The sequence below is a fragment of the Herbaspirillum sp. 1173 genome (assembly GCF_031455335.1).
Taxonomy (GTDB): domain Bacteria; phylum Pseudomonadota; class Gammaproteobacteria; order Burkholderiales; family Burkholderiaceae_D; genus Herbaspirillum; species Herbaspirillum huttiense.
The window spans coordinates 56,992-170,836 of the sequence record NZ_JAVDSP010000009.1; the positions used below are offsets into that span (position 1 = coordinate 56,992).

112 protein-coding genes and 2 tRNA genes (2 of these 114 running past the window's edge) are annotated in these 113,845 nt (G+C 61.4%); 47 read left to right on the forward strand and 67 right to left on the reverse strand.

The genetic code is table 11. The features are described from left to right. Both J2X56_RS22480 and J2X56_RS22485 read right to left on the reverse strand, forming a co-directional pair. On the reverse strand, positions 1-1,434 hold the 5' portion of the coding sequence (locus J2X56_RS22480) for a phosphoenolpyruvate carboxykinase (GTP) (RefSeq protein ID WP_121040659.1). It extends 435 nt beyond the left edge of the window; only the first 1,434 of its 1,869 coding nucleotides appear in the window; its start codon is at positions 1,432-1,434; its stop codon lies beyond the left edge, outside the window. A gap of 386 nt (positions 1,435-1,820) precedes the next feature. Next, a complete protein-coding gene (locus J2X56_RS22485) occupies positions 1,821-2,711 on the reverse strand; it encodes a LysR family transcriptional regulator (protein WP_121040661.1) in 891 nt (296 codons plus the stop codon). 198 nt (positions 2,712-2,909) lie between these two features. On the opposite strand from J2X56_RS22485, the gene J2X56_RS22490 reads away from it, so the two are divergent. Continuing rightward, positions 2,910-3,917, forward strand: coding sequence for a zinc-dependent alcohol dehydrogenase family protein (locus J2X56_RS22490; RefSeq protein WP_134137014.1), 1,008 nt, complete (start codon positions 2,910-2,912; stop codon positions 3,915-3,917). Positions 3,918-4,042: 125 nt separating this feature from the next. Beyond that, entirely contained in the window at positions 4,043-5,029 is a 987-nt protein-coding gene (locus J2X56_RS22495; protein ID WP_134137016.1) for a D-2-hydroxyacid dehydrogenase family protein, read from the forward strand. Here the strand turns inward: J2X56_RS22495 and J2X56_RS22500 are convergent. Then, on the reverse strand, positions 5,007-5,771 hold the full coding sequence (locus J2X56_RS22500; protein ID WP_134137018.1) for an L-asparaginase: 765 nt from the start codon (positions 5,769-5,771) through the stop codon (positions 5,007-5,009). The two genes, J2X56_RS22495 and J2X56_RS22500, sit on opposite strands and share 23 nt — an antisense overlap. A 206-nt stretch (positions 5,772-5,977) precedes the next feature. On the opposite strand from J2X56_RS22500, the gene J2X56_RS22505 reads away from it, so the two are divergent. After that, positions 5,978-6,463: an asparaginase domain-containing protein gene (locus J2X56_RS22505; protein WP_034330389.1), complete on the forward strand. Its 486-nt coding sequence runs from the start codon at positions 5,978-5,980 to the stop codon at positions 6,461-6,463. A gap of 25 nt (positions 6,464-6,488) precedes the next feature. Here the strand turns inward: J2X56_RS22505 and J2X56_RS22510 are convergent, their stop codons facing one another. Then, positions 6,489-7,391, reverse strand: a complete 903-nt coding sequence (locus J2X56_RS22510) for a LysR family transcriptional regulator (RefSeq protein ID WP_121040667.1) — start codon at positions 7,389-7,391, stop codon at positions 6,489-6,491. 161 nt (positions 7,392-7,552) lie between these two features. Between J2X56_RS22510 and J2X56_RS22515 the strand changes: the two genes are divergently transcribed. Then, positions 7,553-8,602 carry a YeiH family protein gene (locus tag J2X56_RS22515; RefSeq protein ID WP_121040669.1) on the forward strand — a complete coding sequence of 350 codons (1,050 nt, stop codon included), beginning with the start codon at positions 7,553-7,555 and terminating at the stop codon, positions 8,600-8,602. Between the two features lie 107 nt (positions 8,603-8,709). Here the strand turns inward: J2X56_RS22515 and J2X56_RS22520 are convergent, their stop codons facing one another. Then, a complete protein-coding gene (locus J2X56_RS22520) occupies positions 8,710-9,180 on the reverse strand; it encodes an SRPBCC family protein (RefSeq protein WP_034330381.1) in 471 nt (156 codons plus the stop codon). A gap of 126 nt (positions 9,181-9,306) precedes the next feature. Here J2X56_RS22520 and J2X56_RS22525 point away from each other — a divergent pair, with 126 nt between their 5' ends. From J2X56_RS22525 to J2X56_RS22570, 10 genes are all read left to right on the forward strand, one after another. Then, positions 9,307-11,379: a UvrD-helicase domain-containing protein gene (locus tag J2X56_RS22525; protein WP_121040671.1), complete on the forward strand. Its 2,073-nt coding sequence runs from the start codon at positions 9,307-9,309 to the stop codon at positions 11,377-11,379. 507 nt (positions 11,380-11,886) lie between these two features. Continuing rightward, positions 11,887-14,367, forward strand: a complete 2,481-nt coding sequence (locus tag J2X56_RS22530; RefSeq protein ID WP_310163033.1) for a type VI secretion system Vgr family protein — start codon at positions 11,887-11,889, stop codon at positions 14,365-14,367. Between the two features lie 11 nt (positions 14,368-14,378). Further along, complete coding sequence (locus tag J2X56_RS22535; protein ID WP_310162831.1) at positions 14,379-15,107, forward strand: T6SS immunity protein Tli4 family protein; 729 nt, start codon at positions 14,379-14,381, stop codon at positions 15,105-15,107. Positions 15,108-15,136: 29 nt separating this feature from the next. Next, positions 15,137-15,607: a hypothetical protein gene (locus J2X56_RS22540; RefSeq protein ID WP_121040679.1), complete on the forward strand. Its 471-nt coding sequence runs from the start codon at positions 15,137-15,139 to the stop codon at positions 15,605-15,607. Positions 15,608-15,923: 316 nt separating this feature from the next. Beyond that, complete coding sequence (locus tag J2X56_RS22545; RefSeq protein ID WP_039783602.1) at positions 15,924-16,736, forward strand: basic amino acid ABC transporter substrate-binding protein; 813 nt, start codon at positions 15,924-15,926, stop codon at positions 16,734-16,736. A gap of 167 nt (positions 16,737-16,903) precedes the next feature. Continuing rightward, on the forward strand, positions 16,904-17,647 hold the full coding sequence (locus tag J2X56_RS22550; protein WP_209569886.1) for an amino acid ABC transporter permease: 744 nt from the start codon (positions 16,904-16,906) through the stop codon (positions 17,645-17,647). An 85-nt stretch (positions 17,648-17,732) separates the two neighbouring features. Then, positions 17,733-19,031, forward strand: coding sequence for a TIGR03862 family flavoprotein (locus tag J2X56_RS22555; RefSeq protein ID WP_310162837.1), 1,299 nt, complete (start codon positions 17,733-17,735; stop codon positions 19,029-19,031). Then, the gene (locus J2X56_RS22560; RefSeq protein WP_083859453.1) at positions 19,028-19,237 is read left to right on the forward strand and encodes a SlyX family protein; all 210 of its coding nucleotides are present in this window, start codon (positions 19,028-19,030) and stop codon (positions 19,235-19,237) included. Before J2X56_RS22555 ends, J2X56_RS22560 begins: the two co-directional genes overlap by 4 nt. A 45-nt stretch (positions 19,238-19,282) precedes the next feature. Beyond that, positions 19,283-20,437 (forward strand): DNA polymerase IV, encoded by a 1,155-nt coding sequence (dinB, locus tag J2X56_RS22565; RefSeq protein ID WP_259433442.1) that lies wholly within the window; start codon positions 19,283-19,285, stop codon positions 20,435-20,437. Between the two features lie 160 nt (positions 20,438-20,597). Then, on the forward strand, positions 20,598-21,524 hold the full coding sequence (locus J2X56_RS22570; protein WP_034330361.1) for a recombination-associated protein RdgC: 927 nt from the start codon (positions 20,598-20,600) through the stop codon (positions 21,522-21,524). A gap of 68 nt (positions 21,525-21,592) precedes the next feature. Here J2X56_RS22570 and lhgO read toward each other — a convergent pair whose 3' ends face one another. Continuing rightward, entirely contained in the window at positions 21,593-22,810 is a 1,218-nt protein-coding gene (lhgO, locus tag J2X56_RS22575; protein ID WP_209569890.1) for an L-2-hydroxyglutarate oxidase, read from the reverse strand. Between the two features lie 68 nt (positions 22,811-22,878). Then, complete coding sequence (locus J2X56_RS22580) at positions 22,879-23,520, reverse strand: TetR/AcrR family transcriptional regulator (protein WP_121040689.1); 642 nt, start codon at positions 23,518-23,520, stop codon at positions 22,879-22,881. 227 nt (positions 23,521-23,747) lie between these two features. Here J2X56_RS22580 and fusA point away from each other — a divergent pair, with 227 nt between their 5' ends. Next, the gene (gene fusA, locus J2X56_RS22585; protein WP_088755108.1) at positions 23,748-25,853 is read left to right on the forward strand and encodes an elongation factor G; all 2,106 of its coding nucleotides are present in this window, start codon (positions 23,748-23,750) and stop codon (positions 25,851-25,853) included. A 319-nt stretch (positions 25,854-26,172) separates the two neighbouring features. Here fusA and J2X56_RS22590 read toward each other — a convergent pair. From J2X56_RS22590 to rpmH, 7 genes are all read right to left on the reverse strand, one after another. Then, a tRNA-Asp gene (locus J2X56_RS22590) sits at positions 26,173-26,249 on the reverse strand. A gap of 111 nt (positions 26,250-26,360) precedes the next feature. Continuing rightward, entirely contained in the window at positions 26,361-26,954 is a 594-nt protein-coding gene (locus tag J2X56_RS22595; RefSeq protein WP_039783592.1) for a nitroreductase family protein, read from the reverse strand. Positions 26,955-27,267: 313 nt separating this feature from the next. Then, positions 27,268-28,668, reverse strand: a complete 1,401-nt coding sequence (mnmE, locus tag J2X56_RS22600; protein WP_209584367.1) for a tRNA uridine-5-carboxymethylaminomethyl(34) synthesis GTPase MnmE — start codon at positions 28,666-28,668, stop codon at positions 27,268-27,270. A gap of 154 nt (positions 28,669-28,822) precedes the next feature. Then, positions 28,823-30,523 (reverse strand): membrane protein insertase YidC, encoded by a 1,701-nt coding sequence (gene yidC / locus J2X56_RS22605; RefSeq protein WP_310162849.1) that lies wholly within the window; start codon positions 30,521-30,523, stop codon positions 28,823-28,825. Positions 30,524-30,539: 16 nt separating this feature from the next. After that, positions 30,540-30,893 carry a membrane protein insertion efficiency factor YidD gene (gene yidD, locus J2X56_RS27055; protein ID WP_121040695.1) on the reverse strand — a complete coding sequence of 118 codons (354 nt, stop codon included), beginning with the start codon at positions 30,891-30,893 and terminating at the stop codon, positions 30,540-30,542. 18 nt (positions 30,894-30,911) lie between these two features. Further along, positions 30,912-31,325 carry a ribonuclease P protein component gene (rnpA, locus tag J2X56_RS22615; RefSeq protein ID WP_134223607.1) on the reverse strand — a complete coding sequence of 138 codons (414 nt, stop codon included), beginning with the start codon at positions 31,323-31,325 and terminating at the stop codon, positions 30,912-30,914. 26 nt (positions 31,326-31,351) lie between these two features. Beyond that, a complete protein-coding gene (gene rpmH / locus J2X56_RS22620; protein ID WP_006461360.1) occupies positions 31,352-31,489 on the reverse strand; it encodes a 50S ribosomal protein L34 in 138 nt (45 codons plus the stop codon). A gap of 1,257 nt (positions 31,490-32,746) precedes the next feature. Here rpmH and J2X56_RS22625 point away from each other — a divergent pair. The 4 genes from J2X56_RS22625 (at position 32,747) to J2X56_RS22640 (ending at position 38,242) form a co-directional block, all read left to right on the forward strand. Continuing rightward, positions 32,747-34,669, forward strand: coding sequence for a PrkA family serine protein kinase (locus J2X56_RS22625; protein WP_013236263.1), 1,923 nt, complete (start codon positions 32,747-32,749; stop codon positions 34,667-34,669). A 102-nt stretch (positions 34,670-34,771) separates the two neighbouring features. After that, a complete protein-coding gene (locus J2X56_RS22630; RefSeq protein WP_034336397.1) occupies positions 34,772-36,040 on the forward strand; it encodes a YeaH/YhbH family protein in 1,269 nt (422 codons plus the stop codon). Further along, a complete protein-coding gene (locus J2X56_RS22635; protein WP_121040697.1) occupies positions 36,037-37,566 on the forward strand; it encodes a SpoVR family protein in 1,530 nt (509 codons plus the stop codon). The genes J2X56_RS22630 and J2X56_RS22635 overlap by 4 nt, the downstream gene beginning before the upstream one ends. 22 nt (positions 37,567-37,588) lie before the next feature. Further along, positions 37,589-38,242, forward strand: coding sequence for an LON peptidase substrate-binding domain-containing protein (locus J2X56_RS22640; RefSeq protein WP_134137027.1), 654 nt, complete (start codon positions 37,589-37,591; stop codon positions 38,240-38,242). A 64-nt stretch (positions 38,243-38,306) separates the two neighbouring features. Here the strand turns inward: J2X56_RS22640 and J2X56_RS22645 are convergent, their stop codons facing one another. From J2X56_RS22645 to metH, 21 genes are all read right to left on the reverse strand, one after another. Then, entirely contained in the window at positions 38,307-38,996 is a 690-nt protein-coding gene (locus tag J2X56_RS22645) for a MarC family protein (RefSeq protein WP_121040699.1), read from the reverse strand. A 121-nt stretch (positions 38,997-39,117) separates the two neighbouring features. Then, positions 39,118-40,368 carry an MFS transporter gene (locus J2X56_RS22650; protein ID WP_310162870.1) on the reverse strand — a complete coding sequence of 417 codons (1,251 nt, stop codon included), beginning with the start codon at positions 40,366-40,368 and terminating at the stop codon, positions 39,118-39,120. 372 nt (positions 40,369-40,740) lie between these two features. Beyond that, entirely contained in the window at positions 40,741-41,451 is a 711-nt protein-coding gene (locus tag J2X56_RS22655) for a tetratricopeptide repeat protein (RefSeq protein WP_121040703.1), read from the reverse strand. A 68-nt stretch (positions 41,452-41,519) separates the two neighbouring features. Beyond that, a complete protein-coding gene (locus tag J2X56_RS22660; RefSeq protein WP_134040227.1) occupies positions 41,520-42,125 on the reverse strand; it encodes a hypothetical protein in 606 nt (201 codons plus the stop codon). 67 nt (positions 42,126-42,192) lie between these two features. Further along, positions 42,193-42,714: an SMI1/KNR4 family protein gene (locus J2X56_RS22665; protein ID WP_158601250.1), complete on the reverse strand. Its 522-nt coding sequence runs from the start codon at positions 42,712-42,714 to the stop codon at positions 42,193-42,195. A gap of 112 nt (positions 42,715-42,826) precedes the next feature. After that, positions 42,827-43,282 carry a hypothetical protein gene (locus tag J2X56_RS22670; protein ID WP_134040225.1) on the reverse strand — a complete coding sequence of 152 codons (456 nt, stop codon included), beginning with the start codon at positions 43,280-43,282 and terminating at the stop codon, positions 42,827-42,829. Positions 43,283-43,325: 43 nt separating this feature from the next. Beyond that, on the reverse strand, positions 43,326-43,625 hold the full coding sequence (locus J2X56_RS22675) for a hypothetical protein (RefSeq protein ID WP_134040223.1): 300 nt from the start codon (positions 43,623-43,625) through the stop codon (positions 43,326-43,328). Positions 43,626-43,662: 37 nt separating this feature from the next. Next, entirely contained in the window at positions 43,663-44,199 is a 537-nt protein-coding gene (locus J2X56_RS22680; RefSeq protein ID WP_134040221.1) for a hypothetical protein, read from the reverse strand. A 130-nt stretch (positions 44,200-44,329) separates the two neighbouring features. Then, positions 44,330-44,617 (reverse strand): hypothetical protein, encoded by a 288-nt coding sequence (locus J2X56_RS22685; protein WP_310162876.1) that lies wholly within the window; start codon positions 44,615-44,617, stop codon positions 44,330-44,332. 112 nt (positions 44,618-44,729) lie between these two features. Next, complete coding sequence (locus tag J2X56_RS22690) at positions 44,730-45,251, reverse strand: hypothetical protein (RefSeq protein ID WP_134040217.1); 522 nt, start codon at positions 45,249-45,251, stop codon at positions 44,730-44,732. A gap of 212 nt (positions 45,252-45,463) precedes the next feature. Then, positions 45,464-45,853: a hypothetical protein gene (locus tag J2X56_RS22695; protein WP_134137031.1), complete on the reverse strand. Its 390-nt coding sequence runs from the start codon at positions 45,851-45,853 to the stop codon at positions 45,464-45,466. 77 nt (positions 45,854-45,930) lie between these two features. Further along, entirely contained in the window at positions 45,931-46,200 is a 270-nt protein-coding gene (locus J2X56_RS22700; RefSeq protein WP_034336485.1) for a DUF6881 domain-containing protein, read from the reverse strand. 467 nt (positions 46,201-46,667) lie between these two features. Continuing rightward, positions 46,668-47,096 carry a hypothetical protein gene (locus J2X56_RS22705; protein WP_310162880.1) on the reverse strand — a complete coding sequence of 143 codons (429 nt, stop codon included), beginning with the start codon at positions 47,094-47,096 and terminating at the stop codon, positions 46,668-46,670. A gap of 352 nt (positions 47,097-47,448) precedes the next feature. Then, the gene (locus J2X56_RS22710; RefSeq protein ID WP_134040213.1) at positions 47,449-48,030 is read right to left on the reverse strand and encodes a hypothetical protein; all 582 of its coding nucleotides are present in this window, start codon (positions 48,028-48,030) and stop codon (positions 47,449-47,451) included. A 284-nt stretch (positions 48,031-48,314) separates the two neighbouring features. Continuing rightward, entirely contained in the window at positions 48,315-48,638 is a 324-nt protein-coding gene (locus J2X56_RS22715) for a hypothetical protein (RefSeq protein ID WP_310162885.1), read from the reverse strand. Between the two features lie 265 nt (positions 48,639-48,903). Then, positions 48,904-49,257: a DUF2185 domain-containing protein gene (locus tag J2X56_RS22720; RefSeq protein ID WP_310162888.1), complete on the reverse strand. Its 354-nt coding sequence runs from the start codon at positions 49,255-49,257 to the stop codon at positions 48,904-48,906. 51 nt (positions 49,258-49,308) lie between these two features. Further along, positions 49,309-49,596 carry a hypothetical protein gene (locus tag J2X56_RS22725; RefSeq protein ID WP_310162891.1) on the reverse strand — a complete coding sequence of 96 codons (288 nt, stop codon included), beginning with the start codon at positions 49,594-49,596 and terminating at the stop codon, positions 49,309-49,311. Positions 49,597-49,761: 165 nt separating this feature from the next. After that, entirely contained in the window at positions 49,762-50,094 is a 333-nt protein-coding gene (locus tag J2X56_RS22730; RefSeq protein ID WP_310162894.1) for a hypothetical protein, read from the reverse strand. Positions 50,095-50,098: 4 nt separating this feature from the next. After that, complete coding sequence (locus tag J2X56_RS22735) at positions 50,099-50,431, reverse strand: hypothetical protein (protein ID WP_310162896.1); 333 nt, start codon at positions 50,429-50,431, stop codon at positions 50,099-50,101. A gap of 99 nt (positions 50,432-50,530) precedes the next feature. Continuing rightward, entirely contained in the window at positions 50,531-50,815 is a 285-nt protein-coding gene (locus J2X56_RS22740; protein WP_310162899.1) for a WGR domain-containing protein, read from the reverse strand. A 133-nt stretch (positions 50,816-50,948) separates the two neighbouring features. Further along, entirely contained in the window at positions 50,949-54,692 is a 3,744-nt protein-coding gene (gene metH, locus J2X56_RS22745; protein WP_209570068.1) for a methionine synthase, read from the reverse strand. A gap of 200 nt (positions 54,693-54,892) precedes the next feature. On the opposite strand from metH, the gene J2X56_RS22750 reads away from it, so the two are divergent. Continuing rightward, positions 54,893-55,492: a 5'-methylthioadenosine nucleosidase gene (locus J2X56_RS22750; protein WP_310162904.1), complete on the forward strand. Its 600-nt coding sequence runs from the start codon at positions 54,893-54,895 to the stop codon at positions 55,490-55,492. A gap of 86 nt (positions 55,493-55,578) precedes the next feature. Here the strand turns inward: J2X56_RS22750 and fmt are convergent, their stop codons facing one another. From fmt to hemE, 7 genes are all read right to left on the reverse strand, one after another. Beyond that, complete coding sequence (fmt, locus tag J2X56_RS22755; protein ID WP_134137040.1) at positions 55,579-56,532, reverse strand: methionyl-tRNA formyltransferase; 954 nt, start codon at positions 56,530-56,532, stop codon at positions 55,579-55,581. Between the two features lie 33 nt (positions 56,533-56,565). Then, a complete protein-coding gene (locus J2X56_RS22760; protein ID WP_121040730.1) occupies positions 56,566-57,372 on the reverse strand; it encodes an SDR family oxidoreductase in 807 nt (268 codons plus the stop codon). A gap of 100 nt (positions 57,373-57,472) precedes the next feature. After that, complete coding sequence (locus tag J2X56_RS22765) at positions 57,473-58,180, reverse strand: thiol:disulfide interchange protein DsbA/DsbL (RefSeq protein WP_121040732.1); 708 nt, start codon at positions 58,178-58,180, stop codon at positions 57,473-57,475. A gap of 107 nt (positions 58,181-58,287) precedes the next feature. Continuing rightward, on the reverse strand, positions 58,288-58,947 hold the full coding sequence (locus J2X56_RS22770) for an SPOR domain-containing protein (protein ID WP_134137041.1): 660 nt from the start codon (positions 58,945-58,947) through the stop codon (positions 58,288-58,290). Positions 58,948-58,968: 21 nt separating this feature from the next. Next, complete coding sequence (argS, locus tag J2X56_RS22775; RefSeq protein WP_134137043.1) at positions 58,969-60,702, reverse strand: arginine--tRNA ligase; 1,734 nt, start codon at positions 60,700-60,702, stop codon at positions 58,969-58,971. A 286-nt stretch (positions 60,703-60,988) separates the two neighbouring features. Next, positions 60,989-63,172, reverse strand: coding sequence for a primosomal protein N' (locus J2X56_RS22780; RefSeq protein ID WP_310162910.1), 2,184 nt, complete (start codon positions 63,170-63,172; stop codon positions 60,989-60,991). Between the two features lie 717 nt (positions 63,173-63,889). Then, positions 63,890-64,987 carry a uroporphyrinogen decarboxylase gene (gene hemE / locus J2X56_RS22785; protein ID WP_121040740.1) on the reverse strand — a complete coding sequence of 366 codons (1,098 nt, stop codon included), beginning with the start codon at positions 64,985-64,987 and terminating at the stop codon, positions 63,890-63,892. A 224-nt stretch (positions 64,988-65,211) separates the two neighbouring features. Between hemE and J2X56_RS22790 the strand changes: the two genes are divergently transcribed. After that, positions 65,212-66,009 (forward strand): transporter substrate-binding domain-containing protein, encoded by a 798-nt coding sequence (locus tag J2X56_RS22790; protein ID WP_209570064.1) that lies wholly within the window; start codon positions 65,212-65,214, stop codon positions 66,007-66,009. Positions 66,010-66,041: 32 nt separating this feature from the next. Here the strand turns inward: J2X56_RS22790 and J2X56_RS22795 are convergent, their stop codons facing one another. The 11 genes from J2X56_RS22795 to J2X56_RS22845 all read right to left on the reverse strand — a co-directional run bounded on the left by J2X56_RS22795 (position 66,042) and on the right by J2X56_RS22845 (position 74,806). Then, the gene (locus J2X56_RS22795; protein WP_034330975.1) at positions 66,042-66,854 is read right to left on the reverse strand and encodes a polyphosphate kinase 2 family protein; all 813 of its coding nucleotides are present in this window, start codon (positions 66,852-66,854) and stop codon (positions 66,042-66,044) included. A gap of 52 nt (positions 66,855-66,906) precedes the next feature. After that, positions 66,907-67,374, reverse strand: coding sequence for a CoA-binding protein (locus tag J2X56_RS22800; protein WP_134137048.1), 468 nt, complete (start codon positions 67,372-67,374; stop codon positions 66,907-66,909). A 375-nt stretch (positions 67,375-67,749) separates the two neighbouring features. Continuing rightward, positions 67,750-68,172, reverse strand: coding sequence for a F0F1 ATP synthase subunit epsilon (locus J2X56_RS22805; RefSeq protein WP_008332978.1), 423 nt, complete (start codon positions 68,170-68,172; stop codon positions 67,750-67,752). A gap of 121 nt (positions 68,173-68,293) precedes the next feature. Next, positions 68,294-69,694 carry a F0F1 ATP synthase subunit beta gene (gene atpD / locus J2X56_RS22810; protein WP_008332979.1) on the reverse strand — a complete coding sequence of 467 codons (1,401 nt, stop codon included), beginning with the start codon at positions 69,692-69,694 and terminating at the stop codon, positions 68,294-68,296. Positions 69,695-69,751: 57 nt separating this feature from the next. Next, a complete protein-coding gene (gene atpG / locus J2X56_RS22815; protein ID WP_034330979.1) occupies positions 69,752-70,624 on the reverse strand; it encodes a F0F1 ATP synthase subunit gamma in 873 nt (290 codons plus the stop codon). Positions 70,625-70,654: 30 nt separating this feature from the next. Further along, positions 70,655-72,196 carry a F0F1 ATP synthase subunit alpha gene (gene atpA / locus J2X56_RS22820; RefSeq protein ID WP_034330981.1) on the reverse strand — a complete coding sequence of 514 codons (1,542 nt, stop codon included), beginning with the start codon at positions 72,194-72,196 and terminating at the stop codon, positions 70,655-70,657. Positions 72,197-72,241: 45 nt separating this feature from the next. Beyond that, complete coding sequence (locus tag J2X56_RS22825; RefSeq protein ID WP_034330982.1) at positions 72,242-72,775, reverse strand: F0F1 ATP synthase subunit delta; 534 nt, start codon at positions 72,773-72,775, stop codon at positions 72,242-72,244. A 1-nt stretch (position 72,776) separates the two neighbouring features. Continuing rightward, on the reverse strand, positions 72,777-73,247 hold the full coding sequence (locus J2X56_RS22830; protein WP_034330984.1) for a F0F1 ATP synthase subunit B: 471 nt from the start codon (positions 73,245-73,247) through the stop codon (positions 72,777-72,779). A 74-nt stretch (positions 73,248-73,321) separates the two neighbouring features. Next, positions 73,322-73,567 (reverse strand): F0F1 ATP synthase subunit C, encoded by a 246-nt coding sequence (gene atpE, locus J2X56_RS22835; RefSeq protein WP_006461334.1) that lies wholly within the window; start codon positions 73,565-73,567, stop codon positions 73,322-73,324. 76 nt (positions 73,568-73,643) lie between these two features. Continuing rightward, positions 73,644-74,465 (reverse strand): F0F1 ATP synthase subunit A, encoded by an 822-nt coding sequence (gene atpB, locus J2X56_RS22840; protein ID WP_039783516.1) that lies wholly within the window; start codon positions 74,463-74,465, stop codon positions 73,644-73,646. Then, positions 74,462-74,806, reverse strand: a complete 345-nt coding sequence (locus J2X56_RS22845; RefSeq protein WP_039783514.1) for an ATP synthase subunit I — start codon at positions 74,804-74,806, stop codon at positions 74,462-74,464. The genes atpB and J2X56_RS22845 overlap by 4 nt, the downstream gene beginning before the upstream one ends. On the opposite strand from J2X56_RS22845, the gene J2X56_RS22850 reads away from it, so the two are divergent. Next, positions 74,796-75,140: a hypothetical protein gene (locus J2X56_RS22850; protein WP_310162928.1), complete on the forward strand. Its 345-nt coding sequence runs from the start codon at positions 74,796-74,798 to the stop codon at positions 75,138-75,140. The genes J2X56_RS22845 and J2X56_RS22850 overlap by 11 nt on opposite strands. A 269-nt stretch (positions 75,141-75,409) precedes the next feature. Here the strand turns inward: J2X56_RS22850 and J2X56_RS22855 are convergent, their stop codons facing one another. Beyond that, the gene (locus J2X56_RS22855) at positions 75,410-76,891 is read right to left on the reverse strand and encodes an HD domain-containing phosphohydrolase (protein ID WP_209570058.1); all 1,482 of its coding nucleotides are present in this window, start codon (positions 76,889-76,891) and stop codon (positions 75,410-75,412) included. A gap of 207 nt (positions 76,892-77,098) precedes the next feature. Between J2X56_RS22855 and J2X56_RS22860 the strand changes: the two genes are divergently transcribed. The 4 genes from J2X56_RS22860 to rfbD all read left to right on the forward strand — a co-directional run bounded on the left by J2X56_RS22860 (position 77,099) and on the right by rfbD (position 81,200). Continuing rightward, positions 77,099-77,884: an alpha/beta fold hydrolase gene (locus J2X56_RS22860; RefSeq protein WP_121040752.1), complete on the forward strand. Its 786-nt coding sequence runs from the start codon at positions 77,099-77,101 to the stop codon at positions 77,882-77,884. A gap of 240 nt (positions 77,885-78,124) precedes the next feature. Further along, positions 78,125-79,201 (forward strand): CDP-glucose 4,6-dehydratase, encoded by a 1,077-nt coding sequence (rfbG, locus tag J2X56_RS22865; protein ID WP_209570070.1) that lies wholly within the window; start codon positions 78,125-78,127, stop codon positions 79,199-79,201. A 34-nt stretch (positions 79,202-79,235) separates the two neighbouring features. Beyond that, the gene (gene galE / locus J2X56_RS22870; protein WP_121040756.1) at positions 79,236-80,246 is read left to right on the forward strand and encodes a UDP-glucose 4-epimerase GalE; all 1,011 of its coding nucleotides are present in this window, start codon (positions 79,236-79,238) and stop codon (positions 80,244-80,246) included. Between the two features lie 3 nt (positions 80,247-80,249). Further along, positions 80,250-81,200: a dTDP-4-dehydrorhamnose reductase gene (gene rfbD, locus J2X56_RS22875; RefSeq protein WP_310162933.1), complete on the forward strand. Its 951-nt coding sequence runs from the start codon at positions 80,250-80,252 to the stop codon at positions 81,198-81,200. Between the two features lie 41 nt (positions 81,201-81,241). On the opposite strand, the gene J2X56_RS22880 is transcribed toward rfbD, so the two are convergent. From J2X56_RS22880 to rfbF, 4 genes are read right to left on the reverse strand one after another with little or no spacing between them, the layout of a single operon-like run. After that, positions 81,242-82,948: a hypothetical protein gene (locus J2X56_RS22880; RefSeq protein ID WP_310162936.1), complete on the reverse strand. Its 1,707-nt coding sequence runs from the start codon at positions 82,946-82,948 to the stop codon at positions 81,242-81,244. Positions 82,949-82,959: 11 nt separating this feature from the next. After that, positions 82,960-84,183, reverse strand: a complete 1,224-nt coding sequence (locus tag J2X56_RS22885; protein ID WP_134137055.1) for a class I SAM-dependent methyltransferase — start codon at positions 84,181-84,183, stop codon at positions 82,960-82,962. Beyond that, a complete protein-coding gene (locus tag J2X56_RS22890) occupies positions 84,180-84,737 on the reverse strand; it encodes a dTDP-4-dehydrorhamnose 3,5-epimerase family protein (RefSeq protein ID WP_209570054.1) in 558 nt (185 codons plus the stop codon). Before J2X56_RS22890 ends, J2X56_RS22885 begins: the two co-directional genes overlap by 4 nt. Before the next feature lie 28 nt (positions 84,738-84,765). Further along, a complete protein-coding gene (gene rfbF, locus J2X56_RS22895; protein ID WP_121040765.1) occupies positions 84,766-85,545 on the reverse strand; it encodes a glucose-1-phosphate cytidylyltransferase in 780 nt (259 codons plus the stop codon). A gap of 367 nt (positions 85,546-85,912) precedes the next feature. On the opposite strand from rfbF, the gene J2X56_RS22900 reads away from it, so the two are divergent. The 12 genes from J2X56_RS22900 (at position 85,913) to J2X56_RS22955 (ending at position 97,167) form a co-directional block, all read left to right on the forward strand. Beyond that, positions 85,913-87,454 carry a glycosyltransferase family 4 protein gene (locus tag J2X56_RS22900; protein ID WP_227022779.1) on the forward strand — a complete coding sequence of 514 codons (1,542 nt, stop codon included), beginning with the start codon at positions 85,913-85,915 and terminating at the stop codon, positions 87,452-87,454. A gap of 5 nt (positions 87,455-87,459) precedes the next feature. Next, a complete protein-coding gene (locus J2X56_RS22905; RefSeq protein WP_121041350.1) occupies positions 87,460-88,302 on the forward strand; it encodes a hypothetical protein in 843 nt (280 codons plus the stop codon). A 364-nt stretch (positions 88,303-88,666) separates the two neighbouring features. Continuing rightward, entirely contained in the window at positions 88,667-89,617 is a 951-nt protein-coding gene (locus J2X56_RS22910) for an NAD(P)-dependent oxidoreductase (protein WP_034331005.1), read from the forward strand. Beyond that, positions 89,614-90,201: an SIS domain-containing protein gene (locus J2X56_RS22915; RefSeq protein WP_034331006.1), complete on the forward strand. Its 588-nt coding sequence runs from the start codon at positions 89,614-89,616 to the stop codon at positions 90,199-90,201. The genes J2X56_RS22910 and J2X56_RS22915 overlap by 4 nt, the downstream gene beginning before the upstream one ends. 2 nt (positions 90,202-90,203) lie before the next feature. Further along, positions 90,204-91,196 carry a GDP-mannose 4,6-dehydratase gene (locus tag J2X56_RS22920; protein WP_121040769.1) on the forward strand — a complete coding sequence of 331 codons (993 nt, stop codon included), beginning with the start codon at positions 90,204-90,206 and terminating at the stop codon, positions 91,194-91,196. 85 nt (positions 91,197-91,281) lie between these two features. Continuing rightward, the gene (locus J2X56_RS22925) at positions 91,282-92,109 is read left to right on the forward strand and encodes a transketolase (protein ID WP_310162954.1); all 828 of its coding nucleotides are present in this window, start codon (positions 91,282-91,284) and stop codon (positions 92,107-92,109) included. Further along, on the forward strand, positions 92,106-93,038 hold the full coding sequence (locus J2X56_RS22930; RefSeq protein WP_134223631.1) for a transketolase family protein: 933 nt from the start codon (positions 92,106-92,108) through the stop codon (positions 93,036-93,038). The genes J2X56_RS22925 and J2X56_RS22930 overlap by 4 nt, the downstream gene beginning before the upstream one ends. Position 93,039: 1 nt before the next feature. Next, the gene (locus tag J2X56_RS22935) at positions 93,040-93,645 is read left to right on the forward strand and encodes a haloacid dehalogenase-like hydrolase (RefSeq protein WP_209570048.1); all 606 of its coding nucleotides are present in this window, start codon (positions 93,040-93,042) and stop codon (positions 93,643-93,645) included. Continuing rightward, the gene (locus tag J2X56_RS22940; RefSeq protein ID WP_310162959.1) at positions 93,606-94,637 is read left to right on the forward strand and encodes an aminoglycoside phosphotransferase family protein; all 1,032 of its coding nucleotides are present in this window, start codon (positions 93,606-93,608) and stop codon (positions 94,635-94,637) included. Before J2X56_RS22935 ends, J2X56_RS22940 begins: the two co-directional genes overlap by 40 nt. A 3-nt stretch (positions 94,638-94,640) precedes the next feature. After that, complete coding sequence (locus J2X56_RS22945; protein WP_121040779.1) at positions 94,641-95,309, forward strand: class I SAM-dependent methyltransferase; 669 nt, start codon at positions 94,641-94,643, stop codon at positions 95,307-95,309. 5 nt (positions 95,310-95,314) lie between these two features. Beyond that, positions 95,315-96,370 (forward strand): zinc-binding dehydrogenase, encoded by a 1,056-nt coding sequence (locus tag J2X56_RS22950; RefSeq protein ID WP_310162962.1) that lies wholly within the window; start codon positions 95,315-95,317, stop codon positions 96,368-96,370. 17 nt (positions 96,371-96,387) lie between these two features. Then, positions 96,388-97,167 carry a phytanoyl-CoA dioxygenase family protein gene (locus J2X56_RS22955; protein WP_209570046.1) on the forward strand — a complete coding sequence of 260 codons (780 nt, stop codon included), beginning with the start codon at positions 96,388-96,390 and terminating at the stop codon, positions 97,165-97,167. 20 nt (positions 97,168-97,187) lie between these two features. Here J2X56_RS22955 and J2X56_RS22960 read toward each other — a convergent pair whose 3' ends face one another. Beyond that, complete coding sequence (locus J2X56_RS22960; RefSeq protein WP_134137109.1) at positions 97,188-98,621, reverse strand: GSCFA domain-containing protein; 1,434 nt, start codon at positions 98,619-98,621, stop codon at positions 97,188-97,190. 523 nt (positions 98,622-99,144) lie between these two features. Here J2X56_RS22960 and J2X56_RS22965 point away from each other — a divergent pair. The 6 genes from J2X56_RS22965 (at position 99,145) to J2X56_RS22990 (ending at position 105,655) form a co-directional block, all read left to right on the forward strand. Further along, positions 99,145-99,939, forward strand: a complete 795-nt coding sequence (locus tag J2X56_RS22965) for a nucleotidyltransferase family protein (protein ID WP_310162966.1) — start codon at positions 99,145-99,147, stop codon at positions 99,937-99,939. Positions 99,940-100,147: 208 nt separating this feature from the next. Beyond that, positions 100,148-100,696, forward strand: a complete 549-nt coding sequence (locus J2X56_RS22970) for a WbuC family cupin fold metalloprotein (protein ID WP_034331021.1) — start codon at positions 100,148-100,150, stop codon at positions 100,694-100,696. Further along, positions 100,693-101,934, forward strand: a complete 1,242-nt coding sequence (locus tag J2X56_RS22975; RefSeq protein WP_134137065.1) for a class I SAM-dependent methyltransferase — start codon at positions 100,693-100,695, stop codon at positions 101,932-101,934. The genes J2X56_RS22970 and J2X56_RS22975 overlap by 4 nt, the downstream gene beginning before the upstream one ends. A 1-nt stretch (position 101,935) precedes the next feature. After that, the gene (locus J2X56_RS22980) at positions 101,936-102,685 is read left to right on the forward strand and encodes an SDR family NAD(P)-dependent oxidoreductase (RefSeq protein ID WP_204726937.1); all 750 of its coding nucleotides are present in this window, start codon (positions 101,936-101,938) and stop codon (positions 102,683-102,685) included. A 67-nt stretch (positions 102,686-102,752) separates the two neighbouring features. Beyond that, the gene (locus J2X56_RS22985; protein WP_209570044.1) at positions 102,753-104,249 is read left to right on the forward strand and encodes a PfkB family carbohydrate kinase; all 1,497 of its coding nucleotides are present in this window, start codon (positions 102,753-102,755) and stop codon (positions 104,247-104,249) included. Positions 104,250-104,476: 227 nt separating this feature from the next. Further along, complete coding sequence (locus J2X56_RS22990) at positions 104,477-105,655, forward strand: class I SAM-dependent methyltransferase (RefSeq protein WP_209570043.1); 1,179 nt, start codon at positions 104,477-104,479, stop codon at positions 105,653-105,655. 50 nt (positions 105,656-105,705) lie between these two features. Here J2X56_RS22990 and J2X56_RS22995 read toward each other — a convergent pair whose 3' ends face one another. From J2X56_RS22995 to J2X56_RS23005, 3 genes are all read right to left on the reverse strand, one after another. Beyond that, positions 105,706-106,635, reverse strand: a complete 930-nt coding sequence (locus tag J2X56_RS22995) for a glycosyltransferase (RefSeq protein WP_121040795.1) — start codon at positions 106,633-106,635, stop codon at positions 105,706-105,708. A 59-nt stretch (positions 106,636-106,694) separates the two neighbouring features. Then, positions 106,695-106,934: a hypothetical protein gene (locus J2X56_RS23000; RefSeq protein ID WP_134040210.1), complete on the reverse strand. Its 240-nt coding sequence runs from the start codon at positions 106,932-106,934 to the stop codon at positions 106,695-106,697. Next, positions 106,907-106,982: transfer RNA gene (locus J2X56_RS23005), tRNA-Arg, on the reverse strand. Before J2X56_RS23005 ends, J2X56_RS23000 begins: the two co-directional genes overlap by 28 nt. 243 nt (positions 106,983-107,225) lie before the next feature. On the opposite strand from J2X56_RS23005, the gene J2X56_RS23010 reads away from it, so the two are divergent. Next, positions 107,226-107,786, forward strand: coding sequence for a cytochrome c5 family protein (locus J2X56_RS23010; RefSeq protein ID WP_121040797.1), 561 nt, complete (start codon positions 107,226-107,228; stop codon positions 107,784-107,786). Positions 107,787-107,964: 178 nt separating this feature from the next. Here J2X56_RS23010 and J2X56_RS23015 read toward each other — a convergent pair whose 3' ends face one another. The 5 genes from J2X56_RS23015 to J2X56_RS23035 form a co-directional block, all read right to left on the reverse strand. After that, positions 107,965-108,696, reverse strand: a complete 732-nt coding sequence (locus J2X56_RS23015; protein ID WP_121040799.1) for an OmpA family protein — start codon at positions 108,694-108,696, stop codon at positions 107,965-107,967. Positions 108,697-108,872: 176 nt separating this feature from the next. Continuing rightward, the gene (locus J2X56_RS23020) at positions 108,873-109,319 is read right to left on the reverse strand and encodes a hypothetical protein (protein ID WP_121040801.1); all 447 of its coding nucleotides are present in this window, start codon (positions 109,317-109,319) and stop codon (positions 108,873-108,875) included. A gap of 55 nt (positions 109,320-109,374) precedes the next feature. Then, on the reverse strand, positions 109,375-109,785 hold the full coding sequence (locus tag J2X56_RS23025; protein WP_039783474.1) for a phage holin family protein: 411 nt from the start codon (positions 109,783-109,785) through the stop codon (positions 109,375-109,377). Positions 109,786-109,796: 11 nt separating this feature from the next. Further along, positions 109,797-110,105, reverse strand: a complete 309-nt coding sequence (locus J2X56_RS23030) for a YqjD family protein (protein WP_039783473.1) — start codon at positions 110,103-110,105, stop codon at positions 109,797-109,799. A gap of 228 nt (positions 110,106-110,333) precedes the next feature. Beyond that, a complete protein-coding gene (locus J2X56_RS23035) occupies positions 110,334-111,503 on the reverse strand; it encodes a gamma-glutamyl-gamma-aminobutyrate hydrolase family protein (protein ID WP_039783471.1) in 1,170 nt (389 codons plus the stop codon). 294 nt (positions 111,504-111,797) lie between these two features. Between J2X56_RS23035 and J2X56_RS23040 the strand changes: the two genes are divergently transcribed. Both J2X56_RS23040 and kefC read left to right on the forward strand, forming a co-directional pair. Beyond that, positions 111,798-112,319 carry an NAD(P)H-dependent oxidoreductase gene (locus J2X56_RS23040; RefSeq protein ID WP_209570038.1) on the forward strand — a complete coding sequence of 174 codons (522 nt, stop codon included), beginning with the start codon at positions 111,798-111,800 and terminating at the stop codon, positions 112,317-112,319. An 80-nt stretch (positions 112,320-112,399) separates the two neighbouring features. Beyond that, a protein-coding gene (gene kefC / locus J2X56_RS23045; protein WP_134137073.1) for a glutathione-regulated potassium-efflux system protein KefC crosses the window boundary here: on the forward strand, positions 112,400-113,845 show its 5' portion. Its footprint extends 393 nt past the window's final position; 1,446 of the gene's 1,839 nt are visible here — the first part of the coding sequence; its start codon is at positions 112,400-112,402; its stop codon lies off the right edge, out of view.

Sequence of the window (113,845 nt, forward strand, 5' to 3'; positions counted from 1 at the left end):
AAACGGCAGCATGGCGAACGGATCGCGGCGCACCACGCCCTGCTGGCCGACGGCCGCAGCAGTGGTTTCAGAACCCATGGTGGCGGCCATGTACACGCCTTCCACCCAGTTGCGGGCTTCGGTCACCAGCGGCACGGTGGTGGAACGGCGGCCACCGAAGATGAAGGCCGAGATCGGCACGCCGGCCGGATCATCCCAGGCCGGATCGATCACCGGGTTCTGGGTCGCGGCCACGGTGAAGCGGGCGTTCGGGTGCGCTGCCTTGCGGCCGGTTTCCTTGCCGATTTCCGGGGTCCAGTCCTTGCCCTGCCAGTCGATCAAGTGCGCCGGGGCTTCCTTGGTCATGCCTTCCCACCAGACGTCGCCATCATCGGTCAGCGCCACGTTGGTGAAGATGGTGTTGGCCGACACCGACGCCATGCAGTTGTAGTTGCTCTTTTCGTTGGTGCCCGGGGCCACGCCGAAATAGCCGGCTTCCGGGTTGATGGCATACAGGCGGCCATCGGCACCCGGCTTGATCCAGGCGATGTCGTCACCGATGGTGGTGACCTTCCAGCCGCCGAAGGCCTTGGGCGGGATCAGCATGGCGAAGTTGGTCTTGCCGCAGGCCGAGGGGAAAGCGGCGGCCACGTAGTGCTTCTTGCCTTCCGGGGATTCGACACCCAGGATCAGCATGTGCTCGGCCAGCCAGCCCTGGGCGCGGCCCATGGTGGAGGCGATGCGCAGGGCGAAGCACTTCTTGCCCAGCAGCGCATTGCCGCCGTAGCCCGAACCGTAGGACCAGATCTCGCGGGTTTCCGGATAGTGGACGATGTACTTGGTGGCGTTGCACGGCCAGGCCACATCCTTCTGGCCGGCGGCCAGCGGTGCGCCCACGGTGTGCACGCAGGGCACGAACTCGCCATCGCTGCCCAGGACGTCATACACGGCCTTGCCCATGCGGGTCATGATGCGCATGTTCACGGCCACATAGGGGGAGTCGGACAATTCCACGCCGATGTGGGCGATGGGCGAACCCAGCGGACCCATCGAGAACGGCACCACGTACAAGGTGCGGCCGGCCATGCAGCCGTCGAAGAGGCCGTTCAGGGTCTGGCGCATCTCGGCCGGATCGGTCCAGTTGTTGGTCGGGCCGGCGTCTTCCTTGTTCTGCGAGCAGATGAAGGTGCGGTCTTCCACGCGGGCCACGTCCGACGGATCGGAGCAGGCCAGGTAGCTGTTGGGACGCTTGGCTTCGTTGAGCTTCTTCATGGTGCCGGCGGCGACCATTTCAGCGCACAGACGATCGTATTCTTCCTGCGAACCATCGCACCAGTAAATGCGAGCCGGCTTGGTCAGCGCGGCAATTTCGGCGACCCAGTTGATCAGTTTCTGGTGTTTGACGTAGGCGGGCGCATTGACTGCGGGAATGCCTGCCATGAGGGGTTGGTTCATATGCTACCTCCAATGCCACAAGTTGATGAATTCGGTTGGCACGGCAGGATCGTCGTTGCACGGCCTGGCGGGATACGCACGCCAGTCTGCAATACGGCGGTCTTGTCGATGGGGGCCGTCTCCAGGAGCCCGGCCACCCGGCCCGCCTCCTTGCTGGCGGCGGGTTTTGCTCACTCTTCGACAGTCGAGAGTGCAGGAAAGTGGCAGCGATTGTACCCCGATAAAACGGAATTTACGCAAATTTGTAGCGAAAAATACCCGACTTATGTAGTAGGTAATTACAAATCAAAAAAAATCTGTTAATTCATTACCGTGGGATATAACAGTCATTCCTTGATAAACCGCATGAACACTGGATTTGCGGGGCATTGCGGGCGATATGCCATTCACGCTGTGAATATCTCCTGCAGAAACGCGACGAAAACTTTCACCTTGGCTGTCTCGCGGCGTGTTGGTTGGTAAAGCGCCACGATGTCCGGACCGGCCACCTGCCATTCCGGCAGCACCGGCACCAGGCTACCCTCCTGCATGGCCGGATCGAGGGTCACCGACATCTGCTGGATGATGCCTCCCCCGGCCTGCGCGGCGGCCACCATGGATTCCACATGATCCATGGCCAGCAGGCCCTTGGGAATATGCGAGCTTTCCACGCCGTCACGGCTGAAACGCCAGGGCTTGACCATACGCGTGCGCGGATTCAGGAAACCCAGGCAGGCGAACTGGTCCAGCGCCTCGGGCGTCTGCGGCCAGCCGTGCTGCTGCAGGTAGGACGGCGCCGCGCAGCACAGGTAGCGGGTGCTGGCCAGCTTGCGCGCCACCATGCCGGAGTCGGCCAGGGTACCGATGCGCACCACCACGTCCAACCCTTCTTCGACCATGTCGACCATGCGGTCGCTCACGGTCACGCGCAGCTCCAGCTCGGGATACCGGCGCAGGAAGTCCGGCAGCGCCGGCGCCACGTAACGCCGGCTGATGACGCTGGGCAGGTCAACCCGGAGCAGCCCTGCCGGGCGCGTATCGGAGGCCCGCAAACCCGCCTCCAGCTCGCCCATGTCGGCCAGCAGCCGCAGCGCCTGCTGGTGGCAATGCCGCCCCTCTTCGGTGAGCGACATGCTGCGCGTGGTGCGATTGAGCAGGCGCACCTTGAAGTGCGCCTCCAGTGCGGCCACGTGAGTGGTCACGGAGGAGGTGGACATGGACAGCTTTTCAGCCGCCCGGCTGAATGCGCCCGCCTCGACCACGGCGCAAAAGACCTTGAGCATGTCGAGTCGGTCCATGGTGTTCTCCCTGTGCTGTCGTTGTTGGTGCCCTGATTCTAGGCCATGGTGCGCGGCCGATTATTCGCCGATGCGCAATTCTGACTTTGGCGTTGCCCGCTTTTTCGGCGCAAGGCAAACCGGGAGACTGCGTGCATCGACCAGCCGCCATGCGGTGAGGCGATGCTTCCTTCACCCAGACCACATTCAGGAGTCATCATGTCCAACGCCCCTTCCCTCATGCAAGCCGCCCTGCTGACCCAGTTCGGCACCCCCTTGTCGCTTGCCCCGATCGAAACACCAACGCTGCGCCCCGGCCAGGTGCTGGTGCGCGTCGTCGCCAGCGGCGTCAATCCGCTCGATACCAAGATCCAGGCCGGCAACGCAGCCCACGCCCAGGCTCGCCTGCCGGCCATCCTCGGCATCGACCTGGCCGGCGTGGTCGAGGCAGTCGCGCCTGGCGAAACGCGCTTCGTTGCCGGTGACGAGGTCTATGGCATGACCGGCGGCATCGGCGGCGTGCCGGGTTCGCTGGCCCAGTTCGCCGCCGTGGATGCCGACCTGCTGGCGCACAAGCCGCGTAGCCTGGACATGCGCCAGGCCGCCGCCCTGCCCCTGATCTTCATCACCGCGTGGGAAGGCCTGGTCGAGCGCGCCCGCGTACAGCCCGGCCAGAAAGTGCTGGTGCACGGCGGCGCAGGCGGGGTCGGCCACATCGCCGTGCAGATCGCCCGTGCGCTCGGTGCCGAGGTCTATGCCACCGGCAGCGCCGACCAGCAGGGCCTCATCGAAAGCCTGGGCGCCACCGCCATCGACTACCGCAGCCAGCAGGTGGAGGACTACGTCCAGCAACACACCGCCGGCAAAGGCTTCGACGTCATCTACGACACCGTCGGCGGCGCTACGCTGGACGCCTCCTTCGCCGCGGCGCGCCGCTATGTAGGACATGTCGTCAGCTGCCTCGGCTGGGGCGCGCACAAGCTGGCGCCGCTGTCCTTCCGGGGCGCGACCTATTCGGGCGTCTTCACCCTGCTGCCGCTGCTGACCGGCGAAGACCGCGCGCGCCATGGCCAGATCATGCGCCAAGCCGCAGGCCTGGCCGATGCCGGGAAATTGCGGATCCTGATGGACGAACGCCGCTTCACCCTGGAGCAGGTCAACCAGGCCCACGCCCTGGTGGCCGAGGGCCAGGCGCGCGGCAAGCTGGTCATCGACATCGGCATTTGAGTGGCGGGGAAGCGGCCAAGGCAGCACCGCCCGTGCCGAATCCCGGCAATCGCTTTATGATGGACGCCCACGCCGGCCACGCAGGTGGCCGGTCACAGCCCCTCAAGAGTGCCAGGAGACTTCCCATGAAAATCGCCATCCTCGACGACTACCAGGATGCCGTGCGCCACCTAGATTGCTTCCGTCTGCTCGACGGCCACGACGTCAAGGTCTTCACCAACACCGTGCGCGGCACCGGCCAGCTGGCCGCGCGGCTGGCGCCCTTCGACGCCGTGGTGCTGATCCGCGAACGCACCGCCCTCACCCAGCCCCTGCTGGAAAAACTCCCCCTGCTGAAACTGATTTCCCAGACCGGCAAGGTCAGCGGGCATGTCGACGTGGCCGCCGCCACCGCGCGCGGCATTGCCATCGTCGAAGGCGTGGGCGACCCGACCGCACCGGCCGAGCTGACCTGGGCCCTCATCATGGCTGCCATGCGCCGCGTGCCGCAATACTGCAGCGCCCTGCGCGCGGGGGCCTGGCAGCAGGTCTCGCCCACGCCGCATCACAACCTGATCGGCACCGCCCTGAAGGGGCGCACCCTGGGCATCTGGGGCTACGGCAAGATCGGCAAGCTGGTAGCCGGTTATGGCCGCGCCTTCGGCATGCAGGTGGTGGTGTGGGGACGCGAGGCCAGCCGCGAGCAAGCCGTCAAGGATGGTCTGCAAGCTGCCGCCAGCAAGGAAGATTTCTTCACCCAGGCCGACGTACTGACCCTGCACCTGCGCTTGAACGACGCCACGCGCGGCATCGTCAAGGCCAGCGACCTGGCCCGCATGAAGCCGACTGCCTGCTTCGTCAACACCAGCCGCGCCGAACTGGTCGAGGCCGATGCGCTGGAAGCGGCCCTGCACGCCGGCCGTCCCGGACTGGCTGCGCTGGACGTCTACGAGCGCGAGCCGCTGCCGGTGGATTCACCGCTGCTGAAGATGGATAACGTGGTGGCCGCCCCGCACCTGGGTTACGTGGAAAAAGACGGATATGAACTTTACTTCCGCGCGGCCTTCCAGAACATCGTCGACTACGCCGCCGGATCGCCCAAGAACGTGCTCAATCCTGAGGCTCTGGGGTGATGCGGTGAATGGTTCTGACCGGCGGGTCATAGGTGAGCTGGGGCACGGCCCCGGCGCGCTTCCACAGGTGCCGCCAACCCGGCGGCCAAGGTAGCGGCGGGCCGGCGTATTCGGGGACGTTGCGCCGGATCGGGATCACCGGCAGGTGTTCCGGGATGCTGCCGTTGCTGTGCCAGCCGAGGCTGAAGGCGTAATCCGGCAACAGCGTGGCGCAGACCAGCTCGAACCAGCTGGCGTGGGCTTCGTCTTCGCCCAGCGCCTGGGCCAGTCCCTGCGGGTCGAACTGGGCCAGCAGGCGCGCCAGTTCCTCGGGAGACGAAGAAGGTCCGTCGCCCCAGCCCATCACCGGATTGAAGTTGTAATCGGCGCCCGAGCCATACCAGCCCTCGCGCCAGGGCCGCTCGATCCAGTTGCGCGGGCCGCTGAAGAGATGCCAGCGCCAGTGCAGCCCGGACGGCTTGGGCCAGCTGTAGAGGTAGAGCCGCTGGTAGCCGGCACGATGCAGCTCGCGCACCATGGCCATCAGGCGCGCATGCGGCATGCGGTCCGGCGGAGCGCGGCGAAACAAAATGGGCGTGCCATCGGCGTGCTGCACTTCGTCCGACGACAGGTTCAGGTCCAGGGTGCGCACCTCGCTGCCGAAGCGCGCAGAAATCCAGCCCGTCATCAGGTTGACGAGCACGATCACGCCATAGCCGCGATGGCGGTGGAAGATGACGGTGCCGGGTGCCAGAGGTTTCATATGCGGTCCATTATAAATGTCCTTGGAAAATCGCTCCGGCCCCGCCCGTCTCGACACGAAAATGAAGCTTCCTGCGTGTAAGATAGCGCCTGCCAGCAGCCATAGCGCGGCTATCCGGGGGGAAGCGGCTGGCACGCGGCGTCCGGGACCGCATCTTGCTTATCCCGCGATGTGAACATTTTGACCAGTTGGAAGATAGGAAACCCATGAGCCTGCGCATCATCGCCACCGGTGGCACCTTCGACAAGCATTACGACGAAATCGCGGGCCAGCTTGGCTTTGGCGAGAGCCACCTGCCGGACGTCATCGCCCGCGCCCGCATCACCACCGAAGTCTCCCTGGAAACCCTGCGCCTGCTCGATTCGCTGGAGATGCAGGACGGCGACCGCCAGCGCGTGCTGGAAGCCTGCCAGGCCTCGGCGCAGCAGGCCATCGTCATCATCCACGGCACCGACACCATGCAGCAGACCGCCCAGGTGCTCGGCCAGGCGCTCACCGACAAGACCGTGGTGCTGACCGGCGCCATGATCCCCTACGAGATCGCCAATTCCGACGCCTTCTTCAACTTCGGCTTTGCCTGCGGCGTAGCCCAGGTCCTGCCGCCGGGGGTGTATGTGGCCATGAACGGCCGCATCTTCGCTTGGAACAAGGTGGCCAAGAACCGCAGCGCGGGCGTTTTCGAGCCGATCTGATTCCGGCCTTTGGCAGGCCCCGTCTTCAGTGCGGTGCCTGCCGCTGCGCCCAGTCGCGGCAGAACGACAGCAGCGCCGCGAGGCTGGGCGAAGGCGCGCGGTGGCGGCTGACCACCATGTAGAAATGCCGGCGCAAGGTCGGCAGGGGCGTGTCCAGTTCGACCAGCTTCCTCGATTCGATCAAATCTTCCACCACCGAACGTGACAGGCAGCTGATGCCCAGGCCTTCGGCGGTGGCGCGCTTGATGGCTTCCGAATTGCCGAACTCGAAGGACGACGGCAAATAGTGCAGGTAGGGAATGAGCGCATGCTCGACCGCCTCGCGCGTGCCGGACCCGGCCTCGCGCAGCAGCCAGTCGGCTTCGCGCAGCATCTTCAGGGTGATCTTGCGGCGCGCGCGGACGATGGGGTGTTTGGGCGCGGCCACCACGATCAGTTCATCGGTCATCCACGGCTCCACCTGCACATCATCGGCATGGCAGGGCCCTTCGATGAGCCCCGCATCCACTTCGAAGTTGACTACTGCCTCCACGATATCGGCGGTATTGGCCACCAGCGCGCGCACTCGCGCTCCTGCATGACTGCGCCGATAAGCGGCGATCATGGCCGGCAACAGATAGCTGCCGATGGTGGTGGAAGCCCCCAGGTGCAGGTCGCTGCCGGCGGCCGGATCGCTGAACTGGCGCTCGATGGTCTGGGCCGCATCGAGCATGTGGCGCGCCTGCGGCAGCAGCTGTCGGCCGCTGTCATTCAGCACCAGCCGCTTGCCGACACGGTCGAACAACTGCACGCCCAGCAGGCTCTCCAGTTCGTTCAATGCAGCGCTGGCCGCCGACTGCGACAGCGACACCAGCCCGGCCGCCGCCGTGGTCGAACCCGACTGGGCCACGGCCAGAAAAATCTGCAATTGCCGCAGCGTGATCCTCATCGATCCTCCTTTATGCATTTCCGACATGGGGGTGCGCAGAAAACGTCACCGTCCATCTACCTGTTAAACAGGTAGATATTAGCAAAATAACGCGTTTTTCTTTTATAAGCCCGGCGCGTAAAGTGCACTCCATCGACAGCACACCCTTCGTGGAGAGCCCCATGCGTACCGCCATCCAGACCTCCTCCCTGCCGCCGGCCGCCGCCGGACTGGCGCTTTCAGGCGCCGTCGCCTGGGCAGCCATGAGCCTGGGCAATATCGGCTGGCTGCAGAATCACGGCTTCTCGGCCCTGACCGTGGCCATCGTGCTGGGCATCCTGATCGGCAACACCGTCTATCCGCGTCTCGGTGCGTACTGCGGCGAGGGCGTGCGCTTCTCCAAGCAGACGCTGCTGCGTGCGGGCATCATTCTCTACGGATTCCGCCTGACCTTCCAGGACATCGCCCACGTCGGCGTGGCCGGTGTGGTGATCGATGCGGCGATGCTGCTCTCCACCTTCGGCCTGGCCTGGCTGGTCGGTACCAAGTTGCTGAAGCTGGATCGCGATGCCGCGCTGCTGATCGGTGCCGGCAGCTCGATCTGCGGTGCGGCTGCCGTGATGGCCACCGAGCCGGTGCTGCGCGCCCGCAGCGAGCAGGTCACCGTGGCGGTCTCGACCGTGGTCATCTTCGGGTCGCTGGCGATCTTCCTCTATCCGCTGCTCTATACGCTGCAGGCCGAACCCGTGTGGGGCCTGCGCCTGCCGGACTTCGGCGTCTACATCGGTTCCACCGTCCATGAAGTGGCGCAGGTGCTGGCCGCTGCACGCTCCATCGATCAGCACACGGCCGACGTCGCGGTGATCACCAAGATGGTCCGCGTGATGATGCTGGCGCCCTTCCTGCTGATGCTGTCGATGAAGGCGGCGCCGTCCGTCACCGGACACCAGCACCAGCAACGCAAGCTGTCGATTCCCTGGTTCGCCTTTGCCTTCATCGGTGTGGTGGTGTTCAACTCCTTCTTCCCGCTGCCGGCCGCGGTCAACCAGCTGGTGCTGCAAGCCGATACGCTGATGCTGGCCATGGCCATGGCGGCCCTGGGCTTGTCCACCCATCTCTCGGCGCTGCGTAGTGCAGGCATCAAGCCCATGATCCTCGGTGCGGTGCTGTTTGCCTGGCTGGTGATTGGCGGTGCCCTGGTCAATGGCGCATTGGGACGCTTGCTGGCCTGAGGCCCACTCCACCTCATCAAGCAAAAAGGCGCGCTCCGCAGGGAGCGCGCCTTCTTGTTTTGTTGCATCAGGAAAACTGACTCAACGGGAAACTTGATTCAGTTTCTTCAATGCAGCTCACCACGCTGGGTCAGTTCGCGGATGATGCGCACCGTATCGATATCGGCTTCCTGATAAGCCGAGCGGCGGAAGTTGTCATAGAAAGCTTCTTCGCCGGTGACATCCTCGGGCTTGCCGTCGTCATACTCGAAGCGCACGAAGAGCACATCGGCCTGAGGCTCCTCGATGGTCATGCTCATGCGCGAGGCCGGGATCTCGCCCTGCGAGGGCACTTCATAGAGCACCTGGATCTGCGGCAGGTAAGTGACCTTGTCGATGATGACCAGCTCGCCATAGCGCAACTCACGGCGCACGCTGTCGAGGCTTTTTTCGGAGAGGCGGCAGTCGTCCAGATGCGGCATGAACAGGCGCGGCGACTCCGCACGCAGGACCAGGCCGCGCCAGAGTTGCTCGCGGGTCAGGGAATCGATCAGCGGATTGAGCGGATCGTTGATCTGGATGAGATGGTTGAATTTCATGGTTGCTCTCGTGTTGTTGTTGCCGCCGGCAATGCGGGCATTGTCCCACAGGCGCAGCCGGGCCGGTCGGGCGGGCTGCTACAATGGCGCCTCGTTTCTTCTCCTGCCCACGCCGATCGCCTCCGTATGTCCGCACCCTCCTTCGGCCTGAACAAGCCGCAAAGCGAAGCCGTCCACTACATGGCCGGGCCCTGCCTGGTGCTGGCCGGTGCCGGTTCGGGCAAGACCCGCGTGATCACGCAGAAGATCGCGCACCTGATCGAGAACTGCGGTTACGAATCGCGCAACATCGCCGCGCTCACCTTCACCAACAAGGCCGCGCTGGAAATGCAGGAGCGCATCGCCAAGCTGCTCAAGGATCCCAAGCAGGCCAAGCACCTCACGGTCTCGACCTTCCATTCGCTGGGCGTGAAGATCCTGCGGCAGGAGTCCAAGCATCTGGGGCTGAAGGACCGCTTTTCAATCATGGACAGCGACGATTGTTTTTCCCTCGTGCAAGAACTGGCGGTCACTACCGACAAGGCCATCATCCGCGGCATCCAGAATTCCATTTCCTTGTGGAAGAACGGCCTGGTCGATCCCGAGCTGGCCGAAAAGAATGCCCGCACCGAAGACGAAGCCCAGGCCGCGCGCATCTACCGCAGCTATGTGGCTACGCTGAAGGCGTACCAGGCGGTCGATTTCGATGACCTGATCCGCCTGCCGGTGGAACTGTTCCGCAGCAACGAGGAAGTGCGCGACCGCTGGCAGCGCAAGCTGCGCTACCTGTTGATCGACGAATACCAGGACACCAACACCTGCCAGTACGAACTGGTCAAGCTGCTGGTGACCGGCGTGGGCAAGAAGCCGATGTTTACCGCCGTGGGCGACGACGACCAGGCCATCTATGCCTGGCGCGGCGCGACCATCGAGAACCTGAAACTGCTGGGCGTGGATTTTCCCAACCTGCACCTCATCAAGCTGGAGCAGAACTATCGTTCCAGCACGCGCATCCTGCAGGCGGCCAATGCGGTCATTTCCAACAATCCCAAGCTGTTCGACAAGACCTTGTGGTCCGAGCACGGGCTGGGCGATCCGATCACGGTCATGGCGATGGATGATGAAGAAGCCGAAGCCGACCAGATCGCCATCACGCTCTCGGCGCACCGCTTCGAGCGGCGCGCCAAGTTTGCCGATTACGCCATCCTGTATCGCGGCAACCACCAGGCGCGCATCCTGGAAAAATCCTTGCGGCGCGAACGCATCCCCTACGTGATGTCGGGCGGACAGAGTTACTTCGACCGTGCCGAGATCAAGGACATCATTGCCTACCTGCGCCTGATCGCCAACCAGGACGATGACCCGGCCTTCATCCGCGCGGTCACCACGCCGCGTCGTGGCGTGGGCCAGGCGACATTGGAGGTGCTGGGCACGCTGGCCGGGCAGTGGCAGTGTTCGCTGTTCGAGGCGGTCTACAAGGGCGGCCTGGAAGACAAGCTGACCGACCGCCAGCTGCTGCCGCTGCGCAAGTTCTGCGACTTCATCAATGCGCTGGAATCGCGCGCCACGCGGCCGGGTCCGTCCGGCAGCGGCGAAGAGGCGGGCAAGGTGCTGGACGACATGATGGAGGCGATCAACTACGAGTTCTACCTCTACGACAGCTTCGAGGAGCGCGCGGCGCTGGCACGCTGGCAGAACGTGGTGGACTTCATCAACTGGTTGAAGGAACGCGCCTGTGGCGGCCGCGATGGCGAGGGTGAAGAGAAGAACCTGCTGGAGATCACGCAGATGGTGGCGCTCATGAGCATGCTCGAAGGGCGCGACGAAGAGCAGGATGCGGTGCGCATGTCGACCTTGCATGCGTCCAAGGGACTGGAGTTTCCGCACGTGTTCCTGGTGGGGGTGGAGGAAGGCATCCTGCCGCACAAGGGCGACCCCGACACCCCGCCCGAGGCTGCTGCTGCGCGCGTGGAAGAGGAGCGCCGCCTGATGTACGTGGGCATCACGCGCGCGCAACGTTCCCTGCACCTGTCCTGGTGCAAGCGCCGCAAGCGCGCCAAGGAAGTGATCGAATGCCAGATCTCGCGCTTCGTCAAGGAGATGCGCCTGGATGAAGGCGAGGCGGTGCCGCAGGAGAGCGAGAAGATCACGCCGCAGGCGCGGCTGGCCAATTTGAAGGCGCTGTTGCAGAAGCCGCGCAATACGCCGGAACAAAGTTAGCACCTGCCTTTTCAGGGACTGGCAAGGCAGGTTTCCTCAACCCGCTGCATCCATCCGTTTGACCGTCATCGCTTCACAACGAGTGGACTGCCGATCAAAATTGCCAAAATAATTTGGCGGAAAAATAGAATTTCTTCCATTGAGAAAGTGCCTCGCGCAACGGAGACTGTCGCCTTCGTCGCCCGAGGCCCCGGCTGTACCGAGGAGTCCATGGGCATTGGCCGCATCCGGGACATCCTCCTTCAAACCGGGCAGGCGCGCTTCGCAAGAAGTCCTGCGTTTTTTCCTGTTTGTTCACTGGCATGGTCCCGGCTGCGCGAATTCTCTCCGGAAGCCGCATCGCATGCCCTCACCCTCGCCGAATGATTCACCACGCTCCCAAGCGCGCATCACGCAGCATCGCCGGCTGCTCCAGCTGGACTCGACACTCGGGCCGGACGTCCTCTGCCACAACGGCTCATCGCCACCGAGCGACTCAATGACGGCTACGAAGTCACCCTCGATCTGCTGAGCACGCACACCGGCATCGCGCTGGAGCAGTTGATTGCTCAGCCAGTCACGCTGTGGATCCGGCAGCATGACGGCGATACCCTGCCCTGGCATGGCTACGTGCATACCGCAAAACGCCTGGGCAGTGACGGCGAGATCGATTTCTGCCAGCTCACGTTTTCTCCCTGGCTGCATTTCCTGCGCTTTCGCAAGGACGCCCGTATCTGGCAGGACAAGCGGACCGAGGACATCCTCGCTGACGTCTTCAACAACCATCCGCAAGCACGCGGCCATTACCGTTTTGTCCTTGAACGAACTTACGTCCCGCGATCCTATTGCACGCAGTACGAAACCGACTGGCATTTCGTCCAGCGCCTGATGGAAGAGGAAGGCTGGTTCGCCCATCACGAGCAGCGGGAAGATGGCAGCGGTCACGTTCTGGTCATCACCGACAACACCTGGAACCTGCCCGGCCCGCCCCAGCAAGGCATCGCCTTCCACGGTGCTGGCCCCCGCGACGAGCTCGACAAGATCCTGCATTGGAGCGCCAGCCGCACGCTTTCCTCCAAGACATGGCGGGGCCGCACCGACGACTACAAATCGCCTCGCATGCAAAAGGAGGCCGAAGAACAGGTGATGCCCGAATACGGCCACCTGCCCGCGCAGCTGGAGATGTATGAGTACACCGGCGCGTACAGTTTCAGGCTGCAGGAACAGGGCAATCGCCAGGCCGACCTGCAGGTGGAACAGTGGGAGTCTTCCATGCAGCGCTACGCTGCCGTCTCGGGCGTGCGCAATCTGGCTTGCGGGCGCTGGTTCAGGCTGGAAGACCATCCCCGGCATCGGACAGAGCCGGACGGGGAACGCCAGTTCGTCATCCTGGCCATCGACTGGTTCATCGAGAACAATCTTCCCCTGTCGCATCAGGCGCTGGATTTTCCGGGCAGCCTGAGCACTGCGCTGGCGGCCTTCAAGGAGTATATCCGGCGCGAGCGGCAAGTTGACGAAACGGACAACGAACACACCGGCCATTGCTTCAACCGCTTTGAGGTACAGCGCCGCAAGCTGCCGTTTCGTGCTGCGCGTACTCATGCCAGGCCGGTCATGCTGCCGCAGACGGCCATCGTCGTGGGGCCGGCCAGCGAAGAGGTCTATACCGATCATCTCGATCGCATCAAGGTCCAGTTCCGCTGGGACCGGATCAATCCCGGCAGCGAGGCGGCGTCATGCTGGGTGCGGGTGAGCTATCCCAATGCCGGCCAGTCCTGGGGTGCCATCCAGGTGCCGCGCATCGGACAGGAAGTCATTGTTTCCTTCCTCAACGGCGACCCGGACCGGCCGGTCGTGACCGGGCGCTTGTTCAATGGGGAGCAACGCCCGCAGTGGCATACCAACGGTAGGCTCTCGGGCATGAAGTCCAAGGAATTCGGCGGCACCGGCTTCAACCAGATGGTGATGGACGACACCCCTGAGCAGAACCGGATTCATCTCTACAGCACCCATACCCATGCGCAATTGAATCTCGGCTACATGGTCAGCCAGACGGGCAACGAACGTGGCGGCTTCTTCGGCAGCGGCTTCGCCCTCAGCACCGATGCCTACGGTGCCATCGTCACGCACAAGGGCTTGTACATCAGCACCTATGGACGGCCAGGCGCACAGGGAACACAACTCGATGCCAGCGAGGCTAGCGGCCAGCTGAAGGCCGGTGCATCCCTCAGCCGGACCCTGTCGGAGACGGCAGCGAAAGCTGGTGCGGAACCTTTGGCGGGACATGAGTCATTGCGCGACTTCGCCGATGCCACGCAGGCGGATTACGAGGATCCGTCGCAAGCGCAGGCCAATCGCTTCAAGCAAGCCATTCTGCTGGCGGCCTCCCCGGATGGCATTGGCCTGACCACGCCCAAAGGCGTGCACACGCATGCTGGTGCCGAAATCACGCTCTCATCAGGAACGGATACCAGCATCGCCGCCGGAAAGAGCCTGCTGGCCACCGTGGCCGAGAAGATCAGCCTGTTCGCCTTCAAGGCCGGGATCAAGCTGTTCTCCGCCAAGGGCAAGGTGGAGGTGCAGGCGCAGAGCGATGATTTGGACCTGATTGCAGAGAAGGTGGCGCGGTTGCTGTCCGCAAGCGGACGGGTGGAGATTCGTGCCAAAGAGGAAGTGCTCATTACGGCAGGGGGTTCCTTCATCCGGCTCAACGCATCGGGAATCACGCAAGGGACGTCAGGAGCCTGGGAAGCCAAGGCGGGCACCCATGCCATGCAGGGGCCTTCCACCTTGGCCTACGAGATGAACAAGTCGTCGGCAGCACTGCCATTCGACGAAGAGTTCGTCCTGAGGTGGCCGTATGACCAATCACCTGTCAAGAACCGGCGCTTTGAAATCGTCCGGGGCGACGGCACCAAAGTCCGCGGCACGACCGACGCGCAAGGCAAGACCGGCCTGCAGAAGAGTCTGTTCGTCGAGAACACCTCCCTGCGCATCCTTCCAGAATAACGCCCCCCATCATGAGCAAAAACAATAGCGAACGGGTACTGACGCCCACTCTTGAGCTCATGGATTGGCGTGATGGCTATCAAATCAAGATGGAAATTGATGCGAGAGACAGACGCTACTCGGAGGAGAAATATCCCGAAGGAACAGTATTAAACACCACCCCCGAAAAACTGGCCGCCCTGCTCAAGGTCTACCATCGCACCCGCCCCCGTGGCGACGAAATCCCCTCGGGCCAGGGCACCTGCATCCTCAACGGCTTTGTCACGGGCCCCGCTTCAAGCAATGAAAGTCTGCGCTTCTTCTATCATCTGAAGGACGTCGACGATGTGTATTTCACGTTAGCGACCTTATCCGGTCTGCGCGACACCGACACTCTGCTGGACCGGATGAAATTTCTTGCACCCATCTGGAAGACGGACGGCGGCCGCCTCATCAGGAGCAGCAGGCTTTATCACCACCTGCCCGGACAGGAGGTGCTGTATATGGCCCCGGATGAACACACCAAGATTCCGACCCTCCAGTTCCTCTACGAGGACACGCGGCGAGAAGAAGGGGTGAGCAATCCGATGATCGAGGTGGAAATGGCCGTAGGCAAACGCAAACCCGAACCTGAGCCCGAGGACCCCGATGAGGCCCCCTATCCGCCACCCATTCTCGCCCCCAGCCTGAGCGACGCCGAAGCTGTCTACCTCTGGGACAAGGTCATCGCGACGTTGCGTACCCGGCCTGGTGCATTCTGATCCTGCAGTCCGTGTCGGAGGTCTTGAACATGAACCACATCGCACTTGCCCAGTTTGATTCGTCAGCGCGATTGTTGCTGATTGATCTGGTAGCGTTGGAAAGACGGCTTGTTAGCGAAGCATCGGTCAACCCCCGACGGATCTGCTTCGGCTTCTTCGAGGTAGAAAGCGAGGCCCCCGCACTCACTACCGTAGCCCTGTTCGCCACCCCTAAAGGCCCGGTATTGCTACTGAATGATCTGCTGTATCCAATGTCTCTCGGCAAAACAAAAATCAGATTGAGCGATATTGAAAAGAAAACGCTCTTTCGTCTGCTGCACGAAGACCAGCATGTCTTCGAGATGTGGATAGAGCCCAAGTTCGGTATCGGGCTACACCCGTACAACAATGAGCGTGAAGACATCGACTTTTATTTTTGGCTAAGCAAGCAGGTGGATAACCCGGCTTTCTATTCCACCTATACAAAAGAGATGGTTTACGCCGATCCCGAGGCCCCCTGAAGTCGCAATGAAAGACGGCATATCCGATTTGAACCTCGTGCCTCTCCACGGCAACCTGACGAGTTGCCGGCGGTCTCATGTAGTTCACCGACAGGGGCGAAATTTCCACCCGCCCGCCCTGAAAATTGCACTCACGCCACGCTTCCCACCTTTTCCTGCCCCTTTTTGACGCACCATTGCCCGCCACCACCCCCGGGCGGTTTACAATGCCGCCTGCAAAAAAATCCCCGAGTTTCACCCAAGCAACACCGCCCGCCGCGCTACCCGCTCGTCTGCCCCTGTTGCCCCAAACCATTCCAGACAAGGAAATCAAGCAATGATCAAGATGTTCTCCCGCCACGCCCGTACGCTGGCGCTGACCGCCGGCTTCGTCGGCATGCTGGGCCTGGCCGCCTGCGGCAAGCAGGAAGACAAGAGCGCCGCCACCCCGGCACCGCAAGCCGCAGCCGCCCGCGTCTACGTGGTCGGCGTGGAATCGGCCTATGCGCCCTTCTCCTCGGAAAACGAACAGAAGGATGTGGTCGGTTTCGACATCGACGTCATGAAGGCCCTGGCCAAGAAGATCGGCATCGAAGTCAAGTTCGTACCGACGCCCTTCGAAGGCTTCTTCAACTTCCTGGCGCAAGGTGACCGCGACCTGCTGATCTCGGCCATCACCATCACCGATGAACGCAAGAAGTCGGTGGCCTTCTCCGAGCCCTACTTCGTGGCCACCCAGACCATCGCCCTGCCGGCCGCCGACACCAAGGTCAGCAAGATGGACGACCTGAAGCCCCTGACCGTCGGTACCCAGAGCGCCACCTCCGGCGACGAACTGGTGCAGCAGGTGCTGGGCAAGAACAGCGCCAAGATCAAGCGCTTCGACTCCACCCCGCTGGCCCTGAAGGAACTGGAAAGCGGTGGCGTCGACGCCGTCGTGGCCGATGAACCGGTGGTCAAGAACTACATCGCCAACAACCCCAACAGCAAGCTGCGTACCGTCACCGATCCCAGCTTCCCCAAGGAAGACTACGGCATCGCCGTGCGCAAGGATGATCCGGAACTGCTGGCCAAGATCAACAAGGGCCTGGCCGACATGAAGGCCGATGGCAGCTTCGCCGCCATCAGCGCACAATACTTCGGCAAATAAGGCCGCACGCCGTCCCGCTGCTCCTGCCGACCTCTACAGGAGCAGAGGACTGCATGAGTGCATGAGTGCTTGAGTGCATGACTGCCTGATCCGGCAACAAGACGGCGGCCCCGGCCGCCGTCCCCGTTTTGTTCCTTTCCCGATTTCAACCACCAATCGAGTCCGACATGGATTTCCGCTGGAGCATCATCCAAGGCTACGCGCCACTGTTCGCCAAGGGCGTCCTCATGACCTTGCAGGTGTCGCTGATCAGTATCCTGATCGGCACCGTGATCGGCTTGCTGGTGGGCATGCTGCGCCTGGCCGACCTGCAGCATGGTCCGTGGAAGTGGCCGCTGAAGCTGCTGCGCTGGCTGGCCAGCTTCTACGTCGCCTTCTTCCGTGGCACGCCGCTGTTCGTGCAGATCATGCTGATCCACTTCGCGGTGATGCCGCTGCTGGTGCAACAGGAACACGGCCTGCTCATCACCGGCGAACTGGCGCGCACCATCAAGCAGGACTACGGTGCCTTCCTCTCCGGCACGGTCGCGCTGTCGCTCAATGCAGGGGCCTACATTTCGGAAATCTTCCGCGCCGGCATCCAGTCCATCGAACGCGGCCAGTCCTATGCCGCCGCCAGCCTGGGCATGAACTACGGGCTCACGATGCGTTACGTGGTGCTGCCGCAGGCGTTTCGCCGCATGCTGCCGCCGCTGGGCAACGAAGCCATCACGCTGTTGAAGGATTCCTCGCTGGTCTCGGCCATCGGCCTGGCCGAACTGGCCTATGCCGCGCGTACCGTGGCGGGCACGTATGCCCGCTATTGGGAGCCGTATATCACCATCTCCATCCTGTATTTCTCCATGACCATCTGCCTGGCGCTGGTGGTGGCCCGTCTGGAAAAAAAGTACAGCGCGCCGCATCGCCGCTGACCGTTTTGCCCGCCGATCCGCAGCGATCAGCGGGAAGCGCGTGCGCTGCTCGCAGGCGGGCGGTATCATGCCGCGCATGACATCGATGCACACTCTTCCCCAACTCGCTCCCGGCAGCCGCCGCGTGGCCGTGATCGGCGCCGGTCCGGCCGGCCTGATGACCGCCGAAGTGCTGGCCGCACAAGGCGCCGCCGTGGACGTCTACGACGCCATGCCCTCGGCCGGCCGCAAATTCCTGCTGGCCGGGCGCGGCGGCATGAACATCACGCACTCCGAACCGCAACCCGACTTCCTGCCGCGCTATGGCCATCGCCGCGAACAGGTCGCGCCCTTCGTGCGCCGCTTCGACGCCGACCAATTGCGTGCCTGGATACACGGCCTCGGCATCGAGACCTTCGTGGGCAGCTCCGGCCGCGTCTTCCCGCGCGAGATGAAAGCCGCGCCGCTGCTGCGCGCCTGGCTGCATCGCCTGCGCGAAGCCGGCGTGCGCTTCCACATGCGCCATCGCTGGCTGGGCTGGCAGGAGGACGGCGCGCTGCGCTTTGCCCATCCTGACGGCCACACCGATGTGCAAGCCGATGCCGTGGTGCTGGCACTGGGCGGCGCCAGCTGGCCGCGCCTGGGCTCGGACGGCAGCTGGGTGCCGCTGCTGCAAGACCGCCAGGTCGAGGTCGCACCACTGCTGCCTTCCAACTGTGGCTTCGAGCTGGACTGGAGCGAACATTTCCGCAGCCGCTTCGCGGGGGAACCGGTCAAGCCAGTGGTGGCCAGTACGGCGCTGCCCAGCGGCGGCGTGCAGAATCGCCGCGGCGAATTCATCATCACCGCCGAAGGCATCGAAGGCAGCCTGGTGTATGCCATGTCCTCCGCCTTGCGCGACACGATCGCCGCCGAAGGCGCGGCGCGCCTCTACCTGGACCTGCTGCCCGACTGGCCGCTGGAAAAAGTGGAAGCCGAACTGGCCCATCCGCGTGGTGCGCGTTCGCTCTCCAGCCACCTGCAAAGCCGTCTGCATCTCAAGGGCGTGAAGGCCGGACTGCTGCGCGAGCTGGTCAGCAAGGACGACTTCGCCGACATGGGCAAGCTGGCGCGCGCCATCAAGGCTCTGCCGCTGACCGTGCTGCGCACGCGTCCCATCGCCGAAGCCATCAGCAGCGCCGGTGGCGTGAGCTTCGAGGCGCTCGATGATGCGCTGATGCTGCGTGCCCTGCCCGGCGTGTTCTGCGCCGGCGAGATGCTGGACTGGGAAGCGCCCACCGGTGGCTACCTGCTTACCGCCTGCTTTGCCACCGGCCGCGCCGCTGCTGCCGGTGCCTTGCATTGGCTCATCAGTGATGACCGCGCTGCCAGCCTGAGCAACTCTTCCAAGGAACAACACAAGTGACCCAAGACGACCGCCTCATCGACCTGGAAATGAAACTCGCCCATCAGGAACACCTGCTGGACGAACTGAACCAGACCGTCTATCGCCAGGAAAAGAAGATCGAGGAACTGGACATGCTGCTGCATGCCCTGGCCAAGCGCTTCAAGGAATTGTCCGACACCAGCCAGGACCGCGCCGCCGCCAACGAGAAGCCGCCGCATTACTGATCGCGCCGCTTCCGCTCCCGCTTTTTCTTCGCTGCACGCACCACCATGGCCAACGAACGCCGCATCGCCCACCTCGACATGGACGCTTTCTATGCGTCGGTGGAATTGCTGCGCTATCCCGACCTGCGCGGCCAGGCAGTGGTCATCGGCGGCGGTTCGGCCACGCGGCCGGTGGAATTGCCCGACGGCACGCGCCAGTATTTCCGCATGCGCGATTACGCCGGGCGCGGCGTGGTCACCACTTCCACCTACGAGGCGCGCGCGCTGGGCGTGTTCTCGGCCATGGGCATCATGAAGGCGGCCCAGCTGGCACCGGACGCCATCCTGCTGCCGACCGACTTCGAGGCCTATCGCAAGTATTCGCGCCTGTTCAAGGAAGCGGTACGCAGCATCGCGCCGCTGATCGAGGATCGCGGCATCGATGAAATCTATATCGATCTTTCTGCGTGGCCCGATACCGCGCATGAGGTTGCGCGCCAGATCAAGGACGCGGTGCACGCCGCTACTGCCCTGACCTGCTCCGTCGGTGTGGCGCCCAACAAGATGCTGGCCAAGATCTCTTCCGAACTGGACAAACCCGACGGGCTGACCATCCTCACGCCCGAGGATATCGAGCGCCGCATCTGGCCGCTGCCGGCGCGCAAGATCAACGGCATCGGACCGAAGGCCGCCGAGAAGCTGGCGGCATTGGGTATCGAGACCGTGGCCGACCTGGCACGTGCATCACCTGAAATGCTGCGGGCACATTTCGGGCGCAGTTATTCGGAATGGCTGGGACGCGTGGCGCAGGGCGTCGATGATCGCCCGGTACAGACTTACTCCGAACCCAAATCCATCAGCCGGGAAACCACCTTCGAGCGCGACCTGCACGCACGCGCCGACCGTACGCAGCTCTCGGAAATCTTCACCGCCCTGTGCGTGAAGCTGGCCGGTGACCTGGAGCGCAAGGGCTATGTCGGCCGCACCATCGGCATCAAACTGAAATACGCCGATTTCCAGGGTGTGACGCGCGATGTTACGCTGCCCGCACCCACCGGGGACGCTGCCACCATCCGCCAGGCGGCGGGGGAATGCCTCAAGCGCGTACCCCTGGAAAAGAAGCTGCGCCTGCTCGGTGTGCGCGTGGGCGCGCTCTCGCGCAAGGATGAGCTTGCATTGACAGCGCAGGCGCTGCAGGCGGAGTTGCCGTTCGGCGGCTGATCCATATTTCCGCGAACTATTTGTGCGTTTTTCTGACGTACTCTGCGGCAAGCCCGGCCACGAAAAATTTAACTGCAAGCGTGGACAATCCGACATCGCTTGCGGCGAGACGGGCGTGTAAAATCTCCCCCTTTCCCTCTTTGCCCTGCTCCGGAAACCTATGTGGTTCAAGAATCTCCAGATCTACCGTTTGCCCGCACCGTGGGCGATCAATGCCGACGAACTCGAATCCCATCTCGCGCCGCAGGCCTTCACCGCCTGCTCCAGCCTGGACATGCAGAGCCAGGGCTGGGTGCCGCCGCGCAACAATGAAAAACTGGTGCATGTGGTCAACCGCCAGCTGCTGTTGAAACTCGATACCGAGAAGAAACTGCTGCCCTCGACCGTCATCAACCAGGTCACCAAGGCCCGTGCCGCCGAGCTGGAAGAGCAGCAAGGTTTCCCGCCGGGCCGCAAGCAGACCAAGGAATTGAAGGAACAGGTCACCGACGAACTGCTGCCGCGCGCCTTCTCGGTGGTGCGCAGCACCTGGGTCTGGATCGATCCGGTCAATGGCTGGCTGCTGGTCGATGCCGGCTCGCCTTCCAAGGCCGAAGAAGTCCTGAAGCTGCTGTTCAAGGCCATCCCCAAGTTCCCGCTGGAAACGCTGCGTACCGTCATGTCGCCGGCAGCGGCCATGACCGACTGGCTGGCCAGCGACGAAGCGCCCAACGGTTTCACCGTGGACCAGGATACCGAGCTGCGCTCCACCGCCGAGAGCAAGGCCACGGTGCGCTATGTGCGCCACACGCTGGAAGCCGACGACATCCGCCGCCACATCGAAGCCGGCAAGCAGTGCACGCGCCTGGCGCTGACCTGGGCCGACAAGGTGTCCTTCGTGCTGACCGAGAACCTGTCGGTCAAGCGCATCGCGCCGCTGGACGTACTCAAGGAAGACAGCGAGATCGCCGGCAAGAACGACGATGAACGCTTCGATGGCGACTTCATGCTGATGACCGGTGAGCTGGCCAAGCTGCTGACCGCGCTGGTCGACGCGCTGGGAGGCCAACTGAAGGAAAACGACGGAACACTGGCCCGCGCGGCCTGACCGGCATCGCTTCAGTACGCCAGTACGAATGAAAACGCCGCGACGGGCTGACCGTCGCGGCGTTTTTTTCATATCGTCCCGTGCGGGTGGATCAGGTTGCGCACGATGTGCTCGCCGATGGCCAATGACGAGGTGGCCCCGGGCGAAGGGGCATTGCGGATATGCGTGACGCGGCTGCTCTGGCGAATCACGAAATCGTCCACCAGCCGGCCATCGGGTTCCATGGCCTGGGCGCGAATGCCGCGCACCGCCGGGGTCACGCTCACCTCGGACAGGGCCGGCACATAGCGGGCAGCTTCGCGCACGAAGTGCCGCTCGCTGACCACGGTCTTCAGTTCGCGCAGGGTCGCGGCCATGTTGCGGCTGGCGAATTTCCAGAAACCCGGATAGCCCAGATAATCGGCCACGTCGCGCAGGCTGAAACGATCCCCTTGGTAATTCTCGCGTCCCAGCGAAATGAAGGCATTCGGACCGATGGTCATCTGGCCATCGATACGCTTGGTGAAATGCACGCCCAGGAAGGGAAAGCGCGGATCGGGCACCGGATAGATCAGGCCCCGGACATGCGACTTGAAGGCTTCATCGATGACGTAGTACTGACCGAAGAAGGGCACGATGCGCGGCGTGGCGACATCGCCCGATTGCTGTGCCAGCCGGTCTGACTGCAGGCCGCAGCAGGCGATGACGAAATCGAACGCATCACCGTGGATCTCGCCACCGGCCAGTTCGATCTGCACATGCTGCCCCTGTTCGAACACGCGTTGCACCGCTGCATTGAGACGGATCACGCCGCCCCTCTGCACGATCTCCTGCGCCATGTGCTGCGCGATCTGGCCATAGCTGACGATGGCCGTGCGCGGCGAATACAGCGCGCGCAGTCCCACGCAATGGGGCTCGATCTCGCGCAGGCGTGCGCCGTCGATCATCTCCACATCCGGCACGCCATTGGCCAGCGCCTTGCGATGGATGGCTTCCAGGCGCGGCAATTCGTCCGCCTCCAGCGCCACCACCACCTTGCCGCATTCATCGTAGGGCAAGCCATTCTGCTCGCAGTAGGTCCTGACCAGCTCGACGCCGCGCCGGCACAGCCGCGCCTTGAGGCCGCCCGGTTCGTAATACAGGCCGGCGTGGACCACGCCGGAATTATGGCTGGACTGGTGGCGGGCCACGGCGTCTTCCTTCTCGAAGACGGTGACGCGCACATCGGGTTGATCCAGCAGCAACTGGCGGGCCACGGCCAGGCCGTTGATGCCGCCGCCGATGACGGCATAGTGCAAGGGTCTCATGAGGCTGGTAAGGGTCCTGGTAACGGCAAAGGGAGGGAGGATATCGTAACGGGCGCAGCCGGCTTCATTCACTCCGGTGGCAGCGCATGCACCATCACGTTTTCCAGCGGCAGCATCGCATGCGGCAGCGTGGCGGCCAGCCGCGCCGTGGAGACCCCATCGCGCGCACCCAGCGCCAGTCCATTGAGGAAGCTGGTATAGAAATCTCCCAGGGCGGTGACATCGGCATCGGCCCGGATCTCCCCTTCACGCTGCGCCTGCAGCAGGCGCGCGCGGATTTCATTGCGGCGCTTGTGGCGGCGTTGCGAGAGCGCATCACTGTGCTCGCTGTTTTCGGGCGCACAGTTGATGGCGGAAATCACTACCATGCACCCCTTTCCTGCCGGCAATCCCGGCACCGTCGACTTGCCCGAATACATGCGCACGCTGGCGCGCAGCATGGCTTGCAGGTCTTCGCGAATGCCCTTGCCGGCCTGCAACAGGCGCAGCGGTTCGGCGCTGATGGTGCGCGAGTAGACCTCCATGACTTCACGGAACAGCGCATCCTTGTCGCCGAAGGCCGAGTAGAGACTGGGGGCCTTCACGCCTATGGCCTCGCACAGATCGGCCATGGTGGTGCCTTCGTAGCCCTTGCTCCAGAACACTTGCATGGCCTGCTGCAGCGCCTGGTCGCGGTCGAAGCTGCGCGGGCGGCCACGGGTTTTTATCATCGGTTTCCTTTGCGGGGTATTACCCCTGGCGGTAATGGTGTTGCGGAGAAGTGTAGTTTAATTTAGTCGGCATTACAAAAATAAATCGCCAGACCTTGAACTTTGGGGAAGACGTTCCTATTATCTAATGCTCGTTACATAAATAAACTTTGTAGCGGGCAATTTGATCAATCGTCACCATCAACACTGAATCCAGCATTTGACGGCACCCATCGAAAGGACATGCCATGAGCCGCAAGACCCGAATAGAAAACTACCGCAACATCGGTATCAGCGCGCATATCGACGCGGGCAAGACCACGACCACCGAGCGCATTCTTTTTTATACGGGTGTGAACCACAAGATCGGCGAAGTGCATAACGGTGCGGCCACCATGGACTGGATGGAGCAGGAGCAGGAACGCGGCATCACCATCACCTCGGCCGCCACCACGGCCTTCTGGAAGGGCATGGCCGGCAATTATCCCGAGCATCGCATCAACATCATCGACACCCCGGGCCACGTGGACTTCACCATCGAGGTGGAGCGCTCCATGCGCGTGCTCGATGGTGCGGTGATGGTGTACGACTCGGTGGGCGGCGTGCAGCCGCAGTCCGAGACCGTCTGGCGCCAGGCCAACAAGTACAAGGTGCCGCGCATCGCCTTCGTCAACAAGATGGACCGCATCGGTGCGGACTTCTTCCGCGTGCAGAAGCAGATCGAAGAGCGCCTGAAGGGCAAAGCCGTTCCCATCCAGATTCCGGTGGGTGCGGAAGACCATTTCTCGGGCGTGATCGACCTGGTCAAGATGAAGGCCATCATCTGGGACGAAGCCAGCCAGGGCGTGCTGTTCAAGTATGAGGACATCCCGCTGGAGCTGGAGGACACCGCACGCCACTGGCGCGACCTGATGGTCGAGCAGGCGGCTGAAGCCAATGAGGAACTGCTGGAGAAATATCTCTCCGGCAATCCCCTGACCGAAGACGACATCAAGCGCGGCCTGCGCCTGCGCACGGTGGCCAACGAGATCGTGCCGATGCTGGCCGGCAGCGCCTTCAAGAACAAGGGCGTGCAGGCCATGCTGGATGCGGTGATCGATTACCTGCCCTCGCCCGTCGACGTGCCCGCCATTGCCGGCCATGCCGAGGACGACAGCGAGATCGAGCGCCATCCTTCGGACGAGGAACCGTTCTCGGCGCTGGCTTTCAAGATCATGACCGATCCCTTCGTGGGGCAGCTGACCTTCTTCCGCGTGTATTCCGGCATCGTCAATTCGGGCGACACGGTCTACAACCCGGTCAAGGGCAAGAAGGAACGCCTGGGCCGCATCCTGCAGATGCACGCCAACGAGCGCAAGGAAATCAAGGAAGTGTTCGCGGGCGACATCGCAGCCGCCGTGGGCCTGAAGGATGTGACCACTGGTGACACGCTGTCGGATCCGGAACATCCCATCATCCTGGAGCGCATGATCTTCCCTGAGCCGGTGATCTCGCAGGCGGTGGAACCGAAGACCAAGGCCGACCAGGAAAAGATGGGCATCGCCTTGAATCGCCTGGCGCAGGAGGATCCGTCCTTCCGCGTGCATACCGATGAGGAATCGGGCCAGACCATCATGTCGGGCATGGGCGAGCTGCACCTGGAAATCCTGGTGGACCGGATGAAGCGCGAGTTCAACGTCGAGGCCACGGTCGGCAAGCCGCAGGTGGCTTACCGCGAAGCGATCCGCAAGGGCGTGGAAGATGTGGAAGGCAAGTTCGTCAAGCAGTCCGGCGGACGCGGGCAGTATGGCCATGTGGTGATCAAGCTGGAGCCGCAGCCGGCTGGCAAGGGGTATGAATTCGTCGATGCCATCAAGGGTGGCGTGGTCCCGCGCGAATTCATCCCGGCGGTCGACAAGGGCATCCAGGAGTCGCTGAAGGCGGGCGTGCTGGCGGGTTATCCGGTGGTGGACGTGAAGGCCACGCTGACCTTCGGTTCGTACCACGATGTGGACTCCAACGAGAACGCCTTCCGCATGGCCGGTTCCATGGCATTCAAGGAAGCGATGAAGCGTGCCGGTCCGATGCTGCTGGAGCCGATGATGCAGGTCGAGGTGGAAACGCCCGAGGAATTCATGGGCAACGTGATGGGCGACCTGTCCTCACGGCGCGGGATGGTGCAGGGCATGGAAGACATGGTGGGCGGCGGCAAGCTGGTGCGTGCTGAAGTCCCGCTGTCGGAAATGTTCGGCTATTCGACCACGCTGCGTTCGCTCTCGCAGGGGCGCGCGACTTACTCGATGGAGTTCAAGCATTATGCCGAGGCGCCAAGGCAGGTGGTGGAGCAGTTGTCGGGGAGCAAGGGCAAGGGTTGATTGGCCCTGCTCGCTGCTGGCTGCTGGCTGCTGGCTGCATGAGGAAGCCGATGCATCTTTGGGTGCATCGGCTTTTTTTAACTTTAGGTAAATAATCCGGAAAGAATCCGCAAAAACAAAAACGCCCCGTTCTTGCGAACGGGGCGTTTTATTTGGCGGAGCGGACGGGGCTCTCCTACACAAGCGCAGGCCGCGGAATCGCTTGCAAGCGATTCCCTTCTCGCCCCGCCGGGAGCCGCGCAGGCGGCTCCCTCCACTCCGCAGGTTTTTGCTGCGCAAAAACAAAAATGCCCCGTTCTTGCGAACGGGGCATTTTATTTGGCGGAGCGGACGGGGCTCGAACCCGCGACCCCCGGCGTGACAGGCCGGTATTCTAACCAACTGAACTACCACTCCTAAAACCGTTTCAGCCGTCGTTGCTTGCTGAAAGATCGCTATTATAGGAGAGACTTTTTGAAAATGCCAGCCCTTTTTAAAAATAATTGCGAAATATTTTACGGCCCGGCATCAAGCCTTGAACTTGCCCTCAAACGCCAGCTTGGACAGCGGCTCACGCGGGCTCGGCACTTCACGTGCCTGCAGGCCTTCCGGCAGGATGGACTTGTCACCCAGCTTGCCCACCACCACCATCGCCTCCACCGAGAACTCGGCCGGGACGTTCAGCTCGGTACGGGCCTTGTCCTTGTCAAAGCCGGCCATGCCGTGCGCATGCCAGCCGGACAGCGACGCCTGCAGCGCCAGATAGCCCCAGGCCGAACCGGTGTCGAAGGAATGGGTCGGCGCAGGCACCGCCTCGGTCGCACCCGGCGGCACCATCACGGTACGCGACAGCACCACGAACAGGGCCGATGCATTGGCGCACCAGGAACGGTTGAATTCATTCAACAGGCCCAGCAGGCTGTCCCAGGCCGGCGTACCACGGCGCGCATAGACGAAGCGCCACGGCTGCGCATTGTAGGCCGAGGGCGCCCAGCGAGCGGCTTCGAGGAAGGTCAGGACGGTTTCTTCGGAGATCTCGGCACCGTTGAAGGCGCGCGGGGACCAGCGGTTCAGGAATTGCGGATCGATGGGATAGTCGGCGTTGCGCGGATTGGCGGACATGCTCTTTTCCTATGAGGATGAGGGTGGATGAATTCAGGCAGCAGGCATCTTAGCAGCGCCGCCTGTTTCCTGCAGAGCCAGCCGCGCAGCCATAAAAAAACCCGCGCACCTTGCGGCGGCGGGTTAAATCCAATTCTCAGGGGTGATGAATTGGAGGGGGAGGAACTTCAGAATAACGATGGCCCTCTCGCGCCTCCAACGTTTTTACACGCTGTAACATCCGTTGCAATTGTGCAGTGGACTGTGGGGAAACTGTCAGGAATGGCGTTTCCCCTGTCGTCCACGGCCGACGCGGCTTTGCGCCGCATCCGGCTCATTTCCCGATACAGAACCGCGAAAAAATCACCCCCAGCAAATCATCCGGCGTGAACTTGCCCGTGATGCTGGACAAGCGCTCCTGCGCCAATCGCAGCTCTTCAGCAAACAAATCCAGCGCGTGCTCACCGGCCTCATTGTCCAGCGCCGCATGCGCCGCTGCATGGGCCAGATGCTCATCGGCCGCCTTCAGCGCCAGCAAATGCCGCTCGCGCGCGAGGTAACGCGATTCCACCGTCTGCTGCCAGCCGGCAATGCGCAGCAACTCGGCGCGCAGCAAGTCCACGCCCTGCCCTTCGGCCGCCGACAGATAGACGTGCGTGGCGTCCGGCATCGGATCCACCGCCGGCTTGTGGCCCGAGCGGTCGATCTTGTTCCAGATGCGGATGATGGGTACGCCCTCGGGGAAGCGCGCGGTAATCTTTTCATCTTCCAGCGTCGGGCCACGGTCCGCATCGAGCATGTGCAGGATCACGTCCGCCTTGGCCACCTCGGCCCAGGTACGCTCGATGCCAATGCGCTCGACTTCGTCCGGACCGCTGCCATCTTCACCAGCTTCGCGGATACCGGCCGTATCGATGATGTTGAGCGGCATGCCTTCGATCTGTATCGTCTGCGTCACCTTGTCGCGCGTGGTGCCGGCGATGGGCGTGACGATGGCCACATCCGATCCGGCCAGTACGTTCAGCAGAGAAGACTTGCCCACGTTGGGCTTGCCGGCCAGCACCGCATTCAAGCCATCACGCAGCAAGGCCCCTTGCGCAGCATGCTTGAACACCTCTTCCAGCGTGCTGCGGATGGTGGCCAGCTGGCCGCGCGCGTCGCTCTGTTTCAGGAAATCGATTTCTTCCTCGGGGAAGTCCAGCGTCGCTTCCACCAGCATGCGCAGGCGCGTGACCTGGTCCACCAGCTCGTGGATCACCTTGGAGAACGCGCCCGAGAGCGACTCGGAGGCCGACTTGGCCGCCGCCTCGGTGGTCGCTTCGATCAGGTCGGCCACCGCCTCGGCCTGGGCCAGGTCGATCTTGTCGTTCAAGAAGGCACGCTGGGTGAATTCGCCCGGCTCGGCCAGACGCAGGCCGATCTCGTGGCCCGCCTGCACACAGCGCGCCAGCAGCATCTGCATCACCACCGGGCCACCGTGGCCCTGCAGTTCCAGCACATCCTCGCCGGTATAGGAATGCGGGGCCGGGAAGTGGATCGCCAGGCCCTGATCGATCGGGCTGCCATCCTCATTGAGGAAGGGCAGATAAGTGGCGTGGCGCGGTGCCAGGCTGTCGCGGCCGCAGACGGCGCGGATCACCGGGCCCAGGTTCTTGCCTGAGATGCGGACCACGCCGATGCCCCCGCGTCCGGGTGCGGTGGCGATGGCGGCAATGGGAGAAGAATCGAAAGTCATCTGCGAATACTTGTTGTTGTGTTGAGGTGAGCCCGCCGCTGCATCCCCCTCGGAGCAACGGCGTAAAGCCATGTTAACCCTGCTTGCGCTCTACGACCGAAAAAAAACCCGTGGATTCCACGGGTTTTTCCTTTGATGGCCTGCAAGAAGCAAATTATTTGGTCTTGCCGCTCTCGATATTGCGGGTGATCACCCATTGCTGCGCGATCGACAGGATGTTGTTCGTCACCCAGTACAGCACCAGGCCGGACGGGAAGAAGAAGAACATGAACGAGAACACCAGCGGCATGAACATCATCACCTTGGCCTGGACCGGATCCGGCGGCGTCGGGTTCAGCTTGGTCTGCAGGAACATCGACGCAGCCATGATGATCGGCAGCAAACCGATGGGCATGTTGAAGTAAGGGATGGTGCCGAACAGGCGGTCCGGGGCGGTCAGGTCATGCACCCAGCCCAGCCAAGGCGCGCCGCGCATTTCCACCGAGGCCAGCAGCACCGAGTACAGCGCGATGAACACCGGGATCTGGATCACGATGGGCAGGCAGCCGCCCAGCGGATTGATCTTCTCGGTCTTGTAGAGCGCCATCATCTCGCGGTTCATGGCCTGCGGATCACCCTTGTGGCGTTCGCGGATGGCTTGCATCTTCGGCGAGACCGCCTTCATCTTGGCCATGCTGCGATAGCTGGCCGCCGACAGCGGGAAGAACACCAGCTTGATCAGCACGGTCAGCAGGATGATGGTCCAGCCCCAGTTGCCCACCAGGTTGTGGATGTGGGTCATCAGCCAGAAGATCGGCTCGGCGATCACGGTCAGGTGGCCGTAGTCGCGCACCAGGTCCAGGCCCGGGGCAATCGCTTGCAGGGTCTTGGAGACGGTGGGACCGGAATACAGCTGGGTATCCATGGTCACGCTGGCGTTCGGGGCCACGCTGCCCAGCGGCAGGATGGAACCGACCGCGTACAGGTTGTCGCCGACCTTCTTGCTGAAGATGTCGCGCTGCGCGTTCTGCGGCGGAATGAAGGCCGAGACGAAGTAGTGCTGCACCATGGCGATCCAGCCGTTGTCCGCCTTGTTGACGTGCTGCTGCTTGCCGTTGGCGATCTTCTCGAAGTCCAGCTTCTCGAAGTGCTCGGTGCTGCTGTAGACGGCAGGACCGGTGAAGGTGCTGTAGAAGTGCGATTCGCCGCCCGGCTTGTTGCCGTCACGCACCAGCTGCAGGTACAGCGAAGGATTGATCGCCGCACCCGTGGTGTTGGTCACGGTGTGCTTGACGTCGATCAGATAGCTGTCGCGCTTGAAGGTGTAGGTCTTGGTCAGCTTCACGCCGCCCTGCTCGGCCACCAGCACCAGCTGCACTTCATTGCCGTTGTCCAGCGAACGGGCGCCGGGCTGTGCGGTGAAGATGGTCTTGTGATTGGGGAAGGGACCGCCGATCAGGCCCGACTCCGCCAGGTACATGTGGCCGGGTTCGGAATCGAACAGCACGACGTTCTTGGTCGGATCGACCACGTCGGGTTGCTTCAGCAGTTCCAGGCGCTTCAGCTCACCGCCCACGGTATCGATGCTGGCCTTGACCAGGTCGGTGGTGATGGTGATGGTTTCGCCCTTGGTGGCGGCAGCCACGTCAGCACCGGGGACCGCGCCAGGTGCCGGTGCCGGCGTGCCAGCCTGCGGCACCGGGGAACCGGTCGGGCTGGCGGTGGGCGCGGCCGGATTGGCGGCGGCTTGCTCCTGAGTCGGGCTGGCCGACGGGAAGAACATCGACTGATGTCCGTTATGGCGCATCCAGCCATCCCACAGCAGCAGCAGGGAGAAGGAGAATACAACCCACAGGACGGTACGTTTGATATCCATATGCGTATTGATGAGTTCAGGAGTGGCTGCAACCGTCAGCGGCCACAGGGGGAGACAGCCGCGCTACCGGAGACGGCAGCGCAGTGGTCGGGGAATCGGGAACGACGGAAGAAGAGGGGCTGTTCGCCTGCGCCTGGGCATGGGCTTGCGCCTCGGCCGAGCCGGGCACGAAGTCCAGGCCACCGGCATGCCAGGGATGGCATTTGCAGAGGCGCTTGCCCGCCAGGACACTGCCCTTGAGCGCGCCATGCAAACGCACCGCCTCGGCGGCGTAGTCGGAACAGCTGGGATAGAAACGGCAATTCTGCCCCAGGAAAGGGCTCACTCCCAGCTTGTAGGCACGCAACAGCAGGAGCAGAGGGGTCTTCATCACTTCCTGTTTTCCTGGCTATTTCCTGGCGAACGCGGGGGCGCTCGGCAGGAAGGCGAACAATTGCATCAGTTCGGCACGCAGCATGGCCTTGACGGACGCACTGCGGGCAGGATCCTTCCTGGTATTGACCGGGCGCGACAGGCGCACGATGCAGTCCACGGCAGGCAGTTCAGCCTGGCGAAACAGCTCGCGCGTGGCCCGCTTGATCGTGTTGCGGGTGACCGCACGCGGTGCCAGCCGCTTGGCCGCCACCACGCCCAGACGGGCTTGCGGCAGGCTGTTGCGGCGTGCGTACAACACGAAATGCTCGGTACGATACACGGGGCGCAAACGAAAAACGGATGAAAACTCATCCGTTTTAACGATTCGCCGATCGCGTGGGAAGTCGCCTGCTTGACGTGCTGGAAGCGGTGTACGGACGTCCGTCACACGAAACGGCAGCGCAAAGCCCCGGCTTAAACTGCAGCCAGACGCTTGCGGCCCTTGGCGCGACGGGCGTTGATCACGGCACGGCCGCCACGGGTTGCCATACGGGCACGGAAACCATGGGTACGCTTGCGACGCACGACGGAAGGTTGGTAAGTACGTTTCATGTTGGACTCGCTAAGTTGGGCTGCCTTGGAGCAAACAGCAAAAATAAATCGGAATTCTGGAACCGCTTTCGGTGTGCCTGTTCCGCATCACCGATGCCCTGCCGCCTGTCTGAGCCGGCAGCCCCTGCATCGCTGACACCATTAACTCTGTTGGCCTCTGCCGCCTCCCGGTGTGATCACTGGGTAATCGACCGGTGGACAACTGAAACAGCACTGCGTCGGCACCGCGCGCAATTCTTCAGATGGTGAACCCTGAATTAGACTGCATTTTCCACTTCGCTGTCAATGACTTATGCGCTTTTGCGCCCTCCCCGAGCACTCAACGGCCGAGTTCGGGGCCAATGCGTGGCGGAATTGCCGCATCTGGCCAGAATCGCCCCTTCCCTGCCGCCAGCCGGCCGGCAAAAAGCCGATATGAAGTTGCTTGCAGGACATCACCCCGAATTCAGCCCAAGCCTTCAGCTGATACGTTCAACGCATGAAGAAAACGCAGGCACGCCATGCGCCCCACGCATGAACAAATCCGTAAATCATCTAAAGCATTTTTTCAGCAGGGCTGGACACCGGTGCGCCTGACTTGCCCACGGGAGGCGGATGAGGCAGATCAGCAACATTGAGACACCGCAATCGTCCTGTTACAAAAAAGATGCGTCATGAAAGCTGCACCCTGCAATATGACAAACATGCCTGGCACGATTCCAGCTATAAGGGGAGATGAAGCAAAGAGACCGGCAAGCAGGCAGGAACGAATTGCACCGGCAGGAGGAGATCGGCAGCATCGCCAGGCACCAGCCGCGCTGGCCTGCGCAACCGCCCGACAGGCATTGTCCGCCTGTTCCCTCCCGCCGGCTATCAGGGTTTTCACGATGGCGCGCTGCGCGAAAATAGCGCACCGTGTGGTCAACCGCTGAAGCAATCCGCACATTGAAAGAGCATGATGTGAATGAAGCTGCGAATGTCCCTGCGCACGCAATGGGATAAACGCTTCGCCCCAATGCGCGGGAAAATGCAAAGAAAATCCAGCGCTTGCTGAATGAAGCTGCACTATAGGGATCACCAAGCAGAAGCAAAAAAAGGAATAGAATGAACTGCAGGATCTGAAAAGATCTTCGCATCACGTTGTAGAAGCTACGGCTTTCAAAGAACACACCGGCAATGACGCAATACAGAGTCACCGACGCGTTCTTCGATAACCGCAGATGGCAAGTCCAGACATATGAATCTGTTTCGTACTTTTTTGAGAGCGACGGAGGTGGTATGGATATCTACAGCAGCTTTGCAAGCCGGTTCGACAAGACCAGAGAAGAAGAATTATCGCTTGAAGAGTATCTGAATCTTTGCAAGAACGACCCGGCAGTCTATGCATCGGCTGCCGAACGGATGCTGATGGCCATCGGCGAACCGGAGAAGGTCGACACCCGGGAAGATCCGCGCCTCTCGCGCATCTTCGCCAACAAGGTCATCAAGGTCTATCCCGCCTTCAAGGAGTTCTACGGCGCGGAAGAAGTGATCGAGCAGGTGGTCTCGTATTTCCGCCATGCCGCGCAAGGCCTGGAAGAAAAGAAGCAGATCCTTTATCTGCTGGGTCCGGTCGGTGGCGGCAAGTCCTCCATTGCCGAACGCCTGAAGCAGTTGATGGAGCAGGTGCCCTTCTATTCCATCAAGGGTTCGCCGGTCAATGAATCCCCGCTGGGCCTGTTCGATTACGACGAAGACGGTCCCATCCTCGAAGAGCAATACGGCATCCCGCGCCGCTATCTCAAACCCATCCTGAGCCCCTGGGCAGTCAAGCGCCTGCACGAGTACAACGGCGACATCCGTCAGTTCCGTGTGGTCAAGCGCTATCCGTCCATCCTGCGCCAGATCGGCATTTCCAAGACCGAGCCGGGCGATGAAAACAACCAGGATATTTCCACCCTGGTCGGCAAGGTCGACATCCGCAAGCTGGAACAATATTCGCAGGACGATGCCGACGCCTACAGCTACTCGGGCGGCCTGTGCCTGTCCAACCAGGGCCTGCTGGAATTCGTGGAAATGTTCAAGGCCCCCATCAAGGTGCTGCACCCGCTGTTGACGGCCACGCAGGAAGGCAACTTCAAGGGTACCGAAGGTTTCGGCGCGATCCCCTTCGATGGCGTCATCCTGGCCCACTCCAACGAATCGGAATGGAAGGCCTTCCGCAACAACAAGAACAATGAAGCGCTGCTGGACCGCATCTTCATCGTCAAGGTGCCGTATTGCCTGCGCGTCTCCGAAGAAATCAAGATCTACGAAAAGCTGATCCGCAGCTCTTCGCTGGGCAAGGCCACTTGCGCGCCCGGCACGCTGAAGATGATGGCGCAGTTCTCGGTGCTGACACGCCTGAAGGAACCGGAAAATTCCAGCCTCTTCTCCAAGATGCAGGTCTACGACGGCGAGAACCTCAAGGACACCGACCCCAAGGCCAAGTCCTACCAGGAGTATCGCGACTATGCCGGTGTGGATGAAGGCATGAACGGCATCTCCACGCGCTTCGCCTTCAAGATTCTGTCGCGGGTGTTCAACTTTGATACCACCGAGGTAGCGGCCAATCCGGTGCACCTGATGTACGTGCTGGAACAGCAGATCGAACGCGAACAATTCCCGCAGGAGACCGAGCAGAAATATCTCTCCTTCGTGAAGGACACGCTGGCCTCGCGCTACGCCGAATTCATCGGCAAGGAAATCCAGACCGCCTACTTGGAGTCGTATTCGGAATATGGCCAGAACGTCTTCGACCGTTACGTGACCTATGCCGACTTCTGGATCCAGGATCAGGAATACCGCGATCACGATACCGGCGAGAGCTTCGACCGTGCGGCCCTGAATGCGGAACTGGAAAAGATCGAGAAGCCGGCCGGCATCAGCAACCCCAAGGACTTCCGCAACGAGATCGTCAACTTCGTGCTGCGTGCGCGGGTCAACAACGGCGGCAAGAATCCGCTGTGGACCAGTTACGAAAAACTGCGCGTGGTGATCGAGAAGAAGATGTTCTCCAACACCGAAGACCTGCTGCCGGTGATTTCCTTCAACGCCAAGGGCTCCACCGAGGAAATGCAGAAACACGAAGACTTCGTCAATCGCATGGTCAGCAAGGGATACACGCCCAAGCAGGTGCGCCTGCTGTGCGAATGGTACCTGCGCGTGCGCAAGTCCTCGTAAGCGCCGCTGTTGCGCATCGCCCGCGGTATGCGTGGCGATGCGCGCGGCGACCCTTCGGCGCCGTGCGCCTGGCGCACCGCCGACCACTAGCAGGAGAACCGAGTGCTGCATCAGATCATCGACCGCAGGCTGGCTGGCAAGAACAAGAGCATCGCCAACAGGGAGCGCTTCCTGCGGCGCTTCAAGGGGCATATCCAACGTTCGGTGGCGGACGCCGTGCGCGACCGCAGCATCACCGATCTCGAAAAATCGAAGAGCATCAGCATCCCGCGCAAGGATGTCTCGGAGCCCTTCTTCCATCACGGCAAGGGCGGCAAGCGCGAAGCCGTGCACCCGGGCAACCAGGATTACTTGCAGGGTGACCGCATCCCGCGCCAGAACGGCGGCAGCGGCGGCGGTGGCGGCAGCAGTGCCAGCAACGACGGCGAAGGCCAGGACGATTTCACCTTCGAACTGACCCGCGAAGAATTCATGCATTACTTCTTCGAGGACCTGGAACTGCCGCGCCTGGTGGAAACCAACCTGCTGCAGGTACCGAACTGGAAGAACCAGCGCGCCGGTTATTCGGTCGACGGTTCGCCCAACAACATCGACGTGGTGCGTTCGCTGCGTTCCTCGCTGGGCCGCCGCATCGCCCTCGGTGGACCGCTGCAGCGCCAGCTCGACGTGGCCGAGGAAACGCTGGCCGAGATGAAGCGCAAACCCGAGGAGCACAGCGCCGACATCCCGCTGCTGGAAGAGGAAGTGAAGCATTTGCGCGCCCGCATCCTGCGCATCCCCTTCATCGACCCCTTCGACCTGCGCTATGTGAACCGAGTTCGCCAGCCGCAACCCTCCAGCCGCGCCGTGATGTTCTGCGTGATGGACGTATCGGGTTCGATGGATGAGCAGCGCAAGGATCTGTCGAAGCGCTTCTTCATCCTGCTGTATCTGTTCCTCACGCGCAATTACGAACACATCGAAGTGGTCTTCATCCGCCATCACACGAGGGCCGATGAAGTCGATGAGAACACCTTCTTCCATTCGCAGGAAAGCGGCGGCACGGTGGTCTCCAGCGCGCTGGAGCTGATGCATGACATCATCACCAAACGCTACTCGCCCAGCGAGTGGAACATCTATGGTGCTCAAGCCTCGGATGGCGACAACTGGAACGACGATTCTCCCAAATGCCGCGAACTGCTGGAGTCATCCATCCTGCCGCTGACGCGCTACTTCGCCTACATCCAGGTGGCCGAGCCGGAACAGAACCTGTGGACCGAGTACATGCAGCTGATCGAATCGCATCCGCACTTCGCCATGAAGAAGGTGCAATCGGCCGCCGAGATCTACCCGGTCTTCCGCGAACTCTTTGAAAAGCAGGTGCACGCATGAACAGCCGCTTCAAGCATGACCCGCTGCCTTGCCCCTCGGATTGGAGCTTTGATCTCATCGAGCGCTACAACGAGGAAATCGCACGCGTGGCCAAGGGGTACGAGCTGGACATCTATCCCATCCAGCTGGAGATCATCTCGGCCGAGCAGATGATGGATGCCTATGCCTCGCACGGCATGCCGGTCAACTATCGCCACTGGTCCTACGGCAAGCATTTCATGCTGACCGAACGCGATTACAAGCGCGGGCAGATGGGCTTGGCCTATGAGATCGTGATCAACTCCGATCCCTGCATCGCCTACCTGATGGAAGAGAACACGATGACCATGCAGGCCCTGGTCATCGCGCACGCGGCCTATGGCCACAACTCCTTCTTCAAGGGCAATTACCTGTTCCAGTTGTGGACCGATGCCAGCGCCATCATCGATTACCTGGTGTATGCGCGCAATTACATCGCCGAGTGCGAAGAGCGGCACGGCTTCGAGCGCGTGGAAGAATTGCTGGACTCCTGCCACGCGCTGATGAACTACGGCGTGGACCGCTACAAGCGTCCGCAACGCCTGTCGCTGGCGCAGGAGAAAGCACGCCAGCGCGAGCGCGAGGCCTACATGCAGTCGCAGGTCAACGAACTGTGGCGCACCCTGCCGGCCAAGAAGGAAACGGCCGCGGCAGCCGTGGAAGGGCGCTTCCCGTCCGAACCACAGGAGAACCTGCTGTATTTCGCCGAGAAGAATGCGCCCCTGCTGGAGCCCTGGGAACGCGAGGTGATCCGTATCGTGCGCAAGGTCGGGCAGTATTTCTATCCCCAGCGCCAGACCCAGGTAATGAACGAAGGCTGGGCTACCTTCTGGCATTACACGCTGTTGAATACGCTGTATGAACAGGGCCGCCTGACCGATGGCTTCATGATGGAATTCCTGCATTCGCACAGCAATGTGGTGTTCCAGCCGCCCATCACCAAACCGTATTACAACGGCATCAATCCGTATGCACTGGGCTTCTCGATGATGAGCGACATCCGCCGCATCTGCGAGAACCCTACCAATGAAGACCGCGAGTGGTTCCCCGACATCGCCGGGCGCAACTGGCTCGATACCTTGCAGTACGTGATGCGCAACTACAAGGACGAGAGTTTCATCGCTCAATATCTCTCGCCCAAGCTCATGCGCGACATGCGCATGTTTGCCGTGCTCGATGACGAGGCGCGCAGCGAGATCGAGGTCTCGGCCATCCACAACGAACGCGGCTTCCAGTACGTGCGCCAGGCGCTGTCCCGGCAGTACGACATCAACCACCGCGAACCCAACATCCAGGTCTGGTCGGTCAACACGCGCGGCAACCGCAGCCTGACGCTGCGCCACTTCCGCAGTGACGGCCGCTCGCTGGGCGACAGCACCAACGAGGTGCTGCGCCACATGGCGCGGCTGTGGCAGTTCGACGTCTATCTGGAAAGCGTGGACGACAACGGCTACATCGTGCAGCGCTATGAATGCGTGGCCGAGAACCGGTATGCTCTGCGTTCGTGAGTGACCGCTGCCAGGAGTGACCATGCCCGCCGCCCCCGCTACCCCGCGCCCGCCGATCTCGGCCCAAACCATCCCGCTGTTTCCGCTGGCCAGCACGCTCTTCCCGGAAGGGCGGCTGCCGCTGCAGATCTTCGAGGTGCGTTATCTGGACATGATTGGCAAGTGCATCGCCGAGGGCAGCAGCTTCGGCGTGGTGGCCCTGACGGAAGGATCGGAAGTGCGGCGGCCCGGCCAGAGCGAACGCTTCGTCGGCGTGGGCACGCTGGCGCGCATCCAGGAATGGAGCACGCCCTCCCCCGGCCTCATGCGCATCGCCTGCCTGGGCAGCGAGCGTTTCCGCATCGTGCAGGCCGAGCAGCAGAAACATGGACTATGGACGGCGCAGGTGGAGATGATGGAAGCGGACCGTGCCGTGACGATCCCCGAGGAGTTGCGCAATACCTCGCAGGCGCTGGACAACCTGCTGCAATCGGTCCTGCGCCAGGGCCTGCCGGACAGTGAAGTGCCCATCGCCGCACCTTACCGGCTGGACGATTGCGGCTGGGTGGCCAACCGCTGGGCCGAGATGATGCCCATCTCCGTCAACCTCAAGCAGAGCCTGCTGGCGCTGGACAATCCCCTGTTGCGGCTGGAGCTGGTGCAGGATGCACTGGATGATTTGGGCTGGCTGAAATAGTTAGTTATTCCCCTATTGCAACTAACTATCCCGTTTCAGATTTCCTGATATTTATACTTCCCCATCACGGCGCCACGCCGCTGATCCCCGCCTCGGCCAGCAGCGCCGACATCCCCGACCAGAAGATCTGGATCCCGATACAGAGCAGGATGAACGCCGACAGGCGCAGCACCACCATGGTGCCCAGTCGCCCCATCAGCAGCACCAGCTTGTGCGCATAGTTGTAGCAAAGGAAGATCACCAGCGCCGTGAGCGCCGCGCCCAGCGCGGCACTGCCGACCGAGATCACCCAGTCCAGCAGGCGGGTCGGCGTATTGGCCCCCAGCGTGATGGACGCGGCGATGGTGCCGGGGCCGACGGTCAGGGGAAAGCTCATGGGATAGAAGCTGCGCGCCTTGATTTCATCGTCGGGCAGGTCTTCGTCATAGGTCTTGGCCACTTGGGTGGGGATGGAGCTGTCCTGGCTGTTGTCGTTGAGGAGTTTCCAGCCCGAGACCGCCACCAGCAGGCCGCCGCCCACGCGCACGATGGGCAGCGAGATGCCGAAGAAGGTCAGCACGTGCGAACCGATGAAGATCGCCGCCACCAGCATGAACCAGCAATTGATGGCGACCTGGCGCGCGATGCGCTTTTCGGTGCTGCGGCTGACGTTGCCCAGCAGGTTGGCGAAGACCGGCGCGATGCCCAGGGGATTGAGGATGGGCAAGAGCGTGACCGGGATCAGGACGACCGCCTTGAGGAAAAGGATGAACATGGCGCAATCAGAAATAAACGGCGAATAATCGGCATTGAAGGTTGACCCGGCAGCGTAGCTGAAAGCCGCTACGCTGCCAACCACGGCCGCATCTGCCGTTGCGCGGTTGTGCCCTCTTCTCTCAGGCGGCCCGCAACCGCATGCCGCGCACCCGCGTGAAGAGCAGCACCGCGATACCCAGGTTCAGCAGGTTCCAGGCGATGCCATTGGCGAAGGCCGCGTGATAGCTGCCGGTGAGATCGAAGATCTTGCCGGACATCCAGCCGCCCAGCGCCATGCCGAACATGGTGGCCATGATGACCGCGCCCACGCGCTGACCCGCTTCGGCAGCGGGGAAGTATTCGCGCACGATGATGGCGTAGGACGGCACGATGCCGCCCTGGAACAGCCCGAACAGGGCCGAGATGAGATAGAGCGAGGCCAGGCTGTCGAAGGGGATGAACAGCAGCAGCGACAGGCCCTGCAGGGCCGAGCCCAGCAGCAGCGTGCGCAGGCCGCCGATGCGGTCGCAGATGGCCCCGGAGACCAGGCGGCTGACCACGCCACAGGCCAGCATCAGCGAGAGCATCTGGGCACCGCGTGCCGGGCCGTAGCCGAGGTCGCCGCAGTAGGCCACGATGTGGACCTGGGGCATGGCCATGGCCACGCAACAGGCGACACCGGCCACGCACAGCAGCAGCTGGGCGGAGCCCGGTGCCAGGCCGAAGGGGCGCGGGCCGCCGCCGGCGCGGGGCGTCGCTGCACTGCTGTCCTGCACCGGCGGGCGGGCGCGCATGAGCAGGGCCAGCGGGCACATGACCAAGATGCAGATCAGGCCCAGACCGCGATAGGTTTCCTGCCAGCCGTAGTTGTCGACGAAATGCTGGACGATGGGCGGCCAGATTGCGCCGCCCAGGTAGTTGCCGCTGGCGCAGACCGCCACGGCGATGCCGCGCCGCTTGCGGAACCACAGCGAGGTATCGGCCACCAGCGGAGAAAAGGTGGCGGAGGTCCCGAGCAGGCCGATGAGGATGCAATGCACGGCCATGAAGGTCCAGATGTCATGGGCCCAGGAAGCGGCGATGAAACCGCCGCCCAGGCACAGCCCGCCCAGCATCATCGGCCGGATGATGCCGGAGCGGTCGGCCATGCGGCCCATGAGCAGGCCACCGACGCCCACGCCCAGCATGGTGAGGGTATAGGGCATCGAGGCCAGGCCCCGGTCGACGTAGTAATGCGCCTGCACGTAGGGCAGCACCACTGCAATCACGTACATGCCGCTGGCACCCACGACCATCAGGATCATGGTGATGCAGAGGCGCATTACGGCGTAGGGGGAGTCGACCTGGTGGGGGTCGGGGGGTGCGGGGCTTGCGGGGGAGGATGGGGGCATGGGGGTCTCCTGATCATTTTTTTAATGGGGCGCTGCAACGCCCGCTTGTTCTCTGTTGGCAATTTTTCTTGGCTGACTGCTGGCGATGAGCTTGGTCCGATCAGCCTTGTTTCTCATCTTTTTTATAGGGATAGTAATCGAGGCAGATGCCCAGGCTTGCTTCGGCAAGGCGTCCCATCAAGCGATTTCACCGATGTCTCTGCGAGCGAAAGGCAGAAGCTTTACCAAATGCCGATCGTCATGGCTCGTTGACCATTCCCGGCCTATCGTGACAGCAAGCCACAGTAGCGGAATCACTGCCATCGAAAACAGGAGCACTGGCTGACCGTGTACCTGTGTCTTGGTGTTGCTCACATTTGGCCGCTGGTGATTTCATGGATCATCTTTAAATCGCGGGATGGAGCCAAAATCCGCGAGCAACTTCTCCTTCAATTGGTTTGCCTTTTCCATATCCGCGTCACCCATTTTTCCTGCCAGCATCTTTAAATTCGATGCGAGAAATTGTTTTAGCTCTGCTTTTTCTTCATGACTTTCCGCGACAGAGAACCATGCGTAGGACAGTGGTAGATTCTTGATCGGAGAGCCTTCGCCGTAAGCGAACGCAAGGTCAACTTCAGCTAAACGGAAGCCTTTTTGTGCTGCACCAAGGAAAAACGGAACAGCTTCCTGGATGCTGCGCTCTTTGCGAAGAATGACACCAAGAATATGGATTGCGGGCGGATATCCACTCTCGGCCGACTTGGCTTCCAGCTTGACGCCTTCATCACTATCTTTTCTTCCGCATTGCCCCGTCAAAAGCTGAGTGCCCAACAAATATTGGGCCTTGGGATTCCCTTGCTGAACTTCTGCCTCCAGCAACTTTTGTGAGGCGTCGCTGCAATCGCGGGGGAGTTGCGCATGAGCGCAGTTCGACAGGAATAACAGTAGAAAAAAAAATGCCGGGTAAATTTTCATTTTGAATTTTCGTGATTGCTTGAATTCTTGGTTCCGGATAAATGGGATGTCTGCTTCTGGCCGGAAGCGGTCCTTGATGACTACGGCATTCGAATCAGGTATCTCGTTCAGCTTCAAGTACAGCGACATTAATCAAATCATCGGAACCGACCCAGAGCGTCCCAAATTTTCACTCAAGCAGGCATGCTCCGAAACAGTCAGTCGCCCAGCGACGCAGGTTTATAACGCACGTTGAATTCCTTGAAAATGCCATCTTCACCGATTCGTTCAAAGTTATCTTCATAGTAAGATTTTGCCCACTCAATGAACTCTTCCGCGTCCATTTGCACCATATCTAACAACCAGTCGGAGCCATCATCAATGCCGACAGGAAGTAACGCGGTTCCGGTTTCCCAAGATTTACCGTCTGTACTCCAACAGCAAAACGTAACGAGCTCAGATTCGATGGCCTCGTCCTGTATCAAACGTAGGAATTCTTGCGGCATACCCTCGTAAATCCCTGGCCAGATTCCGTATTCATCGCGCGCATATGGGCTGACTTCTGATTCGTGGTCAAAGCCTTTGAGCACAACTTTTCCGTCAACGCTAAAGAGCGCAATAACATGGTCTCCCGCACCATTGTCGTATTTAGCCATTGCAATCCCGTCCGACCAGTACTGTTCATACCAGAAGGATCTTAGCCAATCTTCGGAAGTTATCAGGGCATCGCACTGAGCTGCGCATTGCCACGTCATTTGGAGTTGAGACGGCGAGAGTTTTGGAATTTTCATTTTATTAATATTTTTAAAATCTTTTTTAAGCATTGATTTTGGTCCGCTTGTGGCCGATTGCGGCCGTTCTCTTGCCGTCCAATTCGCAACCAAACAATATCTATAATTTTGAAATCTCCGCCATCACCTCACTGTGCCACATGGTATTGACGTTTGCGGCGGCGGCATCTATTCCTTCAATTTCAGTTAAACAAGAGGACATCGTTTCGCTTCGAAGATGCTCTTGGAAGACACAGAGGCATTCTGCAAACTGGTGCACTGTCGAATTGATAAAAACCCGTAAGTTATGCGCATCATGATTAAAGTAGACGACCTGTCGCGAGTCCTCGTCTATCGCAATGATGTCACCTGCCCCATTGTTTCCAATGGGAAGGTAATGGGGGGGTAATGCGAAGGTTTCGATACTTTGAGCAATTTGCGACGGAGAATATGCGGAAAAACTTAGAAACGGTGACGCATCGCACGGCAAACCATGTCGTTCAAGGAAGGCGCTATCCTCTTCAGCCAAGCAAGAGAGAAGATTTTTATCAAACTCGACAAACCTGTCCAAATTTAATTCCAGCCCAGGAGGAATAGAAGGTAAAGCCCCGATAAAACGCGTTTTAAAATCAAAGCTTTTCATAGTAGTCATAAGTAGTTAAGTACCTGAAGTAGCGTTGTTGATTGCGGGAGGCTCTACATCAATACCATTTTCAATGCCTGCTACTGGCCGTGTCCGGCTATACTTTCAGAACTCAAAATTCGCAATATTCCAGCTTAATTCCGTGCAGTTCAAGGTAAATGCCGTGTTCCGTATCCCATTGTGGAGAGATGTAAAAACATGAACTCAGTGCTTGCATGTCTTCGTCCCGAATGACGACAATATCTCTCACTACAAGATATGGCAGCAGTTCATCTTTATTTAAATTTTCTGGAACGTCGCAGGAAGCTAGCCATCCAGAATGCGCATCGAAACCCCGATAGTGTTCATAGACTTTATCCAATAGTTTATCGGGATGTGCTTGCATAAATGAGACTAATCTTTCAGCTTCATTAACCATCTGCAAATCTGGCTCGCCAATATCCGGACGAAGTTCGACGGCAAATAAACCTAATACGCTCGAAATTAAAACTGGGTGGACCCAAAAATCGAAAGCGTACGGCCCTCGCGGTGCTTTCTTAAATTCGGATAGTTGAAAAATTATTGGCATGTGCTTTATCTATTGAAAGTCCGCTTTTGGCCGTATTGAGACTTCATGGAATCAGGTCTACCGTTTCGCCAATCTTCAAAAGCTCGCCATCTTTACGCTCGAGCAATTCAAAGGAAAATACGGTCAAATCTGGTGAGCCGTCTGGTCGTAGTGCGCGTGGTTGTAAAAATTGGCACTTGATACGAACGCCGGCCAGACGCGAATCCGGCCCTACTCTGAAGTCACCTTTGTCTACTTGACGCGCCAACACATATGGAGCATTGCCAGTCGATAGATATTCCAATTTGAATCGCATATCTGATTCCTTATTGAACGGCATCCTCTGGCCAATAGAAGACATCATATTCCACGCCTTTAGCAAGTCTTTTCGCACTGGGAGCCTATGCCGCCGAACGTTGCGAGAGAACAAAAAACATTTCCTCTTCATTCTCGTCAAATGCCGCATCATGTCGGAATCCGACTAATCGCTCTGCCAGCATAATCGGGACATCAAAGACATAGTCGACATCCGTACGGCCATCCTGTAGCTGCAGCATCTCCGCGCGTACCTCATCAAAAAAGACAGGCGGATTGCCCATCACATCAAGGCTCATGACCCCATCTTCTGCGTCGTGAGCAATAAACCATTGCTCTTTTCCATTTTCCCAGCAAGCTGCCGTGCTGACCATTGCATGCTCTTCTATCTGACATGCGACGATCTTCGTGCTTGCGGAGAGCATACGCAGAAATTCCGGTTTCAATGCCGAAGGACTGGGGGTGTCAAACCATACGACGTACCATCCAGTTGGCAGCGCAATTCCCGCGCGAGCGGTTTCTGTGAATGACTGACGTTGATTGGTCTCAGCTAAACCCAATGCACTAAGCACAATCTCTTTCTTATCGGACGGAGTGGCTAACCAAGAGATAGAAAAACCCATTAATTTCCTTCATTTAATGTAAGCAGTTACATATCTAGGCCGCTAGCTGGAATCAATTTGGGCAAAGCGACGACGAACTGGGCAGGACGAAGCCTCAAAAGTCTGTCCCGGGCCGATTGCGAACTTTGATTCAATCATCGTCACCATACTCATGTGCATCAGAATCCATGACTTGATGGAATTCGGCTAGAGACTGGTAGGTGATAACTGACGGGTATTCTGCTGGATTATTATGCGGGCCGGTTGCCCAGTCGAGATGGACAACTACCATTGCTCCATCGCAACAAAGGACCAATACATCATCGTTGTCCACTCGACGGCCAACGACTTCAATATCATTCCCCCAGAGGGGATGGCCTTCTGCAAGCTCTCGTTCCAGTTGGAGCTGAAGAGCAGGTACGTCTCGAGGATGGGTCAACGGCCTCCATGGCATCCTCCATACAATGTTATCGATTGTCTTTGTCAAAAATGATAGAAATCGTATGACTGCTTCTGGCCGGTAGCAGACATAGCTGCCTGTAAATACGGACCTAATCGCACATAACGTCAGTAGCGACAATTACCCAATGCGTTGCCGGTCTATCTATCTCAAAGCTAGAAATGCACGGTCCACCATCAGAGAATTCAATCCCGATTCCTCCTGCGTATAGACGTGAGACATGAACGTTCCAAGCTTCTCTCCTCGCAAGAACAATAGCGGCTCCCGCTACCTGAACTGCTGCAAAGTGCCCATGCTCATCATAACTTCCAGTGTCTACACTACGGATTGTTTCCGCAGTATGCGAAATTACGTACTCATAGGACTGATAATTGTCTCCACATAGCATTTCGAGCGCCAGACGAGAGGCAAGCGCCGGTTCATGATTTGTGGCAAGAACATGTATTTCGGCCTCTATCCGCTGGCGCTCAGAGGAAACGCAGGCATTTGGATATCCTTGAAATCTGTCATTAAAGGGGGCTGGTTTTAATGGGAAATTCTGTGCGTAGGCAGATGAAAAAAGGTTGAGCGCAGACAGAATCAGTATCGTGATGGCAGGGCGATATCTCTTCATTTTTGGCAATCCTGGTTAGCCACGACCATGATGGCCTCATTGCCAACGATGGCTATTTTGCCTTCTTCTGGCGGATTGCAGTCATTCCGGTAGTTTACTAAAAACTGTGACATCACTACTCGTCGCAAAGATGAATGAGTTTCCGCTAAAGGAAAATCCGAACGTGCGAAAGTCACCAGATGCGATATGCAGACAGTCTGGTTGACGACCTTCTACGAAAGGCGATTTATAGGGGCCACAGAAGAATAGATCAGACTCAGGCCAGTTGGGAAAGGCAAACCTCCACCAACCAGGCCAGCCAGCTGTATTCGTTCATCCTTCAGCGGGCCTATGCCTTCACAAGTCAAGGACGATGCAGAATACCAATCGCCATTGATCTCATAGTCGCGCGCGATTTTTTCCCCACGCGTGCAATCAATCACTCCTCTGCCAGCGCTGGATACAACCAAAAGCAATTCTGATCGTTGTGAGAACCCAACTTCGGTTAGACCTCCAACAGCGAATGCTCCCGTCTTTTGCCAACCAGGGGGACAAGCTTGAGATGGAATCTTCGACAACAGCTGAATGAGTCTTGCACGATTGTTTTTTTCGTAGTCGTTCATGACGTGGCGATGCATTTTTCGTTATAGGAGATTCCGCTTTTGGCCGATTTCAGACCATTGAGTGGCGATCATAAGAGTTAGAGATTCTTCCATAAAGCTTCGAAAGTCTCTTTTGAGATAAGCGATGCCTCAAACTGGGTATCGTCATTGATTTCGTGAATTGGAGGAACCGGCAGCTCCCCAAGACGGGTATTTCCTGAAGTCCTGCTACCATCAGCAAAATCGAGGTGACCGCTGCGATACATCTCGATCTTGCGAACCTCGTATCGGTTCTCATCAAGCTCGCTATACAGTTCCACTGGCTCCGATTCGGAACTGTGATGCCACTTCACTTTGATGTAATTCACCAAGCCCCCTGTTGGAGTCGTTTCTCCAGAGCGTCTGCTTCTGGCTGAAAGCGGATCTTATTTAACAGAAAATTTCCTCGATATGGCCATCGGCAATTACTTTTCCTTCCCACATCTTGATGTTTTTCCCGACAACTAGCCGGGGTTTCACCAACGATCGATCAAGGAACTTGATCGCGACCCGATGCTGAGTCCCTGGAGCCAATATTTCGTCTTCAGCCAGTAGCCAACGGCAATCGAAATATTCGGCATCGATCGATAACAAGCAACCGTAGCCGTGAGATTCATAAGATCGGATAGTTTGGCGTCGATCGCCATCCTCCGTCCTTACAAGATGAAGACGTACTATCACGTCGGGAGCAGGAATTGGCTTATCCATTTTGTGCCAATCATATAGCACGTTGAGAACCAGGCAGCCGTTCCCGGCCGAGGGCGGACTTCCTCAAAACATATACAAAGAGATGCGATCACCCCATCTGCAACCTGACCATCTGTTTCTCGAGCGACGTAAGTATCAAGTCAACAATGTGATCGACGCCTTTGGATGCCCTTATCTGTGCCACGGCATCAGTTATTTCTTGAACATGCGGTGAGATATATGCCGCACTACTCAAATGAGATCGGATCGAATCAAGTACTGCGACGCGGATATCATAATTTACGGATTTGAGTAGTTGGAGCAAAACTAAAATCGCGTTGTAACTCTGGATATCGCCGAGAGTCTCGGCGCATCGACTACCCCACTTTTCGGGCTTGCCGAGGCACGAGGTAGAAAGAGCACTCCAATCGCTATCGGTAAATCTGCTCAACATCAATCCCGCCTGCGATATTCCCTCATCTGACCAATAGTCAGACGAGAAGTCGCGACCAAGATATTCATCGTAAAGTTCGTACATTTCAGATTCTCGCGGGTCCAGGAACGCTCGCTTGTTCCGAACGCCAAACCATGAGTATTTCCATCCACAACACCTAGCCGGAATTCGTGGGACAGTTTGCGTACAAGGGCCACTTCTGAACGATAGCGGACATCATGGCCCCAATAACAATGAGGATCGCCGATATGGAAACCGCCTATGCTTCTCAGCAAATCATGCGAGCCCCTAGACTGGCATGTGATCGGGATAGCTCCGTTATCTGCCGTTCATCATTAGCTAAAACCGCGGCCAGGAAAGCACGCTTCTGAAAACTTGCGGACGACATCTGGACGTTGAAACGCAAGCATGGAAGCAGCAAGAAAAAAGCCGGCGCTCAACGGCAAGTATTGAGATCTGTATTGCTGATGATCATTCCTTGCTTGCTGCCTACGCTCAGGCTCAATGACATATCCTCGGAACGATAACCAGGTTCATCTTGTTCCAGAACGATATACTGCGCGCCGTTTTTCCAGGCACGCAGAGATCCGTAAACCCTTCCCTTTTTGATGTCTTTCAGATACTCGGCTGTTGCGTCGCTATAGTTCTTGTCGAAGTAGGCTGATGCTGCGGCAACATCCTCTTTTTTCCCGCGCATGATATAGAACGCGGATTCCGCATTGCTACTGTCTTCCGTCGAAGCAAAGACAGCGGCCAAAACGGGAACCTGAACATTCGAAAATTCCATCTGGCAGAGCGGTGCTCCCATCACCATCAAAGACTTTGCACGGGGAAAGCATTTATTGGGTTCAGAATCCGAGTCCTGTACGACAACAGCCTTCTTCGATACGGATAATTGCGCATCAGCCATTTGCCTTACAGTTCTTGGGGTGGCACTTAATTTCTCACAGGCCTCCTGGCCCATCGCCAGTGAGCACACCAATGACAGAGAGAAAAAGACGAGACGGCGAGTTTTCATATGCAGTTGAACTGGAAAAGAGAACGTATGAGAGGATTGACATGTCGGCCAGCATTTTCACCTCGGGAGACCAAACGGGACAATGTAGCAAGCCTGTCGGCGTTTGCTGGCACGGACATATCATCGGCGCGAGAGGGTTCGTTCGGCAAAACGGAAAAGCCTGCTTCTGGTAGATTGCAGCCACACCCGAGCTTGCAGTCGCCTGAGACGCATCATTGTCACGACACAGACATCGACATCGGGTGAATCTGCAACCGCCAATTCCTGGACGTCACCAAACACCTTCAGCGATTCACAAGCAGAACGATGGCAGAAAAGATCATTCCCCAAAATACCAACACGCCTGCCAATCCCATCAACATGAGGATCTGGCTGAGATAACGAAGAGCGGATCGGGCTTGATGGAATCTGTCATTCAACTTTGCCAGGAACAGGATGGCGAGCCCCGAACAAATGGTGAAGAAGATGGTGCCGCGGATACTGGCCGTGACAACCCGATTCCCCTCCTTCAACCACGAGGAATAGGAATGATCCATGAAGCTCACTACTATCAGCCATTGAATCGAGATAACGATGCCCGCAAGGACCAGTCCGATTTTTGTCTTCATTGAAAATGACTAACTTCCCTTGAGCAAGGTCCAATCAAATCCCTCGGCATGGGAAGTGGAAAGCCCACACACCATGAGAAAAGTCGCGAGATCGCGAACGGATCGTTGAGTCATCAATGGATAAAATTTTAGCTGGCTATTGGTTGGGGCAAGCAGAATATACAGCCACTGAAGCATGATGCAATTTGAGAAGCCACCTCACGTTCTTTCCTTGTATTTTCGTCGTCCGCTTTTGGCCGAATAATATCCGTCACTGTTACGCACGTCATTCCAACGGTTCTTCATAGGGAACCTGAATCAGCTTTCCAGAAGAAATACGTGCGAACGCTGTACGTGGGGGCGAATCAAGAAACGCCACAATATCCGGAGAATAGTTGGCGATGGTGTTCACGTCATAAATTTCGTGGTTGGTGCTGTCATCCATATATTCCTGGGTCTCGTCACCCGCCATGAAACACCACCCGCTATCGCCCGGGCGTGAGGTCTCCTCACGGACCATATATCCCACTGGCTTGCCTTCGACAGTGATCCTGTCTGTAGCAATGCATCCTCCTCTGCCAGTTGCGAGAGGCTTGATTTGATCAGCCGTCAGTGCGAACTTCTTTTTTTGTCTATTCATGATTAGCGTCATGGGGTTCAGGGATGTCTGTCTCTGGCCGAGCGCAGACTTTCAGTCCTGTTTCTCTCTGGTCCAAGGTACGCCTTTTCCAGAACGCCAAGCGCACCAGCCTGACGGCAACGAAGCCAGCTCCTGAACGGAAAAATCGATTGCGACGATGCTTTCAAGGCTAACCAGCATAGCATCATCAGCAGACAGACCGCCGTCGACATTCGGGAGGAATTGCCAAGTACCGTCATCTGCATCGTGCGAGACGTAAGTCACAGGATGTGAGCCTTCGACAATACATCGAAGTGTAATGACGGCCACGTTTGGAGGGTCCGCAAACAACCAGGACATAACGGCAACTCCTTGTTATTAATTTGCACGCGCGTCCAACCGAAAGCATTTTATAGTTGCTCTCATGCCATAACCTGCCTCAGCCAATTGCTGACATTATGGCCTAACGAATCTGTCCCGATGTCCTTCGGATCAATATCTGCTCATCACTGAAATGCACGCCTCCTAGCAAGGCAGTCCAACCAGCGCCGCTGAAAACCAATCCGGCATCCCTGCGTTCATCACAACAATGCCGATAAAAGCACCAAGGATACCAAGGCCAAATTCCGCGCCGAATTTGTACGGGTGCTGAGAAATCGTACAAGCTGCGGGGATCCAGAACTGCAATAACGCCCACGCAACCGCTAAAGCACCGATAGCGCTCAACGGTCGGCCTTCTGCCAATTGATAAACGGATCCCCCGACAATATAAAGAAGTCCGCAAATAAGCAAAAGAGACGTCGGACCACCCAAAGCTACTGCTTCGATAAAAAGAAAGAGCGATTTTCTGTGACGCATGGATTCACCTTTCGGATTTCACAAGCTCACATGCAACGATTTCCATGTGCCCCGCTACCAACTCGATACGCCCGAAATCGCCTTCGAGCGTGAGCAGATGGGGAGCGAACTGTATCGCTTCAATCTCACCGAGGCTTGGGCTGCCGTCGGCAGTGCAACGGCCTGCATTGAGCGCGACGGGATGAAAGCTCATCTGCACATCGACATCATGCAAGGCGATGGCGTCGATCCGAACTCTCCGGTCGTCCACAGTAAGGACTTCAAGGCCGGCATACGTCTTCTCTTGCGCCCACTCAATGGAGAGGAGCTCACCCTCCAACAGGTCATGCATGTTCATGCGACACTCCTGAATATCAGGCCTAGCAGACACCCGCACATAAAAAAGCCGCCCGGGCCAGCAAGGCGCGAACGGCGATCAAGAACGAAGACGACGGCCTCAGCCCACGTGATAAAGATGCACCGGCCGAAACCCCAAGCGCTCCTTGTGCTGCGCAATCTTCTGCAGCATCCGCAAGCCTTCCTCATGCCCGGCCACCACCACCCGGCGCACGGCGCTGCGGCCTTCGATGCCGTCCCAGGCTTGCGTGAGTACCCAGTCACCCAGCAGATCCTGCACCAGGTCCACCGTGAAGATGGCGCGCGTCTTGCCGTCGGTGAAGTGCAGGCGCGTGGCCACGGTCACGGGCAGTGCATGGGTGACGTGGTCAGCGGAATCGATCATGGCAAAAGCAGGGCTACGGAACGGCGGGCGTGGATGATAGCAGGACGGCGACGGAATACAAGAACCCGCGGCAAAAGTCCGGAAATGAAACTAACCGTCCGGCATCAGGCCGGACGGCGATTCCGTAAATCATTTACAGGTTCGGCGCCAGCCAGCGCTCCACCTCTTCCTTGGGCACATGGCGGCGTTCCGCCATATCCACGACCTGGTCTTCGCCGATCTTGCCGACCACGAAGTACTTCGACTGCGGATGCGCGAAGTAGAAACCCGACACCGAGGCGCCGGGGAACATGGCGTAAGACTCGGTCAACTGCATGCCGATCTCGTCGCACTGCATGACACGGAAAGCCTCAGCCTTGACGGTGTGCTCCGGGCAAGCCGGATAGCCGGGGGCGGGACGGATGCCGAGATATTTTTCCTTGATGAGATCGGTGCTGCTCAGGTTCTCATCAGCGGCATAGCCCCACAGGTCCTTGCGCACGCGCTCGTGCAGGTATTCGGCAAAGGCTTCGGCCAGGCGGTCGGCCAGGGCCTTGAGCATGATCGACGAGTAATCGTCGTGGGCATCCTCGAAGCGCTTTTCGTATTTCTCGATGCCCAGGCCAGCGGTCACGGCAAACATGCCGATGTAATCCTGCACGCCCGATGCCTTGGGCGCGATGAAGTCCGACAGGCACTGGTTGGGACGCGCCACGCCATCCACCACCGGCTTCTCGGTCTGCTGGCGCAGGCCGTAATAGGTGAAGGCAACCTGGCTGCGGCTGTCGTCGGTGTAGATCTCGATATCGTCGTCGTTGACGGTGTTGGCCGGCAAGAGCGAGATGACGCCATTGGCGGTGAGCCAGCGGCCATCGATGATCTTCTTCAGCATGGCCTGGGCTTCCTGGAAGACCTTGGTCGCCGCTTCGCCCACGACTTCATCGGTGAGGATCGCAGGATAAGGACCGGCCAGGTCCCAGGTCTGGAAGAACGGACCCCAGTCGATGTAGTTGGCCAGCAAACCCAGGTCCACATTCTTGAACAGGCGGCGGCCGATGAACTTGGGCTTGACCGGTGCGAATTCCAGCTTGGTCTTGTTGGCGCGGGCTGCCGCCAGCGACAGCATGGGCGCGGCCTTCTTGCTGGCGTGCTGTTCGCGGATGCGTTCGTAGTCGGCGTTGAGGTCGGCCACGTACTGCGTCTTCTGCTCGTCGGCCAGCAGCGACTGCGCCACCGACACGGCGCGCGAAGCATCCGGCACGTAGACCACCGGGCCTTCGTAGTTGGGGGCGATCTTGACGGCCGTGTGGGCGCGCGAGGTCGTGGCGCCGCCGATCATCAGCGGCATCTTCAGGCCGGCGAAATACGGATCGCGCTGCATTTCCTTGGCGACGTAGGCCATCTCTTCCAGCGACGGGGTGATCAGGCCGGAGAGGCCGATGATGTCGGCCTTCTCTTCCTTGGCCTTGGCCAGGATCTCGGCGCAGGGCACCATCACGCCCATGTTGACGACCTCGAAGTTGTTGCACTGGAGGACGACGGTGACGATGTTCTTGCCGATGTCGTGGACGTCGCCCTTGACGGTGGCAATGACGATCTTGCCCTTGGGCTTGGCGACTTCGCCGGTGGCGATTTCGAGCTGGCGCTTCTCTTCTTCGATGAAGGGGATCAGGTGCGCCACGGCCTGCTTCATCACGCGCGCCGACTTGACCACCTGCGGCAGGAACATCTTGCCCTGGCCGAACAGATCACCGACCACGTTCATGCCATCCATCAGCGGACCTTCAATCACGTGGATGGGGCGGCCGCCATCGGCGGCGACCTGCTGGCGCACCTCTTCGGTGTCTTCCACGATCCACTGCGTGATGCCGTGCACCAGCGCATGCGAGAGGCGCTTGGCCACCGGCAGGTTGCGCCATTCCAGGGTGGCTTCTTCCTTCTTGTCGCCGGCCTTGAGCGTGGCGGCGTATTCGATCATGCGCTCGGTGGCGTCTTCGCGGCGGTTCAGGACCACGTCTTCCACGCGCTCGCGCAGCTCGGCCGGCAGGTCGTCATAGACGCCGATCATGCCGGCATTGACGATGCCCATGGTCATGCCGGCCTTGATGGCGTGATACAGGAACACGGTGTGGATCGCTTCGCGCGCCGGGTCGTTGCCGCGGAAGCTGAAGGAGACGTTGGAGACACCGCCGCTGATCTTGGCGTAGGGCAGGTTCTGGTGGATCCAGCGGGTGGCTTCGATGAAGTCGACCGCGTAGTTGTTGTGTTCCTCGATGCCGGTGGCGACCGCAAAGATGTTGGGGTCGAAGATGATGTCTTCGGGCGGGAAGTCCAGCTTGTCCACCAGCAGGCGATAGGCGCGTTCGCAGATCTCGATCTTGCGGGCGAAGGTATCGGCCTGGCCCACTTCGTCGAAGGCCATGACGATGACGGCCGCCCCATAGCGGCGGCAAAGCTTGGCTTCGCGCAGGAATTTCTCCTCGCCTTCCTTCATCGAGATGGAGTTGACGATGGACTTGCCCTGCACGCACTTCAGGCCCGCTTCGATGACTTCCCACTTGGAGGAGTCGATCATGATGGGCACGCGTGCGATGTCGGGTTCGGAGGCGATCAGGTTGAGGAAGCGCGTCATGGCGGCGACCGAATCGAGCATCGCCTCATCCATGTTGATGTCGATGATCTGCGCGCCGTTCTCGACCTGCTGGCGGGCCACTGCCAGGGCCTCGTCGTACTGCTCGTTCAGGATCAGGCGGGCGAAGGCCTTGGAACCGGTGACGTTGGTGCGCTCGCCGACGTTGACGTAGAGCGACTGGTCATTGATGGTGAAGGGCTCCAGGCCCGACAGGCGCATCTCGTGCGTGGGCTCGGGCAGCTTGCGCGGGGCGATGGTGGCCACCGTCTCGGCAATGGCCTTGATGTGCGGCGGCGTGGTGCCGCAGCAGCCACCGGCGACGTTGACGAAACCGCTCTCGGCGAATTCCTTCAACAGGGCCGAGGTGACGTCCGGGGTTTCATCGAAGCCGGTATCGCTCATCGGATTGGGCAGGCCGGCGTTGGGGTAGATGCAGACGTAGGTGTCGGCGATCTTGGACAGTTCTTCCGCATAGGGGCGCATCAGGGCCGCACCGAGGGCGCAGTTCAGGCCCACGGTCAGCGGGCGCGCATGGCGGATGGAGTTCCAGAAGGCGGTCACGGTCTGGCCCGACAGGATGCGTCCGGAGGCATCGGTGACGGTGCCCGAGATCATGATGGGCAGGCGCTTGCCGCTCTCTTCGAAGAAAGTATCAATGGCGAACAAAGCCGCCTTGCAGTTGAGCGTATCGAAGATGGTCTCGACCAGCAGCACGTCGGCACCGCCTTCGACCAGCGCACGGGTCTGCTCCAGGTAGGCCGCCACCAGCTGATCGAAGGTGACGTTGCGCGCGGCCGGGTCGTTGACGTCCGGTGAGATGGAAGCGGTCTTGGGCGTGGGGCCGAGGGCGCCGGCCACGAAGCGCGGCTTGTCCGGGGTCGAGTACTTGTCGCAGGCCGCACGGGCCAGACGCGCCGATTCCACGTTCATCTCGTAGACCAGATGCGCCATGTGGTAATCGTCCTGGGCCACGCTGGTGGCACCGAAGGTATTGGTCTCGATCAGGTCGGCACCGGCGGCCAGGTATTGCTCGTGGATTTCCTGGATGATGTGCGGCTGGGTCAGCGAGAGCAGCTCGTTGTTGCCCTTGACGAACAGGTCCTTGCCGGGAACGCTGAAGTCGGCGAAACGCTGGCCGCGATAATCCTCTTCGGTCAGCTTGTAGCGCTGGATCATGGTGCCCATCGCACCATCGAGGATGAGGATGCGCTGCGACATCAGGTCGCGCAGCAGCAATTCGGTCTGGCACAGTTCGTTCGGCTTCATCTGGCGTTTTTCTCTGGTAACGGCAACAATGCGAGGCCTGATCCCGCGCGCAAGCGCGCTGCGGATAAAAAAACCGGCCAGAAAAGGACCGGTTCATCAGGCAAAAAGTGAACCCGATTATACGCCAAAGCACCCTCCTCCCGCCTCCCGGCAGGCTTTGCGGGCGGGGCTTGGTTGCAGAATGTTAACTATTTACATCCATGCCCGATCACCCGCCCATCCTCATTCTGACCGCCCTGGAAAATGAACTCGATGCCACCGCCGCCCCGGCGGGGGTGCAGGTGGTCTATTGCGGCGTGGGCAAGGTCAATGCCGCCCTGCATGCGACCCAGGCCATCCTGACCCATCGCCCGCGCGCACTCATCAATTTCGGCACGGCCGGCAAGATCGATCCGGCGCACGACGGGCTGCTGGAAGTGGCGGCCGTCATCCAGCGCGACATGGCGGCCATGCCGCTGGTACCGCGTGGAGTGACGCCATTGATGAACCAGGAGCAACAGCCGGCGCGCCTGGAGTCCGGCTATCCCGGCGTGCTGTGCGGCACCGGCGACAGCTTCGTGACGGCAGCCGACGACTGGCTGCTGGAACAGAAGGTCGATCTGGTGGATATGGAATTGTTTGCCATCGCCCGCGTGTGCCGGCACTTTGGCTTGCCGTGGCGGGCTTTCAAGTTCATCACCGATGGCGCCGATGACGATGCGGCCGAGGACTGGCAGGCGCGCGTGCATCTGGGCGAGGAACTGTTCTGGCGGCATCTGCCGCTGGTGCTCAGACAGTTCGATGGAGAACAGGCGCGTTGATTCGCGCAGGCGTTCAGGCGCGACGGGAGGACTTAGTTCGCGCCTGAACCAAAGTCCTCATGCCTGCCTGAAGGTGGTCGCAGCGCTCAGGCGAAGCGGCCGCCTTCCAGCGGGAATCCCTTCAGGAATTCCGCCGCCGGCAGGCGCTTGCCGCCCGGCTTCTGCAGTTCCGTCAGCAGCAATGCGCCTTCACCGCAAGCCACCACGATGCCAGCCTGGGCATCGGCCGACAGTACCTGTCCCGGCTCGCCCTGCTGCGCCACCTTGACCGGACGCGCCTGCCACAGCTTGACCACGGTATCGCCGAAGCGGCCCGTTGCGCCGGGGAAGGGATTGAAGGCGCGGATGCGGCGGGCCAGCTGCTCGGCACTCTGGGTGAAGTCGAGCGCGGCCTCTTCCTTGGCGATCTTGGCGGCGTAGTTCGCGCCCTCTTCCGGCTGTGGCGTGGCCGGCAGCGTGCCCTGTTCCAGCCTCGCAATCGCTTCCACGATCATCTTGCCGCCCAGCGCGGCCAGCTTGTCATGCAGGGTGCCGGTGGTGTCGTCTTCGGCAATGGGGACGCTTTCGATCAGCATCATGGGGCCGGTGTCGAGGCCCTCTTCCATCTGCATGATGGTGATGCCGGTCTCGGCGTCACCGGCCTCGATGGCGCGATGGATGGGGGCGGCACCGCGCCAGCGCGGCAGCAGCGAGCCGTGGATGTTGATGCAGCCCAGGCGCGGGATGTCGAGCACGCTGCGCGGCAGGATCAGGCCATAGGCAGCCACCACCATCACGTCATGCGGGGTCGATTGCAGCAGGGCGTGGGCTTCCTGTGCCACTTCCGGATATTTGCCGTTCAGGCGCAGCGAGACCGGCTGCGCCACGGGCGTACCGTGCTTGATCGCGCACTGCTTCACGGGTGAGGCCTGCAGCTGCATGCCGCGTCCGGCGGGGCGGTCGGGCTGGGTCAGCACCAGCGTGATCTCGTGACCGGCAGCGTACAGCGCTTCGAGCGCGACGGCGGCGAATTCCGGCGTGCCGGCAAAAATGATCTTCATGAAAAACTCCAGGGGCGGCCGCAGCCGCCAGATTTACAGATTGCGTTTCTTGTGGGGCGCGCGGGCGAAGGCGATATCGTACAGCCAGTTCGGCAGCAGCCGCAGCAGCTTGGCCACCACTCCCATCTGCCACGGGATGACGCGATAGCTCACGCCCTCGGCGATGCTCTCGACGGCACGCTCGGCAAAGCGCTCCACGGGCATCAGGAAAGGCATCGGATAGGTGTTCACGCGGGTCATCGGGGTATCGATGTAGCCCGGCGCAATGGTCACGACCTTGATGCCGGAAGAGCGCAGCTCCACCCGCAGCGATTCGCAATAGCTGATGACGGCCGACTTGGAAGCGCTGTAGGCCCCCGCCCCCGGCAAGCCGCGAATGCCGGCCACGCTGCCGATGCCGACCAGGCGGCAGCGATTGCGCTGCGCGGGCGGCGCGGCCTTCATGCGGGCCACGAAGGGCGTGAAGGTGGCAAAGGTGGCCGTGACGTTGACGGCCAGGATGCGTTCGAAGGCCGGCAGGTCTTCCTGATATTCGGTCAGCGTGCCTTGCGAGATGCCGGCGTTGGCAATGACCACGTCTGCCCCGCCGAACTCGGCCAGGAAGGCTTCGGCGGCGGCGGCCAGGGCCGCATGGTCGGTCACGTCGAGGGCATAGACGCGGTGCCGCTCCGGATGCGGCAGGCTGGCGCGCAAGGCTTCCAGCTCGGCCGTGCGGCGCGCGACCAGGCCGAGGATGGCGCCACGGCGGGCGTAGGCTTGCGCCAGGGCCATGCCGATACCGCTGGAGGCGCCGGTCAGGAACACGCGTTCCTGGGCTGCAACGACGAGAGGGTTGGCCATGCCTGCTCCTGAGGTGAGTTGAAGGTTTAGGTAATTTCTGCTGCCCAAATGACAACGGTCCGCGGCCTTGCGGACGCGGACCGTGTGGAACGGGTGAAGCTTATTTCTTTTTCGCGGGGGTGCTGCCAGCGGCCTTTTCAGCAGCCACCTTGGCCACCAGGTGATCCATCACCTGCAGGGCGGCGGCTTGCTGCATCGATTCCGGCTGGTTGGCAAGGGCCACGCCGACCACGGCCGGCGAGGTCACATAACGGCCATCGATGGCGATCATGGGCACGCCGTCGACCTTGTAGGCTTCCTGCAGCTGGGCCGCGCGGCGGGCCTTGGTCTGCACGCCAAAGGAATTGTACAGGTCGAGGAATTTCTGCTTGTCCAGGCCGATCTTCTCGATGTAGGCCAGGATGGTCTTGTCGGTGTTGATGCGCTGGTTTTCCACGTGGATGGCCTGGAAGATCTTGGGGGTCAGTTCATCGGCCTTGCCCATGGCTTCCAGCGTGTAGTAGAGCTTCTGCTGCGGCACGAAGCTGTCGCGGAAGGCCACCGGCACCTTCTTGAAGCTGATCTTGTCGCCCTGCTTCTTGACCCAGGCCGTCAGCGACGGATCCCAGGCCGCGCAGTGCGGACAGTCGAACCAGAAGAACTCGGTGACTTCGACCTTGTTGCCGGAATCGGTCGGCTGGGCCTGCTCCAGCACACGGTAGTCGCTGCCCACTTGCGGATTGGCCGGCGAGGCCGAAGCGCCAACGCTGGCGGTGAAAGCCAGTACGCCGAAGCTGACCGCAGCCAGCAGCTTTTGATGGAAACGCATGGTATTACCCTCTCTGATGGATAGTCGGTGGGAACGGCCGCTGGCCATTCCACGCCCGTCGTGCCGGTCGGTTATCCCCTGCCGCCGGCATCCACGGTGCGATCTGTTTATTTGGGGATGCGCACGATGGCGGCATCGACCCCGTTATCGGACAGCTTGCTGCGCGTGCGGTTCATCGACTCCGCATGCTCGAAGGGACCGATGCGCACGCGGTAAAGCACGCCACTGTCTGCCGTGCGCTCGGTGACCTTGGCCTCGAAGCCCAGCAGGGCCAGCTTGGCGCGGGCACTTTCGGCATCGGCCTGGTCGCGGAAGGCACCGGTCTGCAGGAAGTAAGTCCACTTGTCGTCGTTGGTGTCGTTCTTGGCGGCCGGGGTCGCAGGCGTGGTGGCCGAGGGCTTGGCGTCAGCCGTCTTGGTCTCCGGCTTGGACGGTGCCGGGGTGGGCTGCGGCGCCGGGGCCACTGGCGGCACCGGTTGCGCGGCGGCCGTATTGGGCGGCACCGGCGTCTGCGACTGCTGCTGGTCGCGCGCTGCTTCGCGGGCGATGTCGCGGTTGCCGTAGAGCGGACGGTTGGGATCGGCCGCCTGGGCCGGTGTCGGGTCGGCGCGCTCGGGGCGCGTCACCTTGTTGACGAAGGGGATGGGCGACTTGGTGATCATCAGTGCCACACCCACGGCGATCCCAAGGCCGACGATCAAACCCAGGATCAGGCCGAGCAGCGTACCGCCAGCCTGCTTGTGATATTTCGCGTTCAACGGTTTCACGTTTCTCTTTAGCTGCTTGTTTTACATTCTGGCCGGAGCCGATACGCCCAACAATGCCAGGCCGTTGCGCAGCACCTGGCGGGTGGCGGACAACAGCGCCAGGCGTGCAGACCTGGTTGGGACATCGTCGACCAGCACGCGTTCCGCATTGTAGTAGCTATGCAGTTCGCCTGCCAGATCGCGCAGGTAGAAGGCGACCTGGTGCGGTCCCAGTTCCTGCAGGGCATGGGCCAGCATGTCCGGATACTCGGCCAGCTTGGCCAAGAGCGACGCTTCGCGCGGGGCGGTCAGCAGCGACAGGTCGGCTGTGGTCTTGAGCGCTTCTTCATCCACGCCCGACTTGCCCAGCACGGTGCAGATGCGGGCATGCGCGTACTGGACGTAGTAGACCGGGTTTTCATCGGACTGCGCCAGGGCCAGGTCGACGTCGAAGACGAACTCGGTATCGGCCTTGCGCGAGATCAGGAAGAAGCGCACCGCATCGCGGCCGCGCGTGAGATCACGTTCCTGGCCCTCGACCGCTTCGCCGGCCGACCATTCGATCAGGTCGCGCAGGGTGACGTAGGAACCGGCGCGCTTGGAGATCTTGACCTCTTCGCCATTGCGCATGACGGTGACCATCTTGTGCAGCACGTAGTCGGGATAGCCCTGCGGGATGCCCACGCCGGCAGCCTGCAGGCCGGCGCGCACGCGGGCGATGGTGCCGTGGTGGTCGCTGCCCTGGATGTTGATGACCTTGCCGTAGCCGCGTTGCCACTTGTTGATGTGATAGGCCACGTCCGGCACGAAGTAGGTGTAGGTGCCGTCGGTCTTCTTCATGACGCGATCCTTGTCGTCGCCATAGTCGGTGGTGCGCAGCCAGAGCGCGCCATCCTGCTCGTAGGTCTTGCCGGCGGCAATGAGCGCCTCCACGGCGGCGGCCACCTTGCCGTCCGCGTAGAGCGAGGACTCCAGGTAGTAATTGTCGAACTTCACGCCGAAGGCCTGCAGGTCCAGGTCCTGCTCGTGGCGCAGGTAGGCCACGGCGAAGCGGCGGATCGATTCCATGTCTTCCACATCGCCGCTGCCGGTGACGGGTTCGCCATCGCTGGCCGAGACGGTTTTCTTGTCGAGGAAGTCGCGGGCGATGTCGGCGATGTAGTCGCCGTTGTAGGCCGACTCGGGCCATTCGGCGTCACCCGGCTTGAAGCCGCGCGCACGCGCCTGCACCGAGGTGGCCAGCGTGGCGATCTGCACGCCGGCATCGTTGTAGTAGAACTCGCGCAGCACGTCATAGCCCTGGGCTTCCAGCAGCGAGGACAGCGCATCGCCCAGCGCGCCCTGGCGGCCATGGCCCACGTGCAGCGGACCGGTGGGGTTGGCCGAGACGAATTCGACCAGCACCTTCTTGCCAGCGCCCAGGCTGCCACGGCCGAAGGCCTCGCCCTGTTCGTGGATCACCTTGACCACCGCCTGCTTGGCGGCAGCCGCCACGCGCAGGTTGATGAAGCCGGGGCCGGCGATCTCGACCGACTCCACCAGGCCTTCACGCGCCGGGTCGGCCATGACGGCGGCCACGATGGCTTGCGCCAGTTCGCGCGGGTTCTTCTTGAGCGGCTTGGCCAGCTGCATGGCGATGTTGCAGGCGATGTCGCCGTGCGAGGCATCGCGCGGACGCTCCAGCGTGATGGTCGGGGTCAGGCCGCTATCAGCCAGCAGCGGCTGCAAGGCGGACGAGAACAGGTCGGAGATGCGTTGTTTCTGTTGTGCGAGCATGGGAATGAGGGGCAAAGCGGAAGCGGCCGAGGCGCTGGTCTGGCAGGCTGCGCCGCGCGGAGGGATCGCTTGCAATTGGTTGAGCAGCCGAGATTATACCGGCTAGGCGCACCATGTTGGCTGCCCGAGCAAGCAGCTTGCACACAGGCAAGCTCTCTGTTCCATAAAGATGGCGCAATCACAACAAAGCGTGCAGCTGCGCTTGGACGCGCTTAGGTCAATTTTGCAACAAACTTCACCCGGCATTTCACGATGCGCCGGGGGCCCGCCTGCTGCCGGGCTGCCTTCATATATCGACCGGATCGACCTCAAGCGACCAGCGCACCCGCGTCTTCAGTTGCCGCAACTCGGCCAGCCAGTGCTTGAGGAAGCCTTGCAGCGCCGGGCGTGATGGACATTCGATGAGCAACTGCGCCCGCTCCACGTTGGCCACCCGCATCATGGTCATGGGGATCGGTTCGTTGATGGTGATGGCGGGGGCGTCCAACAGGGCGGCGGCCTCCTTCAGGAAAGCCATGGCCGTATCCAGCTCGCGCGCCTCGGCGCGCAGCAGGGCCTGGTACATGAAGGGCGGGAAATGGGCCTGGCGGCGCTCGTCCAGCAGGTCGCCGGCAAAGCCGTCGTAATCGTGGCGCATCACGGCCTGATACAGCGGGTGATGCGGATAGCGGGTCTGGATCAGTACCTCGCCCGAGCTGCCATCCGCGGACAGCCCGGCCCGTCCGGCGCGGCCGGCCACCTGCATCAACTGGGCAAAGAGCCGTTCGCTGGCGCGGTAGTCGTGCGAGAACAGCGCCGTATCGGGATTGAGCACGCCCACCAGCGTGAGTTTTTTGAAGTCGTGTCCCTTGGCCACCATCTGGGTGCCGACCAGGATATCCACCTCGCCCCGGTGCACGCTGTCGAAGGCGCTCTGGGCCGAGCCCTTCAGGCGGGTCGAATCGGCATCGATGCGCAACACGCGCGCGCCGGGGAAGATCGCCCCCAATCCCTCCTCCACCCGCTGGGTACCGCGCCCCAGCGGCTGCAAGTCGACGTTGCCGCAGGTCGGGCAGGCGCGCGGGATGGCCAGTTCCAGGCTGCAATGGTGGCAGCGCAGGTGGCGCTCGGGCCGGTGCACCACCATGAAGGCATCGCAGCGCATGCAGTTGCTGATCCAGCCGCAGGCATCGCAGGCCAGCACCGGCGCATAGCCGCGGCGGTTCAGGAACAGCAGCGACTGCTCGCCCTGCTCCAGGCGCTTGCGCACGGCGGCGATCAGGCCGGCGGTGAGGCCATCGACGGGCTTGTCGCGCTCCATGTCGATCACCTTGACGGTGGGCAGCACCGCCTGCTGGGCTGCGCGCTGGCGCAATTCCAGGCGGCGGTAGCGGCCGGCCTGGGCGTGATGCCAGGTTTCCAGCGAGGGCGTGGCCGAGCCCAGCACCACGGGAATGCCGAGCTGGTGCGCGCGCCACACCGCCAGGTCGCGCGCGGAATAGCGCAGTCCTTCCTGCTGCTTGTAGGAGGGATCGTGTTCCTCGTCGATGACGATGAGCTTCAGAGATGGCAGCGAAGACAGGATCGCCAGCCGCGTGCCCAGCACGATGTGAGCCTGGCCCAGGTGCGCGGCCAACCAGTTGCGGGCGCGCTCGCCCTCGGCCAGTCCGCTGTGCAGCGCCACCACGTTCAGGTGCGGGAAGCGCGCGCGGATGTTGCCTTCCAGTTGCGGGGTCAGGTTGATTTCGGGCACCAGCACCAGGATCTGCGCGGGGGCCGGCGCGGGCTGGCCAGGGTCGGCGCTGCCGGTGGGCGCTTCCTTGTTGCTCTGTGCCGCCTCATCGGCCGCACGGCGCAGGATGGCGGCGGCGGCTTGCAGGTAGACCTCGGTCTTGCCGCTGCCGGTGACGCCGTACAGCAGCAACGGCGCGAATCCCGTGGCACCGGCGATGGCGTCCACGGCCTGCTGCTGGGCCGGGTTCAGGGGCGGTGCCTCACCCAGCTCGAGCGGATCGGGTGCAGCCTGCAGGCCGGGTTCAGCTGCCTCGGCGGTGATCGATTCAGCCTCGGCGCGGGTCTTGCGGCGCGCCTTGGTCTTCTTGGGCGCGACCAGACGGCCCAGGGCCTTGAGCGCCTTGTCCAGCGCTACGGTGGTCAGGGCGCGCAGGTTCTTGGGCAGCCCCGGCAGCATCACCTCGCCCAGCGGGCGCTGGTAGTAGTCGGCCGCGAAGCCGCACAGCGCCAGCCAGTGCGCCGACATCGGCGGCAACTGGTGGCGCACGGCAATGACGTCCTTGATCTTGTCGGCCTGCAAGTCGGTCTGGTCCGCATGGCCAACGACCACACCCACGGCTTCGCGGCGGCCGAACGGCACCACCACCAGCTGGCCGATGGCCGGCATGGGCTCCTCCGGCGTGGCCGGCTGCCAGCGGTAATCGAAGACGGTATGCAGGGGCGTATCGAGCGCCACCTGGAGCAGGCGTTGTTCCACGAACTTAAAGTCAATCCTGAAAAACCGGGCTAAGCCCCGGTTTCATCGTCATTTTTGGACCTATCCACATACGCTGTGGATAACTTTGGGGACAAGTGCCACTTGACATCGCCCCGCGCAGGCTGGCTGCGGCTTGCGATGCATTGCCCAAATCGAGGGCAAAAAATTAAGCCAATAAAATCAATGACTTGCATCCGAGGCTTCAAGCACGAAAAATATTTTTGCATGGAAGCTTTGCGCATGGCGCTGGTGCTTCCTGTGTGCATAAGTCTGCACCAAGGGACAATGCGCCCAGCATTTGTCAAGTCCTGACCGACAGAATTTTGTCGGCTTTGGATGGCAGGCCGTTATCTCACTGTCCTACAAACTTAAAGTAAACCTTCAAAGATTTCGATAAGCAGCGGTTTTGTAAACGCTTTTGGGTCTTATACACAGCGTCTGTGGATAACTTTGTGGGCAACTGCCTATTGACAAGCTCGCAAGCCACGGCCAGTGCATCTTTCAGCAAAAATGCCTCTGCAAGCCAAAAAATTAAACCCAATAAAATCAACGGGTTACACAGGAGCCCTCTGCGCAATCCTTCATATTCAAATAAATTTGATTCTCAGTCAAAAATTCTGCCTGTATGTGCATAAGTCCCTCGCCAGTGGCACGAATGTGCATATGGACTTGGCAAACTGCACAAATACGAAAAGATAACGACAGATACGCGCACGTTCAACCGCGCAGCGAGCGGCTGATCTCGTGCACGGCCTGCGCGAGGGTCGCCACCGCTTCCGGCGGGGTGTGCTGGGAGATGCCGTGGCCCAGGTTGAAGACATGCCCGCTACCGGCGCCGGGGCGTCCGAAGGACTCCAGCAGCTTGCGCACTTCGGTGCGGATGGCGTCGTCACCGGCAAAGAGCACGTTGGGGTCGAGGTTGCCCTGCAGCGCCACCTTGTCGCCCACACGGCGGCGAGCTTCGCCCAGGTTGACGGTCCAGTCCAGGCCCACGGCATCGGCGCCGATGGCGGCGATCTGCTCCAGCCACAGGCCACCGCCCTTGGTGAAGACAATCACCGGGATCTGCTGGCCATCCTGCTGGCGCTGCAGCTGGCTGACCACCTGCTGCATGTAGGCCAGCGAGAATTGCTGGTAGATGCCATCGGCCAGTGCGCCACCCCAGGTATCGAAGATCATCACGGCCTGCGCACCGGCGGCGATCTGCGCGTTCAGGTAGGCGGCCACGGCATCGGCATTGGTCTTGAGGATGTGGTGCATCAGGTCCGGGCGGCGATAGAGCAGGCTCTTGACCAGGCGGAAATCATCCGAGCCGCCGCCTTCGACCATGTAGCAGGCCAGGGTCCAGGGGCTGCCGGAGAAGCCGATCAGGGGCACGCGGCCATCGAGCTCGCGGCGGATCTGGGTGACGGCCTTGAAAACGTAGTCCAGCTTGCCCAGGTCGGGGGCCTGCAGGGCCTGGATGGCCGCCTCGTCGCGCAAGGGGCGCTCGAACTTGGGACCTTCGCCATCCGCGAAATACAGGCCCAGGCCCATGGCGTCCGGCACGGTGAGGATGTCCGAAAAGAGAATGGCGGCGTCCAGCGGATAGCGTTCCAGCGGCTGCAGGGTGACTTCAGTGGCGTAGTCGGGATTGGTGGCCAGGCCCATGAAGGAGCCGGCACGGGCGCGCGTGGCGCGGTATTCCGGCAGGTAGCGGCCCGCCTGGCGCATCAGCCACAGCGGCGTGTAGTCGGTGGGCTGGCGCAGCAGCGCACGCAGGAAGGTATCGTTTTTGAGCGGAGCGAAGGTGGACATGGAAGAAGAGGAGGACATGGTCGGCCTGCAATGCGGTCTGACGACAATCCGGCATTATCTCATCCTCCGCGCATGGCTTCCGGCTAATTGTCGCTATCAGCGTGCGCTGATATTGATGCAGGTCGTGGCGCGCGGTTTTGCTATGATCCGATGGCTGTCGCCAGCCGGTCCTTCCAATGAACAAGAAGCGGACCGAATGCAATGCCAACGTCCCTGTCCATCATCATCCACGAGGAGCTTCCATGAAGTCCATCATCCGCACCGCCCTGCTCGCAGGCCTGGCCACCCTGTCGCTTTGCCTGACGCTGTCGGCGGCCCGTGCCGACGACGCCATCCCTGCCTCACGCCTGGACCAGGTCATCAAGGCCGGCAAGCTGCGCATCTGCATGACCGGCGACTACAAGCCCTTCACCTACTATCGCCCCGACCAGACCTTCGAAGGCATGGACGTGGAACTCGGCCAGGCGCTGGCCAAGTCGCTGGGCGTGGAGGCGCAGTTCGTCAAGACCACCTGGAGCACCCTGATGAATGACTTCATCGCCCAGTGCGACGTGGCCATGGGCGGTGTCTCGATCACCCTCGATCGCGCCCGCCGGGCGGCCTTCTCCGAGGCTGTCATGGTGGATGGAAAAGCGCCCATCATCCGCTGTGCCGACAAGGACAAGTTCCGCAACTTCGACATGATCGACCAGCCCGGCACGCGCGCCATCGTCAACCCGGGCGGCACCAACGAGCGCTTTGCCAAGGCCCGCTACAAGAATGCGACCCTGCTCCAGCATCCGGACAACGTCACCATCTTCCAGCAGATCATCGATGGCAAGGCCGACGTCATGGTCACCGATGCCAGCGAGACCTTGTGGCAATCCAAGCTGCATCCGGAACTGTGCCCGGTGCAGCCTGACCAGCCGCTGCAGTTCGCCGAGAAGGCTTACCTGCTGCCGCGCGGCGATGTCGCCTTCAAGGCCTATGTCGATACCTGGCTGCACCTGGCCAAGGCGACCGGCGAATACCAGCGCATCTTCGACAAGTGGCTGAAGTGATCAAGTAAGCGCCGGTTGACTCGCGCCCGGCCTCAGTCGAACTTGAGATCCTTGAGTTCGGGCTTGGGGTCGGGGAAGCGCAGCTTGAGCTTCTGCAGCGTCTCCAGGACCACATTGGCCACCAGCAGGTTGCGGTGGGTCTTGGAGTCGGCCGGCACCACATACCAGGGCGCATGCAGGGTGCTGGTCTGGCGCAGCACCTCCTGGTAGCGCTGCTGGTAGGCATCCCAGAACTTGCGCTCGGCCAGGTCTTGCGGATCGAATTTCCAGTGCTTGTTGGGATCATCGATGCGCGATTGCAGGCGTGATTTCTGCTCGGCCTTGGAAATGTGCAGGAAGAATTTCAACACCACCGTTCCGGTTTCCCACAGCATGCGTTCGAAGTCGTTGATCTGGCGATAGCGGCGCTTGCACTCCTTGTCGTCGATCCAGTCGTGCACGCGGGTGATGAGCACATCCTCGTAATGGCTGCGATTGAAGACGGCAATCTCCCCCGCCACCGGTACCTGCGCATGCACGCGCCAGAGGTAGTCGTGCGCCAGTTCGATGGCCGTCGGCCCCTTGAAGTTGGCGATGCGGATGCCCTGCGGATTGACGGCCGCAAAGACGTCATTGACGGTGCCATCCTTGCCGCTGGTATCCATGCCCTGCAGGATCACCAGCACCTTGTGCTTGTGGCCGGCGTAGAGCATTTGCTGCTGCAGGCCGATCTCGGCTGCCAGGCGCTGCACGGTGGCGCGGTCGGTTTCCTTGTCGCCGCTGGAGAGCGGCTTGGTGGAGGCTTCACTTTCCTTCAGGACGAACTTGGGATGGACGATGAATTGCGGGCCGATTTTCTTTGCCATGCTGTCTCGCTTTTTTCGTTATAAATCATTTCCGGTTGGGACCGGTGACGTCTTACAACACGCCGTGAGATTGGCCCATGGCGTGTTCGATCTTGATGCACTTGTCCATGACTACCTTCAGCCCGGCGGCACGGGCGCGCGCCGCCGCTTCTTCGTGGACGATGTCGAGTTGCATCCAGACGCATTCGGCGCCGATCGCAATGGCCTCCTCCACCACCGGCGGGATGTCGGCCGACTTGCGGAAGCAATCGACGATGGAGATGCGCAAGCCATCACTGGCCAGGGCCGCGCTGGCGTCCTGCAGGCTGGCGTGGCAGTACTCACCGAGGATGGTCTGGCCAGCGTACATGGGATTGACGGCCACGATGCGATAGCCCGCTGACTGCATGTAGGCCGCCACGTCGAAACTGGCGCGCTCGGGGCGATTGGAGAGACCGACCACGGCAATGATGGGCTTGCCGTGCTGGCGCGGGCTGGCCGTGGAAGAGGATGCGGAAGATGCGGGTACAGCTGGCGACATGAGGGCTCCTGTCCGGCTGGTTTGAAAGGGGCGAATGCTTTAAATGATCTGGCTGGAAGGAATTGGTTCTTTTCTTCACCATCCGGGCACTTTACCCGAGGATGGCAGTGGCCGCAGCGCCAGTGGACGCGGCATTGGGGAAGGTTTGATGCAGATTGTTTCAAAGTGCCAGAAACCGGCAGGCCTGGTCAGCCCGGCAATCACTGTGAGCCCGGGGGCGGCCAAAGGAAGGCCGGTCTGAGCGGATCGAGCGCGCATGAAAAAAGGCAGCCGAAGCTGCCTTTTCACGTACTGCATTCCTGCGGTAATACTGTGCTGCTGTGCTGCCGTGCTACCGGACCAGGCGTGCTTCGCAAGGAAGAACGCCGCTGCCGATCAGCGCTTCTGACGCAACTTCTGGATCGCGGCCAGCTGTGCCACTGCGGCGGCCAGTTCGGCCTGGGCTGCGGCGTGGTCGATCTTGGAGTCACGGTTCACCAGCGCTTCCTCGGCCAGACGCTTGGCTTCGGCGGCCTTGGCTTCGTCCAGGTCGGCACCACGGATGGCGGTGTCGGCCAGCACGGTCACGGCGTCGGGCTGCACTTCCAGCAGACCGCCGGCCACGAACACGAATTCCTCGTGTGCCTGGCCCGCGACCTTGATACGGACAGCACCTGGCTTGATGCGCGTGATCAGCGGGGTGTGACGGGGATAGATACCCAGTTCACCCGCTTCGCCCGGCAACGCGACGAATTCTGCCTCGCCGGAGAAGATTTCCTCTTCCGCCGAGACCACGTCCACGTGAATAGTATGTGCCATGTCGTTTCCTAGTCGATGGACCGCTCCTGCGAACAGGAGCGGCGCCAATGAATCAATGTGTACTTACCTGCCGCCACCGGCCCGGGTTACGCACCCGCTGCCTGCGACGGCATGGCCAGTCTTAGTTGATCTTCTTGGCCTTTTCGATTGCTTCGTCGATGGTACCGACCATGTAGAACGCTTGTTCCGGCAGGTGGTCCAGTTCGCCGCTGGCGATCATCTTGAAGCCCTTGATCGTGTCCTTCAGCGAAACGTACTTGCCCGGGGAACCGGTGAACACTTCGGCGACGTGGAAGGGCTGCGACAGGAAACGTTGCATCTTGCGAGCACGGGCGACGATCAGCTTGTCTTCCGGTGCCAGTTCGTCCATGCCCAGAATCGCGATGATGTCGCGCAGTTCCTTGTAGCGCTGCAGGGTACCCTGGACCGCACGGGCGGTCTCGTAGTGTTCCTGGCCGACCACTTGCGGGTCCAGCTGGCGCGAGGTCGAGTCCAGCGGATCGACGGCGGGGTAGATACCCAGCGAGGCGATGTCACGCGACAGAACGACGGTCGAGTCCAAGTGGGCGAAGGTGGTTGCCGGCGACGGGTCGGTCAAGTCATCCGCAGGGACGTACACGGCCTGGATCGAGGTGATCGAGCCAGTCTTGGTCGAGGTGATACGCTCTTGCAGGCGGCCCATTTCTTCGGCCAGCGTCGGCTGGTAGCCCACGGCCGAAGGCATACGGCCCAGCAGCGCGGACACTTCGGTACCGGCCAGGGTGTAACGGTAGATGTTGTCGACGAAGAACAGCACGTCCTTGCCTTCATCACGGAAACCTTCCGCGATGGTCAGGCCGGTCAGCGCCACGCGCAGACGGTTGCCCGGCGGTTCGTTCATCTGGCCGTAGACCATGGCGACCTTGGAGTTGGTCGGGTTTTCCAGGTCCACCACCTTGGCTTCTGCCATTTCGTGGTAGAAGTCGTTACCTTCACGGGTACGCTCACCAACACCGGCGAACACGGACAGACCGCTGTGCGCCTTGGCGATGTTGTTGATCAGTTCCATCATGTTCACGGTCTTGCCCACACCGGCGCCACCGAACAGACCAACCTTGCCACCCTTGGCGAACGGGCAGACCAGGTCAATGACCTTGATGCCGGTTTCCAGCAGCTCTTGCGAGGGCGACAGTTCGTCGTACGCGGGAGCCTTGCGGTGGATCGAAGCGGTTTGCTCGTGCGAGACCGGACCGCATTCGTCGATCGGGTTGCCCAGCACGTCCATGATGCGACCCAGGGTCGCGGTACCGACGGGCACGGTGATCGGCTTGCCGGTGTTCGAGATGGTCAGGCCGCGGCGCAGACCGTCCGACGAACCGAGCGCAATGGTACGAACCACGCCGTCGCCCAGCTGCTGCTGGACTTCCAGGGTCAGATCCGAACCTTCCAATTTCAAGGCATCGTAAACCTTGGGCATCGCATCGCGCGGAAACTCCACGTCCACCACAGCGCCGATACACTGAACGATTTTGCCATCAGCCATTTTCGTTCCTTCAATAGATAAAATTTAAATTCTGTTTCGCTACGCTACGCCAGCTGATCAGCCGACCGCAGCCGCACCGGCGACGATTTCCGACAGCTCTTTGGTAATGGCGGCCTGGCGAGTCTTGTTGTAGACCAACTTCAACTCACCGATCACGCTACCTGCGTTGTCGCTGGCGGCCTTCATCGCGACCATGCGCGCCGATTGCTCGGAGGCCATGTTCTCGGCGACGGCTTGATAGATCAGCGCTTCGACGTAACGCACCAGCAGTTCGTCCACCACGGATTGCACATCGGGCTCATAGATGTAGTCCCAGGAGTGCGCACCCTCGTCAGCCTTGAGCTTGTCGCTGGTCAGCGGCAGCAGCTGCTGCAGGGTGGCTTCCTGCTTCATCGTGTTGATGAACTTGGTGTACACCAGGTACACCGCGTCCAGCTTGCCTTCCTGGTAAGCGTCGAGCAGCACCTTGACGGGGCCGATCAGCTTTTCCAGGTGCGGCGTATCACCCAGTTGCGTCACGTTGGCGGCCACACGGGCGCCGATGCGATTCAGAAAACCCAAACCCTTGTTGCCAATGGCGACGGTTTCGATGGCCTTGCCCTGGCCTTCCAGTTCACGGAACTTGTTGGTCAACAGACGCAGCGAGTTGGTGTTCATGCCGCCGCACAGACCCTTGTCGGTCGTGACGACGATGAAACCAACGCGCTTGGCCGTATCCTGCTGGACCATGAACGGGTGCACGTACTCCGGATTGGCCTGCGACAGGTTGGCCGCAATGTTGCGGATCTTGTCGCTGTACGGGCGGGCTGCGTGCATCCGGTCCTGCGCCTTGCGCATTTTGGATGCCGCGACCATTTCCATCGCCTTGGTGATCTTCTTCGTATTTTCTACGCTCTTGATCTTGCCACGTATCTCTTTACCTGTAGCCATGAGTAAGACTCCTTATAGCTTCAGTAAGAATTAGTACGCGCCGGATTTCTTGAAGTCAGCGATGGCGGCTGCCAGGGCTGCCTCAGCATCCTTATCCAGTTGCTTGGTGTCTTCGATCTTCTTCAGCAGGTCAGCGTGGCTGGTCTTCATGAAGTTGTGCAGACCCGACTCGAAGGCCAGGATCTTCTTCACTTCGACGTCGTCCATGTAGCCCTTGTTGACGGCGAACAGGGTGACAGCCATGATCGAGATCGATTGCGGGGTGTACTGAGCCTGCTTCAGCAGTTCGGTCACGCGCGCACCGCGGTCCAGCTGCTTGCGGGTGGCTTCGTCCAGGTCGGAAGCGAACTGCGCAAAGGCAGCCAGTTCACGGTACTGTGCCAGGTCGGTACGGATACCGCCGGACAGGCCCTTGATGACCTTGGTCTGGGCAGCGCCACCGACGCGCGACACCGAAATACCGGCGTTGATCGCAGGACGGATACCGGCGTTGAACAGCGAAGTTTCCAGGAAGATCTGGCCGTCGGTGATCGAGATCACGTTGGTCGGAACGAAGGCGGAAACGTCACCAGCCTGGGTTTCGATGATCGGCAGTGCGGTCAGGGAACCGGTCTGGCCCTTGACTTCGCCGTTGGTGAACTTCTCGACGTAGTCGGCGTTCACGCGGGCAGCACGTTCCAGCAGGCGGCTGTGCAGGTAGAACACGTCGCCAGGGTAAGCTTCACGGCCCGGCGGACGGCGCAGCAGCAGCGAGACCTGACGGTAAGCCACGGCTTGCTTGGACAGATCGTCATACACGATCAGGGCGTCCTGGCCGCGGTCGCGGAAGTATTCGCCCATGGCGCAACCCGAGTAGGCCGACACGTATTGCATCGCTGCCGATTCGGAGGCGGTTGCTGCCACGACGATGGTGTATTCCATCGCGCCGTGGGCTTCCAGTGCGCGCACCACGTTCTTGACCGACGAAGCCTTCTGGCCGATCGCAACGTAGATGCAGGTCATGTTCTGACCCTTTTGATTGATGATGGCGTCGATCGCAACAGCGGTCTTGCCGGTCTGGCGGTCACCGATGATCAGCTCGCGCTGGCCACGGCCGACAGGCACCATGGAGTCGATCGACTTCAGGCCGGTCTGCATCGGCTGCGACACGGACTGACGCGCGATCACGCCCGGAGCGATCTTTTCGATCGGGGCGGTCAGCTTGGCGTTGATCGGACCCTTGCCGTCGATCGGCTGGCCCAGTGCGTTGACCACACGGCCCTTCAGTTCAGGACCGATCGGCACTTCCAGGATGCGGCCGGTGCACTTGACCAGGTCGCCTTCGGAGATGTGTTCGTATTCGCCCAGGATAACGGCGCCCACCGAGTCACGCTCCAGGTTCAGCGCCAGGCCGAAGGTGTTGCCCGGGAATTCAAGCATCTCACCTTGCATCACGTCGGACAGACCATGGATACGGCAGATACCGTCGGACACGGAAATGACCGTGCCCTGATTGCGAATCTCAGCGGTATCGCCAAGGCCTTGGATCCGGCTCTTGATCAGCTCGCTGATTTCAGATGCGTTGAGTTGCATACTAACTCCTAAAAATTGTTCTTTCGCTTAGCCAGCCAGAGGCACTTACGCGGCCAGAGCAGCTTGCAGCTGCTGCAGCTTCGCGCGCACGGAGGTATCGAACACTTCGTCGCCGACCACGACGCGCACACCGCCAATCAGACTGCTGTCGACCGTCACGGAGGGGTTCAGCTTGCGGCCGAACTTCTTCTCCAGTGCCGAGACCACATCCTTGACCTGGGCATCGCTGAGCTCAAAGGCGCTCACGATGTTGGCATCAGCCGAACCTTCCGCCGTGTTCTTGAGCACGTGGAATTGTTCGGCGATCTGCGGCAGCAGGACCAGGCGGCCGTTGTCGACCAGCGTCTTGACGAAATTCTGCGCCTCGACGGACAGCGGGGTCTTCAGGGCAGCGGCAAACACTTCTGCCAGCTTGTCATGCGATACGGAAGGGTTCTGCGCCAGGGCCTGCACCTCGGGATGCGCCGCCACCTGGGCCATCTCGTCGACGAGATCGGACCAGGCTGCCAGGCTGCCTGCCTTGGCCACACGGAACAAGGCTTCGGCGTAAGGACGAGCGATCGTTGCGAGTTCGGCCATATTACAGCTCTGTCTTCAGTTGATTCAGCAAGTCGGCGTGAGCAGCCGCATTCACTTCGCGCTTGAGGATCTGTTCCGCGCCCTTGACGGCGAGCGTTGCGACCTGGCCGCGCAGTTCTTCACGTGCCTGGTTCACTTGCTGTTGAGCGTCGGCACGGGCAGCGGCGATGATGCGGGCAGCTTCTTCAGCGGCCGTCTTCTTGGCTTCTTCAATGATCAGCTGAGCGCGCTTTTCGGCTTCGCCGATGCGCTTCTGGCCTTCATCACGTGCCGATGCCAGTTCGCCCTGGATACGCTTTTCGGCGGCGGCCAGATCGGCCTTACCGCGGTCAGCGGCTGCCAGCCCGTCCGCAATCTTCTTGGCGCGTTCATCGAGCGCCTTAATCAACGGCGGCCACACGAATTTCATCGTGAAGCCGGCGAGGATGAAGAAGACCACGAACTGTGCAATCAATGTTGCATTTAAGTTCACGGTAATTTCCTTCTCAGAATAACGAGTGCCGGAACCAATCGTCCGGCAGATGAGAATCGGCTATGAAGCGCGAATTACTTGGCGATGAACGGATTTGCGAATGCGAACAGCATGGCGATACCAACGCCGATCAGGAAGGCCGCGTCGATCAGGCCAGCCAGCAGGAACATCTTGGTTTGCAGGGTGTTCATCAGTTCAGGCTGACGTGCGGATGCTTCGAGGTACTTACCGCCCATGATCGCGATACCGATACAAGCGCCGATAGCACCCAGGCCAATGATCAAACCGCAAGCCAGAGCAACGAAAGAGACATCAGTCATGACAATTCCTTAAGAAAAGTTAAATTAAATACAAAACCAAAAAACAAACTGAAAAACAGGTACTGCAAGCCTTGTGTTAGTGCGCTTCGTGCGCCTGGCCCAGGTAAACCAGTGTCAACATCATGAAGATGAATGCTTGGAGCAACACGATCAGGATGTGGAAAATTGCCCAGATAGAACCGGCGATCACATGGCCGATGAAGCCGAATGCGGTCGCGGTCGATCCCAGCAATGCGATCAGCAGGAACAACAGTTCGCCTGCATACATGTTGCCGAACAGTCGCATGCCCAGGGACACGGTCTTGGCGGCGAATTCGATGATGTTCAGCAGCAGGTTGAACGGCGCCAGCCAGATGCCGAAGGGTGCTGCAAACAGTTCGTGGATGAAGCCGCCTGCGCCCTTGATCTTGACGCTGTAATACAGCATCAGGGCCAGCACGCCCAGGGCGATGCCCAGGGTGCCGTTGAGGTCGGCGGTGGGGACGATGCGGTGATGCATTTCACCCAGGCCGAACAGGCCCAGAATGCCGGAAGCCAGGTCCACCGGCAGGAAGTCCAGCGAGTTCATCAGGGCCACCCAGACGAACACGGTCAGCGCCACCGGGGCGATGAAGGTACGGTCGCCGTGGACGATGGCCTTGGACTGGTCTTCCACCATTTCGACGACCATCTCGACGAAGGCCTGGAAGCGGCCCGGCACGCCCGAGGTCGCCTTGCGGGCAGCCAGGAACATGAAGAAGCAGGCGATGACGCCACAGAACACGGACCAGAAGATGGTGTCCACGTTCAGGATGGAGAAATCGACGATCTTGGTCTGGTGCTGCGTGGAGAGGTGTCCGAGGTGGTGGACGATATATTCAGAGGCTGTCGGCGCGTGCTCTGCGGCTTCTACGGTCATGGTCGGTGTCTAAACAGTAAAATGAAATAACTCTTAAGCACCACGATGAAGCTCAGCAAAAATGCGAGCCAGTGAACACCGTGGTACAACCAAACGATCGCGCCCATGAGCGCAAAAGTCGTAGCAATCTTGATAAATTCCCCGAAGAAAAACGTCATCGGGTTGGTACCACCGGGTTTCTGCGCACTGACATGAAGTCGCAGTGCAAACAGGGCATTGGGAACGACACAGCAGACGCCTCCCAACAATGCGGACCAAAGCGCCGGAAGTCCGCCCAGCATCCCCGCCACCAGGGCAGCAATGACCGTGGTGAGGAGCTGCAAGAGAATGATGCGCAGCATATCTATCCAATATCGTGCATGCGCCGCACCCTTTACGAGCAGACGGCAGCTTAAAAGCCCGGCGATTATAAAGGTTCGTTTTCCGGTAAGTCAAACCTTTTGCAGCCAGATCAAGGGCTTATCTGGGGCACTTCGCGGCGAGTTGTGGCAAATAAGCAGCCACTTCGATTTTTTGCAGTGCAGCACAAAAACGCCATGGCGCGTGTTTTGTCCCCTGCCCGCTTTTTGCTCCCGACGGATCTCCCCTTCTTATCCGTTTGTTCAGATTTATGCATCTCGCAGTGAATTTGCAGAAATGCATGCACAAAAGCCGGAAAAACGCGCCGGTTTTTGAAACAGCGCTCAATTTAATCAAAAACGCCCCTCGACGCCAGAGAAATATCCCGCAAATTCAATGATTTACGGAAATTTCCGGGGCGCTCGCAAACGTTTACGCAAGGCGCTGACATTTTGTCAGGAAATCGGGAGAGGTCGGACGACCGGGCTCGCTTTCAGGGACGCATGTTGCAGCACAGCGCCGCCCCGCAAAAAAATGAGCCCGCTCACCAGACCGGTGCAGTGGTCGGACCGTTGATGCCGTAGAAATACGGCATCGGATCAAGATCAGATCAAGCCCAGGTGCAGCCCCTTGAGCGTGGCGGCAGCCCGCGTGGAGCACTGCAGTTTGCGGAAGATGCTCTCGACGTGGGTGCGCACGGTGGAGGGACTGATCTGCATGGTGCGGGCGGCTTCCTTGTTGCTCTCGCCCAGGCTGATGCGGCGCAGCACCTCGACCTCGCGCTCGGAGAGCAAGCCCTTGCGGACCGGGAGCGGAACACCCTCTCCTGCCGCTGCGGCCAGCACCCAGCGCACCGCCTCCGGATCAACGCGGCCAAGGCGGGCCTGCTCCTGCAGCACCTCCCCGGCGGCCTGCGGCGCATACGCCTCGCGCCAGGGACGGCGGGCGCACAGCGCGGCCTGGATCGACGCGGCCGCCAGGATTCGGGCTGGCAATGCCAGCATGTCGGCGTCCAGCCCCCGGAAATAACCGCTGCCATCCAGACGTTCATATAGTTGCGAGGCCAGCGCGGCCTCATGATGCAGGCCGGGAATGAGCGCGCCGGCACGGGCGGTCCAGTAGGGTGCGAGGCGAATGCGCTCCCAGTCAGCCTGGCCCGGACGGCCCTCGCGCTCCCAGATCGTGTTGGAAACCGAAGCGCGCCCGATGCCATGGATCAAGGCGGCCCGTGCCAGCCGTTCCTGTTGCTCCACAGGCAGGCCCGCCAGCACCGCTGCCCGCTGCACCAGTTCGCTGACGCGCCTGGAGTAGCCGGTCAACCACGGCAGCTTCAGTTCGATCAGGTCGGCCACGATGCTCAGGGGAACGGCGTGCATGGGCAGGTCCACCGGTATCGCTGCCGCATCGGCCTCCTCGTCCAGCGCCGCCAGCCAGTCTGCCGCCTGCGGCAGGACGCGGCTGACCAGCTCGGCCGGATACTTGATGCCGCCGTTGCGCTGCACCGCCTCCAGGGCGAACGGGATATCGTGCGACCGTGCATGAATCTCCAGATCCCCTGCCAGGCTGGTGTAATAGACCACGGCGGGCACGGCCGCGCCCTGCAGCCGCTGCGGCACGCCGCTGCCATCGTAGTGTTCCCAGACATGGCGCAGTCCGGTCTCGACCCCGCCCGGCAAACCCAGCATGCCGGCCACGTCGCCCGCCACTTCACAGTGGATGCGGGCCAGCGGCTCGACCGTCGCAAAGTTCAGGGGATGCCCCTCGGGCAAGGCTTGCCGCAGCATGGCCTCGCGTCCGCCCACATCGTCACCCAGCAGGCTGGCAAAGCCCGCCGCATTGGCAGTGCAGCCGGACCAGCGCAGCCAGGCCACCAGCTGCGCCTGCTGGATCAGGTCGGCCGAGGCACCGTCCAGCGCGGCAATGCGGGCGGCCAGGACAGCGCACCGGCGGGACTGGTGCGGCGGCTGGCCCATGCTGAGGTCGCCGACCAGTGCCAGAACCTGCACGGCAGTGCCGGCGGCGACCAGGTGGGCGGCGGGTAGCGCGGACGTGCCGGCGTCGGGAAGGGGGGAAGCGTCGGGAAGCATCCCGACACTGTAGCGGCAAGCATCCACCGGCCGCAATCAACTCTTCGGTTAATGGGCAGGCCGGTGGCAACCGGCCACAATCGCAGCGCCTTGCCGCACGCTGGCCGGGGTCGGTCAATTGACCGATACCGGCAGCGCAGCTGCATTTCTATACTGGCCTCACTGCAACACACCCTAGCCCACGCACTCTTTGAACAGGAGAACACCATGAAATCCGCTTTCCCCCGCTTCAGCTTCAAGACCACTCTCGGCATGCTGGCTCTCGCCGCCGCCTTCACCGGCAGCAGCGCGATCGCCGCCGATGCCTCGGACAAGCCGTCGGTCGTGATCGTCCACGGTGCCTTTGCCGATGGCTCCGACTGGGCCAAGGTCATCCCGCTGCTGCAAGCCAAGGGCATCAAGGTCACCGCGGTGCAGAATCCGCTGACCTCGCTGGCCGACGACGTCGCCGCCGCCAAGCGCGCCATCGACAACCAGCCGGGCAAGGTGGTGCTGGTCGGCCACTCCTGGGGTGGCACCGTGATCACCGAGGCCGGCAATCATGAGAAGGTCGCCAGCCTGGTCTATGTCGCGGCCTTCGCACCGGACGCCGGCCAGGCCACGGGCGACCTCGGCAAGGACCTGCCGGTACCGCCGGGCATCGCCAAGCTGTCGGTGGACAAGGCCGGTTTCGCCAGCCTGCCGCCGGCCGCGCTGGCCGCTGATTTCGCCCAGGACGTGCCGGCCAGGCAGGCCGCCGTGATGGCCGCAACCCAAGGTCCGATCGCCATGAAGGCCTTCGGCGACAAGGTCGAGACCGCCGCCTGGAAGACTCGTCCCAGCTGGTACATCGTCAGCACCAAGGACCGCATGATCCAGCCCGCACTGGAGCGCAGCTTTGCCAAGCAGATCAACGCAAAGACGACCGAGCTGGCCGCCAGCCACGTGCCGCAGCAATCGCGTCCGGCCGAGGTGGCCAAGGTGATTCTGGAAGCTGTGGCAGCGACCCGGTAAGCCTCCCTCCTCAGCAAAGTTCGCCGCCGGCCCGCGCCGGCGGCGCATCTCTCATTCCCTTTCCTCCTCTTCCGCCGCTGCGCAACGGCGGGAATGAAAGAAGAAAGCCTGCCTGCTTCACCCTTGCCCGGCCGCCACGCCATGGTCTAATAGGAGCCTCGTCGACACCAACGCTGCTGCGCACATGCATTCGTCCGGGTGATCTCGGCGATATTCCTCTCCCGCATTCGAGGCTGCATGATGTCGAACTTCTGGCGTGACAAACGTGTTTTCATTACCGGGCACACCGGATTCAAGGGTGGCTGGCTGAGCCTGTGGCTGCACATGATGGGCGCGAAGGTCAGCGGCTATTCGCTGCCTGCACCGACCCATCCCAGTCTGTTTGAACTGGCCCGGCTGCACGACTGCGTGCAGACCACCACCGGCGATGTGCGCGACCCGGTGCATCTGGCGCAGACCATGGCAGCCGTGCAGCCTGACGTGGTGTTTCATCTTGCGGCCCAGGCGCTGGTGCGGGACTCCTATGCCAACCCGGTGGACAACTACGCGACCAATGTCATGGGCACCGTGCACGTGCTGGAAGCCGTACGGCACACCCCCAGCGTGCGATCCGTGGTGGTGGTCACCAGCGACAAATGCTATGAGAACCGTGAATGGCTGTGGGGCTACCGCGAAGACGATCCCATGGGCGGGCATGATCCCTACAGCAGCAGCAAGGGCATCGCCGAACTGGTGACCTCGGCCTATCGCCGCTCCTTCTTTGGCGAGCGCGATGCGGGCCGCGCCGCAATCGCCAGCGTGCGGGCCGGCAATGTGATCGGCGGCGGCGACTTCGCCGCAGATCGCCTGATCCCCGATGTCATCCGCGCCCTGCAAGCGCAGACGCCGCTGAACATTCGCCACCCTGGCGCAATCCGTCCCTGGCAATTCGTGCTGGAACCGCTGTCGGGCTATCTGCAGATTGCCAGGCTTCTTTACGAAGAAGGCCCGCGCCATGCGGAAGCCTGGAATTTCGGCCCGGCCGATGCCGATCCCCGCAACGTCGGCCAGCTCTGCGAGAGCTTCAACAAGGCGCTTCGGCAACACGACATCGCGCCGCTGGACATCCGTGTTGAATCCCAAGCCCATGCCCCGCATGAAGCCCATCTGCTGCGGCTGGATATCTCCAAGGCGCGCCAGCGCCTGAACTGGACGCCCAAACTGGAATTGACCGTCGCGCTGCAGATGACCGCGCGCTGGTACGCCGCCTACCTGAACAACGATGACCTGCGCACCCTGACCGAAGAACAGATTGAGTTTTACCAGACTCTGACATAATCACGCTGTTGCCAACTTACCAAGAGAAGCTCACATGAACATCCTCGTCACCGGCGGTGCCGGCTACATCGGTTCACATACCTGCGTGGAATTGCTCAAGGCAGGCCACGAAGTGATCGTCTTCGACAATTTCTGCAACAGCAGCCCGGAGTCGGTGGCGAGAGTGCAACAGATCACCGGCCGTTCACTGGCGCTGGTCAAGGGGGACATTCGCAACCGCGATCAGCTGGAAAGCGTGCTGCGCGAGTTCAAATGCGACGCGGTCATCCATTTCGCCGGCCTGAAAGCCGTGGGCGAGTCGGTGGAAAAGCCGCTCATGTACTACGACAACAACGTGGTCGGCACCGTGCGCCTGCTGGAGGCCATGGAAGCCACGGGCGTGAAGACCATCGTCTTCTCCTCCTCGGCGACGGTCTACGGCGACCCGCAATACCTGCCGCTGACGGAATCCCATCCGCTGTCGGCCAGCAATCCGTATGGCCGCAGCAAGATCGTCATCGAAGACATGCTGCGCGATTACCATCGCGCCCATCCGGACTGGAAGATCGCCCTGCTGCGCTACTTCAACCCGGTCGGCGCGCATGAAAGCGGCATGATCGGCGAAGATCCGGGTGGCATCCCCAACAACCTGATGCCCTATGTCGCCCAGGTCGCCGTGGGCCGCCGTGAAAAACTGAGCATCTGGGGCGGCGATTATCCGACCCCGGATGGCACCGGCGTGCGCGATTTCATCCACGTAGTCGACCTGGCGACCGGCCACCTGGCCGCCCTGCAGGCACTGACCGAACCGCAATGCTTCGCGGTCAATCTCGGTACCGGCAATGGCTACAGCGTGCTGGATGTGGTCAAGGCCTATGAAAAGGCCGCCGGCAAACCCATCCCCTACACCATCGCCGCGCGGCGCCCGGGCGATATCGCCTCCTGCTATGCCGATCCGGCCGAAGCGCGCCGCAAGCTGGGCTGGGAAGCCAGGCTGGGACTGGACGCCATGTGCGCCGACTCGTGGCGCTGGCAGCAGAACAATCCGAACGGCTTCAAGCCCTGAGCCATGAAACCCATGCGCATCCTGCTCACCGGCAGCAGCGGCCAGGTCGGCAGTGAATTCCTGCGCCGCCTGCGTGTCATGCCGGCCGGCCTCGATGTGATCGCGCCCGTGCGCGGGCATCTCGACCTCACCGACGCGGATGCGCTGCGCACGGCGGTACGCGACGCCCGGCCCGATCTGATCATCCACCCGGCCGCCTACACGGCGGTGGTCAAGGCCGAGTCCGAACCTGAGCTGGCGCGTCGCATCAACACCGACGCGCCCGCCCTCCTGGCGCAGGAGGCCGCGCGGCTGGGGGCTGCCCTGATCCACTTCTCCACCGATTACGTGTTCGACGGACAGCACCCCGGTGCCTATACGGAAGACATGCCGACCCATCCGCTGAATGTCTACGGTGCCAGCAAGCGTGACGGCGAACTGGCCATCGCCGCCAGCGGCGCAGCCCACTGGATCTTGCGGACCAGCTGGGTCTACAACCGCACGGGCAACAATTTCATGAAGACGGCCATTCGCCTGGCCCAGCAGAAGGAAAGCTATACCATCGTGGGCGACCAGTTCGGGGCACCGACCTGGGCCTCCACCATTGCGGCGGTCTGCTGCCGCATGCTGGCCGGGACCGACGGCGGGCGCGAGAAAGTTGCGGCCACCAGCGGCATCTATCACCTCACCGCGCAGGGAGCCACGTCGTGGCATCGCTATGCGCAACTGGTGGCGCGCGAGCTGATGGCGCGTGGCGTCCCGGTCAAGCTCAAGGGACTGGACCAGATCACCCCGGTACCGACCTCTTCCTACCCTACGCCGCTCGAGCGTCCGCTCAATTCACGGCTGGATTGCAGCAAGCTGGAACTGCGCTTCGGCATCACCCTGCCCGCGTGGGATGAGGACGCCACGGCCTGCCTGCAGCAGATCATCGACCACTACCAGCTCGATCAGGGCAAGCTGCTCCCTGACTGAAGACGCAGGCGGTATCGGCAGCCGGGCCGTGATGAACCTGGTCAGTGGCTGGGGACGTATTTGGTCTGGTCACCACGGGTGATGAGATTGAGCTGTCCAAAGAAACGCATGTAGCCCGGATCACCGTAGCGTGCGCGCAGTTCGCGCAGGAGCAGGTAGCTGCCCAGGCGTTCAGCGCAGAATGCCCACGCGCGGGATTGATAGCCTTCGCGGCGGGTGTCGTAGTGCTGGACGCAATACCAGGTCACGGCTTCGATCTGCTCCACGGTGCGCAGCCAGAAATCGGCAGGAAACACGCCCATCTCGATGCCGCCCATGAAGAAGGTCTTCTCGTTGAAGAACAGCTCGGCCTCGCTGCGTGCGAAGACCCCCAGCTCGGTTGCGGCAGCCGCATAGCGCAACAGATCCTCGGCGTGATGCGAGACCGCGTAATGCGACAGATAGCCGGCATCCCGGCCGCTCACCTTGAACCCGCAGGTCTTGCCAACCAGGAATTCCTGCTCGCCCGGCTCCATCATCTGCTCCAGCGACAGCCGTGCGAATTCCTTGTCGGAGACCACGTCCATCATCCAGTTGTCTTCAGCAGGCACGCCGCTGATGCGCTCGCGCGAAATGAACTTGCGGTACAGGCAAACGCCCACGCGCTTGACGTGGGGGTAGTCGCGCAGGATCAGGTTGCGCAAGGCAAAGTTGCCGAGCATGCCGGCCACGATGGGGTGATAAGGGACCCATTGGGGTGCCAGGTCGCGCAGGTTGAGCGCGCCCTCATGCTGGGCCTCGCCGAGGTAGATCGGCAGCACATGATCGGGGAATTTCACCGGCAACGGCACGTGGGTCATGCAGCCAAACACCAGCTCGCCACGCGCGGCCTGGGCCGCCGCGTTATCGGGCTGCGCCAGCGTGCGCGGTGCCAGCGTCAGCGATGGCGATGGAGATGACGCAGCGGCGAGCGGTGCCGACAGCGGCGCAGGCGGCCGGGCCGGCGCGCCACTCAACTGTCCGCTGCGCAAGCTGAAACGCTGCAGATCAGCGGCGTCACCGCTGGCCGCATAGGCGTTGCGCAAGGCTTCCAGTTCTGCCAGGTCGGCAGCAGCCACGGGCAGGGCAGCCGGCATCAGCGCCGGCGGGCAATGCCATACGCGCAGTTGCTGGTCCAGTCCCAGCACCAGGGAGCCCAGGCGTGCCGCCAGCAGCGACCGTCCGGACTCGCCGGATGCTGCCTGGCGCTGCAGTGCCGCGCGCAACTCACCCGGCTCCTGCTCGGCCATCTGGAACAGGCGTTCGGCCAGATCAAACCAGGTTTGCCAGAACGCCGGCTTGGCCGCGATGAAACCGTGCGGCACATTGTTCTGCCACTGCGGCACGAAATGCAGCGGGTCCAGTTGCAAGCCCAGCGCCTGCAGGAAACGCTTGGCCAGCGCGGCGAAACCCTCCAGGTGCTGCTCCGCCTGCAGCAGCAGGTTGAGCTGGCCACAGGCCTCCAGCGGATGCGGCATGAAGGTCCAGGCGGCGGCTTGCGGATTCGCCTCGATCAGACTGCGCACGCCAGCCGCATCCAGACCGGTCTGGCCGAGAAATGCCGACGTGACGAAGGCATAGCAAGCCTCACCATCGATAGCCTGTTCATGAAAAAAGCGGCGCATGGCCAACAGATCGCCCCAAGCGTCAGGCGCAGGGGTGAGCACGTGCTGGAAGCCTGGCGCTACCGGGACGGTCGACGGAGCGAGCTGCAACAGATGAATATGCATGTTGGCCTCCCTCACCACACCTGAAGCTGCGGCACCGCGATGGCGAAGCGGCCGCCCCACGCACGGATCTCGGCCAGCTGCTGCGCGACCTCGTCCTTGATGTTCCAGGGCAGGATCAGCACCACGTCCGGTTTTTCGTCGAGCAGGCGCTGCGGGGAAACGATGGGAATATGACTGCCTGGCATGTACTTGTCCTGCTTGGAAGGTGCAGCATCGGCGACCATGGCCAGCAGATCGGGATGCACGCCGGAATAATTGAGCAGCGTGTTGCCTTTGGCAGCGGCGCCATAGGCCAGCACCTTCTTGCCGGCGCGCTTCTGCTCCAACAGGAAGGACAGCAACTGCAACTTGATCTCTTCGGCACGCGCCTGGAACCCTGCATAGCCCTCGATGCGCTCCAGCCCGGCCTCCCGCTCACGTGCCAGCATGGCCTGCACGGCCGGCGTGGCGGCGATGGCGGCATCGGCATGGCAGGCATAGATGCGCAGGCTGCCACCGTGGGTCGGCAGCTCCTCGACGTCGTAGACGCGCAGCCCCTGCGATTGCATCACGCGCTGTACCGCCACCAGCGAGAGATAGGAGAAATGCTCGTGGTAGACGGTATCGAACTGTGCCTGAGCGATCAGGTTCAACAGGTGGGGACACTCGACCGTCACCGTCCCTTGCGGTGCCAGCAGGGCACGCATGCCGCCAACGAAATCATTGATGTCCGGGACATGCGCCAGCACGTTGTTGGCGGCAATCAGGTCTGCAGCACCGTGGCTCTCGCGCAGCCGCTGGCCAAGTGCCACGCCGAAAAATTCCTCGACGATCGCAATGCCCCTGGCACGCGCGGCGTCAGCCGTGCTGGTGGTGGGCTCCACGCCCAAGCAGGGGATGCCCTTCTGCTGCACGTACTGCAGGAGATACCCATCATTGGCGGCCAGTTCGACCACCAGGGATTGCGCGTTCAGGTTCAGGCGTGCCGCAATCATGTCCACATAGCGCGCGGCATGCGCCAGCCAGGTGCTTGAGGTGGATGAGAAGTAGGCGTAATCGGTGGCAAAGAGCTGGTCGTAGTGCGTGTAATCCTCGGTCTGGACCAGCCAGCACTGGCGGCACACCATCACCTTGAGCGGATAGGTGGTTTCAGGACGACGCAGATCCTCGGCCCTCAGATAAGCGTTGGAGGGCGGTGAGAAACCCAGGTCGAGGAATGTGTCATGCAGTTCGGTCTGGCAGTGGCGGCATTTCATAGCGGTATTCCATCGAAATCGGGAGCCAGCAGCGGATGCTGGAGGTCGCGTGGCGACAGGTTCTGCGGCGGCAGCGGCCAGGCAATGGCCACGCGTGGATCATCATGGCGCACACCGCCTTCGGCATGCGGGACATAGGGAGCAGTATGCAGGTAGAGCAGCGAGCTGCCCGCTTCCAGGACCTGGAAACCGTGCGCACAGCCTTCCGGCACCAGCAGCGCGCGGTCGTCACCGGCCGCCAGCTCGACGCCGCGCCACTGCAGGAAGGTGGGCGAGCCCTTGCGCAAGTCCAGCACCACATCGAAGACGCGGCCTGCCAGGCAGCGAATCAGTTTCTTTTCCGCGTGGGGCGCATGCTGGAAGTGCATGCCGCGTACGCTGCCGGGCTCGGCCGTGAACGAATTGTTGACCTGCACGATGCGGCTGCCCTGCAATACCGGTACCAGTTCCTCGTCGCAGAACCAGCGCGCGAAGCTGCCGCGCGCGTCACCGCGTCGCACACTGGACACCACCGCCGCCCCCGCGATTCCGGTGGGCGTGATCTGCAGGTTCATGCGCACTCCCCGCGCCCGCAGGACGGGCTCAGCTCCAGGTCTTCCATCGTGCCTGGTCCTGGTCCCACATCTGGTTGAGCTGGATCTTGTCGCGCAGGGTGTCCATGCATTTCCAGAATCCGTGGTGCGGCCAGTTCAGCAGCCTTCCATCCCCTGCGATCTGCTCCAGCGGGGCGCGTTCGAAGATGGTGCCCTCGCCTTCCTTGAGGTAATCGAACACGCCCTGGCGACATACCATGAAGCCGCCGTTGATCCAGCCCAGGTCTCCCGGCGGCTTCTCGCGGAAATCGCGGATGAAGCCGGCCTCATCGGTCTGCACCATGCCGAAACGCGCCTCGGGCTGCACCGTGGTCATGGTCACCAGTGCCTGGGGATTGGCCTGGTGATGCGCCACCAGAGCGGTCACGTCGACATCGGAAACGCCATCGCCATAGGTGAGCATGAAATCGCCCTCCTTGAGATAGTCGCGGGCGGCCAGCAAACGGCCACCCGTCTGGGTCGACAGGCCGGTTTCCACCAGCGTCACTTTCCACGGCTCGGATTTGTTGCGATGGACTTCCACCCGGTTGTCGGCCAGATCGATGGTGACATCGCCCTGATGCAGAAAGTAGTTGGCGAAAAATTCCTTGATCAGGTAACCCTTGTAGCCCAGCAGGATCACGAACTCATTGAAGCCGTGCTGCGAATAACCCTTCATGATGTGCCACAGGATGGGCTTGCCACCGATCTCCACCATCGGTTTCGGACGCACATCGGTTTCTTCCCCAAGCCGCGTACCCAGACCGCCGGCGAGAATGACGACTTTCAATTTGTACCCCTAGATGAGTGATGATCCGTCAGCCATGAAAGTATTGCATCCAAAGCAACACTCTCACCAAAGATGCCTATGTTACCGGCTTTGCCAGCGGGAACAACCGTGGGTCTGGGCGGTTTATCGAGGCCAATTTGGCTTTTTGCAGTCCGCCGCAGCAGCCGGCCATGCGAGGATTTGTCGCCCTCTTTGCCGCCAATTCAGACCATTCCCCGCAAAAGTGCGCTGCTATACTGCCCCGATTGCATGAGGTCTGCCCTGCAGGGGGCGCAGCGCCTGGATGCCGCCGCCGGGGCCAGGAAGCCGGGGCGCTGTCCGTTGCGCAGATCATCGAGCCACCCAGAGACAGACCACCGAGTAGCATATGAGACCAGATTTGTTCGCCCGGCTGCACTCCCCCTACTACATCTTTGCGCCCGCCTTCTCCACCCAATCGGAAGAAGCCCTGCTGCTGCATCGCCTCTGCCACGCGCTGAACCTGTGGGGCGAAGAAGCCTATGTCACCGAAGAAGGCAGCACCGCCCTGCGCACGCCGCGACTGACGCAAGAGCTCATCAACGCCCACCTGGCGGCCGGACGCAATCCCATCGTGATCTACGCCGGCAGCGTGGCCGGCAATCCCCTGTCCGCAGTGAACGTGGTGCGTTTCCTGCTCAAGCCTGGACAGGCCGCGCTGGCCGGCGAATTGCCATTGGCCTGGCAGCCCGGACTCGGTGGCGGCGTGCAACTGCTGGAATTGCCGCTGCTACCAGCGGCGGACCAGGCAGCCCGCCGCGACCTGGTGGCGGGGCAGTTGGACGACTTCATCCTGGCCAGCCAGCGGCGCTTCAACGCGCCTCCTGCAGCGCCGGCCTTTGCGCCCGCACCGGCCCCGACGCGCCGCAAGAAACGGCTGGTGGTGTATTCGGTGGAATCGACCTGGAGCCCTTGCCCGCAGATCCGCCTGATCCGTCCCTTCGCCCATCTGCAGGACGAGTGGGAACTGGTCTGGGGTATCCAGAATGGCCAGCTGCAGAGCAATTACCTGGCCGATGCCGACCTGATACTGCTGCATCGCTACACCCCCGGCCTGATGTCGCTGGACGTGCTGCGCACCATCTTCAGTTCCAAGGTTCCCATCATCTACGAGTCCGACGACCTGCTCAACGAGATTCCGGCCGACCATCCTGAAGCCCAGCAAGGCGCGGCCTGGAAGACCGGCATCGAGTTCGCGGTGCGGCATGCGAAGGCCGTCGTGGTCTCCACCGAATTCCTCGCCGCCAAGTACCGCGAGCTCAATGCGGCGGTCCACGTCCTGCCCAACTACATCGATTTCGATCTGTTCTACCGTCCGGTTCCCCAGTCCACCGCCCCCGACGGACGCATCAACATCGGGCTGCTGGGCTCTTCCATCCAGCCCTCCAATTTCGCGCTGGTCGACCAGGCCTTGCGCGCCCTGGTGGAGCGCTACGGTACGCGCCTGCACATCGACTTCGTCGGCTGGGAGTGCCCGCAGGGCTGGGCCGGCCATCCGCTGACGACCTTCCATACCTTCGTGCATCAGTACGTGGACTATGCGGCGCAATTGCGCCAGTGGAACTGGGATATTGCGCTGATCCCGCTGGCCAGCGACGAATACAATCAATGCAAGAGCTACATCAAGTGGCTCGATTACTCGGCGGCCGGTATCGCCTCCGTCTTCAGCGACGTCTCCGTGTACAGCCAGGTCGTCACGCATGAGGTCACCGGACTGTTGATGCCCAATTCAAGCCAGGCATGGCTGGACGCCATCACGCAACTGATCGAATCGCCCGGGAAGCGCCACGCCTTGGCCGCCGCCGGGCAGAAGGAAGTGCGTGAAGGCTTCGACCTGGCCGCCAAGGCCGCCCACTATCACGATGTCTACAGCCGTTGCCTGGCCCCCTGATGACCATGAACAAGCACATCCTGCAGATCCACTACGACGAAGCCAGCCGCCGCATGCTGGATCCCGGCTTCACGCCGCTTGAGATCGTCGGCAATCCCCGGCCTGACTGGCGCGAGTACTGGGGCATCCGCAATTATTTCCTGAACACGGCGCTCAATGAGGACGATTACTACGGTTTCCTCTCTCCGCTGTTCTTCGACAAGACGCGCATGAACGCGCAGCAGGTGCACGCCTTCATGGACAGCCGCCCTGGCGCGGATGTGTACACGTTCTCGCCGTCGATGTCGGATGCCTCGGCCTACCTGAGCGTCTTCGAACAGGGCGCCCGGCGCCATCCCGGCATCGTTCCGGTCGCGCAGGCGCTGATGGCCGACATCGGACTGGAAGTGAACCTGCAATCGCTGATCAACAATTTTCGCTCCACCGCGTACTGCAATTACATCATTGCCAAGCCCGTGTTCTGGGACAAGTGGTTCGCCATCAACGAGCACATGTTCGCCCTGGCGGAGGCCAATGCCACGCCACTGGCGCGCAAGCTCAACGAAGTCACCGACTATGGCAAGAGTACGGTGCAGATGAAGGTTTTCATCATGGAGCGCATCGGTTCGCTGGTGATGGCGCTCATGCCCGAACTGCAGGTGACGAATCTGAACATTGCCGCCATGCGCTTCGGTGACCCGCTGTTCTATCCCTGCCGCGACGAGATGGTGATCCTGGATGCGCTCAAGACTGCCTACCTGCATTCGGCCGACCAGGCTTACCTCGATCGTTTCCACGCCCTGCGCCACGACCTGCTGCGGCGCTGCGATCCCGAGTACCGACAGGATCGCCCGGCCAGCTTCTTCTGATCCTACACCGGACGCCGCGCCGGCGCGGCGGCCATCCGGCCATTCAAGTTTTGCCCTTTCCTTCCGTAGATGAACGCATCGGTGCGGGCTTGCCTACCTGCGCGCGGGCGATCCTTCAATGACGTCCATGCGATAAATAGGGGGCAAGTTTCCTCGCTTATGTGGCCGTCGTCCGCCTGCCCAAGCTGTCAAGATGCAAGCATGGGCAAGACTCTCTGTGATATTTCTCCAGGGAAATTTCCTGCGCTGCAAGCGCACGGTACGGCCTCGGCCGAGGTATCCGCAGCCGCCGGCCTGATCCGCTTTGGCCAGCCATGGCGCGATCACCACTGACAGTTTTTACATTAGGGAATCACGCGTAGATATGAATATTCTGGTCACCGGCGGCTGCGGCTACAAAGGCAGCGTTCTCGTCCCCAAACTGCTGGCGCGCGGCTACAAGGTGCATGTGCTGGACATCATGTGGTTCGGCAATTATCTGGCCCCCCACCCCAACCTGACCGTGACCGAAGGTGACGTGCGCAACATCGACCAGATCAATCTGGACGGTGTCGACACGATCATTCACCTGTCGTCGGTCGCCAACGATCCCTGCGGTGATCTCGATCCCAAGCTGACCTGGGAGGTCAGCGCACTGGCCACCATGCAACTGGCCGACAAGGCCGTGCGCAAGGGTGTCAAACAATTCATTTACGCTTCTTCCGGCAGCGTCTACGGCGTCAAGGAAGAGCTGCAGGTCACCGAAGACCTGGAACTGAAGCCGATCTCCGAATACAACAAGACCAAGATGGTCTCCGAGCCGGTGCTGCTGAGCTACAAGGACCGCATGATCGTCCAGATCGTGCGTCCGGCCACCGTGTGCGGCTACTCGCCGCGCATGCGCCTGGACGTGTCGGTGAACCTGCTGACGATGCAGGCGCTGGCCAAGGGCAAGATCACCGTGTTCGGCGGCACCCAGGTGCGTCCGAACATCCATATCGATGACATCACCGATGTCTACCTGCACCTGATCGATCATCCGGAAATCACCGGCGTCTACAACGCCGGCTTCGAGAACATCTCCATCCTGGACATCGCGCGCATGGTGGCCAAGCACATCCCGGTGGACATCGTGGTGACCGAATCGAACGATCCGCGCTCTTACCGCGTGAATTCGGACAAGCTGCTGGCCACCGGTTTCAAGCCGTCCAAGTCGGTCGAGACCGCCATCACCGAGATCATCGAGAAGTACCGCAGCGGCGTGCTCAAGGATGAGGACCGCTATTACAACCTGAAGTGGATGGAGCAGACCGTACTGTCTCCCAAGGCGGCATGAGCCCGGCACCGGTTTCGCTGACGGCGTTCCAGGATTACGCCACCCGCCTGCAGGCGGTACTGGCAGGTTCGGACTGGAATGGCGTGGGCCGCCTGGCGCAGGCCATGCAGGAATGCTGGCTCAAGGGCCGCCAGGTCTTTCTGTGCGGCAATGGTGGCAGCGCCGGCAATGCCATCCACCTGGCCAATGATTTCCTGTACGGCATCGCCAAGCGCACGGGCGGCGGCATGCGGGTCTCGGCGCTGTCGGCCAATGCCGCCGTGCTGACCTGCCTGGCCAACGACATCGGCTACGACCACATCTACTCCGAGCAGCTGGCCGTGCAGGCGCAACCGGGCGATCTGCTGATCGTGCTGTCGGGCAGCGGCAATTCGGGCAACATCCTGCGTGCGCTGGAACAGGCCAGGAAGATGGACGTGCTTTCCTGCGCCATCCTCGGCTACAGCGGCGGCAAGGCCAAGGACCTGTGCGACATCCCGGTCCACTTTGCGGTGGATGACATGCAGATCGCCGAGGACATGCAGGTGATCGTGGGGCATATGGTCATGCAGTGGCTGTACGAAAACAAACCCGCAGTGGAATGAACATGTCGGCAAAATATCTCATCATCGGCAGCAACTCGTTTTCCGGTGCCAGCTTCGTGGATTACCTGCTGCGCAACGGCAACGACGTCATCGGCGTGAGCCGTTCACAGGAGCCGCATCGCGCGTTCCTGCCTTATCGCTGGTCCGAGCATCAGGCCGCATTCACGTTCTACCCGTATGACCTCAACAAGGACCTGGCCGCGCTGACCGAATTGATTCAGCGCGAGAAGCCCGCCATCGTGGTCAACTTCGCCGCGCAAAGCATGGTCGCCGAAAGCTGGAAGAATCCGGAACACTGGTTCGAGACCAACGTCATGGCGACCATCCGCCTGCACGAAGTGCTGCGCCAGTGCGACTTCCTGGACAAGTACGTGCACATCACCACACCCGAGGTGTATGGCAGTACCGATGGCTTCATCAAGGAAGACACGCCGTTCAACCCGAGCACGCCCTATGCGGTGTCCCGCGCGGCGGCCGACATGAGCCTGAAGACCTACTTCGATGCCTACGGTTTCCCGGTAGTGTTCACCCGGGCCGCCAACGTCTACGGTCCGGGCCAGCAGTTGTATCGCATCATTCCGCGCACCATCCTCTCGGTGCTGACCGGGAAGAAACTGCAGCTGCATGGCGGTGGACTCTCGCGCCGCTCCTTCATCCACATGCGCGATGTATCGAGCGCCACCCACGCCATCGCCACGCGCGGTATCAATGGCCAGACTTACCACATCTCCACCGACGAGATCGTCAGCGTGCGCGAACTGGTCGAGCGCATCTGCGCCAAGCTGGACGTGGATTTTGCGGCCAACGTCGAGATCGTCGGCGAGCGCCTGGGCAAGGATGCCGCCTACATGTTGGATAGCAGCAAGCTGCGCCAGAGCCTGGACTGGAACGTGAAAGTCTCGCTCGACGAAGGACTGGATGAATGCGTCAGCTGGGTCCGGCAGAACCTGGACGCCATGCAGGCCATGGAATGGAACTACGTCCACAAGCCCTGAGCCGCACTGATATGCAGCCTCGGCGAATGCCGCATCGTTTTGCTGCCCGTTTGAAAGAACGGGCATTGCTTTTGGATAGATCGTTATGGCCCAAGACATTACCGCGCTGAAGAAAACAGCCAGCCAGCTGCGTGGCCGCATCATCGAGAATGCGCACCGCACCCAGACACCGCACCTGGGCTCCTGCCTTTCCTGCGTGGACATCCTCACGGCGGCTTATTTCAGTACGCTGCGCATTGATCCTTCCAGGCCGGCCGACCCGCTGCGGGACCGTTTCATCCTCAGCAAGGGGCACGGCGCTGCCGCACTGTTCCAGGTGCTGGCCTTGCGCGGCTTCTACCCGATCGCGATGCTGGACGACTATGGCAAGGACGGCGGCATCTTCGCCGAACACCCCCCGACGCCTGATCACCTGCCCGGTATCGAGGCCGCTACCGGCTCGCTCGGCCATGGTCTGCCGATCGGCCTGGGCATGGCCCTGGCCGGTCGCATCCAGCAACAGCGCTATGACGTCACGGTGCTGCTGGGTGACGGCGAATGCAATGAAGGTTCGGTCTGGGAAGCCGCCATGATGGCCGCGGCCCAGCGTACCGGCAACCTGATGGTGCTGGTCGACTTCAACAAGTGGCAGGCCACCGGCCGCAGCGAGGAAGTGCTGGCTTTGAATCCGCTGGTGGACAAGTGGCGCGCCTTCGGCTGGGATGCGATGGAAATCGATGGGCACGACATGGCGACCCTGGTCGAGATCATGGGACGCCCGCGCGCACCCGAAGGAAAACCCATTGCCGTGGTGGCACACACCGTCAAGGGCAAAGGCGTCTCCTTCATGGAAGACGACAACAACTGGCACTACCGGATTCCCAATGCCGACGAAGTGGCCGCTGCCTATCAGGAACTGGGAGCTCAGGCATGAGAAACGCATTTGCAGATGAGATCACCAAACTGGGTAGCAGTGATCCGCGCGTGGTGCTGCTCTCGGGCGACATCGGCAACAAGCTGTTCGACAAGTTCAAGGCCGCCAACGGCACGCGCTTCCTCAACTGCGGCATCGCCGAAGCCAACATGATGGGCGTGGCCGCCGGCATGGCGCTGTCCGGCTTGCGGCCCGTGATCTACACCATCACGCCGTTCACCACCACGCGCTGCTTCGAGCAGATCCGCGTAGATGCCTGCTATCACAACGTCCCGGTGATCATCGTGGGGACCGGCTCCGGACTGTCCTATGCCGAACTGGGGCCGACCCATCATTCCTGCGAAGACCTGGCGATCATGCGGGTGCTGCCCAACATGACAGTGCTCGCGCCGGCCGACGAAGTCGAGCTGCGCCAGTGCCTGCGTGCTGCGCTCAAGCTTGATGGCCCGGTCTACATCCGCATCGGAAAGAAAGGCGAGCAGATCGTTCCCAAGCAGGACGAGCACTTCGAGATCGGCCGCGCCATCAATGTGCGCAGCGGCAGCGATGTCTGCCTGATCGGTGCCGGTACCTTGCTGCCCACCGTGATGGCGGCAGCCGATTTGCTGCAGGCACGCGGCATCTCGGCGCGCGTGGAGAGCTTCCACACCATCAAGCCACTCGATGAGGCCAGCCTGGAGCAGGCGTTCGCGGGATACGCCGTGGTGGGCGTGGTGGAAGAACACAGCCGCATCGGCGGCCTGGGCGGCGCCATTGCAGAATGGCTGGCGCGGCAGGAGCCCATGAAGGGGCGTCTGCTTGGCTTCGGCGTGGACGACAGCTTCATGCACGAGATCGGCTCGCAGGAGTATGCACGCGCCAAGTACGGACTGACCGCCGACAACATCGCCGCCAAGGTGGAGGCTGCGTTCCGGAAGACGGCAGGCTGAGATGCGCATCGGACTGGATTTCGACAACACCATCGTCACCTACGACTCGCTGTTCCACAAGGTGGCAACCGAGCAGGGACTGGTCCCGGCGAGCTTGCCGGTCTCCAAGCTCGCCGTGCGCGACTACCTGCGCGAGGCAGGCCAGGATGCCGTCTTCACCGAACTGCAGGGCGATGTCTACGGCGCCCGCATGGGCGAGGCCGAAGCCTTTGCGGGCGTGTTCGACTTCATCCGTCAGGCTTCTGCGCGGGGTGCCGAACTGCTGATCATCAGCCACAAGACCCGCTATCCCTTCAAAGGTCCGCAACACGATCTGCATGCGGCGGCCACCGGCTGGATTGACGGCACGCTGCGCGCAGCCACCGGGAACGACGCCGTGCAGGCCGTGTATTTCGAGCCGACCAGGGAGGCCAAGATCGCGCGCATCGCCGACTGCGGCTGCGATTACTTCATCGACGATCTGCCCGAGATCCTGCGCATGCCGGGATTCCCGCCGCAGACGGTGCGCCTGCTGTTCGATCCCGAGGGCAATCATGCTGCCACATCGGAATTCACGCGACTCAGTGGATGGCCGGGGATCCGGGCCTTCTTCGAGGAACGATGGTGAACACCGGGCTGCAAGCCACCATCACGGCCTTGCTGACACAGTCGGGACTGGATGCTGGCGACCTGCGCCTCACTGCGCTCGACGGCGGCGGCAACAACCGCGTCTATGCCGTCGACACAGCGGGTGGCCGCTATCTGGCCAAGGCCTATTTCAGCGATGCTGCCGATACCCGCGACCGCCTGGGAGCGGAGTACCGTTTCCTGCGCTACGCCGGCAAGCTCGGCTTGCGCTGCGTTCCGCGCGCGCTGGCCTGCGACCTCCAACAGCGGGTCGGCCTTTACGAATACGTCCATGGCGAGAAGATCGTCGCAGCACGACTGACATCGGCCCATGTCATGGACGCCGCACAATTTCTGCACGCCCTCAATGCGGCGCGGCACGACGGTCACGATCTGCCGCCGGCCTCCGAAGCCTGTTTCGATCTGACGCAACACCTGACCAGCGTCGACCGGCGCATCGCGCGCCTGCAGGCCCTCGTCCCCGGCGATGCAGTGGACGCACAAGCGCAGGCACTGATCAGCGAGATGGCGGCAGTCTGGCAGCGCCACCGTGCACGGCTGGTTGCCGAGGGTCTGCCAGTGCTGTTGGAGGCGGACCGTTGCATATCGCCTTCCGACTTCGGCTTTCACAACGTCCTGCTGCGACCTGATGGCCAGTTGTGCTTCATCGATTTTGAATACGCCGGGTGGGATGATCCGGCCAAGATGATCGGTGACTTCTTTTGCCAGCCCGCCGTCCCGGTACCCTTTGGCGACTTCGAGGATTTTGCCGGCCAGGCACTGGCCTGGTCCGAGCGGGCCAGCTCCCTGCGTGAGCGCTCCCTGCAACTGCTGCCGGTGATGCAGGCCAAATGGTGCTGCATCATGCTCAACGAATTCCTGCCCGAGGCCGCGCGGCGACGGCAGTTTGCCGATGCCTCGATTTCAGTGGAGCAGCGCAAGCGCACCCAGCTCGACAAGGCGCGACAATTTTTCCAATCCAGACTGGTATAAGACATGGCCTACATCGACTTCCTCAGCTCCGTTCACAAAAGCACCCAGCGCGATTATCTGGCGCGCGTGAACGACCCTGAATTCCCCAAGCCCAAGGCGGCCGAGCTGGCCAAGCAATGGGGATTCGACTACTGGGACGGCGATCGCCGCATCTGCTACGGCGGCTATCGCTACATGCCGGGCCGCTGGGCACCGGTGGCGCAGGCGATGATCGACCACTATGGCCTGAAGGCGGGCGACAAGGTGCTCGACGTGGGATGCGGCAAGGGATTTCTGCTGTACGAGATGTCGCTGCTGGTCCCCGGCCTGGAAATCCATGGCATCGACATTTCTCCGTATGCGCTGGAGCATGCCAAGGAAGAGATCCGCGATCGCCTGCTGTTGGGCAATGCCACCAGCCTGCCCTTCCCTGACCAATATTTCGATTTCGTCTTTTCCATCACCACGCTGCACAACCTGCACAACTACGATCTGGACAAGGCCTTGCGGGAAATGGAGCGGGTCGGCAAGCAGAAGTATGTTTGCGTAGAGTCATATCGCAACGAAACCGAAAAGGCTAACCTGCTGTACTGGCAGGTCACCTGCGAAGCCTTCTGTACCCCCGAAGAATGGGACTGGTGGTTCCGCCAGACCGGCTATACCGGCGACCATTCCCTCATCTATTTCGAGTGAACACCATGAGCATTCCCAAGACCATGCGTGCGGCCATCCTGGCCGAACTGCAACAGCCGCTGATCATCGATGAGGTCGAACTGCCGCCGCAGCTCGACGTCGGACAAGTGCTGGTGAAGATCGGTGTCAGCGGCGTATGCGGCTCGCAGCTCGGTGAAATCGACGGTGCCAAGGGCGAGGACAAGTACCTGCCGCACCTGCTCGGCCACGAGGCCTCGGGCATCGTGGAGGAAGTCGGTCCCGGCGTGCGTTTCGTCAAGCCGGGCGACCGTGTGGTATTGCACTGGCGCAAGAGCCAGGGTATCGAATCGCTTCCGCCCAAGTACACCTGGCGCGGCAAGCCGCTCAACGCCGGCCTGATCGCGACCTTCAACGAATATGCCATCGTGTCGGAGAATCGCGTCACCCGTATCGATCCGTCCAGCGACATGGACGTCGCTGCGCTGTTCGGGTGTGCGGTCACCACGGGCTTCGGTGTGGCAGAGAACAATGCGGACATCCGTTTGGGTGAATCGGTGGTGGTCTTCGGTGCCGGCGGCGTCGGCCTGAACATCATCCAGGCAGCCTCGCTGCGCTCGGCCTATCCCATCATTGCGGTCGATCTGCACGAAGGCCGGCTGGCGCTGGCCAAACAGGTCGGTGCGACGCACCTGATCAATGCCAGCCAGGTCGATGCACGCACAGCGCTGCTGGAGCTGACGGGCAAGCAGGGCATCGACGTCTTCATCGACAACACCGGACAGCCGTCCATCATCGAGATGGGCTATGAGCTGACCAAGGCGCAGGGATGCGTGGTTCTGGTGGGGGTGCCGCGTGCCGGCCGCAACATCAGCATCTACTCGCTGCCGCTGCACTTCGAGAAGACCATCAGTGGCTCGCATGGCGGCGAGGCCGTGCCGCATGTCGACATTCCCCGCTATACCAGGCTGCTTGATGCCGGCCTCATCCAGCTCAAGCCGCTCATCACCGAGCACTTCAAGCTGGACGACATCAACGTCGCCATCCAGCGCATGCGCAGCGGTGCCATGTCGGGCCGCTGCCTGATCCGCATGCACGACTGACCCAGCGCGAGCACGCCATGACTGCACTGAACCTGAAGCACAAGATTTTCGACACGCCCGGCTACTCCAGCGATGTCCGGCTCACGCCTGAGGAGCTGGAGGTGTTTCGCGCGGCCATCACCGAGCAGTGGCTCGACGTGATCGGTAGGGCGCATCCGGAGCTGGTGGCGCAATTCAGGGAAGTGGGCATCGCGCGTTATCACGAGCTGTCCCATCTGCTAAAGCACGAATCACTCTGGCCCAAGCAGCATCGCTGCCTGCCGCTGCACAGTTGCCAGCAGATTCGCGGACTGCCGTTCCTTCAGACCATCCGTGCGGAGATGGGCGAGTTTGCCATCTCCGATGTCTTCTATGGGGATACCCACGAGGCCGGACGCGAAGAGATCTACTGGAGACTGGTACGCCCGAATGCGCCACGCGACATCGGCGGCATGCACGCCGACAAGTGGTTTCACGATGTCATGGGCATGGACGATCGCGCCTTCGCGGCACAGGCGGAGACCGTCAAGATCTGGATTCCGATCTATTCACAGCCAGGGCGCAACGGGCTCATGATCGTGCCCGATTCGCATCGCCGCCAGTATCGCTACCACGGCGAACCCGGTGCCGGAGGCATGAAGCCCATCATCGATGAAGATCCTGCGACACTGGGTGCGCAGCTGATGCTCACGGAGCCCGGCAACATGCTCATCTTCAACGAAGGCATTCTGCATGGGGGGGCGGTCAATCTGGGAGACCAGACCCGCGTGAGCGTGGAGATCACGCTGGTCTTCCCGCAACGGATGACGAAAAACTGACCGCCGTCCGCCAGCGCTGATCAGCGACCGGCGTCGAACATGTCGATGAAAGCGCCGATGGTCCCGTTGACCTTCTCTTCCGAGACATGCCATGCGGCGCCATCATCGGCCGCATAGAAGTTGCTGGCATTGGAGCCGCCCCAGCGGAAGACCTCGAAGGAGGGCCAGTAAAGCACATTGTTCAGGCCGGATTGGTGCACCACCTGATGCGCCACCAGGCGCATGGTGCTCTTGGACAGGCAGTCGGCCACGACGCAGGATTCAAATTCAAACGACGCAATCAGCGGCACCGGCGAGACCGTGATCACCACTTTGGCGTGCGGAGCCAGCTTGCGCACGAAGTTGATCAGGTACAGGACGTTGTCCACGTTCTCCTGCACGGTGGTCGTCCGGTATTCGTACTTCTCGCCCAGCACGCGGGAGTTCAGCGCGGTCGGGCGCGGCAGCACGAAAGCGCCGGTGGTCTTGTCGAAGAAAGCCGGTGCCACCCCGAGCGTAAGGATGAAGACATCCGAGTTGCGAATCTTCTCCAGCGTGCTGTCGGCACTCCAGCCCGGCGGCAGCAGTTCCTGGATACGCTCACTCACCGCCACATCGGTCTTGCCGGTGCTGAGCCAATCGACAAAGGCGCGATTGGCGAAGGTGGTGTTGATGTACTCCGAGATTTCCATGTGGGTGCTGTTGTAGCCGCTCTTGTTCAGGGCGGCGGAAATGTTGCGCGCAAAGCAGGAACCCATGGTGAAGAAGCGCGTGGCACGGCTGATGAATTTCTCTTCGTTGCGCAGATCGAAGGCGATGTGTTTCTTGATCAGCGCAGGCAGGTCGCCGACGAAATCCTCGGTGAGCGGATAGCGTCCGATTTTCTTGCGTTTCGGGCTCGCTGCCTCGGCTTGCTGGGCCAGCGCAGCCTTGCCAAGCTTGATGGTTTCGCGATTGGTATCGGTATCGTAGACGGCCGGGTCCAGCGCGATGGCTTTTTCCAGTGCGGCAATCGAGTCCGCCAGGTTGTTGGCTACATTGTTGATGTGCGAGAGACTTTCGCTGAGATGGTAGTAGTCCGCAGCACTATTGGACATGGCGACCAGCCTGCGATACAGGTCGGCGGCCTTTTCCTGTGGGCCGACATAGCTGCAGCGCTGTGCGGCAAAGCGCACCAGCGCGCAGTTGGCCTCGGTGCCGTTGTCGAACAGAGCGGGAAAATCCTCCAGGATGGACACTGCCGCATCCCGTGCGGCGGCCAGCTGTTTGTGCGACCCGTCATCAATCAGCTGCGCATGGATGAAACGCGCGTTGAGATCACTCTTTTCCTCGGCCAGCCTGGCGAAGCAGGCAATGGCATCGCTGCGGCGGTTTTCCCGAATGAATTGAGCGCCGGCGGCGAGCAGGTCCTCACGCTTGCCGTGCTCGATCAGGTGGGTCACGATGGGGTCAAGGTTGGAGGCTGATGAGTTCATGATGGCTTCGCTGAAGTGGGGTTGCTCACGTACTGCTTGCACGCGGGCCTGAATGCACCGGGCCTGCCTATCGCCGCAGGCCCGCTGTCGTCGTCACGCAGCGAGCATGCAGAACCGGAGGCTCGCCGCACGTGTGGTTCTGGTGCGACTGATTTTACACAGGTTCAGTTGCGCTCTGGACGGCTGTAAATGCAGGAAAAAGGGGGGTTATTCCCGCGTTGAACTGCCGTAACAGGCTGTTCAGCCCCCACGCTGGCGGCGCAGCGCTGCGCCAAATCAAGAGCTAGCCCCCCTTTCCGCCGGTTATTCCCTGCTTTGGCGTGATATTGGCCCATTATCATCTGTCACATCCGGAAAAGGCGGCTCCGCCGCACAGAACGCGCCAGAGAAATCATCCAAGGAACCCCATGCCTACCGTCGTCCTCCCGGCCCGAAAGCACCGCAGTGACCAGGTGCCATTGACCGACCATGCGTTGTTTGAAAACGCCAACTGCCGGGCGACGCACGCTGCGTCCGATTTCCCATGCGCGCACTTCTGCTAGCTGCCGGCCTGGGAACCAGGCTGCGTCCCCTGACCGATCTGCTGCCGAAATGTCTGGTTCCGATCAACGGCCGGCCGCTGCTGGACTACTGGATCGAGAACCTGCTCGGACAGGGCGTGGACGACATCCTGATCAATACCCACTATCAGGCCCGTCTGGTGGAGCGCTACATCGCCGCCAGCTGTTGGCGCGACCGGGTCACGCTGGTCAGCGAGCCTGTCTTGCTGGGCACGGCGGGCACTGCACTGGCCAACCGCGCGTTCTTCGGCAACAAGCCCTTCCTGCTGGCACATGCCGACAATCTGACCCGTTTCGACTGCCGCGATTTCCTCGCTGCGCACCGCGACCGCCCGGCGCACACCGCCTTGACCATGATGCTGTTCGAGACACCCGATCCCCGTTCTTGCGGCATCGTCGAGCTGGATGCCAACGGCGTGGTGCAGGCCTTCCACGAAAAGGTCCCGGAGCCACCTGGCAGGCTGGCCAACGCGGCGGTCTACCTGCTCGAACCGGAGGTACTGGATTTTCTGGACAGCCTGGGTCGTCCCGACATCGACTTCAGCACCGAAGTCATTCCGCACTATCTGGGCAGGATCGCCACCTTCACCAACCATGCCTACCATCGCGATATTGGCACCGTGCAGAGCTGGACCGAGGCCCAGCAGGACTTTCACATGCCACCTGCCCAGCCCGGAAATGCGCACGCCTGGGCAGAGCTGACGCAATCCCTCGCACCGGAACTGCATCAGCTGCTGCACCGGCTGGCCGGGCAGTGAGTTGCCATGACGGTGGCAAAACGCCTATTTGGCGGGCATTTGCACGGCCGTTTCACGGATGGCCGCGCTAGCCACCGGGTTATCCTGTGCAAGATGCATTGTCCACGATTGCCAATGTGGCAATAAAACTCACAATAGGGAAACCTGTGCGGGGGTGCGGCCGGTACGGCTGATTTCGCCGCAAATTTTTTAGTCGTGTTGGAAGGCCATGAACCAGGATCAGCGCAAATACCGATTCCAGAACCCCGAGGTGATCTATTCGGAAATGGAGATCGTGACCGCTTCGCGGGAGGACATCGAGCATCTGCAGGCGCTGTCGTCCCGCAATCCGCGCAAGCGGGTGCGCCTGTGTGCGCACGACAGCCCCGACGATGCCTTGCACGAGATGCTCATCATTCATGAGCGCGGAGCGTACGTGCGTCCGCACAAGCATCCTGGCAAATCGGAATCGATGCACGTGATTGCCGGCCGGGTCGATCTGGTGATGATGGACGACGAAGGGCAAGTGACCCGCGTCATCGAAATGGGCGACTATGCATCCGGCTTGCCCTTCTACGAGCGCATGGACAAGCCGATCTTTCACACCTTGATCATCCGCTCGCCGGTCCTGGTCTTCCATGAAGTGACCAACGGCCCCTTCCTTCCCGCCGCCACGGCGTTTCCCGCCTGGGCAGCCGATGGCAGCGATGCCGCGCTGGCCGACGCCTACATCCGGGAACTGGAACTCCGAATCAAGCCCTTTACGAGAACCCAATGAAGCAAATCATCCATCGCCGCACGACCTGCCGCGCTTGCGGCAGCCATGATCTGGACCTGGTATTCGCACTCAAGCCCACCCCCATCGGCGACGACTATGTCACCGCAGAGCGCCTCGGCGAAGCACAGCCGAGCTATCCTATCGATCTGTTCATGTGCGGTCAGTGCGGTCTGGCGCAGATCACCGACATCATTGACCCGGACGTTCTGTACGGCAACTACATCTACGTCACCCAAAGCTCCCCCGGTCTGCATGCCCACTTCCACGCCTACGCTCGGAACGTCGTACAGCGCTGCCAGCTTGCGCCCGGCTCGCGCGTCATGGACCTGGGCTCCAATGACGGAACTCTGCTGCGTTCGTTCAAGACACTCGGCATGGATGTGCTGGGCGTGGAGTTCGCCGCGCACATCGCCGAGCAGGCAACCGCCAGCGGCATTCCCACCATCGGCAAGTTCTTCGACCGCGGTCTGGCCAAGGACATCCTGGCGCAGCACGGCCCTGCCCGGGTGATCACGGCCAACAATGTGTTCGCCAATATCGATGATCTCGGTTCGTGGGTCGACGGCATCAACACCTTGCTGGCCGACGATGGCGTATTCGTCTTCGAGAGCTATTACCTGGCCGACCTCATCGACAACATGGTGTTCGATTTCATTTATCACGAACACCTTTCTTCGTTCTCGGTGCGCCCGATCCAGGCGCTGTTTGCCCGCGTGGGGCTGGAGCTGACGGCCATCGAGCGGGTCGCCACCAAAGGCGGATCGCTGCGCTATTTCGTCCAGCGCCCCCAAGGTCCGGTCCAGCCGGATGGCTCGGTGCAGCAACTGCTGGAAGAAGAAGATCGCAAGGGGATCTACCGCAAGGACACCTACGATGCCTATGCCGCCAGGATCGATGCCCTGAAACGGCAAACCCTGGACTTCCTGCGCCAGGCCAAGGCCGAGAACAAGACGGTGGCCGGCTTCGGTGCGTCCATCACCTGCACCACGCTCATCTATCACTTCGAACTGGGGCAGTACCTCGATTACCTCGTGGACGACAACCAGGCCAAGCAGGGCCGCTACAGCCCGGGCTGGCACCTGCCGGTGCTGCCGTCGTCGGCGATCTACGAGCGCAAGCCGGATTACGTGCTGGTCCTGGCCTGGCGGTTTGGCGAACCCTTCATCCAGAAACACCAGGCCTACCTTGAGCAAGGTGGCCATTTCATTCAGCCCGTGCCGGGTTTCAAGATCGTCTGAGATGAGTGAACGTCATTTCCTGGTCGTCGGCGGCAGCAAGGGCAGCGGCCTGGCATTGGTGGAGCACCTGCTGGCAGCAGGGCAGCGCGTCTCGGTGCTCGCACGCAGTGCCAGCCCGCTGCCATCGTCCCCGCTGCTCAATTGGCAACAGCTGGATGTGACCGACGGGGGGGCGTTGCGTGTCGCGCTCGATGCGTGTGCCAGGTCTCAGGGAAAGATCGACAGTGCCGTCTTTATGCAGCGCAACCGCGCGGCCGGCGACGCCTTCGACACCGATCTGGCCGTCGCCCTGACCGCCACCCGCAATGCGATCGACCATCTGCTGGCACAAGGCCATTTCAGCCTGGACGAATCCGGCAACAGCATCGTGATGGTCAGTTCCATCGCAGACCACTACGTCGCCCCGGAACAGGATCTTGGCTATCACGTCAGCAAGGCCGGCCTGGTGCAGCTGGCGCGCTATTACGCTCTGCAGCTTGGTCCGCATGGCATCCGGGTCAATGTGGTGTCGCCCTGCGTGGTCATCAAGGAAGCCGCGCGGGAGTATTACCGCCAGAACAGCTGGATCACGGATCGCTTCGAACGCTTCATTCCCCTGCGGCGCGCCGGCTCCTCCCGCGACATCATCAATGCCATCCTGTTTCTCACAGGAGAACAGAGCAGCTATATCACCGGACAAAACATCGTGGTCGACGGCGGCCTGAGCTTGCGCAGCCATGAATCGATCATCAGGGATTTTCCCAGGCAGTGAAGTGACCGCGTGCGGCAGAAAAAAGCGACCGGCACGGACCGGATCAGGCAAGGTATCGGAGGATCAATTGGATAGTTCGTCTACAACTGACATCGCAGAAATCAACAAAGCCAAGAGCCTGGCGGGCGAAGGCGCACGCATCGTCTTCGTCGCCGGCAACTTCAACACGGTACACCCGGGCCACCTGCGCTTGCTCAAGTTCGCCTCGGAATGCGGCGACTTCCTGGTCGTCGGCGTGGCAGGCGACCATGTCCCCGGTGCGCTGCTGCCGGCCCAGTTGCGCTTCGACGGCATTACTGCCATCAGTTTCGTGGACCATGCCTTCGTGATGACTTCTGCACCGGAGGACATCATCCGCGCGCTCAAGCCCAGCATCGTGGTCAAGGGCGACGAGCATGAGTCCAAGTTCAATCCCGAGCAGGCGGCCGTGGATGAATATGGCGGCAAGCTCATGTTCAGCTCGGGGGAGATGCGCTTCTCATCGATCGACCTGCTCAAGCGCGACATCCTCGAACCCAACCTGTCGTCCATCGTGCTGCCCAACGATTACCCGGAGCGTCACGCCTTCACGATGCACGACCTGCGCAGCACGGTGGAGAAATTCAAGGGATTGCGGGTCGCTGTACTGGGCGACCTGATCGTCGACGAATATGTCAGCTGCGAAGCCCTGGGCATGTCGCAGGAAGATCCGACCCTGGTGGTCACCCCCATCATGCAGGAGCGCTTCATCGGCGGGGCGGGCATCGTGGCGTCGCATGCCTGCAAGCTCGGCGCGCAGGTCAATTACTTCTCGGTCGCAGGCAAGGATGCCGCTGCCGACTTCGCCCGTGAGAAGCTGAGCGAATACCATGTCACGGCCACGCTCTTCGAAGACGACAGCCGCCCGACCACGCTCAAGCAGCGCTTCCGCGCCGCTGGCAAGACCTTGCTGCGCGTGAGCCATCTGCGCCAGCACGACATCGAACCCCGGCTGGCCCAGCGCTACGCCGAGGCCGTCATCGCCACGCTGGACAACTGCGATCTGGTGATCTTCTCCGACTTCAACTACGGCTGCCTGCCGCAGGCCGTGGTCGATCAACTGGTGGAAGCCTGCGTCGAGCGCGGCATCCCCTTCGTCGCTGACAGCCAGTCCTCCTCGCAGATGGGCGATGTATCGCGCTTCCGCGGGGCCATGCTGCTCACGCCGACCGAACGCGAAGCACGCCTGGCCGTGCGGGACTACAGCTCGGGTCTGGTGGTGCTGGCCGAAAAGCTGCGCCAGCGCTCGCAGTCGGAGAACATCATCCTGACCCTGGGGGCCGAAGGCATCCTGGCTCATGCGCAGTCCGAGGGTGAGCTGGATTGGCTTACCGACCGCCTGCCTGCCTTCAACAGTTCGCCCAAGGATACGGCAGGTGCCGGCGACAGCTTCCTCACCTGCACCTCCATGGCCATGACGGTCGGGGTAGACATCTGGCAAAGCATGTATCTGGGATCGATTGCGGCCGCCTGCCAGGTCAGCCGCGTGGGCAACATCCCCTTGTCCGCCAGTGATCTGATGCAGGAGCTGGCCGACCAGCATTAACGCGCGCCTGACTGCAGGAGCCGGCATGCGTGCCGGCCTGCGCCGGTGCACAGAAGAGACAGAGTGATGCCCGCGAGACCCCTGCGCAGCTGCTGCACGAGCAGCATGCAGGGCAATACCGGGCAGACTGAGCAATCAAGGGTAGCTCGTGCCGCAAGGTCCGAGCATCAGGCCGAAGGGTCTGGCGGCCGAGAGCACCCGATCCGAACTTTCCGAGGAAATACACCATGACTGAGAAAATGTACGAGTACTACGCCAAGCAGGACGTACAGCCGACCTATGCCGATTTCAGCAGCGATGCCGAGCTTTCCCGCTATGCACAGTTGCGCAAGAACGTGTTCTTCCGTCTCTCGCTGCCCCTGGCCCTGTTTCAGGGCAAGGAAGTGCTTGAGTTCGGGCCGGATACCGGCGAGAACTCCATCGTCTTCGCCCAATGGGGCGCGCGCGTGACGCTGGTGGAACCCAATGCGGAGGCGCACCCCTATATCCGCCAGTATTTTTCCCGATTTTCCCTGGAATCGAATCTGACCGAGATCGTCACCAAGTCAGTTCTTGATTTCGAGCCGGCCCGCCAATACGACTTCGTGGATGCAGAAGGCTTCATCTATACCGTGCAGCCGACCAGCGCCTGGGTCAGCAAGCTGCATGAATGCCTGAAGCCGGATGGCATCGCCTTGGTGACCTATGTCGAGAAGTACGGCAGCTTCATGGAATTGCTGTTGAAGGCGATCTACCAGACTGCCCTGCGCCACGGCCAGGGTGAGGGCGGCATCGAGACTGCCCGGCATCTGTTCCTGCCGAAGTGGAACAGCATTGCGCATACGCGCAAGATCGAGTCCTGGTTCATGGACGTGATCCAGAATCCCTTCGTGCGCATGAAATATTTCATCGATCCGGCGCAATTGCTGCGTGAGATGCACGCCGGTCATTTCCGCCTGTATTCGGCCTGGCCGAACTACAAGGATGTGCTGGCAATGAACTGGATCAAGGGCGAGTATCGCGCGGGCGACGACAACGAGGCGGCCATTGCCTATATCGAGCAGAGCCGGCTGAGCCACGTCCTCAGTACGCAATGCCTGTTGCCGGCGCCCTCACCGACCATCTCCAATCAGTTGGCCGAACTGGTCGGGATCGTGGATGGCCTCATCGACAATGCCTCGGAAACCAACTGCCTGCGCGCCGTCGCCATTCTGGATGAATTGATTGCCTTCCTTGCCGCGGGCAACATCATCGCGTCGCCAGAAGATGCGGCCAAGGCCCGGACCATCCTCACGATGATCAAGACGGCCATGACGCTGATGGGACAGGGCAAGATCGACGAGCTGACCACTTTCTGCCGTGAAGACAGCGTATTCATCGCCACCTGGGGCATGCCCAATCATCACGGGGTGTTCCAGAAGATGTAAGCCTGTACTGGCCGCGCGCGATGCGCGGCCAGGCACCATTGCGGCGGCACTTACATATTGTTCAGAATGGTGTCTGCCGCGAGAATCATCGGCTTGTAGATCTGCTGGAAATTGGAGGTCTGCTTGGCCGCCTCCGTGATACCGCCAAACTTGGCATAAAACAGGTTCTTGACGGACTGATGGAAGTAGGGCTCGCTCTTGAGCTTGGCGCGCAAGGAGTAGTCGCTGAGGAATTTGACGATCAGCAGCGCCATTTCAAATGCCGATCTGCCCGTGTGGACGTAGACGGAATCGCTGGAGAGCTGGTTGGCGACCTTGCGGAACACGGCAATGTAATCGTCCACGAAGCAGATCTCGCCGGGATGGGCCACCGCCATGTCAAGCGCCAGTGCCCAGTCCTGTCCCCGGAATTCCCCCAAGCCGTCGGCGGCCACCAGCTTGCTGAGCGTCAGGTCGAACATGAACCCGTTGCTGCCGTGGCGCGGCAAGGCATCGGTTTTGTAGATGCCGCAGAAGACATAGTGATCAAAACCGATCAATGCCTCGAAATCGCAATTGGGCTTGTATCGTCGGGCCTGCCAGCCAGGATGGCTGAGGTTGGACAACTGGCCGTTTTCCAGAATCTGGTATTTTCCGAAGGCCATTTTTGCGTTCGTGCGCAACATTTCCTGGAACAGCAGGGCGAGCTTTTCGGGATAAAACAGATCGTCGGAGGCCAGCATGGTCATGTAGGGCGTGTCGATCAGCGGGCACATCTTCTGATACCCCCCGAGCACACCCACGCTCGGACCGTCCCCCCCCAAGACCCGCACCCGCGCGTCGCCCGAATATCTGGCAAGGATTTCTGCCGTATTGTCGGTCGAACCATCGTTGTAGACGATCAGCTTGGTCACTGGCGATCCGGGCGCGAAAATGACGCTGGAAAGCAGGCTTTCCAGATAGATACCGTGGTTCTTGGTCGGAATGAGGAGAGTCAGCATGGGTCGGATCGCAAGCCTGTAATGAAATTGATCGGTTTTGACGGGCAGCTGGAACGATATCAGACGCGCTCATGCAGCACCAGCAGCTTGCATATGAAGCTGCGCTGCTCTCGCAGCAGCACAGGTCCGGCATATTTGATATTGCGCAAAGCAGCAAAAGCATAAAACGCGCATGATGTTTCCCAACGGAATTCGTTGCAACTATTGCAATTTGCGTTGGAAATCGGGTCGCAGAAGATTGACTGCTGGCGTGAGCAAGGCGGAAAAGAAGTGGCGCGGCTGGCGGGGATCGAACCCACGACCCTTGGCTTCGGAGGCCAATACTCTATCCACTGAGCTACAGCCGCGCTGAATCGGGGCGAACCCCGGAAAGGCCTGAAGGATACCGTCTTTCCGGCTGGACGTCCATGGCGCTGGCGGTTTTTCCGTGTCAAACGGAAAGCATTGTGACTATAATCAAGAGTTCGGCGAGAGAGCGCAATGAAAGCCCTGCCTGATCCCAGTTCCACGCAATGCCAGGCGATAAGGCAATACAAAGGGAACCGACGTTTTCCGCCCCAATTTCGAGGAAACATTACGGAGGGACGCCCATGAGCTCAGCTCAGCAGGAACACGAGTCGGCAATCAAGACTCCCAAGCAATTGATCGCAGCCGTCGTCGCAGGTTTTTTGGTCCCCATCGTGTGCATCGTGCTGCTCGTGCAGTACGTCACCAATGGCCAGAAAACCGGTGCCGGCTCCGACAGCCAGACGCCCGAGATGATCGCGGCACGCATCAAACCCGTCTCCGACGATGGCTTCACCTTCCGTGATGCCAACGGCCCCAAGCAACTGCTCTCCGGTGAAGAAGTCTACAAGACCACCTGCGCCGCCTGCCACAGCGCCGGCGTGGCCGGTGCTCCCAAGGTCGGTGACGCTGCCTCCTGGCAGGCCCGCATCGCCGCAGGCTATGACACCCTGGTCTCGCACGCCATCAATGGCCTGCGCGCCATGCCCGCCAAGGGCGGCAACCCTGATCTGGACGACGTCGAAATCCAGCGCACCGTGGTCTACATGGCCAACCAGTCCGGCGCCAAGTTCAAGGAACCCGAAGTGAAGGCCCCGGCCGCCGCCGAAGGTGCCGCACCGGCTGCCGACGCACCCGCCAAGTAATCCTCGCAGTGGCCAGCGACCCGCTCGCTGGCCTCGCCTAAAAAAAATCCCCGAAGCGAAATTCGGGGATTTTTCAATTTTATTCACGTACAAGCGGAGCCAAAAGCCCCTGCGCCCTATTCCAGCCCCTCCGGATGCGCCCTCATGCCGGGCGCATCGGAGAAAGCTTCATATCGCCTCAATACCGCTGGGGTGGAGGCGGCGGCGGGTAGTTGCCCGGTGCATAACCCGCCGGTGCCTGCTGCTGTGCCGGTGCTGCCGCCTGCTGCTCGGCCACGAAGATTTCCACGCGGCGGTTCTTGGCGCGGTTGGCATCGCTGGTGTTGGGGACCAGCGGCTCATGCGAACCACGGCCCGAGATGTTGAAGCGGTTGGCGGCCACGCCGCGCGTCGTCAGGTAATCGCGGGTGCGCGCCGCGCGCTGCTGCGACAGCGGGTCGTTGATGGCATCGCTGCCGGTGTTGTCGGTGTGGCCGACGATGGTCACGGTGGTGGCCGGGTTCTCCACCAGGGTGGCGGCGAAACGATCCAGCACCGGGCGCATCTCCGGCTTGATGTCGGCACGGCCGGTATCGAAGGAGATGTCGCTGGGGATTTCCAGTTTCAGACGGTTGTCGGCAGTCTGCGTGACCTGCACGCCGGTGCCCTGGGTAGCCTGTTCCATGGCGCGCTTCTGGTTTTCCATGCGGTTGGACCAGATGTTGCCGGCCACCGCACCAATGGCGCCGCCGATGGCCGCACCACCCAGCGCACGTCCGCCACCGCCACCGCCGGTAGCTGCACCGATGATGCCGCCCAGGCCGGCACCGATACCCGCACCGGTGGCCGTGCCACGCTGGGTCGGGCTCATGTCGGCACAGCCGGAGAGCGCCAGCACGCCGGCGATCGCTGCGATTGAAATTTTCTTCATGTCATGTCCTTTCTTGCCTTGTCAGTCTTGTTGTCCAGGCCATGGGCCGGTGTCCTTCAGAGCGCATCGGGGCGGATATGTTCCTGCCGCGCTTGCCAAAACGCTATCCATGAATGACAAAGGCACCCGGAAAACCGGATGCCTTTGCAGGAACATCATGGATCACCCCGAAGCCTTCAATCCGGCTCCGGTGGCCCTTGCAATGCAGCCGTATCGGACGTATCCGATGGGTCCCGGCTGCCGCCGCGCTGGCTGAAGTAATACGCCAGCCCGCCCACGGCTGCAATCACGCCGCCCATCATCAGCGGCTTGCGCAGCCAGCGGCGTGACAGCAGCGAGGCACCGGTCATCAGCAGCGGCGTCACCGTCTGCAGATTCAGGTTGCCCAGTCCGCCGCTGAGCGACTTCAGGGATTTGATCGATTGCACCGTCCTGCCGCCGCCGAACAGCGAGGCGGCAAAATGGCCCACGCGGCTCAAGGCACCCTTGGCCAGCGACTCGGCGCTGAGATTCTCGCGCACCACTTCACGCGCTTCCATCACGCCCAGCCGGTACAGCGCGCCTTGCGCCAGCACCTTGCGCTTGCGTTCCTCATGGGTCATGCCCTGGTCCTGATCGCTCATGCAGTCCTCATTGAACTAGGAAAATTGCCGCAGACTTCACGTGCAGACAGTCTCATCACAACAGCGCATCGCGGTCCTTGCGCAGCTCGGACATGGTCTGCGGCAGCGACAGCTTGCCCTGCATCAGCACCGACCTGGCGTAATACACCAGACCCACGGTTGCCACGCTGAACACGAAACCCAGCAGGGCCAGGATCTTCCAGCCCCAGGTATCCCAGGCCAGCATGACCACCAGCACCGACCAGAAGGCGATGGCGAACCACAACGCGACCGCGGCCAGCACGAAGATGACGGCGAAACGGACCAGATTGGCCCCGATCTCCGACATCTCCAGCGAAGCCAGTTCGATGCGGCTGATGATGAGGCCCAGCAGGTTCTTGGCCAGGCCCAGCAGGCCCGCCGTCAAGCCGGGGTTGGCGGCATGCGCGGCAGGTGCGGCCGGGCCTTCCTTGTGGGGCGTCGCCATCGGGGCGGCGCTTACTTGCTGCGGCCGATGACCAGGCCGACCAGCAGGCCCAGGCCTGCCGAGATGGCCACGGCACGCCACGGATTCTCGTGGACGTAGTCGTCGGTCTTGGCGGCGACTTCCTTGCCCTTCTCGATGGCGGCGGCTTGAGCGGTCTGGGCGGCTTCGGCAGCGGCTTCCAGCAGGGTCAGGCCACGCGCGCGCAGCTCGTCGGCCTTCTCGCCGGTGGCGGCGGCGGCTTCGGCGAACAATGCCTGGGCGTCCTTGACCAGCGTCTTCATGTCATTGCGAACGGTCTTCAGTGCGGGGGATTGAGGCATGTAAATTCTCCTTTTTTGCCGGTGATGGAAAAGACTAGCAAGTCGCCGCACCCTGAACGCCGCACCTGAAGAGGTGCTGCATTGCGACGACCGTTTGATTCTACAGAGTCCGCAACGAGGCGGGTAGCGCATTGCAGCCATGCTGCAGAGGCGATGCAATTGGCTTGCGCCAGCGCAAAGAGGGTTCGATGACGCTGGCGGGCTTAGGTTCCGGCCAATCGCGCCGGATCAGAAACGTGTTTCGCGCGCTGCCCGCAGGAAACTGTCCAGGATCGGCGTGCAGTCCAGCAGCTCCGGGCCGCCCGCGCGGTGGAATTCCGGGTGCCACTGCAAGCCCATCACGAACGGTGCCTTGCGGTAGCGGATGGCTTCCACGATCTGGTCCGGCCCCGAGACCGCCTCCACCGACAGGTCGCGCCCGAGGTTGTGCACGGCCTGGTGGTGGATGGAGTTGACGATGGCGTTCTCGGTCTTGACCATGCCGGCCAGCGACGATCCCTGCGGGAAATGCAGCGCGTGATAATTGCTGTCGTACTGCTCGTTGACGTGCGGGATGGCGGTCGGCACATCGGTAGCAATGTCCTGGTAGAGCGTGCCGCCGAAAGCCACGTTGATCAGCTGGCAGCCACGGCAGATGCCCAGCACGGGCTTGCCGGCCTCGATGAATTCATGCAGCAGTTCCAGCTCGTACATGTCGCGCACGCGGTCGCCGCTCCATTCGGGCCGGGTGGCTGCTTGCGCGTAGCTCTGCGGCGAGACATCGGCCCCGCCCTGCAGCACCAGGCCATCCAGATGCTTGGCATAGTCGCGCAGGCGAATATTGCTCGGGTGGACCAGGCCATTGGTATTGACGGTGGGGATCATGAAGACCAGCACGTCACGCGACATCACCCATTGCGCGATCGACTCTTCCAGATACTGCAGGGTCTTGCTGCGCAAGCCCTTGGCACCGCTCTCCGGATGGAAGATGCGGGCCGACACGCCGATCTTGAGCGTCCGCTGCATGACGCGCCGGCCGGCCTTGTCCGACAGCTGGCGCAGGCGCGCCGTCAGGAAGCGCCAGGTCTGCGCCCAGGGTGCATCGCCCGCGTGATGCGGAGGCGGCGGCAGCGATGTATAGATGCGCTGCTGCGCCTGGTCCGCCGTCTGGCCGTGGGCGGCCTCAGTGGCGGGCTGCGCGCCCGGCTGGGCCGGCGGCGTTACGGCTTCAACGGCCGGCACTGCCGGAGAGGCGGCCGGTGCTGCTACCACGGTGGTAGCAGGTGCAGCGGCGGGCTGGGCAGGATTCTGTGATGCGGCCGGCGTACCGGACGCGTCGGCAGACACTGGCTTGGCCGGGACCGCGCCCGGGGAGCGGTCTGGCGGCAGATTGGCTTCGGAATCTTGGATGTCGGACATGGCTGCAATAAGTAATCAGATGAAATGAACTGCGGCGAGTACCAGCGGCGGCATGCAAGCCGTCAATGGCGCGACGGGCCCGGGGAGTGGCTGAGTATATTCGCATTGCCCGGCTTTGGACACCTGCGGACGGCGCCGCCTGCAAGCAGTTTCATCCAAGCCGGCCAGCGCCCTTTCGTGGCACACTCCTCTCCCTTGCAAGGGCAGACAGCGCCAAGGCCATGCATGTTCCGGCCATTTGCACCGGAGGCCATCGTCCCCCCTGCCCACCACCCACATTGCCCGCGCCGACACATGTCCAAGGTCCTGATCCTGTACGCCCATCCCGCTGCCGAGCTCTCGCGCACCAATCGCCTGATGCTGGAAGCCGCCGCCCGCCTGCCCGACGTGACCGTGCATGATCTCTACGAGCACTATCCCGACTTCCACATCGACGTCGAACACGAACAGCAACTGCTGAGCCAGGCCGAGCTGGTCGTGATGCAGCATCCCATCCACTGGTACAGCATGCCGGCCCTGCAGAAGGAATGGCTGGACCGCGTGCTGACGCGCGGCTGGGCCTTCGGCCACGATGGCCATGCGCTGGAAGGCAAGCGTTTCTGGCTGGTGGCCTCGACCGGCGGGGAGACGGCGTCCTACCAGAGCAGCGGCCGCCACGGCCATCCCTTTGCCGATTTCCTGCCGCCGTATCAACAGACCGCGCGCCTGTGCGGCATGCAGTGGGTGGAACCGCTGATCCTGCATGGCGCGCACCACGTACCGCCGGTCGAGTTCCAGCGCCATGTGGAACGCTACCTGGAAGGCTTGCAGGCATGAGCCACGCATCGGATTTCTCACCAATCCTCGCGCATCACTGCGCCCTCCCCTTTCAACTGACCAACTGACCGGACCCCGCCATGGATGAACAACTGCTGATCGCCCTCGTCTACCTGCTGGCGGCAGTGGCCGCAGTGCCCATCGCCAAGCGCCTGGGGCTGGGTGCCGTGCTGGGCTACCTGCTGGCCGGCATCGTCATCGGCCCGTGGGGACTCGGCCTCATCACCGAGGTCAAGCACATCCTCGAATTCTCCGAATTCGGCGTGGTGCTGCTGCTGTTCCTGATCGGTCTCGAACTCGATCCCAAGCGACTGTGGGCGCTGCGCCGTTCCATCTTCGGCTGGGGCAGCGTGCAGGTGGCGGCGGTGTCACTGGCGCTCTTCGCTGCAGCGCTGGCAGCGGGCGTGCCGTGGCGCATCGGGCTCATCGGTGCGCTGGGCATGTCGCTCTCCTCCACCGCCATCGCCCTGGCCACGCTGGGCGAGCGCAAGCTCACGGCCACACCGGCCGGTGCGGCCGGCTTTTCCATCCTGCTGTTCCAGGACATCGCCGCCATCCCCATGATGGCCGCGGTCCCCCTGCTGGGGGTGGCGGCCAGCCAGGGCAGCGGGCAGGGCTGGCTGCATGCCGGCCAGGTGGCGCTGGTAATCGCCCTGCTGATCTTCGGCGGACGGGTGCTGATCCGCCCCATCCTGCGCATCATCGCCAAGACCGACATGCGCGAGATCTTCACCGCCTTCGCCCTGCTGCTGGTAATCTCCACCTGCCTGCTGATGCAATCGGTGGGCATGTCGATGGCGCTGGGCACCTTCCTGGCCGGCGTGCTGCTGGCCGATTCCGAATACCGCCATGCGCTGGAAAGCGATCTGGAGCCCTTCAAGGGCTTGCTGCTGGGCCTGTTCTTCATTGCCGTGGGCATGTCGGTGGACTTCGGCGTATTCCTCGCCCAGCCGTGGCGCATCCTCGGCATGGTGGCGGGCTTCCTGACCATCAAGACCGGCGTGATGTGGTTCCTCGGCCGCTGCTTCGGCATTCCGCGCGGGCAGCAATTGTTCTTCGCCTTCCTGCTCTCGCAGGGCGGGGAATTCGCCTTCATCGTCTTCGGTGCCGCCGTGACCGCCAAGGTGTTGACGCCCGAGATCTCGTCCATGCTGGTCGTCGTGGTGGCGCTGTCGATGCTGATCACGCCCCTGCTCTTGCTGGTACATGACCGCCTGCTGGTGCGCTGGCTGGAAGGCGGCAAGCGCCGCCCGGAAGACAAGATCGGCCCCCAGGACAACCAGGTCATCATCGCCGGCTTCGGCCGCTTCGGCCAGATCGTGGGCCGTCTGCTGGCGGCCAATGACATCGGCGCCACGGTGCTGGATCACGACCCGGACCAGATCGATTTCCTGCGCAAGTTCGGCTTCAAGGTGTTCTATGGCGACGCCACCCGCATCGACCTGCTGCGCACCGCCGGTGCCGACAAGGCCAAGGTTCTGGTGATCGCCATCGACGATGCGCAAGCCGCGCTGGACATGGTGGAA

Bases quoted from the DNA above. Each gene is read 5' to 3' on its own strand.
- J2X56_RS22900 (WP_227022779.1), top strand. From the start codon at position 85,913: ATGAGACCAGATTTGTTCGCCCGGCTGCACTCCCCCTACTACATCTTT.
- J2X56_RS22965 (WP_310162966.1), top strand. From the start codon at position 99,145: ATGCGCGCACTTCTGCTAGCTGCCGGCCTGGGAACCAGGCTGCGTCCC.
- J2X56_RS22885 (WP_134137055.1), bottom strand. From the start codon at position 84,183: ATGAAATGCCGCCACTGCCAGACCGAACTGCATGACACATTCCTCGAC.
- atpG (WP_034330979.1), bottom strand. From the start codon at position 70,624: ATGGCTACAGGTAAAGAGATACGTGGCAAGATCAAGAGCGTAGAAAAT.
- J2X56_RS22660 (WP_134040227.1), bottom strand. From the start codon at position 42,125: ATGCTTAAAAAAGATTTTAAAAATATTAATAAAATGAAAATTCCAAAA.
- J2X56_RS22935 (WP_209570048.1), top strand. From the start codon at position 93,040: ATGCGCATCGGACTGGATTTCGACAACACCATCGTCACCTACGACTCG.
- J2X56_RS22845 (WP_039783514.1), bottom strand. From the start codon at position 74,806: ATGCTGCGCATCATTCTCTTGCAGCTCCTCACCACGGTCATTGCTGCC.
- galE (WP_121040756.1), top strand. From the start codon at position 79,236: ATGAACATCCTCGTCACCGGCGGTGCCGGCTACATCGGTTCACATACC.
- J2X56_RS22765 (WP_121040732.1), bottom strand. From the start codon at position 58,180: ATGCGTTTCCATCAAAAGCTGCTGGCTGCGGTCAGCTTCGGCGTACTG.
- J2X56_RS22515 (WP_121040669.1), top strand. From the start codon at position 7,553: ATGCGTACCGCCATCCAGACCTCCTCCCTGCCGCCGGCCGCCGCCGGA.
- J2X56_RS22570 (WP_034330361.1), top strand. From the start codon at position 20,598: ATGTGGTTCAAGAATCTCCAGATCTACCGTTTGCCCGCACCGTGGGCG.
- J2X56_RS22550 (WP_209569886.1), top strand. From the start codon at position 16,904: ATGGATTTCCGCTGGAGCATCATCCAAGGCTACGCGCCACTGTTCGCC.
- J2X56_RS22705 (WP_310162880.1), bottom strand. From the start codon at position 47,096: ATGTACGAACTTTACGATGAATATCTTGGTCGCGACTTCTCGTCTGAC.
- J2X56_RS22725 (WP_310162891.1), bottom strand. From the start codon at position 49,596: ATGTCCTGGTTGTTTGCGGACCCTCCAAACGTGGCCGTCATTACACTT.
- J2X56_RS23020 (WP_121040801.1), bottom strand. From the start codon at position 109,319: ATGAGCGATCAGGACCAGGGCATGACCCATGAGGAACGCAAGCGCAAG.
- J2X56_RS22880 (WP_310162936.1), bottom strand. From the start codon at position 82,948: ATGCATATTCATCTGTTGCAGCTCGCTCCGTCGACCGTCCCGGTAGCG.
- J2X56_RS22495 (WP_134137016.1), top strand. From the start codon at position 4,043: ATGAAAATCGCCATCCTCGACGACTACCAGGATGCCGTGCGCCACCTA.
- J2X56_RS22735 (WP_310162896.1), bottom strand. From the start codon at position 50,431: ATGAACATGCATGACCTGTTGGAGGGTGAGCTCCTCTCCATTGAGTGG.
- J2X56_RS22490 (WP_134137014.1), top strand. From the start codon at position 2,910: ATGTCCAACGCCCCTTCCCTCATGCAAGCCGCCCTGCTGACCCAGTTC.
- J2X56_RS22995 (WP_121040795.1), bottom strand. From the start codon at position 106,635: ATGCTGACTCTCCTCATTCCGACCAAGAACCACGGTATCTATCTGGAA.
- argS (WP_134137043.1), bottom strand. From the start codon at position 60,702: ATGCTCGCACAACAGAAACAACGCATCTCCGACCTGTTCTCGTCCGCC.
- J2X56_RS23010 (WP_121040797.1), top strand. From the start codon at position 107,226: ATGAGCTCAGCTCAGCAGGAACACGAGTCGGCAATCAAGACTCCCAAG.
- J2X56_RS22740 (WP_310162899.1), bottom strand. From the start codon at position 50,815: ATGATCGATTCCGCTGACCACGTCACCCATGCACTGCCCGTGACCGTG.
- J2X56_RS22500 (WP_134137018.1), bottom strand. From the start codon at position 5,771: ATGAAACCTCTGGCACCCGGCACCGTCATCTTCCACCGCCATCGCGGC.
- dinB (WP_259433442.1), top strand. From the start codon at position 19,283: ATGGCCAACGAACGCCGCATCGCCCACCTCGACATGGACGCTTTCTAT.
- J2X56_RS22860 (WP_121040752.1), top strand. From the start codon at position 77,099: ATGAAATCCGCTTTCCCCCGCTTCAGCTTCAAGACCACTCTCGGCATG.
- J2X56_RS22635 (WP_121040697.1), top strand. From the start codon at position 36,037: ATGAACAGCCGCTTCAAGCATGACCCGCTGCCTTGCCCCTCGGATTGG.
- J2X56_RS22960 (WP_134137109.1), bottom strand. From the start codon at position 98,621: ATGAACTCATCAGCCTCCAACCTTGACCCCATCGTGACCCACCTGATC.
- J2X56_RS22580 (WP_121040689.1), bottom strand. From the start codon at position 23,520: ATGATAAAAACCCGTGGCCGCCCGCGCAGCTTCGACCGCGACCAGGCG.
- J2X56_RS22910 (WP_034331005.1), top strand. From the start codon at position 88,667: ATGAATATTCTGGTCACCGGCGGCTGCGGCTACAAAGGCAGCGTTCTC.
- J2X56_RS22760 (WP_121040730.1), bottom strand. From the start codon at position 57,372: ATGGCCAACCCTCTCGTCGTTGCAGCCCAGGAACGCGTGTTCCTGACC.
- J2X56_RS22955 (WP_209570046.1), top strand. From the start codon at position 96,388: ATGACTGCACTGAACCTGAAGCACAAGATTTTCGACACGCCCGGCTAC.
- J2X56_RS22540 (WP_121040679.1), top strand. From the start codon at position 15,137: ATGAACCACATCGCACTTGCCCAGTTTGATTCGTCAGCGCGATTGTTG.
- J2X56_RS22915 (WP_034331006.1), top strand. From the start codon at position 89,614: ATGAGCCCGGCACCGGTTTCGCTGACGGCGTTCCAGGATTACGCCACC.
- J2X56_RS23035 (WP_039783471.1), bottom strand. From the start codon at position 111,503: ATGTCCGACATCCAAGATTCCGAAGCCAATCTGCCGCCAGACCGCTCC.
- metH (WP_209570068.1), bottom strand. From the start codon at position 54,692: ATGAAGCCGAACGAACTGTGCCAGACCGAATTGCTGCTGCGCGACCTG.
- J2X56_RS22715 (WP_310162885.1), bottom strand. From the start codon at position 48,638: ATGAAGACAAAAATCGGACTGGTCCTTGCGGGCATCGTTATCTCGATT.
- J2X56_RS22525 (WP_121040671.1), top strand. From the start codon at position 9,307: ATGTCCGCACCCTCCTTCGGCCTGAACAAGCCGCAAAGCGAAGCCGTC.
- J2X56_RS22805 (WP_008332978.1), bottom strand. From the start codon at position 68,172: ATGGCACATACTATTCACGTGGACGTGGTCTCGGCGGAAGAGGAAATC.
- J2X56_RS22625 (WP_013236263.1), top strand. From the start codon at position 32,747: ATGGATATCTACAGCAGCTTTGCAAGCCGGTTCGACAAGACCAGAGAA.
- J2X56_RS22800 (WP_134137048.1), bottom strand. From the start codon at position 67,374: ATGTCGCCAGCTGTACCCGCATCTTCCGCATCCTCTTCCACGGCCAGC.
- J2X56_RS22555 (WP_310162837.1), top strand. From the start codon at position 17,733: ATGCACACTCTTCCCCAACTCGCTCCCGGCAGCCGCCGCGTGGCCGTG.
- J2X56_RS22485 (WP_121040661.1), bottom strand. From the start codon at position 2,711: ATGGACCGACTCGACATGCTCAAGGTCTTTTGCGCCGTGGTCGAGGCG.
- J2X56_RS22790 (WP_209570064.1), top strand. From the start codon at position 65,212: ATGAAGTCCATCATCCGCACCGCCCTGCTCGCAGGCCTGGCCACCCTG.
- J2X56_RS22730 (WP_310162894.1), bottom strand. From the start codon at position 50,094: ATGCGTCACAGAAAATCGCTCTTTCTTTTTATCGAAGCAGTAGCTTTG.
- J2X56_RS22680 (WP_134040221.1), bottom strand. From the start codon at position 44,199: ATGGGTTTTTCTATCTCTTGGTTAGCCACTCCGTCCGATAAGAAAGAG.
- J2X56_RS22905 (WP_121041350.1), top strand. From the start codon at position 87,460: ATGAACAAGCACATCCTGCAGATCCACTACGACGAAGCCAGCCGCCGC.
- J2X56_RS22675 (WP_134040223.1), bottom strand. From the start codon at position 43,625: ATGATGTCTTCTATTGGCCAGAGGATGCCGTTCAATAAGGAATCAGAT.
- J2X56_RS22640 (WP_134137027.1), top strand. From the start codon at position 37,589: ATGCCCGCCGCCCCCGCTACCCCGCGCCCGCCGATCTCGGCCCAAACC.
- J2X56_RS22990 (WP_209570043.1), top strand. From the start codon at position 104,477: ATGACTGAGAAAATGTACGAGTACTACGCCAAGCAGGACGTACAGCCG.
- J2X56_RS22945 (WP_121040779.1), top strand. From the start codon at position 94,641: ATGGCCTACATCGACTTCCTCAGCTCCGTTCACAAAAGCACCCAGCGC.
- J2X56_RS22670 (WP_134040225.1), bottom strand. From the start codon at position 43,282: ATGCCAATAATTTTTCAACTATCCGAATTTAAGAAAGCACCGCGAGGG.
- J2X56_RS22665 (WP_158601250.1), bottom strand. From the start codon at position 42,714: ATGAAAAGCTTTGATTTTAAAACGCGTTTTATCGGGGCTTTACCTTCT.
- fusA (WP_088755108.1), top strand. From the start codon at position 23,748: ATGAGCCGCAAGACCCGAATAGAAAACTACCGCAACATCGGTATCAGC.
- J2X56_RS22535 (WP_310162831.1), top strand. From the start codon at position 14,379: ATGAGCAAAAACAATAGCGAACGGGTACTGACGCCCACTCTTGAGCTC.
- J2X56_RS23040 (WP_209570038.1), top strand. From the start codon at position 111,798: ATGTCCAAGGTCCTGATCCTGTACGCCCATCCCGCTGCCGAGCTCTCG.
- J2X56_RS22950 (WP_310162962.1), top strand. From the start codon at position 95,315: ATGAGCATTCCCAAGACCATGCGTGCGGCCATCCTGGCCGAACTGCAA.
- J2X56_RS23030 (WP_039783473.1), bottom strand. From the start codon at position 110,105: ATGCCTCAATCCCCCGCACTGAAGACCGTTCGCAATGACATGAAGACG.
- J2X56_RS22925 (WP_310162954.1), top strand. From the start codon at position 91,282: ATGGCCCAAGACATTACCGCGCTGAAGAAAACAGCCAGCCAGCTGCGT.
- atpB (WP_039783516.1), bottom strand. From the start codon at position 74,465: ATGACCGTAGAAGCCGCAGAGCACGCGCCGACAGCCTCTGAATATATC.
- mnmE (WP_209584367.1), bottom strand. From the start codon at position 28,668: ATGACTTTCGATTCTTCTCCCATTGCCGCCATCGCCACCGCACCCGGA.
- J2X56_RS22980 (WP_204726937.1), top strand. From the start codon at position 101,936: ATGAGTGAACGTCATTTCCTGGTCGTCGGCGGCAGCAAGGGCAGCGGC.
- J2X56_RS22510 (WP_121040667.1), bottom strand. From the start codon at position 7,391: ATGAGGATCACGCTGCGGCAATTGCAGATTTTTCTGGCCGTGGCCCAG.
- yidC (WP_310162849.1), bottom strand. From the start codon at position 30,523: ATGGATATCAAACGTACCGTCCTGTGGGTTGTATTCTCCTTCTCCCTG.
- J2X56_RS22520 (WP_034330381.1), bottom strand. From the start codon at position 9,180: ATGAAATTCAACCATCTCATCCAGATCAACGATCCGCTCAATCCGCTG.
- atpD (WP_008332979.1), bottom strand. From the start codon at position 69,694: ATGGCTGATGGCAAAATCGTTCAGTGTATCGGCGCTGTGGTGGACGTG.
- J2X56_RS22750 (WP_310162904.1), top strand. From the start codon at position 54,893: ATGCCCGATCACCCGCCCATCCTCATTCTGACCGCCCTGGAAAATGAA.
- rfbD (WP_310162933.1), top strand. From the start codon at position 80,250: ATGAAACCCATGCGCATCCTGCTCACCGGCAGCAGCGGCCAGGTCGGC.
- J2X56_RS22505 (WP_034330389.1), top strand. From the start codon at position 5,978: ATGAGCCTGCGCATCATCGCCACCGGTGGCACCTTCGACAAGCATTAC.
- J2X56_RS22795 (WP_034330975.1), bottom strand. From the start codon at position 66,854: ATGGCAAAGAAAATCGGCCCGCAATTCATCGTCCATCCCAAGTTCGTC.
- atpE (WP_006461334.1), bottom strand. From the start codon at position 73,567: ATGACTGATGTCTCTTTCGTTGCTCTGGCTTGCGGTTTGATCATTGGC.
- hemE (WP_121040740.1), bottom strand. From the start codon at position 64,987: ATGTCCTCCTCTTCTTCCATGTCCACCTTCGCTCCGCTCAAAAACGAT.
- yidD (WP_121040695.1), bottom strand. From the start codon at position 30,893: ATGAAGACCCCTCTGCTCCTGCTGTTGCGTGCCTACAAGCTGGGAGTG.
- J2X56_RS22890 (WP_209570054.1), bottom strand. From the start codon at position 84,737: ATGAACCTGCAGATCACGCCCACCGGAATCGCGGGGGCGGCGGTGGTG.
- J2X56_RS22855 (WP_209570058.1), bottom strand. From the start codon at position 76,891: ATGCTTCCCGACGCTTCCCCCCTTCCCGACGCCGGCACGTCCGCGCTA.
- J2X56_RS22650 (WP_310162870.1), bottom strand. From the start codon at position 40,368: ATGCCCCCATCCTCCCCCGCAAGCCCCGCACCCCCCGACCCCCACCAG.
- J2X56_RS22920 (WP_121040769.1), top strand. From the start codon at position 90,204: ATGTCGGCAAAATATCTCATCATCGGCAGCAACTCGTTTTCCGGTGCC.
- J2X56_RS22645 (WP_121040699.1), bottom strand. From the start codon at position 38,996: ATGTTCATCCTTTTCCTCAAGGCGGTCGTCCTGATCCCGGTCACGCTC.
- J2X56_RS23015 (WP_121040799.1), bottom strand. From the start codon at position 108,696: ATGAAGAAAATTTCAATCGCAGCGATCGCCGGCGTGCTGGCGCTCTCC.
- J2X56_RS22655 (WP_121040703.1), bottom strand. From the start codon at position 41,451: ATGTCGCTGTACTTGAAGCTGAACGAGATACCTGATTCGAATGCCGTA.
- rpmH (WP_006461360.1), bottom strand. From the start codon at position 31,489: ATGAAACGTACTTACCAACCTTCCGTCGTGCGTCGCAAGCGTACCCAT.
- J2X56_RS22710 (WP_134040213.1), bottom strand. From the start codon at position 48,030: ATGAAAACTCGCCGTCTCGTCTTTTTCTCTCTGTCATTGGTGTGCTCA.
- J2X56_RS22720 (WP_310162888.1), bottom strand. From the start codon at position 49,257: ATGAATAGACAAAAAAAGAAGTTCGCACTGACGGCTGATCAAATCAAG.
- J2X56_RS22940 (WP_310162959.1), top strand. From the start codon at position 93,606: ATGGCCGGGGATCCGGGCCTTCTTCGAGGAACGATGGTGAACACCGGG.
- atpA (WP_034330981.1), bottom strand. From the start codon at position 72,196: ATGCAACTCAACGCATCTGAAATCAGCGAGCTGATCAAGAGCCGGATC.
- J2X56_RS23025 (WP_039783474.1), bottom strand. From the start codon at position 109,785: ATGGCGACGCCCCACAAGGAAGGCCCGGCCGCACCTGCCGCGCATGCC.
- J2X56_RS22545 (WP_039783602.1), top strand. From the start codon at position 15,924: ATGATCAAGATGTTCTCCCGCCACGCCCGTACGCTGGCGCTGACCGCC.
- fmt (WP_134137040.1), bottom strand. From the start codon at position 56,532: ATGAAGATCATTTTTGCCGGCACGCCGGAATTCGCCGCCGTCGCGCTC.
- J2X56_RS22695 (WP_134137031.1), bottom strand. From the start codon at position 45,853: ATGAACGACTACGAAAAAAACAATCGTGCAAGACTCATTCAGCTGTTG.
- rfbG (WP_209570070.1), top strand. From the start codon at position 78,125: ATGTCGAACTTCTGGCGTGACAAACGTGTTTTCATTACCGGGCACACC.
- J2X56_RS22970 (WP_034331021.1), top strand. From the start codon at position 100,148: ATGAACCAGGATCAGCGCAAATACCGATTCCAGAACCCCGAGGTGATC.
- J2X56_RS22975 (WP_134137065.1), top strand. From the start codon at position 100,693: ATGAAGCAAATCATCCATCGCCGCACGACCTGCCGCGCTTGCGGCAGC.
- lhgO (WP_209569890.1), bottom strand. From the start codon at position 22,810: ATGAGACCCTTGCACTATGCCGTCATCGGCGGCGGCATCAACGGCCTG.
- J2X56_RS22595 (WP_039783592.1), bottom strand. From the start codon at position 26,954: ATGTCCGCCAATCCGCGCAACGCCGACTATCCCATCGATCCGCAATTC.
- J2X56_RS22690 (WP_134040217.1), bottom strand. From the start codon at position 45,251: ATGAAGAGATATCGCCCTGCCATCACGATACTGATTCTGTCTGCGCTC.
- J2X56_RS22850 (WP_310162928.1), top strand. From the start codon at position 74,796: ATGCGCAGCATATCTATCCAATATCGTGCATGCGCCGCACCCTTTACG.
- J2X56_RS22930 (WP_134223631.1), top strand. From the start codon at position 92,106: ATGAGAAACGCATTTGCAGATGAGATCACCAAACTGGGTAGCAGTGAT.
- J2X56_RS22825 (WP_034330982.1), bottom strand. From the start codon at position 72,775: ATGGCCGAACTCGCAACGATCGCTCGTCCTTACGCCGAAGCCTTGTTC.